Genomic DNA, 115,343 nt, shown 5'->3' on the forward strand with positions numbered 1-115,343 from the left:
CGAGCTCTCCGACCGGTGACGCGCCTTTCCGGCGCGTATCGAAAATTGTGCCGAGTGCTGAGAAATTGGGCCGAGCCGGTGATGATCCGCTTTTTGTTGTCCGCCGCTGGTATGAATTGATTCAACCGGTCTTTCTGTTCGGGGAAGGGTGAACTAGCTTCAGCAGTCTCCGCGGGAAGGACTCGAATGGGTATTTACCTGACCGGCATCGCCTGGGTCGTCGGCGCGGCGGCCCTCGCGTGCTTCGTCGGCTACCTCGTCCGCAGGTTCGGCTGGGACGAGGGGCGGCCCGACAACAACGACGCCGCCGGTCAGGTGTTCACCATCGTCGGCGGGCTGCACGCCGTCCTGGTCGCGTTCATCCTGATCTCGCTCTTCGACTCCGCGAGCGCGGCGCGCGAGGGCTCGTACCACGAGGCGGACAGCCTGGTCGCCGCGGTCTGGGCCGCCGATTCGCTGGGGACCGAGGTCAAGGACGAGGTGCGGAAGCTGAGCGTGGAGTACATGACCACGGTCGAGCAGAAGGAGTGGCCGCTGATGGCCGGCGGGGAGACGAGCATCCCCGATCTCGGCTGGACGCAGCTCGACAACCTGCGCAAGGCGGTGGACAAGGCCCCGTCGGACGACGACTGGGTCCGCGAGCGCAAGGCCGAGGCCGCCACTCAGCTCTGGCAGGTCTACGAGGCCAGGCAGGACCGGCTCAACGCGGTCGTCGGCGGTCGGGTCGGCGGTGTCGTCTGGTTCGCTCTCATTCTCGGCAGCCTCATTTCGGCGTTGCTGCCCAACCTGTTCGGTGGTACCCGCCTGGCCGCGCACCTGGTGATCGTGTCCACGCTGGCCGGCACGGTCACGTTGCTGCTGTTCGCGATCTACCAGCTGCAGAACCCGTTCGGCGGTGGTGTGCGGATCCCGCCGGACGCGTTCACCTCCGCGCTGGCGAGGATCTCTTGAGCCGGTGAGCACTGTGGACCGGGTGACGCGGACGGCGGCGACGGTGGCCGTCGCCGGTCTGGTGGGAGCGTCCGCCTTGCTGGCCCCGACGGCCGCGCGCGCCGCCGAGTCCTGTCTGGTGGTGCAGGCGGAGACCGGATCGCACGGGAAGTCGAAGCTGCGCTGGCTCGACGCCGGATCTGGGACCACGTCGCGCGTCACCGAGCCGGGCTACCGGCTCAACGCGCTCGGTTACTCCGCGAAGCGGAACCTGGTCTTCGGTGTCGCGGAAGGACTCAGCCGCGGCGCGCACGCGGTGACGATCGACCGTGACGGGAAAGCCCGGGACCTCGGGCCGATCACCCGAGCCGGGAACCGGCTGCCGTTGTGGAGCCCCGTCGCCGGAGTGACCGCCGGCGCGATCGGCGGGAATTCCTGGTACCTGCTCAGAAACGGCACACTGTACACAGTGGACTTAACGCCGGGAGAGCGATACCTGCGGGTGATCAGGACGGTGTTCCTGCGACCCATCACACTCGCGCACGACGTCAACGATTTCGCGTACCACAACGGATTGCTGTACGGCGTGTCCACCACCTGGCGCGGGAAGGGTGCCGTGATCACCATCGATCCGGCGTCCGGCAAGGTCCGCGAAGCCGAAGACGCGCGCTTCCCGCCCGCCGACGTCTACGGCTCGGTCGTGCTCGGCCGCGACGGCGCCCTGTACGCCACGGCGAACCGGATCGGCGGGCGCAGCGTGCTCTACCGCCTCGACCGAAGCGGCCAGGTGAACGTGGTGCGTTCGGGTCCGCCGCTGGCGGCTTCGGACGCCGCGGGCTGCCTCACCGCGCCCGAGCCGCCGAAACCGGAACCGCCCAAGCCGGAACCGCCCAAGCCGGAACCGCCCAAGCCGGAACCGCCCAAGCCGGAACCGCCCAAGCCGAGTCCGACACCCACGCCGACACCCTCTCGGACTCCGACGCCGTCGCCCAGCCCGTCTTCCACGCCCTCGCCCAGCCCCTCTCCGTCGCCGAGTTCGAGTCCTTCACCGACTCCCTCGCCGACGCCGTCGTCGAGCCCGGCGCCCACGCCCGCTCCTCCGGTGGTCCCGCCGCCCGCACCCGCGCCGAAGCCGTCTCGTTCGGCCATGCCCCGGGAACGGGAGGAGGCGGCGGAGACCGATTCCCTCGCCCGCACGAAGGAGAAGCGGCGGTGGGGATTGACCGCGCTGGTGCTGATCCTCGGCGGCGCCGCGGCCGCGGGCGCCGTCCGGCGGGCCCGGTGAGTCAGTGAGTCAGTACTTGAACTGGTCCACGTTCTCGCGTGTGATCAGCAGCGGGTCGCCGAGGAGCACGGTCTTCGTGGCCTCCTCGTACTTGATGGCGGGGAGTTCGAGGTTGACCTTGTTCGACGGGCTGAGCCGTTTGCCCTCGGCGATCTGCTTGCCCGCCCACGCGGTGAGGTAGCCGAGCGACTCGACGTTCCACAGCACCGACAGCGACGCGGAACCGTCCAGCAGATACGGCTTGATCGCCTGCGGCGTCCCGACGCCGACGGTGAAGACGCGGCCGATCTTCTGCTGCGACCGCACCGCCTCGGCGACCCCGGGCGCGGACGTCGTGCATTCGCCGACCAGGCCGGTGAGGTCCGGGTACTTGGCCATCAGCCCTTTGGCCAGCGCGGTGGCGTTGTCCTTGTCCTCGCCGGCGTAGACCGTTTCGACGAGCTGCGCATGGGGATACTCCGTAGCGGTATACGCGCGCTGGACGGCGATCCACGCGTTGAGGTTCTCGGCGGTCTCACCGCAGGAGACGATCGCGTACTTGCCCGCGTTCCCCATCTTCTTCATCAAAGCGTCGGTGAGCGCCTTGCCGATGCCTTCCGGGGTCGCCTGGTTGACGAAGAGCTCGCGATCGGTGCCGGGCGCGTCGGTGTCCGAAGTGATCACATGGACGCCCTTCGCCCGCGCCTCGGTGATCGCGGGGGCAATCGCCCTCGGATCGTTCGGCGCGACCGCGATGACGTCCACCTGCTGGTCGACGAGGCCCCGCACGATCGAGACCTGCGCCGCGGGGTCCACTGTGACCGGACCGGTCGAACTCCATTCGACACCGAGCTGCTTGGCCGCGGCCTGCCCGCCGGTGTTCATCGCCTCGAAGTACGGGATGCCCGCGACCTTCGGCACGAAGGCGATCCGGATCGGCTTCGCCGCCGTCTCCGCCGGTTCTTCGGCACCGCAGCCGGTCAGCCCGGACACCATGCCCAAAGCGAGCACAGCGGCAACGACGAGCGTCTTCGTCGGCCCTCGCATCTCCACCCCATAGTCACGGAACTACCTGAACCAGCCGATCGGTCTACGCGCGGTGGAGACCTCCGGCGAAACTAGGGGTCTTCGGTTACCCCGGTCAACCGGATGAGCGCAAAGGGTTACGGAAGTGAGTTCATCGACCTGGGCTGATTACCGGGTCGGCCTACGGGGGTGACGGTGAGCGATCGCGAGACGCGGATCACTGCGCCACATATACGGGTGGGGGGTATGGTGTCCCGCATGAACGAGACACGGCATGGAGCAAGCTGGTCGATGGCGGCGTCGGCGACCCTGCACTGCCTCACCGGCTGTGCGATCGGTGAGGTCCTCGGCATGGTGATCGGCACGGCGCTCGGCCTCGGCAACGTGGCGACGATCATCCTCGCGGTGGCGCTCGCCTTCGTCTTCGGCTACGCGCTGACCATGCGCGGCGTGCTGAAGTCGGGCCTGCCGTTCGCGACCGCGCTCAAGGTCGCGCTGGCCGCCGACACCGTGTCGATCGCGGTCATGGAGATCGTCGACAACGGGGTCATGCTGGTGGTGCCGGGTGCCATGGAGGCCGGGCTGGCGAGCCTGCTGTTCTGGGGCGCGCTGGCGTTCGCGCTGGCCGTCGCGTTCGTGCTGACGGTGCCCGTGAACAAGTGGATGATCGGGCGCGGGCTGGGGCACGCGAAGGTCCACGCGCACCACGGCGGGCATGGTGACCACAGTGGTCACGAGGGCCACGAAGGTCACCACGCGCGCTGAGCGCACTTCGCGGCCAGGCGCGGCCGGCCGGAAGGTCCGTGAAGGCCTCCTTCACTACCTTCAGGGATGCCGTGCCAGGAGCGGGCCGTTCCCAGCGCGCGGGGGTGCGCTGAGCCCGTCCACCAAGTGCGTTGCGAAAGCCACTTTCGCAACGTTGAAGGTTGCGAAAGTGGCTTTCGCAACGCACCCGGAGGGCCGCGACGCGGGGTCAGACGCTCGACAGGTCGATCGCCTTGTCGATCTCCGTCGGCATCAGCACCCGCAGAAGGCCCTCCAGCAGGTAGTAGTCGGCGTAAGGCAACGAAACCTCGACGCCGTCCTCGGCGCGGCGGTTGCGCGTCCCCCGCGCCACGATCGCCTCGGCGCGGCTGGACTTCGTGGTCAGGCAGGTGTCGCACAACGCGGTGAGGATCCGGATCGCCGCCTCGCGGTAGTGCGGCCGGTTCGCGACCTTCGCCAGGTCGAGCAGGCCGCACGCCATCACCGCGCCGGCCGACGAGTCCTTGATGTCGTGCGGAGCCTGCGGCGCGAGGTAGTCCCACACCGGCACGTTGTCCGGGGTGAGAGCGCGCAGCGCGAAGTCGGCCAAGCGTTGCGCGGTCCTCAGGAACAGCGGGTCACCGGACCGCCGGTACATCGTGGTGAACCCGTAGATCGCCCACGCCTGACCGCGCGACCAGCAGGACGTGGGGCTGTAACCCTGCACGGTGTCCGGGCCGATTTCGGCGCCGGTGCCGGGATCGAAATCGAACACGTGCGGCGTCGAACCGTCCGGGCGCAGGAAGACCCGTTCCGTGGTCTTCGCGTGGGAGATGGCGATGTCGAGGTACTTCCGGTCGCCGGTCTGCTTGCTCGCGAAGGCCAGCAGGTCCAGGTTCATCATCGTGTCGATGATGACCCGGCCGGCGTTGGTCGGCGTGCCGAGCGCGCCCCATGCCCGGATGAACTTCCCCTTTTCGTTGTAACGCTGGATGAGCGACGCGGCGGCGTTGAGCGCGCCGGCGCGCCATTTCTCGTCGCCGGTGAGCCGCCAGCCGGTCACCCACGACGGGTAGAAGAGGAAACCGAGGTCGTGGTCCCGCGTCTCGTACTGGCGCGGAGCGAGCTTTTCCGCCGACGCCATGGCGAGGGTACCGAATTGCGGGTCGCCGCTGTGGATCGAGGCGAGCCACAAGGTTCCCGGCCAGAATCCGCCGATCCAGCCACCGTTCTGCGAATAGGTCCATTTCTCGAATCGGGTGATCTCCGGAAAGGCCGTCACGCCGGGGGCGACGGCCCGCAGCTTGGTCACCGCGTAGTCGGCCGTTCGGCGGAAAGTCCTTAGGCCGTCGGATAATTCCTCGGCCGCGCCGGCGGCCGGGGTGATCGTCGTCGCCGCGACGGCGGCACTGGCGGCGGTGGTCAGCAGGGTTCGCCGGGAAACGCTCACAATGCCCGCCATTCGTCAGTGGGAAATGCGTCACGGGAGTTTCGCACGACGATCACGGCATTGTGAAGACCATTCATGGTTGTGAATAAAAGGCTCACTCAGCGGGACGGATGTTCGCGTTGTGCCGGAACACGTTGTCCGGGTCGTACACCGCCTTGATGGCGGCCAGCCGCGCGTACTTCTCCGCGCCGAACGCCGTGCGCACCCGGTCTTCGTCGTATTCGTTCATGAAGTTCAGGTAGCCGCCGTGGTTGTTGGAATGCGGCAGGATTTCCTCCCACAGCTTCCGCGCCCAGACGCGGTCCGCGGCCAGGAGTTCCGGTGTCGGGGCGGTGGCCGCCAGACTGATGACGAAGCCGGGCGTCCGCGGCCCGCCGAACGCGGTCGCGTCGTCGTGCACGGTCGAGAACGTGTCCTGCAACGGCACGATCGGCAGCACGGTCGTCGGCGATGCCTTGTCCGGCAGGCGGGTGGCGATCAGGTCGATGACCTTTTCGGACAGGGACGCGACGTAAAGCGACTTCTCGTAGGCGAGGATGCCCCGAGGCGCGGTCGGGTCGAGCAGCTTCTGCAACTCCGCGTACGGCATCGGGGTGACCAGTTCGAACGCCGCGGGCAGCCCGCCCCGGATCCGTTCGACCAGCCGGCCGTGCCGTTCGGGACCGTCGAAGCCGGCGACGACGAGCGCGAGACCCGGCGCGAGGTGAAGCTCCGGCGGGACGAACGGCGCGGGTGGCGCGTTGAGCCCGACGAGCATGGAACCGGTGCCGGGCGGCAGCGACGCGATCACGTCCTTCGCCAAGCGCATCGCCTCGGGCGCGTCCGCCAGCGTCCAGAAGAACATCCCGACCTCGGCGAGGCCGACCCGATGCAGCCGGAACTCGAATTCCGTGACCACACCGAAGTTCCCGCCACCGCCGCGCAGCGCCCAGAAGAGATCCGGATGCTGCGCCTCGGAAGCCCGGAGGATCCGGCCGTCGGCCGTCACCACCTCCGCCGAGAGCAGATTGTCGATCGTGAGCCCGTGTTTCGCGGTCAGCCAGCCGAAACCACCGCCGAGGGTGAGGCCGCCGACGCCGGTGTCACTCACCGTGCCGCCGACCGTCGCGAGCCCGTGCCGCTGCGTCGCCTCGTCGACGTCGGCCCAGACGGCGCCGCCGCCGACCAGCGCGGTGCGGGTGTCCGGGTCGACGGTGATCCGGCGCAGGCCGCCGAGGTCGATCACCAGACCGTCGTCGACCACCGCGGAACCGCTGAAACTGTGCCCGCCGCCGCGCACGGTGATCTCGAGGCCCTTTTCGCGGCCGAAGGCCAGCGCGGTGACGACGTCTTCACGCGTGGCGCATTCGGCGACCACCGCCGGGCGCCGGTCGATGTCCCCGTTCCACACGGCGCGGGCGGCGTCGTAACCGGGATCGGCGGCGGTGACCACCGCGCCGGACAGCCGGTGGCGCAACGTGGTCGTATCGGGCGCGTTCATGGGGACCCCCTCAGGTCGTGGCTACCGCCCAGTCTCGATGGCGGACGCCCCGGCCCCAGGTCCGCCCGCGCGGGAAAAAGGGCGGACGAAAGGGCGAAGGCCCGGCGTTATGGGGTACGCCGGGCCTTCGCGGTCTGTGTTCGGCCTTTGACCCCGCGACCGCGATCGACGTCGGCAGGCGAACGGGTTCAGGGGGTCAAGAGCACTTGGGCGCCACCGGCAGGTCCGAGCCGGTCTGCAGGTAGGTGTCGGAGATGTAGTGCCCAGGGCCGATCCGGTCCCAGACGTTGCTGGTGCCGAACTTGCCGGTGACGGTCTCACCTTCGACGTAGCACTCGATGTTGACCTTCGCGTAGTTCGCCGCGAGGCCCTTGATCGCCGCGCTGGTGCTCGCCGAGGCCCGGACGTTCATCGGGTCGCCCGCCGTGCTGACGACGCCGGTCGGGCCGGAGCCGGTCCACAGGTACGAGACGTTGACCCAGCCGTTGTCCGTCATCTTCAGGCCGTCCCAGAAGGTGCCGTCCGCGAGGTCGATCCCGGCCGGGTTGGCCACCTTGCGGCCGAACTCGTCCTTGCCGCCGTTGTAGCCGTCCTGGTACGCGGCCTGCGCCTCGGGCTTGCCCTGCGGCAGGTTCTTCCACATCTGGCGGGTGGCCGACGGGTTCCAGTAGTCGTCCTTGGTGTTCCACGGGCCGACGTCCCACACCGGCGCGTACTCGCAGCGGCTGTTGTCGGTGCGGCAGACGCGGACGGTGTAGTTGCCGGTGTTCTTCGGCGCGAGGCCGCGGCCCGAGGGGAGGGCGACGAAGTGGTCGCGGGACTTGATCACGTGGCCGTTGGCGGTGGTGCCGCCGACGAGACCCTCGCGGGTGCCGTAGACCTTGTACGTCAGCGCGGCGGCGGCCGCGCCGATCGCGTTGACCTGCGGGCCGAGCTCACCCTGAAGGGTGACGTCGCTGACCTTCGCGGTCACGCCGTCGGTCACCGTGCGCAGTCCGACGCGGACCTGGACCGTGGAGACGGAGGCGGACAGCTGGGCGGCGCCGCCCTCGGTGGGCGTCCACTCCGTCCAGTCCTGGGAGTTGAGCTTGCCTCGGACGTCGACCTCGACCTCGGTTCCCTTCGGCGCGTCGGCGGTCACCTGGGCGGTGACGCGGTTGACCGGCTTCCCGAGCTTCTGCTCGGCCAGCAGCAGGTAACCCTGGCTGCCGACGGAGTCGGGTTTTCTGTGCCAGGCGGCGTTTTGCAGGCTGAGCACGCCGCCGTCGCTGCGCACGTTGACGTCGTCGCCGTCCACAGTGGACAGATCGGCGCGCCAGCTGCCTTCGGGCGCGGCGTTCGCGGGGCTGGCGGCCAACGCGGTGACCGCCCCCACGGCCAGCACGGCCGCCATCACCCGGCGGGCCTTAACGGTCCGGACCATTCCGGTCTCCCTTCGAGCACTCTCGGTTGCTACGAAGGGAGCTTCGCCGGGGCGTGTACACGATCGATACAAAGCAAGCGTGCAAGGTTTCAGAACGTAGCCGGTTTGGAGCCGCGTCGAGTACATGAAGGCCCCCTTCCTGTACCTAGGCGCAAGGAAGGGGGCCTTCATGTACTCGACAAGGGTGTGAAGGTCGAGTTCCCTCGGCTGAGCCGTGGGAAAGGACTCCTTCACGGACCGGATCCACGTCCGTCCCGAACCGCGCGAAAAGGTCAGGCGCTCGCGGAATCGCCGTACGACGCTTCGGCCGACTCCTGAAGGCGCGAAGCGAGAGCGGATTCCTGTGGCCGCGCGGAGAGTTCCCGCCACAACGCCAGCGCGCGCTCCGAATACGTCCGCGACCGCTCGGGCTGGCTCAGCGCCTCGTGTAGTTCCCCGAGTAGTTGGGAAACCTCGGCCTCGGACCGGCGGTCCCCGTTGCGCCGGTGCACGCTCAGCGAATTGACCAGCAGCAGTTGCGCGTGGGCCAGGTCGCCGCTGTGCAGATACAGCTCGCCGAGGTTCTGGTTCGCGTAGCCGACGCAGTGGTCGTCGCCGAGTTCGTTGAAGATCGCGATGGCGCGGTCGACCCGCTCCCGCGCGCCCGCGAGGTTGCCCTGATGCTGGCGCAGCATGGCGAGCCGTTTCAGCGCGTGCGCCTCGCGGTGCCGGTCGCCGATCCGGGCGGCCTGGTCGAGAGCCTCGGTGAACCAGCGTTCCGCGTCGGCGAACCGGCGCCGCGCCAGCCACACCGCACCGATCGCGATCCGCGCGACGGCTTCGCCGTGCGGATCACCGGCCGCCGAGAACTGGTCGAGCGCCGCGTGGCAGTGCTCCAGCGCGACCGTGTCCTCGCCCTTGATCCGCAGCACGGTGCCGAGCCCGGCCAGCGCGATCGCCGCGCCCCGCGCGTCGCCGATCTTGTCGAACAGCAGTTGCGACTGCTCGAACGCGACCAGGGCCTCGGCGTAACTGTCCTGGTAGAGCTGGATCTGCCCGAGATTGCGCTGGATGATCGCCTCGCCGCGGACCTCGCCGGACCGGCGGGCGGCGGCCAGCGCGACGGCGTGCGTGTGCATCCAGTCGTCCTGATGACCGCGCTGGTCGAAGTACGGCGCGAGCGCGGCGGCGAGCCGCCAAGCCAGCGAGTCGAAGCCCAGATCGGCGGCCAGCGAGACGGCGGCGACACAGGTGTGCCGCTCGGCGGCGAACCACGCGGCCGGATCCTCGATCAGCTGCGCGGTGCCCGGCGGCAGCGTGGGCTGGACGGCCGTGTCGTCCCGGTAGAGCCCGAAGAAATGGATCGGCATCCGGTCCGCGGCTTCGACCGCGAGCGCGAGATAGCCCTCCAGCACCCGTTTCGTGGCGTCGCGCGCCTTCGACGGCACGTCCTGCGCCCGGAGTTCGAGGGCGTAACACCGCAACAGGTCGTGCAGGCGGTAGCGAGGCTCGCCGGTGGCGTCCGAGCCGCTGAGCTCGACCAGATGAGCGTCCACCAGTACATCGAGGACGTCCTCACCGTGTCTGCGGCCGAGCAGTGCCGCGACCACCCAGCCGGGGAACTGGACCGAGCCGAGCCCGCCGAGGCCGCGGAACGCGGTCGCCGCCGACATCGGCAGGAGGTCGTAGCTGAGCGTGACACTGGCCCGCACGGCGAGATCGCCGACGCGGAGTTCGTCCAATCTCCGTCTTTCGTCCCGCAGCCGGTCGGCCAGCACGCGCAACGTCCAGCCCGGACGGTGGGTCAGCTTCGCCCCGGCGACCCGGATCGCCAGCGGCAGATACCCGCAGTGGCGCAGGATCGCGGTCGCGCACTCCGGCTCCGCGGCGACCCTTTCGGTGCCGACGATGCCTTCGAGCAACTTCGCGGCCTCGGCTTCGGGCAGCAGATCGACGTCGACCGGGGTGGCCCCGGCCAGATCCGGCATCCGGACCCGGCTGGTGATCAGCACCGCGCAGGAACCCGCGCCGGGCAGCAGCGGACGGACCTGCGCCGCGCTGCCGGCGTCGTCGAGGACGACGCACATCCGCAGGGTCGCGAGCCGGGAACGCAGCAACGCCGCGCGCTCGGGAAGATCACGCGGCAGTCCCGCGTCGGGGACGCCCAACGCGCGGAGCAGCTCGGCGAGCACGGTCATCGGGAGGCGCGGCGAGGTCGACGTCCCGGCGAGGTCGACGTGCAGCTGACCGTCCGGGAAGTCGTCACGGACCGCGTGCGCCACCCGGATCGCGACGGAGGATTTGCCGATCCCCGGCGCCCCGGACAGTACCGCGATCGCGGGTTTTCCCTGTTCACGGCGGTCGTGAAAGAGGCCGACGAGTGCGCTGACCACTTCGTCGCGGCCGGTGAAATCCGGCAGGTCCAACGGCAGCTGGCAGACCGGCGTCATCGGCACGGTGAGGGCGGCGGCCACCGCGTCCTGGGTCGCGGACGGTGTGAGGACCAGCGATGCCCGCAGCTCCCGCAGCCGCGGTCCCGGTTCGGTGCCGAGCTCGTCGGCCAGCACCTTCTCGGCCGTCTCGTAGGCTTCGATCGCGTCGGCCGTGCGGCCGTCGGCCCGCAGCGCGACGATCAGCTGCTGCCAGAGCTCCTCGCGCAGGGGATGTTCGGTGACCAGGCCGCGCAGCTCGGCGACGGCCTCGGCGGTCCGGCCGAGTTCGATCCGCGCCCGTAGCCGTTGTTCCTGGACCGCGAGCCGCGATTCCGTCAGCCGGGCGACGGTCGCGCCCCAGCCGTGGTCGTGGGGGAGACCTTCGAGGACCTCGCCGCGCCACAGCGCTTCGGCCTGATCCAGCAGGCCCAGCGCGGATTCGGCTTCCCCGTAGCCGAGCGCGTCCTGCGCGCGGGCGGCCAATTCGCCGAAACGGATGTGGTCGATTTCGTCGGGGGTGGCCTTGAGGATGTAGCCGGATGCCCGGCTTCCGATGCGCTCCCCGAGTTCGGGGTCGTGATCGGCGAGGCGTTTGCGGAGTGAATGGACGTAGGTGCGGATGTTCGCCGCCGCCGAACGGGGAGCCGACGAAGGCCACAGGACCTCGATCAGCAGTTCGGTGGAGACGACGACGTTGGGCTGGAGCAGGAGAGCGGCCAGCAGCAGCCGGGGTTTTGGGCCGCCGAGCGGCACCACCTGCCCGTCCACCGCCACTTCGAGCGGACCGAGAACGCGAAACCCGAGAATAGTCACCTAAACCGCCAATACGGCAGGAGCCCCATATCCGCCGATAATATTGCCGTCCCGCCATGGTTGGCTAGATCCATTCGCATGCATGTGCAGACAGCCGTCGGCGTTTGTACGTGATGTGTACGACGCCGGTCGACGCTGACGCCATGAAGCGTTCAAGTGTCCGGCGGCTCGCCGGTTTCTTTCTCGTGCTGGTGACGGCGGGCGCCCTGGGCCTCGCCGGAGCCACTCCCGCACTGGCCGCGGCCACCGGGACGGTGAAGACGGCGGGTGATCCGCTGAACGTCCGCCGCGCCCCGAGCACTTCCTCGACCGCGGTGCGCACGGTGGCCAACGGTGCCACGGTGACCATCGACTGCCAGACGATCGGGACCTCGGTCACCGGTCCGCTGGGCACCACGACGTTGTGGGACTACGTTCCCGCGCTCGGCGGCTACATCTCGGACGGTTACGTCTACACCGGCTCCGACCAGCGGATCGCCCCCGACTGCGGAGTCGGTTCCGGCAGCGCCGAATGTTCCACCGGGGTCTGTGCGGGCGAGGGTCAGTTCCGCTCGTCGGACGCGCATTTCCTGGTCTACGACCAGAACGCCGACGGCAAGTCGGCCGTGGTCGCGTATTGGCTGAAGGGCGGCGCCGGCCCGTTCTACGTCTGGGCCTCCGGCGGCAACGGCACCCACGTCGACAAGGCCGTGCCGGTCGCGAAGGGATCTTGGGTCTATTACAAGGTCTGCGTCGCCGACGCCGCCGCGAATCCGGCGCTCGAGGCCTGTAGTAGCGGCATCACCGATTACGCCGCGTGAAATCCCTCCCCGTTCTTTCCCCACTTCGAAAGGTTGAATTTTCATGGGCCAGGTGAATCGGCGGGCGGTACTCCTCGGTGGGGCCGCGGCGGTTTCGGCGGCGGCGTTGTCGTCGACGGTGCCTTCGTGGGCGAACGCGAGAACACTGGCGGCGGCGCCCGCCATCCACGACCCGTTCCAGCTCGGTGTCGCCTCCGGTGATCCGTTGCCGGACAGTGTCGTGCTGTGGACACGGCTCGCTCCCGCCCCGCTGAACCCCGACGGTTTCGGCGGTATGCCGGACGCTTCGTACACAGTGGACTGGGAGATCGCGAACGACCAGGCGTTCTCCTCGATCGCGCAGAAGGGCGCCGCGACCGCGGCCCGCGCTTCCGGGCACAGCGTCCACATCGAACCGGTGGGGCTGGAGCCGGGACGGGAATACTTCTACCGGTTCAAGACCAGCGGCCACATCTCGCCGGTCGGCCGGACGCGGACCGCGCCCGCCGCCGGTGCCGCGGTGAACCAGCTGAAGTACTGTTTCTCCTCCTGCCAGCACTGGGAGGAAGGCTGGTACCACTCGTACAAGGGCATGCTCGCCGACAACCCGGATCTGGTGCTGTTCCTCGGCGACTACATGTACGAGCGGAAATCCGGTCGCGCCGCCGCCGACCGGAACCCGCGCAGGCTGGCCTTCACCGAGGACGTGACGACGCTCGCCCAGTACCGCGCGCGGCACGCCCAGCACAAGACCGACGCCGACCTCCAGAACGCGCACGCCATGGCGCCGTGGGTCGTGGTCTTCGACGACCACGAGGTGATGAACAACTGGAACAGCACCACCAGCCCGGCCACGGACGCGCGCAAGGCCGCCGGTTTCCAGGCGTTCTACGAGAACATGCCGATCCGGTCCACCGCCAAGCCGAGCGGCGCGTCGATCCGGCTGTACCGGCAGTTCGGCTGGGGCGACCTCGCCCGATTCCACATGCTCGACACCCGCCAGTACCGCAACGCGCAGGTGCCCGACCCGTCCGGTTCGGCGGGCCCGGCGTGCACCGACATGCGGTCGACGTCACGCAGCATCCTGGGCACGACGCAGGAGGCCTGGCTGCTGAAGGCGCTGGAGACGCATCCGGCGAAGTGGGACTTCCTCGGCCAGCAGGTCTTTTTCGCCACCCGTGACGGCGACGGCAACAAGGCGACCTGTGAGAGCCCCGATTCCTGGCAGGGTTACGAGGCTTCCCGCGACCGGATCGCGAAGGGCATCGTGGACCGCAAGGTGCCGAACCCGATCGTGCTGACCGGCGACGTCCACCGGCACTGGGCGGCCGATCTGCGCCGCGACTACTTCAACCACAGCGACCCGGTGTTCGGTTCGGAACTGGTGACGACGTCGGTCACGAGCAACAGCGACACCGCGACCGATCCGTCGTCGACGTGGCTGTCGAACAACCCGCACATCAAGTACTGCCGGGGAAAGCGCGGTTATGTCCGGGTGACGGCGTCGCAGACGCAGATGCGGGCGGACTTCATGACGGTTTCGGACACCAGCGAGTACGACTTCTCGAAGGTGGTCCTGGCCGCGGACCGTTCCTACGTCGTCGAGGCGGGGAAGCCGGGACTGCGGCGGGTCTAGTGGGGAGGGTGGCGAAAGCCACTTTCGAGACATCGAGTGTCCCGAAAGTGGCTTTCGGGATACCCGGGGGCGGCGGCGCGGGGGCAGCGTTGCGAAAGCCACTTTCGCAACCTTCAACGTTGCGAAAGTGGCTTTCGCAACGTGCCGGAGTCAGGACAGCAGATCCACCAGCGCGTCACCGCGAGGGGTCCGGACCACGAGGACCACCTGACCCTCGCGATGCCGCTGGATCAACCCCGCCGAGACCAGCTGTTCGCAGTGGTAGGTCGCGGTGCTCGCGGCACAGGACAGCAGATTCGCGATCTCACCCATCCGGGCGGGCTTTCCCAAGTGCCGCAACAGTTTCGCGCGGTGGGCGCCGACGACCAGGTCGAGTCCGTCGACACCGGGGGCCGATTCGGGCTTGCCACCGTCGAGCAGGCCGTCGAGTCCGGGCAGCGGGTAGCCGATCCAGACGGCGTCCTCTTCGTCGAAGTTGGCCACCACCGAGCGGCTGCCCGCGAGCATCGGGACGAGGATCAGTTTGCGGCCGCGGACGGTGTACTTCGCCGGCTCGGCGTCGGGCAGCAGCAGACAGCCGTTGCTGAACCGGAAATGGGGCCGCAGCAGGCCGAGCACCGCGTCGGTCCCGCCGCGGACCGACGCGACGCCGATCCGTTCGATCTCACGGTCGAGCAGGGGACGAGCCCGGCTCCAGAGATTTTCGGTCGCCAGCCTGGTCGCGGTGAAGGCGTCCGCGAGCGAGGCGGCCCAGCGTCTCGGATGGTCGGCGGCCTGCCGCCACTGCGCGGGCACTCGATCGCCGAAGACCTCTTCCAGGCCTTTCAGGACGTCGGATTCCGTCAGTTCTCGCAGCATTTCCGCCTGGGCCGCGGCGGAAGAGTCCTCGCCGGGACTGATCGGGACGATGAAGTCCGGTTGCACCGAGGTGCCGCGGCGGGCGAGTGAACTCGCCGCGAGGTATCCCTGCTCGGGGATCGCCGAACCGACCTGACGGCGGCAGACGGCGGGCAGGCCGCGGTCGTACCCGCCGACGACCTCGACGAGTATCGAAACCAGCGAGATGTGCGGGGAAACCGTCACACCGACCGGGATCGTGCTGGTGTCACCGAGTTCGAGCCGGGTATAAGAAGCCGGGGGCGGCGTCTCGCGCATCCGGTCGTCCCTCCTGGGAGTGGGCGTCGCAGCACGCGATGTTAGCGCCTCCGGTCAATACCCGGAATCCGGCCGGAAAACGGCCGAAGGGCGCTTTCCCCAGGTCGGAAGCGGGGAAAGCACCCTTCGGCCGGTGCGGCGACCTCAGCGGGCGAGTTGCTCATTCATGATGAGGAACGCGCCGAGACCGTGGAAATCGTTGGTGTTGCGTTTACGCGCGTAGTAATACGCCGTGTCGCCGACGTTGGTGCCTTCGGAGATGTTCGAGATATCGGTCAATCCTTCGGCTCCGATCGAAACCTGCGACAAAACCCCGCGATATCCCTTCGCGGCCACAGGCCGGTACTCGGCGCCGACGTAGCCGCGTTCCACCGCGCGGGAGAGGAGAAAGGTGTACATCGCCGAAGCCGAGGTCTCCAGCCAGTTGTCCTTGTCACCGCCCCGGTCGACGACCTGGAACCAGCGGCCCGAAGCCCGGTCCTGCCAGCGGGTGTATCCCGCGGCGAGGAATTTCACGACGTCGACGAGACGACGGCGGCGCGGATGGTCGCGGGGGAGGATTTCGAGGAGGTCGATCGCCGTCATCCCGAGCCAGCCGATCGCGCGGCCCCAGTGGAATTTCGAATGCCGTCCGGGACCCGACGCCCACGGTTCCGAGCCGTCTTCGTCGTAGGCGTGGTACAGCAGGCCCTTCGCGGGCTCCTTGAGCCGGTCGAAGTAGACGCTGACGTTCTTGGCGGCCTCTTCGTAGCAGTAGGCGGTATCGCCGAACGTCTTGCCGTACAGGGCGAGGAACGGCTGCGCCATGTACACGCCGTCCGCCCACAGTTGCCCGACCCTGCTCGTCGCGTGGAACATCCCGCCGTCGGACGTCCGGGGATAGGACGGGAACCGCGCGCGCAACTGATCCGCCGCCGTCTTGTACTTCGCCTGCCCGGTTTCGGTGTACAGCAAGGGGAACATCTGCCCGGAGCGCATCGCGTCCAGGTTGGTGAAATTGTTCGAGATCCCGCTCTCGGTGACGAACCGGTCGTACCACGCGAGGATGAAATCGAGGTAGGACTTCTCGCCGGTGCGCCGGTACACCAGGTACTGGCCGTAGAGGTAGAGGCCGCGGGTGTAGCCCCAGCCGCCGAGGGTGGCCGGGGTGTGCCGCTTCATCGTCGAATCGACGACGGCGCGCGACCAATCCACCGGCGCCGCCGCGGCCATACCGGGCAGGGCGAGCGCGCCGACGGCGCCCGCGGTTCCCGCCAGCACCGTGCGCCGGGAAAGCCGTGCCGCGCGAAGAGGATCTGGGGACATTCGAGGCCCTTCCTGCGCAGGGGAACCGGGGGAGTGAGTGGCCGGGGAGCCGATCCGTCGTCCGTCGCCATCCCGGCTGAACAACGTCTACTCGCGGCTTCGACGGCGAGTCAAGAGAGATCCGATCTCTTACGTCATATATCAGATACGCCACTCGAATGGGTGCTTCCGGTCGCCGGGACGGTCCCGGTGGGCGGTACTCACCGGCCGGGCGTCCGCTCGCCTACGATCGGTGCGTGAACGAGCTGACCTTCCGCGGGCGCCGCGTCGCCCGGGACCGCGCCCTGGTCATGGCGATCGTCAACCGTACCCCCGACTCCTTCTACGACAAGGGAGCGACCTTCTCGGATCCGGACGCGCTCGCCGCGGTCGACCGGGCGGTGGCCGACGGCGCGGACATCGTCGACATCGGCGGGGTCAAGGCAGGCCCCGGCGCGGAGGTCGACGTCGAGGAAGAGATCCGACGGGTGGTCCCGTTCGTCGAGCGGATCCGCGAACTGCACCCCGGCCTGGTGATCAGCGTCGACACCTGGCGTCACGAAGTGGGCAGGCGCGCGGCCGAGGCCGGCGCGGACCTGATCAACGACACCTGGGCGGGAGCCGATCCGCAATTGGCCGAGGTCGCCGCCGAGTTCGGCACCGGCTACGTCTGCTCGCACACCGGCAACGCCGTTCCGCGCACCCGCCCGTTCCGGGTGCGCTATCCGGACATCGTCGCGGACGTCGTCGCGGAGACCACCGCGCACGCCGAAGCCGTCGTCGCGCTCGGTGTCCCGCGTGCAGGGGTGCTGATCGATCCGACGCACGACTTCGGCAAGAACACGTGGCACAGCCTGGCACTGCTGCGGCACGCGCGGGAACTGGCCGACACCGGCTGGCCGGTGCTGATGGCACTGTCCAATAAGGACTTCGTCGGCGAGACGCTCGGCGTGGAACTCGCGGAGCGGGTCGACGGCACCCTCGCCGCGACGGCCTGGGCGGTGGCCGAGGGGGCCAAGGTGTTCCGGGTGCACGAGGTGCGGCGCACGCGGCAGGTGCTGGAGATGGTCGCGTCGATCCAGGGGACGCGGCCGCCGTCACGCGCCATCCGAGGGCTCGCCTAGCCGTTCAAGGGGATGACTGCTGAAACCGTGGTGCCCGAGCCGGGTTCGCTCGCGACGGTCAGTTCGCCGCCGAGCGCGCGGACCCGATCGCGGAGGCCGTGCAGCCCGGAGCCGCCGCCGATGTCGGCCGTGCCGGTGCCGTCGTCGTGGACGTCCACCCGCAGGCCGTCGTCCTCGACGCGGATGCACACGCGGACCTCCCCCGCCCGCGCGTGCTTCAAGGCGTTGGTGACCGCCTCCGAGACGACGAAATACGCCGTCGCCTCGACGGCACCGCTGAGCCGCGGCACGTCCGCGCCCGCGAGGTCGACGGCGAGCGGGACCCGGTCCAGCAGCGACCGGACCGCGGGGATCAGCCCGGCCTCGGTGAGGATCGCGGGCCGGAGCCCGCGCGCGAGCTCGCGTAGTTCGGTGACCGTGGCCTGCAGTTCGTCGATGGTGCTCCTCAGCAGTGTCGCGACGGCGGGAGTGAGTTCGCCCCCGAGCCGGCGCTCCGCCATCCGCAGCAGCAGGACGACGCTGACCAGGCGTTGCTGCGCCCCGTCGTGCAGATCCCGCTCGACCCGGCGCCGTTCGTCGTCGGCGGCGGCCACGATGCGGGCGCGGGAGGCCTGGACCTCGACGAGGCGCTCCTCCAGTTCCGCGGCGAGCCGCTGGTTGTCCAGCACCAGCCCGGCGGCCGCGTTGAGCGCGTCGATCGACCGGCTGTCCTTCCACACCTCGTCGTCCTGCACGAGCGCGGCCAGCCCGGTGCCGTCGCGTTCCAGCAGGAGCCGGATCATCTCCGCGTTGCCGACCCGCGCCCGCAGCACCCCGATCAGGAACGTCAGCGGCCACAGGCAGAACGAGATCCGGTAGACGTCCAGCAGCGGTTCGGAGAACGGGTGCCCGGAGCCGAGCGCGTTGCCGACCGTGGTGCTCAGCGCGCCGACCACGGCGATCGCGAGGACGGGGGAGAGCAGCCGCCGCTGCGGAATCCGCCCGGTGAGCCAGCGATAGAGCAGCACCACCACGACCCCGCCGCCGATCAGCGCGCCGACGAGCTCCAGCAGCCGTTTGACCAGCTGTTCGGCCTCCGGCGAGGCGGCGACCGCGGCGAGGTTCTTCGGATCGTCGTTGACCAGCAGGCCGAGGACGGCCGAGCCGAACACCACGGCGTACGCGGAGAGGGCGAGCACTCGTTCCCAGCGTGACCGGAGTTTCCCGTGCGGGAAGGCGAGCACGAGATGCGCGATCACCGGGCTGGACGCGGCGGACAGCGCCAAACCCGCCGTGTGCACCAGCGGCTGGCCGGCGAATTGCAGGTCCTCGGTGAACAACGCGAGCCCGGCCAGCGCGATGAGCAGGCCGATGGGGTTCGAGGCGCGGCGCACGTGCGCGACGGCGCCGGCGAGGAGGAAGAGGAACCCCGTCGTCGTGGACAGGGTGGTGTCGAGCACGGTGTGCGTGCCGTCGGCGATCTTGAGCGTCGACGCGACGACGCCCATGCCGATCCCGGCGGTCAGCACGCCCGCCATCGCGACGGTACGAGGGTGCGTCACCACTAAGCGTGATTCGCCCGTTCGGCCCGATCCGTTACACCGGTCCTGAAATGTGGAACAGGTGTTCCGTCTGGTGTCAAGGATTCTCAGCATCTTTCCCGTCATTCGGATGGCGATGCAGGTACGTGGGTGAACATGCGACTCTCGCGCCACCACCCGAGCCGAGTCGTACCTTCCGAAAGGCCACCTCCCGTGCGCACCCACCACAGAACCCGCTTGACGGCCGCGGCCTTCGCCGCCCTGACCTTGGCCAGTGGGATCGCCGGGTGTTCGCGTGCCGATCGGGGCACCGAAGTGGAGCAGAAGAGCCAGGGGGCCGCGGCCGAGGTGCGCGTCGGGTACTTCCCCAACGTGACGCACGCGCCCGCGCTGATCGGGGCCAAGAACGGCTTCTTCGCCAAGGAACTCGGCTCGACGAAGCTCACCACCCAGACGTTCAACGCCGGACCCGAAGAGGTCAACGCGCTGCTCGGCGACTCGCTCGACATCGCGTTCATCGGTTCCGGCCCGGCCATCAACGCCTTCACCAAGTCCAAGGGCGCCATCCAGCTGGTCTCCGGCGCGGTCACCGGTGGCGCCCAGCTGGTGGTGAAGCCGGAGATCACCGCGCCGGAGCAGCTCACCGGGAAGAACATCGCGACGCCGTCGCTGGCGAACACCCAGGACGTCGCGCTCAAGAAGTTCGTCGCCGAGAAGAAGCTGGCGGGAGTCAAGGTCACGAACCTCGACAACCCGAAGACGTTCGACGCCTTCAAGAAGGGTGAACTCGACGGCGGCTGGCTGCCCGAGCCGTGGTCTTCGCGGCTCGTGCTCGACGCGGGCGCGAAGGTCCTGCTGGACGAGAAGACGCTGTGGCCGGAAGGCAAGTTCCCGACCACGGTCGTGATCGTCCGCAGCGAGTTCCTGCAGCAGCACCCGGAGACCGTCACCGCCATCCTCAAGGGGGAACTCGCCGCCATCGAGTGGGCGAAGACCAACCCAGCCGAGGCGAAGAAGGTCGTCAACGGCGAACTCAAGGCGCTCGCGGGCAGCACACTGAGCGAGGCCGTACTCGACCGCGCGTTCTCCGGTATCGAACTCGGCATCGACCCGGTGGCGTCGACCTTCAGCCAGCTCGCGCAGGACTCGGTGACCGCGGGCGTGGTGAAGTCCGCGGTGGACCTCAAGGGGTTCGCCGATTTCGGCCCGCTCAACGCCGTGCTCTCCGAGCAGGGCAAGCCCGGCGTGAACGCGCCCGGGCTGACGAAGTGACCGGAGGGGATCAGCGATGACGACCACCTTGGAGCCCGGCCTGTCCACCGGTGTCGCCGTGCGCCTCGACGGGGTGCGGAAGGCCTTCGGGCCGACCGGCCGCGCCGTCGTGGCCCTCGACGGGATGGACCTGACGGTCGCCCCCGGCGAGTTCGTCTGCCTCCTGGGGGCCTCCGGCTGCGGCAAGAGCACCCTGCTGAACCTGGTCGCCGGCCTCGACCGGCCGACGTCCGGTTCGATCACGCTCGAGACCTCCCGGCCCGCGGTCATGTTCCAGGAGGCCGCGCTGATGCCGTGGCTGACCGCGGCCCGCAACGTCGAACTGCCGCTGCGCCTCGCCGGTTTCGGCCGGTCCGAGCGTCGCCGGAAGGCGGCCGAACTGCTCGAACTCGTCCGCCTCGGCGGCGCGGGCGACAAGCGGCCGCACGAGCTGTCCGGCGGGATGCGGCAGCGCGTCGCGCTCGCCAGGGCGCTGGCCGCGACCCTGCGCGTCGGCGGTGACCCGGAACAGTCGCTGCTGCTGATGGACGAGCCGTTCGCCGCGCTCGACGCCATCACCCGCGACGTCCTGCAGGGCGAACTTCTGCGCGTCTACCGCAGCACCGGCACGTCGGTGCTGTTCGTGACCCACGACGTCCGCGAGGCCGTCCGGCTCGGCCAGCGGGTCGTGCTGCTTTCGTCGCGGCCGGGCCGGGTCGTGCGGGAATGGCGCGACGTCCAGGCCTCCGACGCCGAAGAGCTGACCTTGGAGATCACCGGGCACCTCCGGGAGGTGATCAGTACCCATGCCGCGGCTTGACCGCCCCGAAACCGCGGCGGAAGACGCCGACGAGGCCGTCGGCGCGGGGCTCGACTCACTCGACACCCCCACCGGGGAACGCCGGGAAAGCCGGGGAAAGCGATTCTTGCGGGGCTTCGTGCCGCCGGTGGTCTTCCTGGCGTTGCTGGTCGCGCTGTGGCAGGCCTTGTGGGCGGCCGCGTTCTGGCCCGAGTCGATGCTGCCCGCGCCGCTCGCGGTGTGGGACGAACTCGTCGGCATCACCGTCGACGGTGAGATCTTCGAGTTCGTCTGGACGTCGGTGCACCGGGCCGCGCTGGGCTTCCTGATCGGCGTGGTCATCGGGACGCCGCTCGGCCTGCTGGTGGCGAAGGTCAAGATCGTCCGCGCCGCCGTCGGCCCGTTCCTGACCGGGCTGCAAAGCCTTCCGTCGGTGGCGTGGGTGCCCGCGGCGATCCTGTGGTTCGGGCTGAACGACGCCTCGATCTACTTCGTGGTCCTGCTGGGTTCGGTCCCGTCCATCGCGAACGGTCTCGTCTCGGGCATCGACCAGATCCCGCCGATCCTGCCGCGCGTCGGCCAGGTGATGGGGGCGAACCGGCTTTCGTCGGCGCGGCACATCCTGCTGCCCGCCGCGCTGCCCGGCTTCCTGGCGGGGCTCAAACAGGGCTGGGCGTTCTCGTGGCGTTCGCTGATGGCCGCCGAGCTGATCGCGCTGTCCCCGGCGCTGGGCAAGGGACTCGGCGCGTACCTGAACGAAGGCTCGTCGTTCAACAGCATGGAAGGCGTGATCTCGGCGATCTTCCTGATCCTGCTGGTCGGCGTCGGCATCGAGCTGGTGGTGTTCCGGCCGCTGGAACGGTCGGTCCTGCGTGCCCGTGGTCTCACCGCATCCCTATAGGACTTTGGCCAGGCTAGCCTTACCGGCATGTCCGTTACCGGGGTGCGGGTCAAGGCGAGCTTGACCGCGCTGATGATGTCGTTGCTGGTGGCCGGTTGCGGTTCTTCGCAACCGGTCGACGAGACCTTGGTGCCGCCGGAGGCCAGGGGCACCTTTCCGGTGACCGTCGAGCACAAATACGGGTCGGCGACGGTCGAGAAGCAGCCTTCGAGGATCGTCACGCTCGGCCTGTCCGATCACGACGCCGTGCTGGCGCTCGGAATCCGGCCGGTCGGCGCCGTCGACTGGTTCAAGGAGCGGCCGTACGGGAAGTGGCCGTGGACCCAGGCCCGCTGGGGCGACAAGCAGCCGGAGATCGTCGGCGAACGGGACGACTTCAACTTCGAGAAGATCGCCGCGCTGAAGCCGGACCTGATCCTCGCCCAGTACAGCGGGATGAAGAAGGAGCAGTACGACAAGCTCTCGCAGCTCGCGCCGGTCGTCGCGCAGCCGCCGAAGTACGAGGACTACGCGGCTCCGTGGCAGGAGATGACCCGGATGGTGGGCCGTGCGCTGGGGGTGCCGCAGAAGGCCGACGAGCTGATCGCCGGGATCGACCGGCGGTTCACCCAGGCGCGGGCCGAACACCCCGAGTTCGCGAAGCTGACGATGGTCGTCGCCGACACCTTCGAGGCGGGCAAGTTCTCCGCGTTCACCACGACCGACCCGAAGATGATCTTCATGACCGAGCTGGGCTTCCGGCCGTTCGAGCCGGTGAAGGCGTTGAGCAAACCGGAGAACAACGTCGTCGAGGTCTCGTCGGAACGGTTCGACCTGTTCGACGCGGACCGTCTCGTGTGGCTGAACTCCGACGTCAACGCGGAGAGTCGGGTGCGGGCCGATCCGGTGTACCGGAAGCTGAAGGTGTCGGCGGAGAAGCGGGATCTGTTCATCACCTACGAGGATCCGCCGGTCGGGGCGGCGATCTCGTTCAACACCGTGTTGAGTATCCCGTACGCGATCGAGCAGCTGGTGCCGAAGCTGGTGGCCGTCCCCGGCTCCTGAGCCCGCGACGTCCCGATTCCTTCAGGGAAGGCCAGACGTTGCGAAAGCCACTTTCGCAACCTTCAACGTTGCGAAAGTGGCTTTCGCAACACCCGTTCTCACCCTGTACCCGGCCCCTCCTGAGCGTTCACCTTCCGAAGGTGGCAAACCTACGACACCGTAAGTTACGGTGTCGTAGGTAGGCGTTTTCCGTACCCTGGAAGGACGAGACGCATGGCGGTCCCCGAAACCACCCGGCTGATGCTCGAGCTCGAGGGGACGGTGGAGGAGAACCTCAACCGGCATCTCACGGTCGCCAAGGAATGGATGCCGCACGAGTATGTGCCCTGGGACGAGGGCCGTAACTTCGCCGACCTCGGCGGCGAGGCGTGGGACCCCGAGCAGTCGCGGGTGTCGCCGATCGCGCGGACGTCGTTGGAGGTCAATCTCCTCACCGAGGACAACCTGCCGAGCTACCACCGCGAGATCGAGCGCGCCTTCGGCCGCGACGGCGCGTGGGGCACTTGGGTGCATCGCTGGACCGCCGAAGAGGGCCGCCACGGGATCTGCATCCGCGACTACCTGCTGGTGACGCGCGCGGTGGACCCGGTCGAGCTGGAGCGGGCGCGGATGCAGACCATGGAGGCCGGGTACGACAGCGGCGACAAGGAGCTGCTGAACGTCTTCGCGTACGTGTCCTTCCAGGAGCTGGCGACGCGGATTTCGCACCGCAACACGGGGAAGTACACGCAGGATCCGCTGTGCGAGAAGCTGCTCGCGCGGGTCGCGATGGACGAGAACCTGCACATGCTCTTCTACCGGAACCTGGTGCAGGCGTCGCTGGAGCTTTCACCCGACGCGATGATGCGCGCCATCACCGACGAGGTCGTCCAGTTCCAGATGCCGGGCGCGGTGATCCCGAGCTTCGTGCGGAAGGCCGCGCTGATCGCGAAGGCCGGCATCTACGACCTGCGCATCCACCACGACGAGGTGATCTGGCCGCTGCTACGGCAGTGGAGGATCTTCGAGCTCGAAGGCCTCGGCGAGGTGGGGGAGAAGGCGCGGGACGAACTCGACCAGTTCCTGAAGGCCCTCGACACGCAGGCTTCGCGCTTCGAAGAACGTCGCGCGGCCGCTGAAGCCCGCGCCGCCGCCCGCCACGCGTGATCCGCCCTCCGTCACGCGAGTTACGCCCCCAATCACGCGACTTACGCCCCCAATCACGCGAGTTACGCCTCCAGTCACGTGAGTTACGCCCCCAATCACGTGAGTTGCGCCCCCAATCACGCGTGTCCCGCCGGACGACACGTGTGATCACACGGACGACACGTGTGATCAGGCGGACGACACGCGTGATCAGACGGCCAACTCACGTGTCGGCCATCTGATCACGCGCGTCGGCCATCTGATCACACGTGTCGTCCATCTGATCACGCGAGTCGGCCACCGGATCACGCGTGATCGCAGGCGGATCACGCGTGATGGGGTCGCGGAGAGCTAGCGCGAGCGGCGCGAGCCGGCGCGGGTCCCCGAGGAGAACGCGGCGGCACCGCCCCGACGGGCCGGAGTACCGCCGGACTGGGTCCGCGAGGACTGCGACTTCGCGGCACCGGAGCCGCGGCGCGGCTGGGAGTCGGCGGCAGCGCGACGGCCCTGGCCACCGCCCTTGGGCGCGCCTTCGCGACGTCCGGTGGGCTCGGCCGCGCGACGGCTGCCCTGACCGGCGGGAGCACCGCGGCGGTCGCCTTCGGTGCGAGGCTGACGCGAACGCCCGTCGGAAGCGCCGCCGCGACGGCCACCGGAAGCGCCACGGCCACCGGCGGAGGGGCCCCGGCCACGACCACCGCGGCCGCCGCGTCCACCGCTTGCCGGACGCTCTTCGTCGTCGCCCTTGCCCGGGATGGCTTCACCGCTGGCGCTGACCCGCTTCGGCCGCGTGTCCACGATCGGCCGCCGCGGCGAAGCGGTGAACGAACGCTCACCGGGCGCCAGCTCCGACAGCAGCGGGTGGCCGGGGCCGAGCTGCGTCGTGGTCGGCTTGATGCCCGCCTTGCGGGTGAGGTCGCGGACGTCGCCGACCTGCGCGTCGGTCATCAGCGTGACGACGGTGCCGGACGCACCGGCCCGCGCCGTCCGGCCGGAGCGGTGCAGGTACGCCTTGTGCTCGACGGGCGGGTCGGCGTGGATGACCAGCGTGACGTCGTCGACGTGGATACCGCGTGCGGCGATGTCCGTCGCGACCAGCGTCTTCGCCGCGCCGGAGGCGAACGCCTCCAGGTTGCGGGTGCGGGCCGTCTGGCCGAGGTTGCCGTGCAGTTCGACCGCCGGCACGCCGGAGGCCATGAGCTTGCGCGTCAGCTGCTTCGCGCGGTGCTTCGTCCGGGTGAACACCAGCGTGCGGCCGGGCGCGGCGGTGAGGTCGATCAGCACCGGCAGCCGGTGGGTCTCCTCCAGGTGCAGCACGTGGTGCTTCATCGTCGAGACCGGCGACTGGGCCGAGTCGACGCTGTGCGTGACGGGGTCGTGCATGAAGCGCTTGACCAGCACGTCGACGCCCGCGTCGAGGGTCGCGGAGAACAGCAGCCGCTGCCCGCGCTCCGGGGTCTCGGCCATGATGCGCCGGACGTCGGGCAGGAAGCCGAGGTCGGCCATGTGGTCGGCCTCGTCCAGCACGGTGATCTCGATGTTGTCGAGTTTCACCTCGCCCGAACGCATGTGGTCGGCGAGCCTGCCGGGGCACGCGACGACGATGTCGACGCCGTCACGCAGCCTGGTGATCTGCGGGTTGGGGCTGACGCCGCCGAAGATCGTGGTGACCCTGAGGCCGAGCGGTTTGGCCAGCGGCAGGAACGACGCCTCGATCTGGGTCGCCAGTTCGCGCGTCGGCGCCAGGACCAGCGCACGCGGGCGGCCGGGGCGGCGGCGGGTCGGGCCTTCGGCGAGCCGGGCGAGGACGGGCAGCACGAAGCCGTACGTCTTGCCGGAGCCGGTGCGGCCGCGGCCGAGGACGTCCCGGCCTGCCAGCGAATGCGGCAGCGTGGCGGCCTGGATGGGGAACGGGCTGGTGACGCCCTGTTCGGCGAGCGAGTCCACGAGGGTCTTGGGCAGGCCGAGTTCGGTGAAAGTAGGTGTGCTCATAAGCGTGTGGGCGCACGGGCGCCCTGGTATCTCCGTAAGGATAGGAACGGTTGTCCTGCCCGGCGCAGACCTCGGGGGGCCGCGGCGCGTGGTCTTCGACAACGAAACGCGGCCCGAGGCAGAACTGAGCGGACCGCGTCGTTCAGTGTACTGGGTCGTGATCTCCCGGGCTACGTGATATCGCCCGCACCGGTCCGGTGATGTTCGTCGGTTCGGACGAGCCGGGCGTGGCGCCGTGGTGAAACGCTGGCCTGACCGGACGAAAGGGGACACGGGTGTCGAACGTTCAGGATCTGCGAGGGGTGCTCGACGAGGAGGCGCGTCGCGTGAGCGTCCCCGGAGCGGTCGTGGGGGTGACGTACCGGGGTGAGGAGTCGGTGTTCGCCACCGGTGTGTCCAGTGTGGACACCGGACTTCCGGTCGATCCCGGTACCCTCTTCATGATCGGCTCCACCAGCAAGACCTTCGCCGCGGCCGTCGTGCTGGCCCTGGTCGAAGACGGGGTGCTGGACCTGGACAAGCCGGTCGTCGAGTACCTTCCCGACCTCCCTTTGGCGGATCCGGTGGCGCGGAAGACGGTGACCCTGCGTCATCTGCTCACGCATTCGGCCGGTTTCCTCGGCGACGTCGACTTCACCACCGGCTGGGGTGACGACGCGCTGGCCCTCGCGATCGCGAAGTTCGGCGACCTGCCGCAGAACTTCCCCCCCGGCGAGGTGTTCTCCTACTGCAACGCCGGATTCCAGCTGGCCGGACGGGTCGTCGAGGTGGTGGCGGGTGAACCCTTCGAGGACGTGGTCCGCGCCCGGCTGCTCGAACCGCTCGGCATGACCGAGTCGTATTACCTGCCGTGGGAGGTGCTCACACGCCGTCACGCCGTCGGTCACGTCCTGCGCGACGGCGAACCGGCGGTCGAGCACACGGTGGGCCTGACCCGCGCGGACAGCGCGAGCGGCGGGCTGTGGTCGACGGCGGGTGACCAGCTGAAGTGGGCGCGGTTCTTCCTGACCGGCGAGGCCGAGGGCAAACCGCCCATCAGTGAAGCCACCCGCGACCTCCTGCGCGCGCCGCAGCGGAAGGCCGCGCTGCGGTTCGAAGAGGTCGGCCTGAGCTGGCTGCACACGACCCACGGGGCCGCCCGGCTGGTCCGGCACGGCGGCAACGTCAGCAACCTGCAGCTGTCGGAGTTCGTCACCCTGCCGGAACACGACTTCGCCGTCACGGTGCTGACCAACAGCGCGGGCGGGTCCGCGCTCGGCGCGAAGATCGTCGACTGGTGCCTGGAGGAGCTGGTCGGGTTGCCTCCGCTCCCGAGCCCGCCGCCGGTGCCGCAGCCGGACATCGCCGAGTACCTGGGCCGCTATCAGACCGGTGACCTGGCGTTCGTGGTCGAGGACCGCGACGGCGCCCTCTGGGCCCAGCTGGTCGCCGACGTCGAGGGCTTCCCGTCGCCGCCGCCGTTCGAGGCCGTTTTCGTGGGCGGCGACGCGATCGCCCCCGCCGCCGACACCCGCAAGCCCACCGCGCGCTTCCTGCGGAACGACCACGGGGAGGTGACTTCGATCGAGTTCGGTGGCCGGACGGCGAAGCGAGGCGCTACGGTTACCGGGTAGTAACTTCGGCTGACCAGGAGTGACCATGAGCGAAAAGGCGACCGCGTTGTTGCTGAACCCGGGTGGGTACGACCCACGGCAGTTCGACCCGGAGACGCGTCGCCTGCTGCGTGCCACCATCGAGTGGTTCGAACAGCGTGGCAAACGCAAGCTCGTCGAGGACTACCACGATCGGACCTTCTACGCGGACTTCATCGAGTTCGCGGGCAAGGAAGGCCTGTTCTCCACGTTCCTCACTCCCGGCGCCAACGCCGACGGGAACCCCGACAAGCGCTGGGACACCGCGCGGGTCGCGGCCCTGTCGGAAATCCTCGGCTTCTACGGCTTGAACTACTGGTATCCGTGGCAGGTCACCATCCTCGGCCTGGGCCCGGTGTGGCAGAGCGCGAACGAGGCCGCCCGCAAACGCGCGGCGGACTCGCTCGCGGCCGGCGGCGTCGCCGCGTTCGGACTGTCCGAAAAGGAGCACGGGGCCGACATCTACTCGTCGGACCTCGTGCTCACCCCGGACGGCGAGGGCGGCTACCGCGCGAACGGGTCGAAGTACTACATCGGCAACGGAAACTGCGCGCGGACCGTGTCCGTGTTCGGCCGCATCGACGGTGTCGAGGGGCCGGACCAGTACGTGTTCTTCTACGCGGACTCGGAACACCCGAACTACCGCGTGGTGAAGAACGTCGTCCCGTCGCAGATGTACGTCGCCGAGTTCGAGCTGAACGACTATCCAGTGTCCGAAGAGGACATTCTGCACGTCGGCGCCGACGCGTTCTCCGCGGCGCTGAACACGGTCAACATCGGCAAGTTCAACCTGTGCTTCGGCGGCATCGGGATGTCGACGCACTCGCTGTACGAGGCGATCACGCACGCGCACAACCGGGTGCTCTACGGCAAGAAGGTCACCGATTTCCCGCACGTGCGCCGGGAATTCGTCGAGGCCTACGCGCGGCTCGTCGCGATGAAGCTGTTCTCCGACCGTGCCGTGGACTACTTCCGCAGCGCTAACGCGGACGACCGCCGGTACCTGCTGTTCAACCCGATCACCAAGATGAAGGTGACCACCGAGGCGCAGAAGGTCATCGGCCTGGTCGCGGATGTGGTGGCGGCCAAGGGTTTCGAGGCGGACACCTACCTCGCGATGTCCAAGAACGACATCGACGGCCTGCCGAAGCTGGAAGGCACGGTGGCGGTGAACCTCGCGCTGATCGCGAAGTTCGTGCCCGCGTACCTGTTCGCGCCGCAGGCCTACGAGCCGGTGCCGACCCGTTCCGACGCGGCCGACGACGAGTTCCTGTTCCGCCAGGGCCCCGCGCGCGGGCTCTCGAAGGTGCGGTTCCACGACTGGCGTGAGGCGTACGCCAAGGCGTCCGCGATCCCGAACGTCGCGCGGTTCACCGAGCAGGCCGAGGCGCTGGTGAAGCTGTTCACCGACGCGGCACCGGACGAGGCTCAGCAGCAGGACATCGACTTCGGCCTCGCGCTGACCGAGCTGTTCACGCTGGTCGTCTACGGGCAGCTGGTGCTGGAGCAGGCCGAGATCACCGGCATCGAGACCGAGGTCGTCGACCAGATCTTCGCCATCCTGGTGCAGGACTTCAGCGTCACCGCGATCGATCTGCACGGGAAGTCGTCCTCGACCGAGGCGCAGCAGGCGCTCGCGCTGGCTTCGATCCGGAAGCCGGTCGTCGACGCGGCTCGCTTCGACCACGTGTGGTCGCTGGTCCGAAACCTCTCGGGCGCCTACGCCATGAACCCCTGACCCGACGGCTGCAATGAAGGGGCCTTTCATAGCAAAATTTGCTATGAAAGGCCCCTTCATTGCACGCCTGAGGGCTTACTTGCCGAAACCGGCTTTCCGGAGCGCGTCCGCCATGGCGCCGCCCCCGCCGCCGGAGTTCCCGCCCCGGTCCCGGCCGCCACCGCCGCGGTTGCCGCCGCCCTGACCACCACGCTGCCCGCCGCCCTGACGCTGGCCGCCACCGCCCTGGCCGCGGTCACGACCGCCACCACCGCCGCCCTGCTCGCGAGCGGGCTTGCCGGGTTCGTCGTCCAGCCGCAGGGTCAGCGAGATCCGCTTGCGCGGCACGTCGACCTCCAGGACCTTCACCTTGACGATGTCGCCGGGCTTGACGACCTCACGCGGGTCCTTGACGAAGTTCTTCGACAGCGCCGAGACGTGCGCGAGCCCGTCCTGGTGCACGCCGACGTCGATGAACGCGCCGAACGCCGCCACGTTCGTCACGACACCTTCCAGCCGCATTCCCGGCTTGAGGTCGCCGATCTTCTCGACGCCGTCGGCGAAGGTCGCGGTCTTGAACGCCGGACGCGGGTCGCGGCCCGGCTTGTCGAGTTCGGCGAGGATGTCGGTCACCGTCGGGAGACCGAAGGTGTCGTCGACGAACTCCGTGGGCTTCAGCGCCTGCAGTGTCCGCGAGTTGCCGATCAGCGAACGAATGTCGGTGCCGGTGGACGACAGGATCCGCCGCACCACCGGATAGGCCTCCGGGTGCACCGAGGACGAGTCGAGCGGGTCGTCGCCGTCCGGGATCCGGAGGAAGCCGGCGCACTGCTCGAAGGCCTTGGGGCCGAGCCGCGCGACCTCCTTGAGCCCGCTCCGCGTCTTGAACGGACCGTTCTCGTCACGGTGCGCCACGATGTTCTCCGCCAGCGTCGTCGTGATACCCGAGACGCGGGTCAGCAGCGGCGCCGACGCGGTGTTGACGTCCACGCCGACGGCGTTCACACAGTCTTCGACCACCGCGTCGAGCGAACGCGACAGCGAGATCTCCGACAGGTCGTGCTGGTACTGGCCGACACCGATCGACTTCGGGTCGATCTTCACCAGTTCCGCCAACGGGTCCTGAAGCCGGCGCGCGATGGAGACCGCGCCACGCAGCGAGACGTCCATGCCCGGAAGTTCCTGCGACGCGAACGCCGACGCCGAGTAGACCGACGCGCCCGCCTCGGAGACGACGGCCTTGGTCAGCTTCAGTTCCGGGTGCTTCTTGATCAGCTCACCCGCGAGCTTGTCGGTCTCGCGCGACGCGGTGCCGTTGCCGATCGAGATCAGGTCCACCTGGTGCCGGGCGCAGAGCGCGGCGAGTTCGGCGATCGACTGATCCCACTTGTTCGCGGGCTGGTGCGGGTAGATCACGTGGGTGCCGACGACCTTGCCGGTCGCGTCGACGACGGCGACCTTGACCCCGGTGCGGAAGCCCGGGTCGAGGCCCATCGTGGCGCGGGTGCCCGCCGGGGCGGCGAGCAGCAGGTCGCGCAGGTTCGCGGCGAACACGCGGACGGCGTCGTCCTCGGCCGACTGACGCAGCCGCATCCGCAGGTCGATGCCCAGGTGCAGCAGGATCTTCGTGCGCCACGCCCAGCGGACGGTGTCGCCGAGCCACTTGTCGGCCGGGCGGCCTTCGTTGGCGATGCCGAACTTGTGGGCGATGCGGTTCTCGTACTCGGTCGGCCCGGTGCGCGGCTCCGCTGACGACCCTGTGGGCTCCTCCGACTCCATCGTGAGGTCCAGGATCTCCTCCTTCTCACCGCGGAACATCGCGAGGATCCGGTGCGAGGGGAGTTTGGTGTAGGGCTCGGAGAACTCGAAGTAGTCGGAGAACTTCGCGCCCTCGTCGGCCTTGCCGTCGCGGACCTTCGAAGCCAGACGGCCTTCCGCCCACATCTTCTCGCGCAGCTCGCCGATCAGGTCGGCGTCCTCGGCGAAGCGTTCGACGAGGATCGCGCGGGCGCCGTCGAGCGCGGCCTGCGCGTCCGCGACACCCTTGTCGGCGTCGACGAACACCGCGGCCGCCGCCTGAGGGTCGGTGTTCGGGTCGCTCAGCAGCCCGTCGGCGAGCGGCTCCAGACCGGCCTCGCGGGCGATCATCGCCTTCGTCCGCCGCTTGGGCTTGTACGGCAGGTAGATGTCTTCAAGGCGGGACTTGGTGTCCGCCGCCATGATCGACGCTTCGAGCGCCTCGTCCAGCTTGCCCTGGCTGCGGATCGACTCCAGCACCGCGACCTTGCGCTCGCCGAGTTCCCGCAGGTAGCGGAGGCGTTCTTCGAGGGTGCGGAGCTGGGTGTCGTCCAGCATCCCGGTGACCTCTTTGCGGTACCGGGCGATGAACGGCACGGTCGATCCGCCGTCCAGCAGGTCGACGGCCGCCTTGACCTGCCCTTCGCGCACACCGAGTTCTTCGGCGATCTTCTGCTCGACTGTCTGCAGGCCCTGCACGCTCACTCCCACGCTCCTGAATCCGCCCTCGGGTGCTCTCGGACCCTGCATTCTGCCGCTCGTGCCGAGCCGACTTTCGTATGGCCTCCTCTAACCGAACCCTTGACAGTTGTATTGGTCTAGTCCACTTTGATGTGGCCGACATCACCCGTTCGTGGAGGCCAGTCGTGAAAGTGAAGCCGAAACACGCGTTCCTCGCCCTGCTGTCGTCACTGGCCGTGTGCCTGGGGGTGACTTTCGCGGTCTCGGGCAGTGCCTCGGCCGCCAACATCCTGACCAACCCCGGCTTCGAACTCGGGACCACGAGCGGCTGGACCTGCACCGGCGCGAACGTGGTGGTCACCACACCGGTCCATTCGGGCACCCGCGCGCTCAGCGCCACCCCGGCGGGGCAGGACAACGCCCGCTGCTCGCAGAGCGTGGCGGTGAAGGCCAACACCGCGTACACGCTTTCGGCGTGGGTGCAGGGCAGCTACACCTACCTCGGCGTCACCGGCACCGGGACGGGTGACAAGAACACCTGGACCCCGGGCGGCGGCAACTGGTCGCAGCTCTCGCTGAGCTTCACCACCGGCGCGTCCACCACGAACGTCGAGATCTACCTGCACGGCTGGTACGGCCAGCCCGCGTACTTCGCCGACGACGTGAACCTCGACGGCCCCGGCGGCTCACCCACCACGACGCCGACGACCCCCACGACGTCCACGAGCCCGACGACCACGACCAGCAACCCGCCGACGACCACGACGAGCACCCCGCCGACCGGGAACCTGCCGAAGCACGTGATCACCGGCTACTGGCAGAACTTCTACAACGGCGCGAAGGCGCTCAAGCTCGCCGACGTCCCGACGAAGTACAACATCATCGCGGTGTCCTTCGCGGACGCGACGGCCACTCCGGGCGCGGTCACCTTCACCCTCGACTCGGGGCTGTCGAGCCAGCTCGGCGGCTACACCGACGCGCAGTTCAAGGCCGACATCAAGACGGCGCAGGCGCGCGGGCAGAAGGTCATCCTGTCCGTCGGCGGTGAGAAGGGCACGATCCGCGTCGACTCCTCGGCCGCGGCGACGAACTTCTCCAACAGCATGAAGTCGCTCATCGCGACCTACGGTTTCGACGGCGTCGACATCGACCTGGAGAACGGTGTCAACGCGACCTACATGACGCAGGCGCTGCGCAGCATCCACGCGGCGGGCGGCACGGTCATCACCATGGCGCCGCAGACGATCGACATGCAGAGCCCGGCGGCGGAGTACTTCAAGCTGGCGCTGAACGTCAAGGACATCCTGACGATCGTCAACATGCAGTACTACAACAGCGGCACGATGCTCGGCTGCGACCAGAAGGTCTACTCGCAGGGCACGGTCGACTTCCTCACCGCGCTGGCCTGCATCCAGCTGCAGAGCGGTCTGCGGGCCGACCAGGTCGGGCTCGGCCTGCCCGCGTCGGGCTCGGCGGCCGGTGGCGGTTACCAGGCGCCCGGCAACACGGTCAACGCGCTGAACTGCCTGGCGAAGGGCACGAACTGCGGTTCGTTCAAGCCTTCGACGACGTACCCGACGATCCGGGGCGCGATGACCTGGTCGATCAACTGGGACGCCTCGCAGGGCTACGCGTGGTCGAACACGGTGAGCGCGGGCCTGGCCGGCCTCCCGTGACGCACCGCTAGACCGGGGTGGGGCACCGTCGTCGCGCGGGCGACGGTGCCCCGCCCTTTCCACTCTCTCCCCTCACGCATTCAGAGGACGAAATGCGTAGGGGTCAGAGCGGGGTGAGGGGGAGGCACAGGGCGGCCGGGGCGTGTGGGGGCACGACGGGCTTGAGCGGAGCGACGGGGTACAGGCGCCGGTAGGGGGAGCCGAGTGGCGGCCGCGGGTCGGCCTCGCCCTTGTTGGGCCACAACGACATCGCGCGTTCCGCCTGCGCGGTGATGGTCAGCGACGGGTTCACCCCGAGGTTCGCCGAGATCGCCGAACCGTCCGCGATATGCAGCCCGGGATGGCCGTGCACGCGCTGGTACGGGTCGACGACGCCGGTCTCGGCGCTGTCGCCGATCGCGCAGCCGCCGATGAAATGCCCGGTGATCGGGATGTTCGCCAGATCCGTCCACGCGCCCTGCGCCAGCCCGCCGATCTTGTCCGCCACCCGCCGCGTGACCTCGTGCCCGGCCGGGATCCACTCCGGGTTCGGCTCGCCGATGCCCTGCTTCGTGGTCATCCGGCGGCCGAGGAGCCCGCGTTTTGTGTACGTGGTGACGGAATTGTTCAGCGTCTGCATCACCAGCAACCCGACCATCCGCTCCGACCAGCGTCGCGGGTTGTGCAGCCGCACCAGCTGCCGCCGGTTCCGCCACAGCTCCCGCGCGCCCAGCACCCACCGGCGTTTTCCCGGCTCGGCGTCGACGAGCACCGTCGTCAGCAATCCCATGAAGTTGCTGCCCTTGCCGTAACGCACCGGTTCGACGTGCGTGACGGCGTCGGGGTGGATCGACGACGTGATCGCGACGCCGCGAGTGAAATCCGTGTCCTTGCGCAGGGAACGCGCGGCGAGCACGGCCTCGGAGTTCGTCCTGGCGAGCAAGCCGAGACGCGGGGACAGCTTCGGCAGCGTGCCCGAGTCCTTCAAGGAATGCAGAAGCCGTTGCGTGCCAAGGGAAGCGGCGGCGAAGACGACTTCGGAGGCGGTGAAGGCCTGCTTGCGCTTGCGAACCCAACGTCCTGTTCGGACGGTGTCGATCGCGTAGCCGCCGTCGATCGGCCGGACCGACACGGCGGTGGTCAGCGGATGGACCTCCGCGCCCGCTTTCTCCGCCAGGTACAGGTAGTTCTTGACGGTCGTGTTCTTCGCGCCGACCCGGCAGCCGGTCATGCACTCGCCGCAGTGCGTGCACGGCTTGCGCGGCGGGCCCTCGCCGCCGAAGAACGGGTCGACGTCGCGCTTGCCGAAGTGCACGCCGACCGGTGTGGGCCGGTAGGTGTCCGCGATGCCCATGTCCTGGGCGACCTCGCGCAGCACGCGGTCGGCCGGGGTGACCAGCGGGTTCTCCACCACGCCCAGCATGCGTTTCGCCTGGTCGTAATGCGGGGCGAGTTCGGCCTTCCAGTCGGTGATGTGCGCCCACTGCGGGTCTTCGTAGAAGGTGTCCGGGGGTTCGTAAAGCGTGTTCGCGTAGACGAGCGAGCCGCCGCCGACACCCGCGCCGCTCAGCACGAACGTGTTCTTCAGCAGGGTCAGCCGTTGAATGCCGTAGCAGCCCAATTTCGGGGCCCACAAGTACTTCCGCAGCCGCCACGACGTCTTCGCGAACTCGTGGTCGGCGAACCGGCGACCCGTCTCCAGCACACCGACGCGATACCCCTTCTCGGTGAGCCGCAACGCGGTCACGCTGCCACCGAAACCGGAGCCGATCACCAGTACGTCGTAGTTCATCGTGCTCCCGCCGTCCGGTAGTCGCCGAGATCGAGCTTCCTCGTCCGCCGGTCGTACTCGGTAACGAGGCCTGGCCAGTTCGTGCTCACGCGGCCGTTCTCCTGGCGGTACCAGCTGGCGCAGGTCGTCCAGACACTGCGGCCGAGCCGCCGCTGGATCTCCTCGTCGTATTTCTGCTCGACCTCGGGCACGACGTCCAGATAGGACACTTCGGGTTTGGCGAGGTGTTCGACGGCTTGGCGGATGTAGCGGGCCTGCCGTTCGATCATGTAGATGATGGAGCCCGCGCCGAGGTTCGTGTTGGGCCCGTAGACGCAGAACAGGTTCGGGAAACCCGGCACGGTCATGCCGAGGTACGCCCGTGCACCGCCCTTCCACGCGTCGGACAGCGCCCGTCCGCCGAGCCCCTCGATCCTGAGTTCGCCGAGGAAGTCGGTCGCCGCGAAACCCGTCCCGTAGACGATGACGTCCGCCTCGTGCTCGACGCCGTCCTCGGTGAGCACCCCGGACGGCGTGATCGCGCTGATGTGCCGCGTCTCGACGGCGACGTTGTGCTGCGCCAGCGCGGGCAGATACTCGTTGGTGAACAGGATCCGCTTGCAGCCCAGCGGATAGTCCGGGGTGAGTTTCTCACGCAGCGCCCGGTCCTTGATGTGACGGCGGCGCAGCTGGGCCGTCCGCAGCTCGAAGACCTTGGCCAGAAACGGATGCTTGGTCATCGCGTAGGTCGCGTACTCGGCGAGGAGGAAGATCCGGAGTCTGCCGAGCAGCTGGGTGGCAGGCAGCTGCCGGAACAGCCGCTGCTGCCAGCGCCGGTAGCCGGTGTCCCGTTTGGCCATGATGTAGGGCGCGGTGCGCTGGAACACCGTCAGCTCGCCCGCCTGGCGCTGGAGCTCGGGCACGAACTGGATGGCGCTCGCGCCGGTGCCGATCACCGCGACCTTCTTGCCGCGCAGGTCGACGTCGTGATCCCATTGCGCGGAGTGGAAACTGGCGCCCTTGAAGGTCTCTTGGCCGGGAATGTCCGGCTGGAGCGGGCGCGAAAGCTGGCCGACGGCGGGCACGAAGACGTTCGCTTCGAAGGTCTCGCCACCCGCGGTCTCCACCCGCCAGAGCCCGCGGTCCTCGTCGAAGGCCGCGGCGGTGACGCGGGTGCCGAACCTGATGTGCGGTTCGAGGCCGTAGCGGCGCACCACGCGTTTGAGGTAGGAGTGGATGTCCGGCTGCAGCGAGAACCGCTTCGGCCAGTCGGGATTGGGCTCGTAGGAGAACGAGTACAGCGGCGACGGGATGTCGCAGCCGGCGCCGGGATACGTGTTCTCACGCCAGACGCCGCCGGGTTCGTCGGCGCTCTCCAGGATGGTGAAGTCGTCGAATCCGGCGCGTTTGAGCTCGATCGCCGTCCCGACCCCGCCGAAGCCCGTCCCTACGATCAGCACGCTCGTCATGCCGATCGAAGTTACCCAGCGGTCACCCCTGGTGGAAGTACACGAGCGGCCACGCAATCGAGATTTTCGGCCACCCCCTGCCCGCATTTCGTCCTCTGAATGCGGTAGTTGGAAGCGCGAACTACCGCATTCAGAGGACGAAATGCGCAGAGTGGGACTCGGCCTTCGGGTGGGCCCAGGTCAGGAGCCGGTGGGCGGAGCCTTCAAGGGCGTCGAGATCGCGCTTCGGGACGCGCTCGAACGGCGTGATCACCACCGACGCCGCCTTCTTTGCCGTCTTGATCTCCCAGAATCCCTTCACGAACCCGCCGACCAGGATCGTGCCTTTGACCAGGCCGTTCTGCGTGATGACGACCTTGCGGTACTCGTCGCTGATCACCCGTGTGCGGTCGGCGTAGGACAGGACGGTCTGGTCGAACGGCCCCAGCAGCCGGGCGGGCGCGGGCGTGTCCGGATCGGGACGAGGGGCTTCGGGCAGGTCGAAGAGTTCGCGGCCGTTCTCGTCGCGGAACGTCCGCAGCTCCGGGCGCAGCCGCTCGGCGACGTCGCCGAGCTTCGTGATCCCGGCCCACGCCTGCGCGTCCTGCACACTGGCGGGCCCGAACGCGGCCAGATAGCGGCGAAACATCGCTTCCGGGGAGGGCGTCGCGTCCGGTTCGGCGCCCAGCCAGTCCCCGGTGGTCTGATACGTCGGCTGGCCGGCCTTGCCCCAGACGCCACGCGGCGGGATCTGCACCAGCGGCAGCAACGCCCGCGCGACGTGCACCAGCGCCGACGGGCTCGCGCTTTCCCAGCGCTTCGCCAGTTCCGCGCCGAGTTCGCCGGACGACAGCGGCCGCTCACCGAGCAGTTTGCGGGCGGTGCGGGCGATCTCCTGGTGATCGAGGCCCTTGATCTCCGGGGTGAACTGGGTGTTGTCCATTGAACGGTCGTAGAGGGGCTGCACGATCGGCCGCCATGCCAGCGCGTCCGACGGCGTGACCAGGTGCACCGTGCCCCGCATGAGCGCGATCCGCACGACACTCTTGTCCAGTAGCAGGTTCGCCAGCTCTTCCTGACGGAAACCGTGCAGCCGGGTCCACAGCGCGAAGTACGGCGGGTTCGGGGCCTGTGCCTGCAACCCGGCCAGCTGCTCGACCGCTTCGAGCGCGGTCATCTTCGAACGCCGGAGCAGCAGCTGCCGGTCCAGCATGGCGCGGTTCAGCGCGCGCCTGCTCAACGTGTCGGACATGCCGCTCACCCTAATCGGGATCAAGGACAGTTACGGTCCTCAATGCGCCGATCGTTGCCGGGATCCATAATCCCGGCCATGGAACTACCGCCGCCGGTTATCCGGGACTGGGACTACCCGCGCGGCACGGCGAGCATCGTGCTCATGGCCCGCTTCGCGGCCGAGAACGGCATCACCGGCCTGCAGTCCTACGAGCACGCTCCCGTGGACGGCCAGGTCGACGCCCGGCAGGAGCTCGCGGTGGTCCGGGCACTGGTCCGCGGGCTCGGTGGCGGGGACGACGTCGCGCTGCGGCTGAGCAGGCGCTACCGGGTCAGCGCGTTCGGCATCTTCGGCTTCGCGTGCATCAGCAGCCCGACGCTGGGGGACGCGATGCGCTTCGCCCTGCGCTACCTGGACCTGAGTTTCACCTTCTGCATCCCGCACGTGACCGTCGAGGCCGGACGGCTCGCGCTGGCCATGGACGACAGCCGCGTGCCGGGCGACGTCGCCCGGTTCCTGGTGCTGCGCGACCTCGGCGCGATCCACACCGTCATGCGTGACATCCTGCCGGAGATCTCCCTGCGCTCCTTGGCCTTCCGACACGAAACACCCTCCACTGTGGACGAATACGTGCGGACCTTCGGGCTGGCGCCGTCCTTCTCCGCGCCGTCGCACATCGCCACCCTGGATCCGCTCTTCCTCGACAAACCGTTGCCACAGGCCAACGATCAGACGGTTGCGGTCTGCGCCGCGCAATGCGATCTGCTGGTGTCGCGGAAACGGGAACGTTCCGGGATTGCGCAGCAGGTGCGGGAACGGCTGGTTCGGCTCGGCGGCGTCGACGCCGGGATGGACGAGGTCGCGCGGCAACTCGCGCTCAGCCCGCGCACGTTGCGACGTCGGCTGTTCGAGGCGGGGACCGGTTACCGCTCGCTGCTCGACGAGGTCCGGCAGGCGCTGGCGGAGGAGATGCTCGACACCGGCGCGCTCAGCGTGGAGGACGTCGCGCTGCGGCTGGGCTACGCCGAAGCGTCGAGTTTCATCTACGCCTTCAAACGCTGGAAGGGGATGACGCCGGCGGCCTACGCCCGGCGGAACGCGTTGCGAGCACGGCCGGGTAGGTGACCCGCAGCAGGTGCAGGATCGACTCGGTGAGGAAGACCCGCAGCTCGTCGCGGCCGAGCGTGCCGCGGATCAACCATTCGCGTGACGCGGCGCGCAGCATCCCGCCGTACGACCGGATCATCGCGCGGAGCTCTTCGCGCCCCTCGGTGACCTCGCTCATCAACGCGGCCGCGAGCACGCGGTCGGCGGCGATCTCGTCGGCCTCCAACATGATCCGCTCGATCTCCGGATCGCGGCCCACCGCCTCCGGGCCGATCGCCGTCAGCCACGCTTGCTCGTTGCGCTCGACGACCTCGATCCAGTGCCGCACGCTGATCGCGAGCCGCTCTTCGGCGGTCGTGTCGGGCAGGTTCTCGATCACCGGCGCCGGGACGATCATCATCTGCCGGACGACTTCCAGGTACAGCTCCCGTTTGCCGCCGAAGTAGTGGTTGATCAGCGGCCTCGCCACGCCGGCGGCCTTCGCGATGTCCGAGGTCGAAACCGAGGCGTACGTGCCCGCGCCGAACAACCGCCGGGCCGCGGTCAGGATCTCGGCGCGCCGGGCGGCCGGTTCGAGGCGCCGCCGCCGGGATTCCGGATCGGTGCTCATGGGCCGAGCGTAACCGTTTCAAAGTGACCGCCTGTCGTTACTCATTCGGAACAACCCACCGGTAACCCCCGGGACCTTCGCGGCGACGTTGGGGGCGGGGGGACCGGGTGTCATGGGTAGGGACGAATGGCCAGTGCCGAACGCGAGCCGGTCCGCCGTACCGGACGGTGGGTCAGTGTGCGGCTGCAGCATCGTGACGTCCGCGTCCAGGACGAATGCGTCTCCTACGCCGGGATCGTGATCACCAGTTTCGAGAACGGTGCCGAGGTCGGCGAACGCTGGATCCCGCTCGGGGTCGATCCGTCGGAGGCCGACGACGAACAGCTCATCCAGCAGTTGCGCGACGCGCTGATCTGGCAGGCGCGACGGCCGCCCAAGGCCGCGGGGGAGTAGCACGGGCGTGAGATGAAGGACGCTTTCATGGCAAATTTCGCAATGAAAGGCCCCTTCATCTCACGCGCCATCGACGCAAAGCCTCACTGGGTCCGCAGACCGTCGAAGGCGATCTTGCACACCGCGTCCGCCAGCTCCGTCCCGGCCGAACCCCGCCGCGGCCGGTACCACTCGATCAGCGAGTTCACCATGCCGTACAGCAGCCGCGCGGTGACCGCGGGATCGATGTCGGGCCGCACGTCGCCTTCGGTTTCGGCCTGTTTCACCAGTTCCGTGACGAGCCGGTCGAACTCGCGCCGTCGCGCCAGCGCCGCCCGTTCGATTTTGGTGTTGCCGCGCACCCGCAGCAGCAGCGTCACGAACGGCAGCTGCTCGACCAGCACGAGGACACTGCCCCGCACCAGATGCTCCAGCTTCTCGATCGCCTTGCCCTCGAAGGATTCCGTCTCGGCGGCGACGGCGAACAGGCCGTTCAACGCGCGGTCGACGGCGAGCCGCAGCAGCTCCTCCTTGCTCGGCACGTGGTGGTAGATCGCGGATTTCGTGATGCCGAGCTTGCGGGAGAGGTCCTCCATGCTGGTGCCGTCGTAACCGCGTTCGTTGAACAGTTTGACCGCGACCTGAAGCAGCGACTCGAGGTCGTAGCCGGGACGCCCCCGGCGGGCGGGGGTGCTCAACCGCGGTCCCGTTCGTCGAGGACGCGGCGCATCTTGCCCAGCGACCGTTCGAGGGTGTCCGGGTCGACGACCTCGACGCCGACGCTCACGCCGACGCCGTCCTTGACGCCGGCGATCAGCCGGGCGGCGGCCTCGGCGCGCTGCTCGGCGGACGCGTCCGGGCGCGCTTCGACCCGCACCGTCAGGTGGTCCATCCGGCCTTTCGTCGACCGGATCAGCTGGAAATGCGGCGCGAGCGCGGGGGTCACCAGCACGACTTCCTCGATCTGCGTGGGGAAGACGTTGACGCCACGCAGGATGATCATGTCATCACTGCGCCCGGTCACCTTCTCCATCCGCCGGTACGCCGGCCGCGCGGTGCCCGGCAGCAGCCGGGTCAGGTCACGCGTGCGGTACCGGATGATCGGCAGCGCCTGTTTGGTGAGCGAGGTGAACAGCAGCTCGCCCTCGGCGTCGGTGGGCTTTTCGGTGAACGGGTCGATCACCTCGGGGAAGAAGTGGTCCTCCCAGATGTGCAGCCCGTCCTTCGTCTCGACGCATTCCTGCGCGACGCCGGGGCCCATCACCTCGGACAGGCCGTAGATGTCGACGGCGTCGATGCCGACGCGTTCCTCGATCTCCGCGCGCATCTGCTCGGTCCACGGCTCGGCGCCGAAGATGCCGACCTTGAGCGAACTCGTCTGCGGGTCGACGCCCTGTCGTTCGAACTCGTCGAGCAGTGTGAGCATGTACGACGGGGTGACCATGATGATCTCGGGTTTGAAGTCGGTGATGATCTGCACCTGGCGCGCGGTCATGCCGCCCGACGCCGGGATCACGGTGCAGCCGAGCTTTTCGGCGCCGTAATGCGCGCCGAGGCCGCCGGTGAACAGGCCGTAGCCGTAGGCCACGTGGACCTTGTCGCCCGGCCGCCCGCCCGCCGCGCGGATCGAGCGCGCCATCACCGTCGCCCAGGTGTCGATGTCTTCGGCGGTGTAGCCGACGACGGTCGGTTTCCCGGTGGTCCCACTGGACGCATGGATGCGGCTGACCTGCGCTTCCGGCACGGCGAACATGCCGAACGGGTAGTTGTCGCGCAGGTCCTGTTTGGTGGTGAAGGGGAACTTAGCCAGGTCTTCCAGCGCCTTGCAGTCGTCCGGGTGAACGCCTGCCTCGTCGAACTTCCGTCGGTAGAACGGCACGTTGTCGTAGGCGTGCCGCAGCGTCCACCGGAGACGCTTCAGTTGCAGCGCCTGGAGTTCGTCGATGGTCAGGTTCTCGGCGTCGTCGCTGAAGGCGGTCATCGTGATGCTTTCTGGATGGTGCGGCTGCGGCCGCGGAATTCGGCGACGACCTCCGGCCCGTCGGGGGTCTCCCGGTGCACGGTGACGTCGTAGATGCCGTTGCGGCCGTAGCGGGTCCGCTCGGTGGCGGTGGCGATGAGGTGGTCGCCGAGTTTGCCGGCGGCGACGAAGGAGATCTCCGCGCCGGACGCGACGGTCACCGGCCCACGGCTGTTGCACGCGCAGGCGAACGTCGTGTCGGCCAGCAGGAAGACGTAGCCGCCGTGGGCGATGTCGTGGCCGTTGACCATCGTTTCGGTGACCCGCATGGTGGCGACGGCGTGCCCTTCGGCGGCCTCGACCAGCTCGATGCCCAGCGCCTTCGACGCCTGGTCGTCGGCGAACATCGTGTGCGCGGCGTTGCCAGTCATACGAGACCACCTGGTTACTGACCGAATGGACGGTTGTTAAAGGGTGCCGCAAGTAAAGGCGCGCTTCCGGGTGGATGTCAAGGATCCGCCGCCGTCCGGGGGTTTGCAAGACCCCGGACGCGAGCTACAGTGAATTACTGAACGGACGGTCTGTTAATCCACCATCGAAGGGTTCGGCCCCATGGCATTGCTGCGCAGCTACGTCTCCGGCGGATGGCACACGGCGGAAAACGACGGCGTTCCGCTGCACGACGCCTCGACCGGCGAAGAGGTCGCCCGGGTCTCGTCCGAGGGCATCGACTTCGCCGCCGCGCTGGAGTACGGACGCCGCGTCGGCGGCCCCGCGCTGCGTGAGCTGACCTTCCACCAGCGCGCCGCGCTGCTGAAGGCACTGGCCTCCCACCTGCGTGAACACCGCGAAGAGCTGTACGCGCTCTCGGCGAGGACAGGCGCCACCAAGAGTGACTCCATGGTCGACATCGACGGCGGCATCGGTGTCCTGTTCGCCTACTCCAGCAAGGGCAAGCGCGAACTGCCGAACGACACCGTCTACGTCGACGGCAACGTCGAGCCGCTGAGCAAGGGCGGCACCTTCGTCGCCCAGCACATCGCCGTCCCGCTGCGCGGGGTCGCCGTCCAGATCAACGCGTTCAACTTCCCCGTCTGGGGTCCGCTGGAGAAGTTCGCGCCCGCGTTCCTCGCCGGGGTGCCGAGCCTGATCAAGCCCGCCAGCCAGACCGCGTACCTCACCGCGCGGCTGGTCGAGATCATCATCGAGTCCGGCATCCTGCCCGAGGGCACGCTGCAGTTCGTCGCGGGCAGCGTCGGCGACCTGCTCGACCACGTCACCGCGCAGGACCTCGTCTCGTTCACCGGCTCCGCGTCGACGGCGCAGAAGCTGCGCGCGCACCCCGCCATCGTGCGCAACTCCGTCCGCTTCAACGCCGAGGCCGACTCGCTCAACCTGTCGATTCTCGGCCCGGACGCCAAACCCGGCACCACCGAGTTCGACCTCTTCGTCAAGCAGCTGACCACCGAGATGACGGTCAAGGCGGGCCAGAAGTGCACCGCCATCCGCCGCGCGTTCGTCCCCGCGGACCTCCTGGACGACGTCGCCGAGGCCGCGAGCGCGCGGCTGGCGAAGACCACCATCGGCAACCCCACCGCCGAGGGCGTCCGGATGGGCGCTCTGGCCAGCCTGGAGCAGCGTGAGGAGGTCCGGCGCTCGCTCAAGGCGCTGCTGGACGTCGGCACGGTCGTCTTCGGTGACCCGGAGCAGGTCGAGGTCGTCGGCGCCGACGCCGAACGCGGCGCGTTCATCTCGCCGGTCCTGCTGAAGGCCGACCCGGAGCGCTCCGAGCCGCATGAGGTCGAGGCGTTCGGCCCGGTGTCGACGCTGCTGCCCTACACCTCCACCGAACAGGTCATCGAGCTCGCCGCGCGCGGCGGCGGCAGCCTCGTGGGTTCCGTCGTCTCCGCGGACCAGGAGTTCGTGCGCGAGGTCGTCCTCGGGGTCGCGCCGTACCACGGCCGTCTGCTGGTGCTCGACGCCGAAGACGCCAAGGAGTCCACCGGTCACGGTTCGCCGATGCCGCAGCTGGTGCACGGTGGCCCCGGCCGCGCCGGCGGCGGCGAGGAGATGGGCGGCGTCCGCGGCGTGCTGCACCACATGCAGCGCACGGCCGTCCAGGGCAGCCCGAGGGTGCTCAGCACGGTCACCGGTCGCTGGGTCGCGGGCGCCCCTCGAACCGCAGGCGACGTCCACCCCTTCCGGAAGTCCTTGGCGGAACTCAAGATCGGCGACTCCGTCGTCGCCGGTCCGCGCACCGTCACTCAGGAAGACATCGACCACTTCGCCGAATTCACGGGCGACACCTTCTACGCCCACACCGACCCCGAGGCCGCGGCGGCGAACCCGCTGTTCGGCGGGATCGTGGCGCACGGGTATCTCGTGGTCTCGTTCGCGGCGGGCCTGTTCGTCTCGCCGGAACCCGGCCCGGTGCTGGCCAACTACGGCCTGGAGAACCTGCGGTTCCTCACCCCGGTCAAGGTCGGCGACTCGTTGACCGTGACCCTGACCGCCAAGCAGATCACCCCGCGGATCGACCAGGAGTACGGCGAGGTTCGCTGGGACGCCGACGTGACCAACGCCGATGGCGACTCGGTCGCGAAGTACGACGTGCTCACCCTGGTGGCGAAGGAGCAGTCATGACCGCGACATTGCCCGAGGAAGACCTCGAACGGCACTTCGAGCACACCATCGAGCGCGACCAGCGCATCGAGCCGCGCGACTGGGTGCCCGAGGGCTACCGCAAGACGATGATCCGGCAGATCGCGCAGCACGCGCATTCGGAGATCATCGGCATGCAGCCCGAGGGCAACTGGATCACCCGCGCGCCTTCCCTGCGCCGCAAGGCGATCCTGCTCGCCAAGGTGCAGGACGAGGCCGGGCACGGGCTGTACCTGTACTCGGCGGCGGCCACGCTCGGCGCCGACCGCGCCGATCTGACCGACAAGCTGATCAACGGCAAGCAGAAGTACTCGTCGATCTTCAACTATCCGACGCTGACCTTCGCCGACGTCGGCGTGATCGGCTGGCTGGTCGACGGCGCGGCGATCTGCAACCAGGTCCCGTTGTGCCGCAGTTCGTACGGGCCGTACGCGCGCGCCATGATCCGTATCTGCAAGGAGGAGTCCTTCCATCAGCGGCAGGGTTTCGAGCTGCTGATGACGATGATGCGCGGCACCGAGAAGCAGCGGGAAATGGTGCAGGAGGCAGTGAACCGCTGGTGGTGGCCGTCGCTGATGATGTTCGGCCCGCCGGACGCGGACTCGCCGAACACCGCGCAGTCGATGGCCTGGAAGGTCAAGCGGCACACCAACGACGAGCTGCGCCAGCGTTTTGTCGACATGTCAATTCCGCAGGCCGAGGCGCTGGGCGTCACCTTCCCGGACCCGGAGCTGAAGTGGAACGCCGAGCGTGGGCACTACGACTTCGGCGCCGTCGACTGGGACGAGTTCAAGAACGTGTTGAAGGGCAACGGCCCCTGCAACGCCGAGCGCATCGCGCACCGGCGGCGGGCCCAGGAAGACGGCGCGTGGGTGCGGGAAGCCGCCTCGGCGCATGCAGCGAAGAAGGGTTCGTGATGAAACACGACTGGCCGTTGTACGAGGTATTCGTCCGGGGCAAGCGCGGCCTGAACCATGTGCACGTGGGCTCGCTGCACGCCGCCGACGACGACATGGCGCTGCACCACGCGCGGGATCTGTACACCCGCCGCAACGAGGGCGTGTCGATCTGGGTCGTGCGCGCGTCGGACATCACGGCGTCCTCGCCGGACGAGAAGGACCCGTTCTTCGCGCCCAGCGGCGACAAGGTGTACCGGCACCCGACGTTCTACGACATCCCCGACAACGTTCCGCACATCTGACATGAGCTTCGACAACGCCTACGAGGCGATCACCGAGGAGAACGACTCCCGCTGGGCCTTCGGGACCGGGTTCGAGGATCCGCTGTCCGGTGTGGACACGACGGTTCCGTCCGGTGTGGACGGTGACCGGCTCGCGGCCTACTGCCTGATGCTCGGCGACGACGCGCTGATCTTTTCGCACCGGCTGCAGGAGTGGTGCACGAACGCGCCGGAACTCGAGGACGAAGTCGCGATCGCGAATATCGCGCTCGACCTGCTCGGGCAGGCGCGGCTGCTGCTCGCCCGCGCGGGCAAGGCCGACGGCAGCGACCGCACGGAGGACTCGTACGCCTTCTTCCGGAGCGAGCAGGAGTACCGCAACGTCCGGCTCGCCGAACTCGACGGCGGGCACTTCGGGCATCTGATCGCGCGGCTGCTCGTGTTCTCGATCTGGCGGCTCGCGTTGTTGCAGCGCCTGCAGTCCTCTGTGGACCCGGTGCTCGCGGCCATCGCGGACAAGGGAGTCAAGGAAGTCGCGTATCACCGCGACTACGCCGCCCAGTGGGCCGTGCGCCTCGGCGACGGCACCGAGCTGTCCCACGCGCGGATGCAGGAAGGGCTGGACGCGGTCTGGCCGTACGTCGACGAGCTGTTCACGGCGCACGAGGTCGAGTTCGTCGCTTCGCCGTCGCTGCGGCCGGAGTTCGACGCGATCCTGGACCAGGTGCTGGCCGTCGCCAAGCTGACGCGCCCCGAAATCGGTGCCATCGCCGGGGTTTCCGGCCGGATGGGCCGCGACGGCGTGCACACCGAACGGATGGGCTTCCTGCTGGCGGCGCTGCAGAGTGTCGCCAGGGAACACCCGGACGCGACATGGTGACCGCGTACGCCGTGGCGGCCACGGTCACCGATCCGGAACTGCCGATGCTCACCCTCGCCGACCTCGGCGTGCTGCGGGAAGTGTCCGAAGAGGACGGTCGCGTGGTCGTCGCGATCACTCCGACCTACACCGGCTGCCCGGCGATGGACACCATGCGCGACGACCTCGTGCACGCGCTGACCGGCGCGGGTTACGGCGAGGTCGAGGTGCGCACGGTGCTCCAGCCCGCCTGGTCGACGGACTGGATTACCGAGGACGGCAAGCGGAAACTGGCCGAAGCGGGCATCGCGCCGCCGGGTGCGGCGCCGCGCCGGACCGGGCCGATTCCGCTCACGCTCAGCCCGCCGGTGTCGTCGGTCCGCTGTCCGAATTGTGGTTCCGCGGACACCGAGGAGCAGTCCCGGTTCAGCGCGACGGCGTGCAAGGCCTTGCGTCGCTGCCGGTTCTGCCTCGAACCGTTCGAACACGTCAAGGAGATCTAGTGACAGCGACCCTGCGCCGCACGGGCTTCCACACCCTGAAGGTGTCCGACGTCCAGCGGCTGTGCGACGACGCCGTCGCGGTGACCTTCGACGTGCCCGAAGACCTCGCGGACACCTTTCGGTTCAAGGCGGGTCAGTCGCTGACCCTGCGCCGTGAGATCGACGGCCGTGACGAGCGCCGTTCGTACTCGATCTGCGCGCCCGCCGGCGCGGCGCCGCGGGTCGGCGTCCGGGAGGTGCCGGGCGGGCTGTTCTCGTCGTGGCTCGTGCACGACGTGAAGCCCGGCGACGAGATCGAGGTCGCGCCGCCCACCGGGAACTTCAGTCCTGATTTGGCAGCCGCGGGGCATCACGTGCTCATCGCGGCCGGATCCGGCATCACGCCGGTGCTGTCGATCGCGTCTTCGCTGCTCAGCGACTCCGACGCCACGGTGACCGTGCTCTACGGCAACCGACGGACGGACACCGTCATGTTCGCCGACGACCTCGCGGATCTGAAGGATCGCTATCCCGCTCGGCTCGAACTCGTCCACGTGCTCTCCCGCGAACCGCGTGAGGCGGAGTTGTTCACCGGGCGGCTCGACGTGGAGAAGCTGCGGCGGCTGTGCACCGTGCTGATCCCGGTCGAGGACGTCGCGCACTGGTGGCTGTGCGGGCCGTTCGAGATGGTGACGGGCGCGCAGGAACTGCTGCGCTCGCTGGACGTCGCCGACGAACGCGTGCATCAGGAACTGTTCTATGTGGACACTCCGCCGGAGCCGGTGCACCATATCGATCCGGCCGTCGTGGGTGCGTCCAGCGAGGTCACGCTGGTCCTCGACGGCCGGTCGACGACGATGACGCTGCCGCGCAGCTCGTCGCTGCTCGACGGCGCGCAGAAGTACCGCCCGGATCTGCCGTTCGCCTGCAAGGGCGGCGTATGCGGGACCTGCCGGGCGAAGATCTGCGACGGCAAGGTGGACATGCGGCGCAACTTCGCCCTGGAGAAGGCCGAAGTCGACGCCGGTTTCGTGCTCACCTGCCAGTCGGTGCCGATCTCCGACGCCGTCACCGTGGACTTCGACGCCTGAGACCCCCCGCATTTCGTCCTCTGAATGCGGTAGTTGCACACGCAAGTACCGCATTCAGAGGACTAAACGCCGAGGGGTAGCCACCGGGTGATGCCGATGTCGGTGAGGAACGGCCGGTCGTGACTGGCGACGATCAGCGTGCCCCGGTAAGCGAGTAGCGCCTCGGTGAGGCGCCGCACGCTCGCCAGGTCGAGGTTGTTCGTCGGTTCGTCGAGCAACAGCAGCCGCGGCGTGGGCTCGGTCAGCAGCAAGGTCGCCAGCGTGGCGCGGAACCGTTCCCCGCCGGACAGCGCCGCCACCTCCCGGTCGGCCGCCTTGCCCCGGAACAGGAACCGCGCCAGCCTCGCGCGGATCTCGTTGTCCGTGAGCGACGGCGCGACCAGCCGCACATTGTCCACAATGGACAGCGTGTCGTCGAGGACGTCGAGCCGCTGGGGGAGCAGCCTGGCGGGCACGAACAGTCCCACGTCGCCCGACTCCGGCGGGATTTCGCCGGTGATCGTGCGCAGCAGGGTGGTCTTGCCCGAACCGTTGGGGCCGACGAGCGCGATCCGCTCGGGACCCATGACGTGCAGGTCCACCGGCGGGCCGAACCGGGGCACGGCGTCGATCCGGAGCACGTCCGTTCCGCGCGGAACGGTCGTTTCCGGTAGTTCGACGCGGATCTCGGCGTCCTCGCGCACCAGTTCCTCGGCGGCCTTCAGCGCCTCGACGGCGCCTTCCAGCCGGTCGGTGTGCAGGTTCCGGTACTTGCCCGCGGCGATCTGCGCGTCCTCCTGACGTTTGCGCATCCGCCCCTTGGGTTCGCGTTTGGTGTCCCACATCTTCTGGCCGTAGCGGGCCCGCCGGGCGAGTTTGGTCCCGGCTTCGATCAGCTCCCGCTTCTGCCGCTTGACGTCCGACTCCGCCGCGCGCACATGCCGCCGCGCGGCCTCCTGCGCGACCTCGACGGCGTGTTCGTAGTCCGCGAGGTTGCCGCCGTACAGGGTCACCTCGTGGTCGCGAACCTCGGCGATCCGGTCGACCAGCTGGAGCAGTTCGCGATCGTGCGAGACGACCACGAGGATTCCGCCCCAGCCCGCCACCTCGCGGTGCACGAGCTCGCGCGCCCGCAGGTCGAGGTTGTTCGTGGGCTCGTCGAGCAGCAGCGCGGCGGGACGGCGCAGCAGGAGGGCGGCCAGCCCGAGCAACGTGAGTTCGCCGCCGGACAGTTCGCCCGCCCGCTGGTCCAGCCGGACGGCGCCCAGGCCGAGCCGGTCGAGGATCGCGTGGATGCGGTCCTCGACGTCCCAGTTGTCACCGATGGTGGCGAAATGCTCCTCGGCGGCGGAACCGCTCTCGACGGCACGGATCGCAGTGCGGATCGCGGTGACACCGAGTACGTCGTCGACGCGACGGCCGGTGTCCAGGACGAGGTTCTGCGGCAGATAGCCGAGCTCACCCGGTGCGGTGATGGAGCCCGTGGTGGCCCGCAGTTCGCCGGCGAGCAGCCTGAGCAGCGTGGACTTACCGGATCCGTTGGTGCCGACCAGGCCGGTGCGACCGGCCCCGATGGTGAACGAAAGGCGTTCGAACGCCGGGGCACCGTCGGGCCAGGTGAAGGTGACGTCGGAAAGCGTCAAGGAAGAAGACATGAGACTCCCTGCGAAGGAGGTGGGATGAGGGCGCAGGTTCGTCTCAGAAGGTCACCGCGACAGGCTAGCCGACCGTCGGCTTCGGTGCGACCGATTTCGTGCCGGTCGCCGTTTGCCGTTTGGTGGTAACGGGGGTGGATCTGGTGGGCTTGCTGGGTGTGGTTTCGCGGTCGGTGCGCAGGTTGTGAAGGCGATCGTCGGACGTCCGGTCGCGAGGGGGAGCGTTTCGTGGGGAAGCAAGGCAGTCGCTGGGTGAGTTGTCGTCGTTTGGTGGCAACGGGTCGGAGCTGGTGGGGTTTCGCGGTCGGGGCAGAGGTGTGAAGGCTATCGTCGGACGTCCCGTCGGGAGGGGGAGCGTTTCGTGGGGAAGCAGGCAGTCGCTGGGTGAGTTGTCGCCGTTTGGTGGTAACAGGGGGCGGGACTGGTGGGCTAGCTGGGTGGGGTTTCGCGGTCGGTGCGCAGGATGTGAAAGCGATCGTCGGACGTCCCACCGCGAGGGGAGCGTTTCGTGGGGAAGCAGGGCGTCGCTGGGTGAGTCGTCGCCGTTTGGTGGCAACGGGTCGGAGCTGGTGGGGTTTCGCGGCCGGTGCGCAGGATGTGAAAGCGATCGTCGGACGTCCCACCGCGAGGGGAGCGTTTCGTGGGGCAGCAGGCAGTCGCTGGGTGAGTCGTCGCCGTTTCGCGGCAACGGGGTCAGAACGGTGGTTCCTCGGCGCGGGGGGCGTGCAGAGGCGGAGGCGTGCTGTCGTAGGTCTGGCCCGTCGGTGTGGTGATCGTCAGGGTTCCGTCCGGTGCCAGCCGGTAGATCCACCCGGGTTCGTCCTTGAGCCGATGGTCGCGGCGGCAGAAGTCGATGAGGTCGCCGGCGTCGGTGTTCCCTTGGAACTGCCATGGGATGGAGTGGTCGAGATCGCAGGCCTGAGCGGGCCGGTGGCACCCGGGTCTTCGGCATTCGCGGTCGCGGACCCGGACGAACTCGTCAAGACCGGCCGTCGGGCGATACCGGTCCCGGCCGAGATCCGCGACCTGACCTGACAGCGGGTCGGTGATGATCCGCCGCAGCACCGTGTTCGGTCCGCTCGCGATATGCCGCGCCAGCGACGCCGGAATGTGGCCGTGGCCTGCCATTTCCGCCGGGTCGTCGTTCAGGCCGAGGTAGGTGAAGAGGTCCATGTAAAGGAATACTTCGGCGCGTTCACTTTTCCCGCCGCTGCCACCCAACAGCAGGTCGAGGGCGACGTCGGCGCGAAGCTGGTCCAGCGTGCGGGTCTCGTCGGCGGTCTTGAGCGCGCGGGCCTCCCGGTTGATCCGGTTGTAGGCGGCGGTGACCTTCTCCACCGGGCCGTCCTCGACCTCCAGCGAGGCCACGCCTGCCTCGCCCTGACTCACCACGAGCCGACGGCCTTCGCGGGCCTGCTCGCAGCGCTTGCCCGTGCCCTCACGATCGACAGTCGTCGCCGCGTGGTTCGCCGCTTTGCGGATCTGTTCGGCGTTCTTGCCGGGCAATCGGTCTTCCAGCAAGGCGTCGGCGGCGAGCGCGTGCTCGTCGGACAGCCACGCTGTCGCCGTCACGACTTTCATCGCGCCGAACCCGTCCACCTGGCCCTTGTCCATCAAACCAAGGGTGCGGGGCAGCCTGGTGGTCAACGCGTCGGCGGCGGCGACCAGCCCGGCCGCGTACTTGTCACCCACCGACAGGGCGAACGCGACTTCCTGAGTGACGCTACGCGCGCCTTCGCGATGCCGGTTCAGCTGGGAAAGAGCACGGTAACGGATCGCTTCCAGCCGGGCGATCCCCGCAGACGCCGCTTTCGCGAGGGCGACGGATTCGTTGTCGTCCAACGAATCCGCGGCGGTATTGATGGCCTTCAGGTTGTCGGGGCCGGTGATTTCCTCGAGTAGCGCCACTGCGGTGGCTCGGTAAGTGTCCACCCGGTCAACCTACGACCACCCACCGACAGTTCTGGATCATGCGGCTGTCGCTGTCGTCGCCGAAATTCGGCAATGTCAGTCGGCGCAAGGGGACACTGGGATGTGTGCGCTTGGTGATGTTCACCGGTAAGCAGTGCGCGGACAGGATTCTTGAGTGCTGTCCTTGGGGGCAGGGTGTCTCGTATTGCCGAATTTCGGTGGTGGTTCGGGTGTGTCGGTCGCTTGGGGTGTTTTGTGGGTCCGGCGGGCGGTTGTTGCCGAATTTCGGTAATGGCTTCGGCGGGTCGGTGTCGGTCACCGGGGGTGTTCTGCGGATCGGGCGGGCAGTGTTGTCGAACCTGGCGATGATTCCGGCGAGTCGGCGTCGGTCAATGAGGGTGCTCTGCGGATCCGGCGGGCGGTTGTTGTCGAATCTCGGTAATGGTTCCGGCGCCTCGACCTAGATCACCGGGCCTGGATCCGGCGGGCGACCGTCACCGTTTTCCGATAACGGCTCCGGCGCCTCGACCTAGATCACCGGGTCCCGGCCCCACAGGCGACCGTCGCCGATTTCCGGTAACGGCCCGGTGCGCCGACCCCGATCACCGGGCAGCCCCGGACCTCAAGCCCAGCCGTTGCCGAATTCCGGCAACGGAGGAACCCCACCGCCGCGGCACACGGTCCGTCGCCTCGGCGACCCGCGACCGGCCGGGGCATACTGGCGCCGTGACCGAACGCCCTCATGTCCTGCTGTCCGCCGCGGTCTCCCTGGACGGCTACCTCGACGACGCGAGCGACACCCGGCTGGTGCTGTCCAACGAGGAGGACTGGGCCAGGGTGGACGGGTTGCGCGCCGCGTCGGACGCGATCCTCGTCGGCGCGAACACGGTCCGCGCGGACAACCCGCGGCTGCTGGTCCGCTCGCCGGAGCTGGTCGCGGAACGGGTCGCCGCTGGACGCCCGGAGCAACCGGTCAAGGTCACCCTCTCGAGGAGCGGGTCACTCGACCCGGCGGCGCAGTTCTTCACCGTCGGTGACGCCGAAAAGCTGGTCTACGCCCCGCCCGGCGTCGTCACCGGGGTGAAGGCGACCGTCGTCGAACTGTCCGGCCTGAGCGAAATGCTGGCCGATCTCCACGCGCGAGGAATCCGGCGGCTGATGGTCGAAGGCGGCGGCGCGATCCACACCCAGTTCCTCACCGAAGGCCTGGTCGACGAACTCCACCTGGCGATCGCGCCGTTCTTCGTCGGGGACACGCGCGCGCCGCGCTTCGTCGGCCCGGGGGCTTTTCCTCGTGGGCTGACCCTGGTCGAAAGCACACGGCTGGGTGACATCGCCGTACTGGAGTACCACGCGACGCCGGAACCGTCCGAAGTGGACATTCTGCGCCTGCGCGAGGCCATCGCCCTGGCCGAGAACTGCCCGCCGCGTACCTTTCGCGTCGGCGCCGTCATCACCGCCGCCGACGGCGAAGTGATCTCCACCGGTTTTTCGGGCGACGGCGATCCCGCCGATCACGCGGAAGAAGCCGCCCTCGCCAAACTCGAACCGGGAGATCCGAGACTGGCGGAGGCGACCATGTACACATCGCTGGAGCCGTGCAGTTCGCGGACGTCACATCCGCGAAGCTGCACCCAGCTCATCCTCGACGCCGGCATCCCGCGCGTCGTTTTCGCCTGGCGCGAGCCGTCGGTGTTCGTCGACTGCGTCGGCGCCGAAACGCTGGAGGCGGCCGGACGCCGGGTGATCGAGGTAGCCGCCCTCGCCGCCGACGTCCGCCGCGCGAACACCCATATTCCGGGTGTCCACCTCTGAACTCCTACTTGCAGGCGTCGCAGCAGCCGCAGCCCAGACCGGTGCACGCCGAGCAGCAACCGTGGCGAAGCACGACCTTCAACAGACGCTTGATCATCGCTGTCCTCCCGATCATTGACGTCCCACCGCCCTTGTCACGCTAAGTTCTGCGCATACGACAGTGGTACCGCCGGGAGTGCCATGGCGCTGCTCCAGCGGGTGACGGTCAGGATTCGAGGTCGCCCTCCAACGAGAGGTAGACCTCGCGCAGCTGAGCCAAAAGATCGGCGTCCGGCTCCGCCCAGAGCCCCCGATCGGCCGCCTCGTTCAACCGCTCGATGATGCCGCGCAGCGCCCACGGGTTCGCTTGGCGCAGGAACTCCTGGTTGACCTCGTCGAGCACGTAGGACTCGGTGAGCTTCTCGTACATCCAGTCGCCGACCACCCCGGCGGTGGCGTCGAAACCGAAGAGGTAGTCGACGGTCGCCGCCAGCTCGAAAGCTCCCTTGTAGCCGTGCTTGCGCATCGCCGCCAGCCAGCGCGGGTTGACGACGCGGGCGCGGAAGACGCGGGCGGTCTCCTCGCCGAGGGTGCGCGTGCGGACCGCGTCCGGGGTGGTGCTGTCGCCGACGTAGGACGCGGGCGCGGTCCCGGTCAGCGCGCGGACCGTCGCGATCATCCCGCCGTGGTACTGAAAATAGTCGTCGGAGTCGGCGATGTCGTGCTCGCGGGTGTCGGTGTTCTTGGCCGCCACCACGATCCGCTTGTACGAGTTCTCCATGTCCTCGCGCGCCGGCCTGCCGTCGAGGTCGCGGCCGTAGGCGAAGCCGCCCCAGACCGCGTAGACCTCGGCGAGATCCTTGTCGTCGCGCCAGTTCCCGGAATCCATCAGCGGCAGCAGGCCCGCGCCGTACGCGCCGGGCTTGGAACCGAAGATCCTCGTGGTGGCCCGGCGTTCGTCCCCGTGCGCGGCCAGATCCGCGCGGGTGTGGGCGCGGACGAAGTTCTGCTCGTCCGGCTCGTCGAGATTCGCGACCAGGCGGACGGCGTCGTCCATCAGGCTGATCACATGCGGGAAGGCGTCGCGGAAGAAACCGCTGATCCGCACGGTGACGTCGACCCGCGGACGGCCGAGTTCGGCGAGCGGGATGGCCTCGATCCCGGTGACCCGTCGCGAAGCCTCGTCCCAGATCGGCTGGACACCCAGCAGGGCAAGAACTTCCGCCGCGTCGTCGCCCGACGTGCGCATGGCCGACGTGCCCCAAACCGAGAGCCCGACCGAACGCGGCCAGTCGCCCGTGTCCTCCTTGTAGCGGCGGAGAAGCGAGTCCGCGAGTGCCTGCCCGGTCTCCCAGGCGAGACGGCTCGGGATGGCCTTCGGGTCCACGGTGTAGAAGTTGCGGCCGGTCGGCAGCACGTTGATCAGGCCACGCAGGGGAGAACCGCTGGGCCCGGCCGGGATGTAGCCGCCGTCGAGCGCGTGGAGCACGGCGTCGATCTCGGCGCCGGTGCCCGCCAGCCGCGGCACGATCTCGGTGGCGGCGAAGGTCAGCACACGGGCGACCTCCTGGTGCTCTGGCACATCGGCGACGACCTCGGCGACCGCGGCGGGGGACCAGTCCCTGGCCTCCATCGCCTCGACGAGTGACCGCGCCTTCTGCTCGATGGCGTCCACTTCGGACAGTGGAGCGTCGCTGTTCTCCTTGAGCCCCAAGGCGGACCGCAGACCGGGTACCGCGCCCTGTTTGCCTCCCCACATCTGCTGGGCCCGCAGCATCGCGAGCACGAGGTTGATTCGCGCCTCGCCTTCCGGTGCGGCGCCGAGGATGTGCAGGCCGTCGCGGATCTGCGCGTCCTTGACCTCGCACAGCCAGCCGTCGATGTGCAGCAGGAAGTCGTCGAACTCCGCGTCGTGCGGACGTTCCTCGACACCGAGGTCGTGATCCAGTTTCGCGGCCTGGATCAGCGTCCAGATCTGCGCGCGGACCGCGGGCAGCTTCGCCGGGTCCATCGCGGCGATGTTGGCGTGCTCGTCGAGAAGCTGCTCCAGGCGCGCCATGTCGCCGTAGCTCTCGGCGCGGGCCATCGGCGGGATCAGGTGGTCGACGATCGTGGCGTGCGCGCGTCGTTTCGCCTGCGCGCCCTCACCCGGATCGTTGATCAGGAACGGGTAGATCAGCGGCAGATTGCCCAGGACGGCGTCCGGCGCGCACGAGTCGGAGAGACCGGCGGTCTTGCCGGGAAGCCATTCCAGCGAACCGTGTTTGCCGAGGTGGACGACGGCGTGCGCGCCGAACTCCTCCTCCAGCCAGCGGTACGCGGCCAGATAGTGATGGCTCGGCGGGAGGTCCGGGTTGTGGTAGATCGCCACCGGGTTCTCGCCGAAGCCGCGCGGCGGCTGGATCATCAGGATGACGTTGCCCGATTGCAGGGACGCCAGAACGATGTCCCCGTTGTCCACATAGAGTTCGCCGGGTGCGGGGCCCCAGTGCTCCTCCATGCCTTCGCGCAGTTCCGCGGGCAGTGCGGCGAACCACTGGCAGTACTTGTCGGCGGGCACGCGGATCGGGTTGCCGGACAGCTGTTCCTCGGTGAGCCACTCCGGATCCTGACCGCCCGCGGCGATGAGCGCGTGGATCAGCGCGTCGCCGTCGGGTTGGTCGGTGCCGGTGGGCTCGACGCCGGGGAACGGCTCTTCGCCCAGGTCGTAGCCCCGCTCGCGCATGCGGCGCAGCAGTTCGATCGCGGACGCGGGCGTGTCGAGACCGACGGCGTTGCCGACGCGAGAGTGCTTCGTCGGATACGCGGAGAGCATCAGCGCGATCTTGCGCTCCGGGGGCGGCGTGTGCCGCAACCGGGCGTGCGCCAGCGCGATCTTCGCGACGCGGGACGCGCGCTCGACGTCCGGCACGTACTTCGGCAGGCCGTCGTCGTCGATCTCCTTGAACGAGAACGGGACGGTGATGAGCCGGCCGTCGAACTCCGGGACGGCCATCTGGTTGCCCGCGTCGAGCGGGGAGAGGCCGTCGTCGTTCGCGGACCAGGTCTCGCGGTCGCTGGTCAGGCACAGGGCCTGGAGGATCGGGATGTCGAGCGCGGCCATCTCGGCGACGTCCCACGCCTCGTCGTCGCCACCCGCGCCGACCTCGGACGGCCGCGTGCCGCCGGCGGCCAGCACGGTGACCAGGAGCGCGTCGGCCTTGGCCAGTTCGGCCATCATCTCCGGCTCGCGGGTGCGCAGGGACGCGCAGTGGATCGGGAGCGCGCGGCCCCCGGCGTCCTCGACGGCGTCGGAGAGGGCGTGGACGAACTCGGTGTTGCCGGACAGGTGATGCGCCCGGTAGTAGAGGATCGCGATGACCGGACCCTCGGTGGTCTTGGGCGTGCGCTCGAGGACACCCCAAAGCGGCTGCACCGTGGGCGGCTCGAAGCCGTCACCCGTCAGAAGGAGCGTGTCGCTCAGGAAGCGGTGCAGCTGGGTGAGGTTTTCCGGCCCGCCCTGCGCGAGGTACGCGTGCGCCTCCGCCGCCGTGCCCGCCGGGACCGTGGACAGCTTCATGAGCTGCGCGTCCGGCGTCTGCTCACCGCCGAGGACCACCACGTGCGCGCCGCTCGCGCGGACCGTGTCGAGTCCCTCCTGCCAGCTGCGTTCGGAGCCGAGGATCCGGACGATGACGATCGGGGCGCCGTCGAGCAGGGCGGGCAACTCGGCCAGGTCGAGCCGGGCGGGGTTCGCCAGCCGGTATTCGGCCTCGCTGGAACGAGCGCTGAGCAGGTCGGTGTCCGAAGTGGACAGAAGCAGGATCACAGCAGTCCTCACTCGGGGTGTCCGCGCCCCGGGTCGTGCGGTCGCGCCGGCCGGAGTTCCTGGCTTCCCCTCCTTGACCAGGAGGGGTGACAGTGGCGGGACCGCCCCGGACTCTCACCGGGTTCCTCCACCTGCCGACGCGTGGGTTCTGCGGTTCACTCTCCGGTGCGGTCCGGCGGGAGTCAAGGTGATGTGTAGCCGGGGTCGAAGTCGTACCCCACACCTGGGACAGGGCCTGCTCACGGATGAGCACCTGGCCCTGGTGGCGGATGGAGAGCTCCAGGAGGGCGAACTCGCGTGAGGCCGGCTCCACGCCGGTGCCGCCGATGTCCGCGCGGCGCGTGCGCAGGTCCAGCGACGGCGGGCCCGCGTGCAGCGCGGTGGTCTCGGTCACGAGTTCGGTGCTGCGCAGCCTCGGCGCCGCCCTCCATTAAGCCAGCGCCAATAGGAACAGTTGCCACCGACGGGTGAATCGGGCTGTCGACGGAATCATCGCGCGTTAGGCGCCCGGCGGCTCAAGCCGACCGTTCCGACGAAGAATCACCGATTCGCGGGAAAGGGGCGGTGGAGAAGATGATCTCCACCGCCACCTCGAAGAACTCCGCGATCCGCAGGGCGAGGTAGAGGCTCGGGCTGTACTCGCCGCGTTCGAGGTAGCCGATGGTCTGATAGTGCACGCCCAGCGCGTCGGCGAGTTCGCGGCGGGAGATGCCCCGTTCCGCCCGCAACATCGCGATCCGGTTGTAAACGACCTCGCTCATGAACTAGCCAATTCGCTGCATCGCCTTTTCCCGTCGTTCCGCCACCGAGGACCCGGACTCGCGCCGCGCCATGCGCCGCAGGACGACCGGGGCCAGCGTCAATCCGATCACGGCCCACACCGACAGCACGCCGAGGGTCTCCCATGGCCGCCAGGACTGGCCGATCTCGACCATCACCGTCGACTCCGGCAGCAACGCCGACCGCATGCCGAGGCCGAGCCAGTACATCGGGAACACCTGCCCGATTCCCTGCAGCCATTCCGGCAGCGCGGTGATCGGGTAGAAGATCCCGGAGATCGCGCCGATGCCCAGTGTCGGCAGCATGATCAGCCCGATACTGCGCGCGTTCGAGGTCAGCGAGCCGAAGATCGCGCCGATCGGCATGGTGGCGAGCAGACCGAGCGCCAGTACCCACAGCAGGCCCAGCCACGACGTCAGCCCGCCGGGCGCGATGCCGTCGAACAGGATCAGGCTGGGGATCAGTACCAGCAGTATCCCGATGACGGTGCTCAACGACACCGTGACGACCTTGCCGACGAGGTAGCCGATCATGCCGTTCGGGGTGGCCTTGGCGCGCAGGAGCGTGCCGTCTTCACGTTCGACGGCGAGGACTCCCGCCATCCCGAGCATGCCGCTGAACACGATCGAAGCACCCAGCACGCTCGGCACGGTGGCGGCGCCGAGCGAGAACTCCGTGCCCGGCAGTTTCGCGCCGCGCATGAAGAACATGACGACGATGAAAATCACCGGGAACATGAAGGTGTTGAAGAGGTCTTCCCGGTTGGTCATCATCTGGCGGCCTTCGAGCCAGCCGCGCTGGACGCCCAGCCGGACACTGTGCTGAATCGTGTTCATCGCGCACCCACCGCCTCGGGGGATTCGGCCTTGCGGACCAGGGTCATGTACGTGTCTTCGAGCGACGCCCGCCGGACCTCCAGATCGCCGATGGCGTCCCCGTGCTGTTTGAACAGTTCGTGGACGTACTTCGTCGACTCCGTGGTCGAGTGCACGAACCGCTGGCCGTCCAGCGTCCAGCGCACCTCGGCCTCGCCGGCGATCTGCCTGCTCAGCGCGTCGGCCGAACCGTCGGCGACGATGCGGCCGTGGTTCAGGATCAGGATCCGGTCGGCCAGTTTCTCGGCCTCGTCGAGGTCGTGCGTGGTCAGCAGGATCGTCGTGTCGTCGTCATCGGTCAGCCGGTGCACGAGTTCGTGGAACTCGCGCCGCGCCTCCGGGTCCAGTCCGGCGGTCGGCTCGTCGAGGAACAGCAGTTCCGGACGGCCGACGATGCCGATCGCGACGTCGAGCCTGCGCCGCTGCCCGCCCGAAAGCATCCGGACCTTCTTGTCCGCGTGCTCGGTCAGGCCGACCGCGGCGACCAGTTCGTCCGGATCCCACGGCCGTTTGATGCGGTCCGTGGAATACGGCGCGTAGTAGCCGCCCAGGTGTTCCAGCAGCTCGCGGACCCGCCATTTCGCGTGGTCGCGCCAGGCCTGGAGGACGACCCCCAGCCGCGCCCTCCAGTTCTCGTCGGCGTGCGCCGGGTCGACGCCCAGCACGCTGACCTCGCCCTCCGATCGCATCCGGAAGCCTTCGAGGATCTCGATCGTCGTGGTCTTGCCCGCGCCGTTCGGACCCAGCAGGCAGATCACCTCGCCGCGATGCGCGGTGAAGTCGACGCCGTGGAGGACGTCGTTCGTCCCGTACCGCATCCGCAGATCTTGGACGGAGATCATCACGTCGTGTGGATCTCTCATTGGTCACCCCCATCTCAGTGCTGCGATCGAATGTAGCATACCTACTACATTCGGTCAGACAGGTGCTCTCCGCGAAACGGGCCATCTACAGTGAGCGCATGTCCACGAGCGCCCGTGTCCGAGCCGACGCGTGCCCTGGTGTCTTCGCCACGCACGACGCCGCCGACGGTCCGCTCGCCCGGGTCCGGCTGCCCGGTGGCGCCATCACCTCGGCCCGGTTCGAGGCGCTCGCGGACGCCGCCGACGACCTCGGGGACGGCGCACTCCACCTGACCTCCCGCGGGAACGTGCAACTGCGCGGCGTCACCCGGCCGGGTCTCGCGGGCAGGCTCGCCGCGGCCGGGCTCCTGCCCTCGCCGTCGCACGAACGCGTCCGCAACATCCTCGCGTCGCCGCTGAGCGGTACCGCCCAGAAACTCGCTTCGGCGCTCGACGAGGCCCTGTGCGCTGTCCCTGAGCTGGCCGAACTCCCGGGACGTTTCCTCTTCGCCCTCGACGGCGGCCAGGGCGACGTCGCGGGGGAGGGCGCCGACGTCTGCTGGCGCGACGGAGCCGTGCTCCTCGCCGGCGAGGACACCGGCCTGCGGGTGACCGCCGAGCACGCCGTCGAGACGCTGCTCTCGGTCGCGCGAGCGTTCCTTCGGACGCGAGGAACGGCATGGCGGATCAGCGAACTCGCCGACACGGAGCCACTGATCGAGGGCGTTCCAGGTCGAATCGTGGAACCGCGGGAGTTCCCGGTGAACCCCGGCCTTCCGATCGGCCCGATCGGCGAAGCGACCGGGGTCGCCCCGGTGTTCGGCAGGCTCACCTCGGCTCAGGCGCGCAAGATCGCGAAGGCCGGGAACGCCGTGGTCACCCCGTGGCGGTCGATCCTGGTCCACGGCACCGTGGATGCGGACCCGGGGCTGATCACCGATCCGGGCGAGCCGTCGCTCGGGATCAGCGCCTGCGTCGGGCAGCCGGGCTGCGCGAAGTCGCTCGCCGACGTGCGGGCCGACGCGGCGCGCGTCGGCCGGACCCCGAGGGTCCATTTCGCCGGATGCGCGCGGCGATGCGGAAAGCCGGCGCGCGAGCACGTCGACGTGCTCGCGACGGAGGACGGTTATCTGGTCGACGGGGCGTTCGTCCCGGTCGGCGAGCTGACGGAGATGTTGGCGGAGAAGGACAGCGCCGAATTGAAGGGACAGCAGTGATCGACTACATCCGGGACGGGGCCGAGATCTACCGGCATTCGTTCGCCACCATCCGTGAGGAGGCGGATCTCGCGATCCTCCCCGACGACGTCGCGGTGCTGGCCGTGCGGATGATCCACGCCTGCGGGATGGTCGACCTGGTCGACGATCTCCGCTACAGCCTGGACGTGGTGGAATCCGGTCGCGCCGCGCTCGAAGCGGGCGCACCGATCCTGTGCGACGCCACCATGATCGCCTCCGGGGTGACCCGCAAACGTTTGCCTGCCGCCAACGAGGTGCTGTGCACGCTGTCCGATCCGAAGGTGCCGGGGCTGGCCGAGCGGATGGGCACCACCCGGTCCGCGGCCGCGTTGGAACTGTGGCGCGACAAGCTGCCCGGTTCCGTGGTGGCGATCGGCAACGCGCCCACCGCGTTGTTCCGCCTGCTGGAACTGCTCGAAGAGGGGGTCGGCGCCCCGGCGGCGGTCATCGGGGTCCCGGTGGGCTTCATCGGCGCCGCCGAGTCCAAAGTGGAGCTCGCGAAGCGGGCACCCGCCCCGTACCTGGTGGTGCACGGACGCCGTGGCGGCAGCGCGATGGCCGTCGCCGCGATCAACGCGATGGCGAGTGAGGTCGAATGAGCGGGCTCGGGAAACTCTGGGGGGTCGGGCTCGGGCCCGGTGACCCGGAACTGATGACGGTCAAGGCCGCCCGGCTGATCGGCGAGGCCGACGTCATCGCCTACCACAGCGCGCGGCACGGCCGGAGCATCGCGCGTTCGGTCGCCGAGCCTTATCTGCGGGACGGCCAGCTCGAGGAGAAGCTGGTCTACCCGGTCACCACGGAGACCACCGACCATCCTGGTGGTTACGAAGGCGCCATCGCCGATTTCTACGAGCTGAGCGCGAAACGGCTCGCCGAGCATCTCGACGCCGGACGCGACGTGGTCGTGCTCTGCGAAGGCGACCCGTTCTTCTACGGCTCCTACATGTACATGCACGAACGGCTCGCCGACCGCTACGAGGCGACCGTGGTGCCCGGCGTGACGTCGGTCAGCGCGGCGTCGTCGGTACTCGGCCGCCCGCTGGTGCAGCGCGACGAGGTCCTCACCATCCTGCCCGGCACGCTGCCCGCGCCGGAGCTCGCGCGACGCCTCGCCGACACGCAGGCCGCGGCGGTGCTCAAACTCGGGCGCACGTTCGGCAACGTCCGTGAGGCGCTGGCCGAAGCCGGGAAGCTGGACGACGCCTTCTACGTCGAACGCGCGACCTGGCAGGCGCAGCGCGTCGAGCCGTTCGCCGACGTCGATCCGGATTCGGTGCCGTACTTCTCGCTGGCACTGCTGCCCAGCCCGGGCTACGCGTCCCGGCTCGCCGACGAACCCGAGGTCGCCACGAAGCAGGAAACGCACACCGGTGGCGAGGTCGTGGTCGTCGGCCTCGGCCCGGCCGGTCCCGGCTGGCTGACCCCCGAAGCGACCGAGGAACTGGCCGCGGCGGAGCACGTCGTCGGCTACGGCCCGTACGTCGCGCGAGTGCCGCAGCGCGCGGGCCAGCAGCGGCACGCGTCGGGCAACCGTGTCGAGGCCGAACGCGCTGTCGAAGCGCTGGAGCTGGCCGCGAACGGTGCCAAGGTCGCCGTCGTCTCGTCGGGTGATCCCGGCGTGTTCGCGATGGCGTCGGCGGTGCTGGAGCAGGTCGCCGCGGGGCACGGCGCCGGTGCCCGCGTGCGGATCGTGCCCGGCGTGACCGCCGCGCAGGCGGCCGCGTCCCGGGTCGGCGCGCCGCTGGGGCACGACTACTGCGTGCTTTCGCTGTCCGACCGGCTCAAGCCGTGGGAGATCATCGAACGACGGCTGGACGCGGCGGGCGCGGCGGATCTCGTGCTCGCGCTGTACAACCCGGCGTCCCGCACGCGGACCACGCAACTCGCGCAGGCCCGCGACGTCCTGCTCCGGCACCGCGCGCCGGAGACCCCGGTGGTCGTCGCGCGCGACGTCGGCGGACCCGAGGAGGACGTCCGCGTGGTCACCCTCGGCACCCTCGATCCGGCCAGTGTCGACATGCGCTGCCTGCTGATCGTCGGTTCGTCGAAGACGCGCGCCGAGAACGGTGTGGTCTGGACGCCGCGCACCTATTAAGGGTAAGGCGCACCGACCACTGACGTTGCGAAAGCCACTTTCGCAACCTTCAACGTTGTGAAAGTGGCTTTCGCAACGTCACACCTTGGCCACGCCGCGCACCTACGAGTGATGCCCGAGGCCCGCGTTGCGGGCTTGGGCGAGCAGCACCTCCCGGTCGTCCGTGCCGGCCTTGGCGTGGATCGACGAGACGACGTTGCGCACGGTCTTGGGCGCGAGCCCCAGCCGCCGCGCGACGGCCGGGATCTCCAGCCCACCCGCGAGGAGGCCGAGCACCTCGTGCTCGCGTGAGGTCAGCCGCGGGAACGCCCGCATCGGCTGCGACGCGGCGAGCAAGCCGTAAAGCCGGTCCGCCGCGCGCTCGCCGAACACGACCGCGCCCGCCGCCACCCCGCGGATGAAGCGGACCAGGTCGTCGTGACCGGCGCTCCGGGACAGGACGCCGCGGGCGCCCGCGAGCATCGCGGCGACCACGAGTTCGCCGTCGCCCGGCGGGGTCAGGACCAGGACGGCGGTTCCCGGCACGCGGGAAGCCACTTCGCGGGTCACGGCGAGTCCGTCGAGCGCGGGCGGGTGGACGGGCAGGACGAGGACGTCCGGACGAAGGGCCGTGGCGTGCCAGACCGCTTCGCGTTCGTCGGGGGTGTGGGCGACCACCTCCAGCCCCGCCAGTTCCGCGGACGCGGGCGGTTCGGGGACGCCCGCGAGGACCACGGTCACCGCTTGGGTTCGAATCTGCACGCCATCGGTTGTAGCGCAGAACTTTTGTACAGTGTCGGGCCGTTTTCGGTGAACAATGTCCCTTCGATAACGCTTGATGTCACTTGGTGAACCCGCGGCCGCGATCGACGTCGGCAGGGCGCTGCCTGGTCATCCATCTCATGGTGGCGGACAAGGCGCCCCGCCACCGCGATAGCGGGGCCTTCGGCCGGGGCGGGTTCACGCGTTCGGTTGTTTTCCAATGCGTCTGCTGCTCCGCCAACAGGCGCTTCGACGATCAGGGGGCCTGGTGCCGAGACGCGAGCGCCCGCTGGGGCCGGGCGACGACGTCGTCGTGAGCTTCGCGGCGGACCTTCGGTTGCTTCGCGAGAAGGCCGGCGGGCCGACATACCGCGAGCTTTCGACGCGCGCCGGCTACTCCGCCGCCGCGCTCTCCGAAGCCGCCGGCGGACGGAAACTGCCGGGGCTCGCGGTGACGACCGCGTACGTCACCGCGTGCGGCGGCGACGTCCCGGCTTGGGAGGAGCGCTGGCGCACGGTCGCCGCCGGGCTCGCCGCGGCCGCGGGTGAGCGCGACGACGCCGAGCTCCCGTACCTGGGGCTGGCCGCGTTTCAGACGTCCGACGCCGCCCGGTTCTTCGGCCGCGAGCGGCTGGTCGCCGAGCTGACCGGCAAGCTCGCGGAACGACGGCTCGTCGGTGTCTTCGGCGCTTCGGGTACGGGGAAGTCGTCGGTCCTGCGCGCCGGATTGGCGGCGGTGAGCGAGCGTCCGGCCGTCATCCGGACGCCTGGAGCGCATCCGCTCGAAGAGGACCTCGACGCCGAGGGGCGGCTGCTGATCGTCGATCAGTTCGAGGAGGTCTACACGCTCTGCCGGGACCAGGCCGAACGCGAGAAGTTCGTCGACAAGCTGCTCGCGCTCTCCCGCGACGAGCACGGGACGCGGGTCGTCCTCGGTGTCCGCGCGGATTTCTACGGTCACCTCTGCCGTCACGCCGGTCTGGTCGATGCGCTCACCGACGCGCAGGTGATGGTCGGCCCGATGACCGCCGACGAACTCCGGACCGCGATCGTCGAACCCGCCGTCCGCGCGGGCTGCCGGGTCGAGGCGGCGCTGGTCACGACGCTCGTCGCGGACGCCACCGGCCAGCCCGCGATGCTCCCGCTGGTTTCGCACGCGTTGCTGGAGACCTGGCGCCGTCGCCAGGGGATCACGCTGACGAGCGCGGCCTACGAGGCGGCGGGCGGGATCCTCAACGCGATCGCGCAGACCGCGGAGGCGGTCTACACGGATCTGGAGCCGGATAGACAGCGCGTCGTGCGGCAGATCTTCCTTCGGCTGACCGCGCTCGGTGAAGGCACCGAAGACACGAAACGCCGTCTCAACCGCCGCGAACTCGACGACGACCCGGCGACCACGGAGGTCCTCGAACGCCTCGCCGACGCGCGCCTGCTCGTCCTCGACCGTGACGGGGTCGAGATCGCCCACGAGGCGTTGATCCGCGGCTGGCCTCGGTTGCGCGACTGGCTCGCGGAGGACCGCGAAGGGCACCGTCTGCATCGCCAGCTCGCCGAAGCGACCGAGCTGTGGGAGTCGCTGGATCGCGACCAGGGCAGCCTGTACCGGGGCACGCGGCTGGGTCTCGCGGCCGAATGGGCGGAGCGGGAGCCGGAAGCGCTGAGCGCACGCGAGCGGCAGTTCCTCCAGGCCGGGCTCGACGCCGAAGCCGAGGAGACCGCTGTCGGCCGTAAACGGACGCGAAGGCTGCGGAGACTTGTGGCGCTCCTCGGTGTCCTGCTGCTTCTGGCGGGTGTCGCCGTCGGGTACGCCGTCGATGCCGGACGGACCGCCACCGACCAGCGGAACGTGGCCCTCGCGCGCAAGGCCGTCGTCGACGCGAAGGCGATGCGGGACTCGAACCCGGCGCTGTCGACGCAGCTCAGCCTCGCCGCGTACCGGCTCGCGCCGATCCGGGAGACCCACGACGGCCTGCTCGCGGCCATGGCGGCGCCGTTCCCCACCCGGATGGTCTTCGACCCCGGCGAGGTCACCGTCGTGCTGAGCGGGCAGCTCATGGTCACCTCGGACAACTACCGGGCGACGCAGGTGTGGTCGATCGCCGACACGCGGCATCCGGCACTGCTGGCGACGCTGCCCGGTTCGGAGGAGGTACGCGGGCCGCTGGCGTTCAGCCGCGACGGGCGGGCGCTGGCGACCACCACCCGGGACCACCGGGTCCGGCTGTGGGATCTGACCGAGCCGCGGAACCCGGTGCGGAAGGCGGACGTCACCGGGCATCGGAACACGTTGCTGTCCCTCGATTTCAGCCCGGACGGGCGCCGCCTCGCCACCGGCTCCGTCGACCGCACCGTCCTGCTCACCGACGTCGGAGACCTCGGCGCGCCGAAACCGCTCGGCGGCATCCCGGCCCCCGAACTCGAACGTGCCGTGTTCAACCCCGACGGCACGATGCTCGCGGTCACGAGCACGAACTGGACGGCGGAACTCTGGGACGTCACCACCCCGTCCGCGCCACGGCGGCGCTCCGTCCTTTCCGGACACAAGGACCTCCAGCTCACCCCGGCGTGGAGCCCGGACGGGCGGCGGCTGCTCACCACCAGCTGGGACCGCACGGCGAAGCTCTGGGACGTCGCCGATCCGGTGGCGCCGCGGGCGCTGTCGACGTTGACCACCCCGGCCGTGGTCTGGGCGGCCGGGTTCAGCCCGAGCGGCAGGCTGGTGGTCACCGCCGGGGACGACCAGTCCGTGCGGCTCTGGGACGTCACGGGACCGGCGAAGGAACTGCCGCCGCTGTCCGGGCACACGAACGCCATCTGGTGGGCGGGTTTCTCCCCGGACGGCAAGACCATCGTGTCCACCAGCGAAGACCGGACGGTCCGGCTGCAGGACCTCGGCGAACTGGCGCTGGCCTCGAGCGCGGGCTGGAACGCCGGCACGTTCACCGAACAGGGGCGGATCCTCGTCACCGCCGGGGACGACGTGCGGCTCTGGGCGATGGACGATCTCCGTGCCCCGCGTCAGCTCGCGAAACTCCCCGGCCCGGCCACCGTCACCGCCGTCGCGCTGAGCCCGGACCGGCGAAACCTCGCGCTCGCGACGCACGACGGCGCCGGGGTGGCCGGGAGGTTCCTGCTCCAGCGCTGGGACATCGCCGATCCCGTGGCGCCGCGGCTGCTGGCGTCGACCGAGGTGAAACCCACGTATTCACTCGCGTTCAGCCCCGACGGGAAGACCTTCGCCTCCGGCCACGACGACGGACCGGTCCAGCTCTGGGACGTCGGCGATCCCCGGCGGTTCGCCGAACCCCGGGTCCTCCCGGTCGGAGACGGCACCGTGTGGTCGCTCGCGTTCACCCCCGACGGGCGAACGCTCGTGGCGGCCCAAGGGCCGGACTCGTCGTCGGTGACCCTGTGGGACGTCACCGATCCGCGGCGCCCGGGGCCGGCGTCGACCCTGCGGCCGGACTCCGGGGCCGTGTACAAGGCGGCCGTCAGCCCGGACGGCCGCACGGTGGCAGCGGGCAGCAGCGACCGGAACGTCTACCTGTGGGACATCGCGGATCGCGCGCGTCCCGTCCGGCTGGCGAAACTGGGTGGCAATCCCGAAGGCGTCGGGCATCTCGCGTTCGGGCCGTCCGGCCGGGAACTGGCGGCGTCGGCGTTCCGGACGGTGCGCGTCTGGGATGTCGCCGATCCGCGGAAACCGGTGGAGAAGGCGCAGCTCACCGGCTTCGCGGCGACGGTCAACTCGCTGGTGTACCGGGACGACGGGCATACCCTCGCGATCGGCAGCAGTGGTGTCCAGCTGTGGCAGACGAGCACGGACCGCGTGAGCGAGGAGATCTGCCGTTTGGCGACGCCGAGGATCACGAGGGAAGAGTGGGAGAGGTACTTCCCGGGGCTGGACTACGCGCCGCCGTGCGGATGAGGGGAGGCTGGACAAGGACTGCCACCTGGGCCGCCTCTCGCGGTCCGCGCGTCCGCTGACGTTGCGAAAGCCACTTTCGCAACCTTCAACGTTGCGAAAGTGGCTTTCGCAACCTGCCGCCTGGGCCTTACGGCTCGATAGACGCCGACGACCCTGGGCTTGAGACTTGTGGACAGAGGGCCGACGGGGCCAGATGTGAACGAAGGTGACTCCCTCCGTAATAAACATATAGCGCATGGGGGGACTTGCCACAAGACCCCGGTCATGCCGCAGACTCACTCGCCGTAGCCGAAACCTGGTGAAATGGGAGTCTGTGTCAACTCAGGGTCATGAAGAAGAGTTGCGGTCCGAACGCGAATACGTCGCCGGGCTCTACACGCGCCTGGACGCCGAACGCGCGCGGGTGAAGGGGGAGTTCCAGGCGGCGCTGGGCGGTACCGGCGGGACGGCCATGGAGCGCGACGTCGAGGTGCGGGCGCTGGCCAGGGAGTCGCGGCGGCTGGACGTCGTCGACAACGGCCTGTGTTTCGGCAGGCTGGACAGTCTCGCGGAAGAGACCTCGTACATCGGCCGCATCGGGCTCTTCGACGAGGAGAACGACTACGAGCCGGTGCTGCTCGACTGGCGGGCACCCGCCGCCCGCCCGTTCTACACCGCGACCGCCGCGACGCCGGAGAAGATGCGCCGCCGCCGTCAGTTCCACACGCACGGACGTGAGCTGCTCGGCTTCACCGACGAGCTGTTCGGCCGTCCCGGCGGTGACGCGGAAGGTGACGCGGCGCTGCTCGCGGCCGTCAACGCGCCGCGCGGCGAGGGGATGCGGGACATTGTCGCGACGATCCAGTCCGAACAGGACGAGATCATCCGGCACGAGCACCCCGGCGTGCTGGTGATCGAGGGCGGGCCGGGCACCGGCAAGACCGTGGTGGCGCTGCACCGCGTCGCGTACCTGCTCTACACCCAGCGCGAGCGGATGGAACGCCACGGTGTGCTCGTGGTCGGGCCGAATCCGGCGTTCCTGCACCATATCGGCCGGGTCCTGCCGTCCTTGGGCGAGACCGACGTGGTGTTCATGACCACCGGCGATTTCGTTCCCGGCAAGCACGTCACGGCCGAGGACGGCCCGGAAGCCACCCGGCTCAAGGGTTCGCTGAAGATGCTGGACGTCCTCAAGGCCGCCGTCGCCGATCGCCAGCGGCTGCCGGAGGAGCCGGTGCTGATCGACCTCGCCGACGTCACCGTGCGGATCGACGCCGAGACCGCGGAATGGGCCAGGGACGAGGCGCGCAAGAGCGGGCTGCCGCACAACGAGGCGCGCGGGACGTTCACCGACATCGTCACCTACGTCCTGACCGAGCGGGCGATCGCGCGGATCGGCCGCGGCTGGCTCAGCCGGGACGACCGCGACGAATGGGAGCGGCTGCGGAAGGACCTGCTCAAGGAACTGGCGGAGAGCGAGACGTTCACCACCGCGCTCAGCGACCTCTGGCCGATCCTGACGCCCGAAAGCCTGCTGGGCTCGCTTCTTTCGTCGTCGGAACGCCTTCGCGCGGCCGGTGCCGACCAGGCGCTGCTGCGCGAAGAAGGGGAAGCCTGGACGGTGTCGGACATGCCGCTGCTCGACGAACTCGTCGACCTGCTCGGCCGCGACAAGACGGCGGACGAGGCGGCGGAGAAGGCGCTCGCGCGGGAGAAGAAGGCCGAGGCCGAGTACGCCGAAGGTGTGCTCGACACGATGAAGCTCGATCGCGAGGAGATGGACGAGGACGTCATGCTTTCGGCGGAGAACCTGCTCTTCGCCGACGAACTCGCCGACCGGTTCGTGGAGCACGACACGCGCAGCCTCGTCGAACGCGCCTCCGCCGATCGGGACTGGACGTACCGGCACGTCGTGGTCGACGAGGCACAGGAACTGTCCGAAATGGACTGGCGGGTGCTGATGCGGCGCTGTCCCAGCCGGTCGTTCACCGTCGTCGGTGATCTGGCGCAGCGCCGGTCCGAGGCCGGGGCGCGATCGTGGGACGCGATGCTGAAGCCGTACGTGCCGGGCCGCTGGGTCTACCGGTCGCTGACGGTGAACTACCGCACCCCGGCGGAGATCATGGCCGTCGCCGCGTCGGTGCTCGCCGAGTTCGCGCCCGACGTCCGGGCGCCGGAGTCGGTCCGGTCCAACGGCGTCCGGCCGTGGGCGCGGCAGGTCGACGCGGATTCCCTGGCGGGCGCCATCGAGGAGTTCGTCAAGGACGAAGCCGGGCGCGAAGGCACCAGCGTCGTGATCGGCCCGCCCGGAGTGCCGGGCACAGTGCCCGCGTCGGAGACGAAGGGGCTCGAGTTCGACGCCGTCCTCGTCGTGGACCCGGAGCGGATCCTCGCCGACGGCCCGCGCGGTGCCGCTGAGCTCTACGTCGCGCTCACGCGCGCTACGCAGCGGCTAGGCGTCCTGCACGAAGGCCCGCTGCCGCCCGCACTGGCAGGCCTGAACTCGTAACTCGCGTGATCAGAGACCGCACTCGCGTGATTGGAGGCGTAACTCACGAGTTACGCCTGCGATCACGCGAGTTACGGCTTCAAGCACGCGAGTGACGCCTAGCGCGTCGGGTCCTTGCCGTTCGGCTGCCGTGGTCCCGGACCCGGCGACCACCAGCCGGGGACGACCTTCTCGCCGTGGACGATCGTCGGCGCGATCCCCTCGGTGAACGGTTCCACCTGCAGCAACTGGCCCCAGGACTGGCTCGGCTGGCCGATCAGGTAGCTGGGCACCTCGGGTTCGGCCGCGACCTCCTCGAGCCAGCCGATCGGGCCGCCGTTGGTGCTGGACGCCCAGTTCGCCTCGTCGGCGACGGTGCCCGGGGTGATCCGGTAGTCGGGCACCTTCGAGATGCCGTCGTGCGAGGTCACCGGCTGCACGCACGGGTAGACGAACGACGCGGGCCAGTCGATGTACACCTGCTTGCCCGCGATCTTCTCGGTCAGCGTGGTGAACGTCGGCACCCGCGGGGCGGACGCGGCGATCCAGCCGTCCTCGGTGAGGTCGTTGTCGACGATGTTGATCCGCACCGACGTCGTCTCGGCGGGGAGGTCGCGCAGGTTGATCCGGGTGTCGTTCCAGCCGTTGGTCCCGGCGCCCGGCGGCAGCACGAACTGGCTGCGGACGACCCTCACGCCTTCGCCGGTGTTGACGCCGTAGTCGAGGCTCACCGACGCCGGCCGCCGGGCCGCGCCCGCGGTGGCGACCACGATCTGGCCGTCGGCGGGCTTCTCGGAGAGGGCGTACCAGTCGCTGCGCAGCCGCCCGGCCCGCGTTTCGGGGTCGAGGAAGCTGCTCCACATCGGGACTTCGTCGGGTTTGAAGCCGTGTGGTGGCTCGGCGAGCGGGTCCTTGTCGTCGATCGCGCGGGTGTGGAACCCGGTCTGCACGCGGCCGTTGTCCTGTACCGGATCGGGCAGCGGCGGAGTCTGCCCGGCGGGCGGCTCCTCCTTTTCGACCGGCACCGTCCGCTGTTCGGACTGGGCCCGCAGGATGCTGGTCGCGGCGTCGCGTTCCACCATCACGTGGTCGGAGAGGTTGCAGCTCTTGCCGAACAGATGCCCGAAGTTCGCGGCGCCGAGGCTGTAGGAACCCTGCTGGTTGTGGATCGCCCACGCCATGCTGACGAATTCGCCCGTGGCCATCAGACCGCAGACGACCACCAGCGAGAGCGAACCGAGCCGCAGCGACCGGCTCCGTCCCTCCTGCGGCCCCGCCTGGAGACCGGGCCGGTGCGCGCGGACGTTCTCCACGAACGCGTACACCCCGGCGATCGCGGCCGCGATCAGCAGGATCGTCGACAGCGGGATCCCGCCGATCGACGGTGCCACGGCGGTCCACTGCACGCCGAGTTTCGAGACGAACCAGAAGGAGTTGGGCCCGGTCGCGGCCAGCGCGCCGACCACGAGCAGCCCGGCGAGGAACGCCGCCCGGTTCCGTCTGGACCTCAGCACCGTCGAACTGGTCGCCAGCGCGGTCAAGGCCGCCATGGCCGCGCCGACCGCGGCGAACGCGCCGAAGTGGTGCGTCCACTTGGTCGGGGTGAGCGCCAGCAGCAGGAAGAACAGGGCGACCGTGCCGATCAGGCGGCGGCTGGGGCCGAGCGCGGCGCCGGGGATCCGGCCGCGGCGCAACAGCACCACCAGGCAGGTCCCGGTGCACAGCAGCACCAGCAGCACGGGGAACCGGCGCGGCACGGAGCCGTCCGGCAGGCTTTCGAAGAGCAGCTGGTAGCGCGCGAGTTCCTGGAACCACGACAGGTTCGGGCCGACCAGGGTGCGGATCCGGGTCGCCTCCTGCACGGTGGCGAAGGTCTGGTCGGCGAACACCACGACGAGCACCAGCAACCCGGCGGCCAGCACCGGCGCGAGCACCGGCAGCCAGCCGTTCTCGGCGCGCTGGCGGACCAGTTTGTACAGCGGGCGCGCGGCGACCAGGAACGGCGCGACCGCGATCAGCCCGGTCGGCGTCGCGGCTAGGGTGAACCCGGCAGCGGTCAGGCCGAGACACAACGGCAGCAGGCGGCGGGTCACCAGCGCGCGTTCGACGGCGCAGATCGCCAGCAGCGAGCCCAGCGCGGCGACCGGTTCGGGCCGGACACCGTTGTTGAACGGCATCCACCAGACGAGGAAGACCGCGGCGGCGGCCCAGCCGGCCGCGCGGCTCGTGCGGACCTGCGTACCCAGGCGCGGCATGACCTCGCGGCTGATCAGCAGCCAGCTCAGCACGCCGAGCAGGAACGAAGGGAGCCGGATCCACGGCGGCACCGTGCTGACGTGCGCCATCAGCTGGTACACGTGGTAGAACCAGCCGAACGGCGCTTCGGCGACCCCGAACCACCGGTGGTAGTTCGTGAGGTAGCCGGTCTCTTCGGCCACTCTCGACATCGTGAGGATGTAGCCGTCGTCCGAGGTGACCGGGCCGATGAAGACCCACGCGCCGAGCGCGATGATCACCGTCGCGTCGCGGGCGGTCAGCCGCCACCAGCCGACCGGCGCCCAGCGCGGCGCGCGGCGGGCGAACCCGGAGTCCATCCGCCACACCGCGATCAGGCAGCCGATGAACGACAGCGCCGCGATGACGCCGATGATCCACTTCCACACCGTCGGCGAAGTCTGGTAGCGGGTGTCCGGGACGACCGAGACGTGCAGGCCGCCGATCGGGTCCTTGCCCGCGTTGATCGACGAGTAGATCCCGACCAGCCGTGGCCGGACGTCGCCCTCGGCGTGGAACACCACGGTCTCGGCGACGGTCAGCGTCATCTGGTTCGCGTCCGCCGACAACTTGACGTCGCAGTTGTGCTGCGACGTTGACTGAGGAGGCAGCGGCTGCTGCACGATCTGCTGACCCTGGCTGGACGCGAGCAGCACGCCGTTGTCGATCCGCAGTTGCAGGCCGACGCCCTTGCCGGCGCGCGGGTCGGTGCGGCCGTCGGGCACGGTGGAGAACAACAGCGCCTGGCCCTGCGAACGCGCGTCCAGCGACCGGACGGTGGTGCACGGCAGATCGACGCGCAGATCCTGCGCCCAGTACCCGGTCAAGGGCGCGTTGACGGAGCGGGTGTCGCCGCCCGTTGGCCAGACGACCTCCGCTGTGTCCTGCACCACCGGCAGGAAGGGGAAAGCCAACGCGCACAAGGCGGACAGCAACCCCAGCGTGACAGCGATCAAACGCATCGGCGCAACGCTAACGGGTCTGGTCCGAACGGCTTACGCAGGGCTGCCCTTCACCGTGCCGCTCAACCAGGTTATAGCGCCCTGAACTGTCGTTACGCTGGCCGTTTCCGGTCGCGGCGGCCGCCGGACGACGACCACCGGGAGGCCGAGCGCGCGGGCCGCCGTGAGCTTCGCCGCGGTCATCTCGCCGCCGCTGTCCTTGGTGACGAGGACCTCGACGCCGTGGGTCTCCATGAGCGAGCGTTCCTTCTCCACCGTGTACGGCCCGCGGTCCAGCAGGATTTCGTGACGGCGGGGGAGTGGCGCCTCGGGCGGGTCGACGCAGCGGATCAGGAACCAGAGATCCAGCCCGGCGAAGGCGGCGAGCCCTTGACGTCCGCTGGTGAGGAACACGCGTCCGCCGAGCGACGGCAGCAGCCGCGCGGCGTGGTCGAGGTCGTCGGCCCAGTGCCAGGTGTCGCCGGGCTGTTCGGTCCAGCCGGGCCTGGCGAGCCTGAGCAGCGGCGTTCCCGTTTCGCGCGTCGCGATGGCCGCGTTGGCGCCGATGCGCTGGGCGAAAGGATGGGTGGCGTCGATCACCGCGTCGACGTCGTTCTCGGTCAGCCAGCGCGCGAGGCCTTCCGGGCCGCCGAAGCCGCCGACGCGGACTTCGCCGTCCGGCAGCTTCGGGCGCGCGACGCGGCCCGCGAGTGAGGACACGACGTGCTCGCCGCGCGCCACGAGTTCCTTCGCGAGTTCGCGTGCTTCGCCGGTGCCGCCCAGGATCAGCAGCTTCATCGGGTGATGGCCGCCCGCCACCGCTCCAACGTGCGCAGGTTGGCGAGCGTCTCCGCCCAGTTGAGTTCGGGTGCTTGCCGGTCTTCGAGGTGCGTGGCGACGTGGTCGGCCTCGCGAGCGAAGAGGCCTTGAGTCGCTTCGACCTCGATCACCTCGGGCTCGCCGCCCTCCGGCGTGAGGATGATCTGCGACGTCTTCGGCTTGCGCATTTCGTGGATCCACGCCGGTTTCGGCACGTACAGCTGCCCTTCCGAGCCGTACACGCGGATGTGGTCGTCCTGCGTGAGCCGGAAGCCGCAGGCCAGTTGCGCGAGGATCCCGCCGGGCAGCCGCAGCAAGCCGAACGCGACCTCGTCGACGCCGTTCTCGTCGAGCCTCGCCATCCCGAGCACCTCTTCGGGCTCGACGACGTCCTGCCCGGTCGCCGCCTGCGAGACCAGCCGCGCGAGCGACGTGCAGTAACAGCCGACGTCGAAGATCCCGCCGCCGCCCAGCGCGGGATCGGTGAGCCGGGGGACGGCGAAGTTGTAGCTGAAGGCGACGTCCACGGCGCGGACCTCGCCGATGGCGCCGCAGGAGATCAGCTCGGCCAGCCGCCGGATCTGCGGATGCAGCCGGTACATGAACGCCTCCATGAGGAAGACGTCGTTGGCGCGGGCGGCGTCGATGACCTTCTCGGCCTCGGCGACGGACATCGTCAGCGGCTTCTCGCACAGGATGTGCTTGCCGGCTTCGGCCGCGCGGATCGCCCATTCGCCGTGCAGCGGATGCGGCGTCGAGATGTAGATCGCGTCGACGTCGGGATCGGCGAGCAGGTCTTCGTAGGCGCCGTAGCATTTCGGGATCTCGAAGCGGCTCGCGAATTCGGCCGCCCGGTCACCGGATCGCGCGGCGACGGCTTCGAGGACACCGTGTTTGCTCTCTTCGACGCCCGCCGCGAACTCGGCGGCGATGGTCCCGGCGGCCAGCAGGCCCCAGCGAACGCTTTTAGGATGACCCAGTTTCACAGCGACTCCGGTTGGTTGGCGCGATCGCGGGTGGCCGAGTACAGGAAGCTGTCGGGAAACCCTTCGGCGGCAAGGGTTCGTCCGACGAAGATCAGCGCCGCGCGGTTGATCCCGGCCTCGCGGGATTGCGCCGCGATGGTGCCGAGCGTGCCGCGCAGCACCTGCTCACCGGGCTGGCTCGCCAGCGCGACGACCGCCGCCGGGCAGTCGTCGGTGTAGAACGGCCGCAATTCGTCGACTACTTGCTCGACGCGGTTGATCGCCAGATGCAGCGCGAGGGTGGTGCCGGTGCGCGCGAAGTTCGCCAGCGTTTCCCCCGGTGGCATGGCCGTGGACCGGGCCTGGGCCCGCGTGATGACCAGGCTCTGCCCGACCTCGGGCACGGTCAGTTCGCGGTTGAGCAGTGCGGCCGCGGCGGCGAACGCGGGGACACCCGGCGTGACGTCGTAGGGAACACCGGCCGTGTCGAGGCGGCGCATCTGCTCGGCGACCGCGCTGTAGATCGACGGATCGCCGGAACAGAGCCGCGCGATCTCGTGGCCCTTCCCGTGGGCCTCGACCATGCGCTCGACGATCGCGGGCAGGTCGAGGTTCGCGGTGTCGACGAGTACCGCGTCGTCCGGGCAGTACTCCAAAAGCGCTGTCGGCGTCATGCTGCCGGGGTACAGGCAGGTTTCGCAGCGGCCGAGCAGGTCACGGCCCCGCACGGTGATGAGATCGGCCGCGCCGGGTCCGGCGCCGATGAAGTGCACTGTCACGGTTTGCTCCGATAGTTCCACTGTGTGACGACCCGCGCCGGGGTCCAGCCGGTGAATCCGCCCAGCGGCGCGGCCTGTTCGACGGCGACGCGGATCAGCTCCCCGCCGTGTTCGCCGTACGCGCGGGCCAGTGCCTGTTCGGCTTCGAGGGTCACGCCGTGCGCGACGATCCGCGCGCCGGTCGCCAGGCAGGCGTCCAGCACACCGGGCACGGTCAGCCCGCCGCCGATGAAGATCGCTTGCGGCCTGGTCAGCCCTTCGAGCGCGTCCGGCGCCGCGCCGATCACCACGTCGAGTTCCGGGACGCCGAGCGCGTCCGCGTTCCGGGTGATCCGGGCGGCCCGCTCGGGCGACCGCTCGATCGCGATCGCCCGGTTCAGCTGATGCACGCGGGACCACTCGATCCCGACGCTGCCCGCGCCCGCGCCGACGTCCCACAGCAGTTCGCCGGGCGACGGCGCGAGCCTGGCCAACGCGGACGCGCGGAGGTCGCGTTTGGTGAGCTGGCCGTCGTGCTCGAAGGCGTCGTCAGGAAGGCCGGTCAACGGCAGCGCGGGCCCGTCGGCCTCGATGGCGAACACGGTCAGCGAGCCGGGGCCGACACGTTCGTCGGGACCGCCGAGGTCGGACAGCGCGGTGACGCGGCTTTTGCCGTAACCGCGGGCTTTGAGCAGGTCGAGGAGGTCTTCGGCGTTCGCGCCGAGGACGAGGATCTTCCGGCCGGGCGCCAGAACGCGGTTCACCCGGCCGATCGCGCGGCCGACGACGGTGACCACTTCGGTCTCCTCCGCCGACCACCCGAGCTTCGCGCGGGCGAGCGTCACCGAGGACAGCGCGGGCAGGACCTCGACGTCGTAGCCGCGCTGGATCAGCGTCGTGCCGATGCCGGACAGCAGGGGATCACCGCTGGCCAGGACGCAGACGCGGCCTTCCCGCTCAGCGAGAAAGGCGTCCAGGCCGGGAAGGAGCGGGCTCGGCCAGGGCTCGCTTTTCGTCCCGGCCGGCAGGTACGCGAGCTGACGCGGCGAACCCACGACCACGTCGGCGTTCAGCACCGCTTCCCTGGCCTGCGAGGACAGACCGGGCCAGCCGTCGGCCCCGATCCCGACGACCGTCAGGGGTGATTTTTCGCGCACCTCGGTCACGGTAGATGACGGAATTCCTATGCGATGATCGGCCGGAGGTCGTCGACGACAGGAGAGCTGTGAAGCCGTACCCGTTCACCGCCGTTGTGGGGATGCCGGATCTGCGCCTGGCGCTGGTGCTTTCCTCGATCTCGCCCGCCGTCGGCGGGGTGCTGGTGCGCGGCGAGAAGGGCACGGCGAAGTCGACGATGGTGCGCGCGCTGGCCGGTCTGCTGCCCGGCGTCGACGTGGTGGACGCGTGCCGGTTCTCCTGCGACCCCGTCGAGCCCGATCCGGGCTGCCCCGACGGTCCGCACGCCGAAGGTTCGCCCGCGCACCGCCGTCCCGCGCGGCTCGTGGAGCTGCCGGTCGGCGCGGCCGAGGACCGCGTGATCGGTTCGCTGAACCTGGAACGCGCGCTCGCCGACGGCGTCACCGATTTCCAGCCCGGCCTGCTCGCGGCCGCGCATCGCGGGCTGCTGTACGTGGACGAGGTCAACCTCCTGCACGACCACCTGGTCGACACGCTGCTCGACGCCGCCGCCATGGGGCGCGCGACCGTCGAGCGCGAGGGTGTCTCGGTGTCGCACGCGGCCCGGTTCGTCCTGATCGGCACGATGAACCCCGAGGAAGGCGAACTGCGGCCGCAGCTGCTGGACCGCTTCGGGCTCACCGTCGAGGTCGCGTCCAGCCGGGATCCCGAACTGCGGGTCGAGGTCGTCCGCCGCCGGCTCGCCTACGAGGCGGATCCCGACGGTTTCGCCGGTCAGTACGCCGCGGCCGACGCCGAACTCGCCGCGGACATCGAGGCGGCACAACGACTTCTGCCGTCGGTCAAACTGCCCGACGACGCGCTGCGGCAGATCGCCGAGGTCTGCGCGTCCTTCGAGGTCGACGGGATGCGCGCGGATATCGTGACCGCGCGGACCGCGGTCGCGCACGCCGCCTGGGCCGGGCGCACCGAGGTGACCACCGACGACGTCCGGGTCGCGGCCCGGCTCGCGTTGCCGCACCGTCGTCGCCGGAATCCCTTCGACGCGCCCGGGATCTCCGAGGAGCAGCTGGAGCAGGCGCTTCAGGACGCCGAGCCGGAAGGTCCCGGTCCCGACGACGACGGCCCCGGTTCGGGGACCCCGCCGGAGGGCGGCGAAACCTCGGGCCCGCCGCCGTCGGAAGGCGGCCAGGAGCCGTCGGGTGGCGGCCAGAGCGGCGGTGACCAGAAGCCGGTCGGTGCCGGGGAAGCCTTTCGTGCCAGGCGTTTCGAGGTGAAGGGCACCGGTGAGGGTGCCGCCGGACGGCGCTCGCGGGCGATCACCGACAACGGGCGGACCATCGGCGTCCAGCCCGCCGGGACCAAGGACGGGCATCCGCATCTGCTCGCGACCGTGCGCGCGGCCGCGCCGCATCAGCGGTCCCGCGGCCGCAGCGGCGCCGGGCTCGTGGTGCGGCCCCGGGATCTCCGGTTCGCGCGGCGGGAAGGGCGCGAGGGCAACCTGGTGCTGTTCTGCGTCGACGCGTCCGGCTCGATGGGCGCGCGGCAGCGGATGCGCGAGGTCAAGACCGCCGTGCTGTCGCTGCTGCTCGACGCCTACCAGCGGCGCGACAAGGTGGGCCTGGTGACCTTCCGCGCTTCCGGCGCCGAACTCTCGCTCCCGCCGACGATCAGCGTCGACGCCGCCGCGTCCCGTTTGGACGGTCTCGCGACCGGCGGCCGCACGCCGCTGGCCGAGGGACTCCTTGAGGCGGCGCGGGTTCTGCGGATCGAAGCGGTCCGTGATCCGCTGCGCCGTCCGCTGCTCGTCGTCGTCACCGACGGCCGCGCGACCAGCGGTGCCGACGCCGTCCAGCGCGCGAAACAGGCGGCCGGGCTGCTGGCCGGGAACGTGACTTCGATCGTGATGGACTGCGAGAGCGGGAAAATGCGGCTCGGGCTCGCCGCGGAACTGGCCGAACACCTTGGCGCGGAACACGTCCCGGTCGCCGAGGTCGCCGCCGACACCCTTGCGGGCGCCGTCCGCAGTCGTATCTCCGGAAAGGCGGCGTAATGCCCCAGGGCAAACCGGAGACGGTGCCGAACGACGGGCTCACCACCCGCCAGCGCCGCAACCGTCCGCTGCTCGCCGTGCACACCGGCGAGATGAAGGGCAAGTCCACGGCCGCGTTCGGCATGGCGCTGCGCGCGTGGAACCAGGGCTGGTCGACCGGCGTGTTCCAGTTCGTCAAATCGGCGAAATGGCGCGTCGGCGAGGAAGCCGCGTTCCGCGCGCTCGGCAAGCTGAACGAGGACACCGGCCAGGGTGGCCCGGTCGAGTGGCACAAGATGGGCGAAGGCTGGAGCTGGGCGCGCAAGTCCGGTTCCGAGGAGGACCACGCCGAGAACGCCCGTGAGGGCTGGGCCGAGATCAAACGTCGTCTCGCCGCCGAGACGCACGACTTCTACGTCCTCGACGAGTTCAGCTACCTGCTCAAATGGGGCTGGCTGGAGGTGGACGACGTCGTCTCGACGCTGACCGCGCGCCCCGGCCACCAGCACGTGGTGATCACCGGCCGGTACGCGCCGCCCGAGCTGATCGAGGCCGCGGACCTGGTCACCGAGATGACGAAGGTGAAGCATCCGATGGACGCCGGGCAAAAAGGCCAGCGAGGCATCGAATGGTGAATCGCGTGGTCATCGCCGCGCCCGGCTCCGGGCACGGCAAGACCACGATCGCCGCGGGCCTGATGGCGGCGTTGCGGGCGCGAGGACTGAAGGTCTCCGGGCACAAGGTCGGCCCCGACTTCATCGACCCGAGCTACCACGCGCTGGCCACCGGACGGCCCCCGCGCAACCTCGACCCGTTCCTCCAGGGGGAGGATCGGCTGATCCCGTTGCTACGGCACGGTTCCGCCGGTGCGGACATCGCGGTCATCGAAGGCGTGATGGGCCTGTTCGATGGGGCGCTCGGCACCGAAGGGTACGCGTCGACGGCGCATGTCGCGCGGTTGCTGGACGCGCCGGTGGTGCTGGTCGTGGACGCCTCGGCCGCGTCGCGCAGTGTCGCCGCGACCGTACTCGGGTTCGCGCAGTACGACACGCGCGTCCGGCTGGCCGGCGTCATCCTGAACAAGCTGGGCTCGCAGCGGCACGCGGACGAGATCGTCACCGCGCTGGAGGCGACCGGCGTTCCGCTGCTGGGAACGTTGTACCGCAACGAAGAGATCCACGCGCCGAGCCGTCACCTCGGCCTGGTCCCGGCGGCGGAGCGGGCTAGTGAGTCGGAACGGCTGCTGCCGGAGCTGGCGGGATGGATCAGCGAGGGCGTGGACCTCGGCGCGATCGTGCAGGTCGCGCGATCGGCGTCTCGGCTCTCGGGGGAGCCTTGGCGGCCTCCGTTCGCGTATGACGGGCGCCGCACGGTGGTCGCCGCGGCGGCGGGTCCCGCGTTCACCTTCCGCTACACCGAGGCCGTCGAACTGCTCGCCGCCGCCGGTGTCGACGTCGTCGACGTGGATCCGTTGCAGGACAAGCAACTCCCCGAAGGCTGCGCCGGGCTGTACTTCGGCGGTGGCTTTCCCGAGGTGCACGCCGAGGAACTGTCGGCGAACGTCCCGCTGCGGACCGCGGTCGCGCGGGCCGTCGGCGACGGGATGCCCGTCGTGGCGGAGTGCGCCGGGCTGCTGTATCTGTGCCAGGACATCGACGGGACACCGATGACCGGCGTCCTCGACGCGTCAGCCACCATGACGAAACGCGGGAAACTCGGCTACCGCAAGGCTTTCGCGCCCGTGGACAGCGTGCTCGCCGTCGCGGGGCAACGCGTCACCGGGCACGAATTCCACCGCACGATCATCGAGCCCGGCAGCGGGCCGACCCCGGCCTGGGGCTGGGATCGCACGCCCGACGGGTTCGCGTCGGCGTCCCTGCACGCGTCGTACCTGCACGTCCACTGGGCGGGCCATCCCGAACTCGCCGAACGGTTCGCCACCGCGGTACGCGACCATGGCTGATTACGACCTCTGGCACCACGGCGATCGCGAGGTCGGCGAAGGACTCGTCGACCTCGCGGTCAACGTCCGTCTCCCGGCACCGCCCGCTTGGCTGCGCGCCGAACTGGCGGCCGCACTGGACGACCTGGCCGCCTATCCGGACGTGACCGCCGCCACGGCCGCGGTCGCTTCCCGGCATTCGCTGCCCGAGTCCCAAGTCCTGGTGACCTCGGGCGCGGCCGAGGCGTTCACGTTGCTGGCCACGGCTTTGCGGCCGTCCCACGCTGTCGTCGTGCACCCGCAGTTCACCGAACCGGAGGCCGCGTTGCGCGCGGCGGGCCATCCCGTGCACCGGGTGCTGCTGTCACCCGGCGACGGCTTCCGGCTGGGCGACATTCCGGAGGAGGCGGACCTGGTCTTCGTCGGGAATCCCACAAACCCGACTTCGGTGCTGCATCCGGCCGCGGACCTGCTCGCGCTGGGGCGGCCCGGCCGGCTGGTCGTCGTCGACGAGGCCTTCCTCGACGCCGTCCCCGGTGAGACCGAAAGCGTTGCGGGACAACCTGGTTTCGTCGTACTCCGCAGCCTGACGAAGACCTGGGGAATCGCCGGGTTGCGTGCCGGGTACGTACTGGCCGAAGAGTCCGTTGTGGACAGTCTGCGCGCGGTCCAGCCCCCGTGGTCGGTGTCGTCACTGGCCGCCGTCGCCGTGGTGGCGTGTTGCCGTCCGGCCGCGCTGGAGGAAGCCGAAAAGCTGGCGGTGGCGGCGGAAGCGGACCGGGAGTACCTGGTTTCGGGGCTGACCGCGCTGGGTGTCGAGGTGCTGGGGGAGCCGCGGGGGCCGTTCGTGCTCATCCGGCTCCCCGACGCCGACGGCGTCCGGGAACGGTTGCGGGAGAAGGGGTTCGCCGTCCGGCGCGGGGACACCTTCCCGGGGCTGGACGCGCGGTACCTGCGGATCGCGGTGCGGGACCGGGAGACGGTGGACGCGTTCCTGGCCGCGCTCGCCGCGGTCAGGAAGCGCCCTTCTTGAGGACTTCCATCACCGCCAGGTAGCTGCTCTCGCCGAACCCCGCCGCGACGGCCTGCTCCAGCAAGCGCAGGGTTCGCGACCGGGATACTCGCCGTTGTCGATGGTGGGCGCCTCGGCTTTGAGGATCTCGCCGATCACTGAGGGCAGGAACCAGTCCACGGCGGGCTTCGTGAACTCGGCCACCGGGACCCCGGCGCTGCCGACGAGCGCGGCGGCGTGCGGGAAACCGTTCATCGACGAGTACATCATGCTCAGCAACGCGGTCGCCGGGCGCCTTTCGCCACCCATCGGGCCGAGTCTGATCGGTCACGGGGCAAGGCTGAAGTCTCTCATCGGTGTGAGAGTCAGCTCCTGATCGTGTATTGGTTGTTCTCATGCGGATCGGTGAGCTGGTGCGGCGGACGGGCGTGCGGGAGCGGTTGCTCCGCTACTACGAGGAACAGGGCCTTCTGCATCCGGTGCGAAGGCCTAGTGGGTACCGCGAATATTCCGAAGGGGATGTCGCGCGGGTGCGCAACATCCGCACCCTCCTGTCCGCGGGGCTGGGCACCGCGACCATCGCGGGGGTGCTGCCGTGCATGGTCGATCTGGGGGACGGGCTCGCGCCCGCCTGCGTCGACCTGCTGCCCGAGCTGTACCGGGAGCGGGACCGGATCACCACGGCGATCGACGAAATGACGGCGACGCGGAAGGTGCTGGACGGCATCATCGCCGCGACCATCCCCCACGCCGACGAGGTGGCCGAAGCCCTGGCTGGTGAGCGGTGAGGAGAGCGGGAACTCACGACCATCCAGCACGCGGGAATGGTTGGATGGGCCGGTGAACTTCGCGATCGGCGTCTTCGATCTCTTCGCCTACACCATCCCCGGCGCGCTGTACGTCGCGTTCTTCGGCTACCTCGGGACGAAACTCCACATCCTGACGGCGGCGAGCGTCGCCGGCGTGCCGACCGTGCTGCTGGTCGTCGTGATCGTGGTGCTCAGCTTCCTGTTGGGCTACCTGGCCTATCCGCTCGGCGAAGCGCTGGAGCGGATCGTGCCGCGCAGGCGGAACCGGAACGCCACCGCGGAGTTCGTCCGCCGGATGCCCGCGGCCGAGGACCGCGCGTTCCTGAAGGAGAACCCGCATCTCCTGCTGTGCGCGCTGCAACTGCACGACAAGGAGGTCGCGGCCGACATCACGCGGCTGCGCGCGTCCGGGCTCATGGTGCGCAACTGCGCGCCGCCGTTGCTGGCCGGGGCGGTCGCCGCGATCGTCGACATCTTCGCGGGCAAGCATCCGTTCATCGCCGCCGTGATCGCGGCGCTGCTGCTGTTCGCGTCGCTCACGTTGGTCGCGCAGGGACGGAAATTCGGGCTCTGGGCCGGGATGAAGACCTTCGAGCTGTGCTTCTGGCTGCCGGAGATCGACGAGAAACTGGCGGCTCCTCAGAAGGACGAAGCCAGCAAGACGCCCGCGACGGCGACCTCCACGCAGCCGCCGAGCACGTCCCCGGTGACCCCGCCCAGCCGCTGAACGCACCGTGCCAGCAGCGCCGCCGCGGCCAGATAGCCCAGCGCCACGGCGGCGAGCCCTTGCCACCACGGGAGTATGAGCGCGGCCGCGCCCGCGAGCACGGTGAACACCGCGGCCGCCGCCCACACCGGCACCGAACCGGCGACGGTCGCGCCCAGCCCTTCTCCCCGGGCCGAGGGGACCCCGCGCGCGCAGCACAGCGAGAGCACCCCGCGTCCGGCGATGACCGCCGCCGCGACCGCCACGATCCCGTGCCCGGCCGAGATCGCCCCGGCCAGCGCGCCGGTCTGCACGAGCAACGTCAGCACCAGGGTCGCGATCCCGGTCGGCCCGGAATCCCCGCGCCGCATGACCTCCAGGGCCCGTGCGCGGTCGTACGAAGCACCGAGCCCGTCCGCCGTGTCGGCGAGCCCGTCCAGATGAAGGCCGCGGCTGCCCAGCGCCACCGCGCCCACCGCGAGCGCCGCCGACGCGAACGCGGGCAGACCGAGCAGCCCACCCAGGAAGACGATCAGCGAGGCGGCGGCCGCGAGCGGCACGGCGGCCAGCGGGGCGAGCACCATCGCGCCGCCCGCCACCCGCCGGTCGATCACCCCCGGCGCCGGCACCCGGACGGTGGTCAGGGTGCCGACGGCCATCTTCAGCGCGTCGGCGATCAAGCCAGATCCGCCAGCAGGCCCATGTCCGCGAGGATCGCCCGCGCCGCCCTCAGCACGGGTACCGCCTGCACGGCGCCGCTGCCCTCGCCGAGCCGCAGCCCGAGGTCGAGGATCGGCTCCAGGTCGAGCGCCTTCAACGCGTACGCCTGCGACGGCTCGGTCGACCGGTGCCCGGCCAGCCACCACTGCTCGGCACCGGGCGCGATCTCGCGGGCGACGAGCGCCGCGGCCCCGGAGAACACGCCGTCGAGCAGCACCGGCACCCCGCGCACCGCCGCCTGCACGAGAAAGCCCGCCGTCGCGGCGAGACAAGCGCTGCCGAGCGCGGTCAGCACCGTGAAAGGGTCTTTCACCGCACCGGCCCTGATCAACGCGGCCTCGACGACCGCGACCTTCCGTGCCCGCCCGGACTCGTCGATCCCGGTGCCCGTACCGACGACGTCCTCCGGGAAAAGGCCGAGCACCGAGGCGACCACGGCCGCGCAGATCGTCGTGTTGCCGATCCCCATGTCGCCGGGGATGAGCAGATCCGCGCCGCCGTCGATCTCCTCGTCCGCGATCGCCAGCCCGTGCTCGAACGCCGTCCGCGCCTCGCCCTCGGCGAGCGCGTCCTCGACGTCGATCGCACCGGAACCCCGCCGGACCTTGTGCGCGGTGACCTCGGCGGGGACGTCCGCGCCTTCCCAGTCCACCGCGATGTCGCATACCCGCACCGTGGCCCCGGACAGCTTGGCCAGCACGCCGACACCGCTCTTCCCGGCAAGGAACACCCGCACCATCGCCGCGGTGACCTCGCGCGGATACGCCGACATCCCGGAAACCCCGTGGTCCCCGGCGAAGACGACCACGCGGACGTCGTCGAGCGGCCGCGGCGGGACGACGCCGTGCGCCGCGCTGAGCCAGGCGGCCAGGTCTTCGAGCCGTCCGAGTGAACCCAGCGGCTTGACCAGACCGTCCAGCCTGGCGCGCGCGGCCGCTTCGGCGGCGGCGTCGGGGATGGCGATACGCATGTCGACTCCTGAGTGTCTGGTGAACCCGCGTCCGCGATCGACGTCGGCAGGGCCCTGCCTGCCCTCCACGTCACGGATGCGGACTGGGCGCCCTGCCACCGCGATAGCGGGGCCTTCGGCCGGGGCGGGTCACGCGTGTGGTTGCTTTCCGGACAAACCCTCAGCTCCGCTCACAGTTCCTAGGGCAGGTCCAGCATCCGGCCGGCGACGACCAGCACGGTCCGGTCGGACACGGCGGAAACCCGGTTGTTCACCGCGCCCAGCACATCACGGAACACGCGTCCGGACACCGTCGCGGGCACCACACCGCTGCCGACCTCGTTGCTGACCGCGATCACCGGCACGTCGGCCTGCGCCCACGCCGCCAGGAAGTCCTCCAGCCGGTCGTCGAGCCGCCGTTCCCAGCCCTCGCGCTGCTCCCAGGCGCCGACCTCGTCGAGTACCCGGCTGATCCACGTGCCGAGACAGTCGATGAGCAGCGGATGCGTCGCCGTGCGCAGCACCGTGGCCAGGTCGGTGGTCTCCAGCGTCTTCCAGTTGGCGGGCCGTCGCGCGCGGTGCGCGGCCACCCGGGCGGCCCATTCGGGATCTTCGGCGCTCGGCGGCAGCCCGGGCGCGACGTAGGTCAGGTGCGGGTGGCGGGACGCGAGCCGCTCGGCGTGGTGTGACTTCCCAGAGCGGACGCCGCCCAGTATCAGCACCTTGCCGTCGTCGCGCGAGTAGCGGCGAAGTGCGCGCGCGAGGGTCTCCAGGACCTTCGCGAGGCGGTGCGTCAGCTTGGTCATACCCCGCATTCTCGTGCACGCGCTACGGTTCGCCACGTGCCACTCCGACAAGCCGCCACCGCAGCCGGACTCGTGACCGGTTACGTCGCCGACGCCGTGTTCGGAGATCCGCGGCGGAGGCACCCGGTCGCGGGCTTCGGCCGGGCCGCGCAAGCCCTCGAACAGCGGGTTTACGCCGATTCGAAGGTGCGGGGCGCGGCGTACACCGCGGTCTGCGCGGGCACCGTCACCGGATTGGGGGTCGCGGCCCAGTTCTTGACCCGGAAGCGCCCGTTCGCGCGGTTCGCGCTCACCGCGGCGTCCACCTGGGTGGTTCTGGGCGGCAAGGGGCTCGCGGCCGAGGGCACCCGCATGGCCCGGTTGCTCGACGACGGCGACCTGCCCGCCGCGCGGCGGCGGCTTTCGCATCTGTGCGCCCGCGACGCCACCGGGCTCGACACCGAACAACTCGCGCGGGCGACCACCGAGTCCATCGCCGAGAACACCTCGGACGCGGTCGTCGCGCCGCTGCTGTGGGGCGCCGTCGCCGGGATCCCCGGCCTGCTGGGGTATCGCGCGCTCAACACGCTCGACGCGATGGTGGGCTACCGGTCCCCGAAGTACGCCAACTTCGGCTGGGCGTCGGCGAGGACGGACGACCTGGCGAACCTGGTGCCGTCCCGGGTCGGCGCGGCGCTCACCGTGGCGTCGGCGCCGCTGGCCGGCGGTTTCGCCAGACCCGCGTTCCGGATCTGGCGCCGCGACGGGAAGCACCATCCGAGCCCCAACGCGGGCCAGGTCGAGGCGGCGTTCGCCGGCGCGCTCGGGATCAGGCTGGGCGGGACGAACAGCTACGGCGGACGTGCCGAACGCCGCGGCGTGCTCGGCGACGGCCGCGAGCCGGAACCGGTGGACGTACGCCGCGCGGTCCGGCTGTCGAGGGCGGTCGGTCTCGCCGCGCTCGCCGTCGCGGTGGCGGTCACGCGGTGAGCGGTCTGCTCGTCGCGGGGACGACGTCGGACGCGGGCAAGAGCCTCGTCACCGCCGCGTTGTGCCGCTGGCTCGCGCGCCGGGGCGTGCGGGTCGCGCCGTTCAAGTCCCAGAACATGTCGAACAACTCGATGGTGTGCGCGGACGGCGCCGAGATCGGCCGCGCGCAATGGCTCCAGGCGCGGGCGGCCCGCGTCGAACCGGAAGCCGCGATGAATCCGGTGCTGCTGAAACCGGGGAGCGATCGCCGCAGCCACGTCGTCGCGCTCGGGAAACCGTTCGGCACGCTGGAAGCGGGGGAGTACGCCACGGGCCGGGCCGGGCTCGCGGAGATCGCCTTCGACACGTTCTCTACGTTGCGAAGACGCTTCGACGTCGTGCTGTGCGAGGGCGCGGGCAGCCCGGCCGAGATCAACCTGCGCGAAGGCGACTACGTCAACATGGGGCTTGCGCGCCGCTTCGGCCTGCCCGTGGTCGTCGTCGGCGACATCGACCGCGGCGGCGTCATGGCCGCGATGTTCGGCACCCTCGCCCTGCTGTCCGCCGAAGACCAGGCGCTGGTTTCGGGCTGGCTGGTCAACAAGTTCCGCGGTGACGTCGGCCTGCTGCGGCCGGGACTGGAGACGCTGGAAAAGCTCACCGGCCGCGCGGTCTTCGGCGTGCTGCCCTGGCTCGACCAGGTGTGGATCGACTCGGAGGACGCGCTCGCCGCCGCGGGCTGGGGTGCTTCGGGCGGGTCGCTCCGGGTCGCCGTCGTGCGTTTTCCGCGTGCCTCCAACGCGACCGACGTCGACGCGCTCGCCGCCGAGCCCGGGGTCTCGGTCGCGCTGACCGCCGACCCGGACACGGTCCTGTCCGCCGACGTGGTGATCCTGCCGGGTTCCCGCGCGACCGTGGACGACCTGGCGTGGCTGCGTGCGCGCGGCCTGGCGGACGCCGTCCATGCCCGGGCCGAAGCAGGGCGTCCGGTGCTGGGCATCTGCGGCGGGTACCAGATGCTGGCCGCCGAAATCGAGGACGACGTCGAGTCCGGCGCCGGAACGGTCCCCGGTCTCGGTCTGCTGCCGACGCGCGTTTCGTTCGGCGCCGACAAGGTGCTGGCCCGGCCCTCGGGCTCGTGGCGTGGGCAACCGGTGGCGGCGTACGAAATCCACCACGGCACCGTGACCGCCACCGGCCCCGCCGAGTCCTTTTTGGACGGATACCGGCGGGGCGCGGTGTGGGGCACGATGTGGCACGGCGCCTTCGAGAACGACGGTTTCCGCCGCGCCTGGCTGGGCGAGGTGGCGGACTGGTCACCCGCCGACGGCGCACCGGGGTTCGGGGCGTTGCGGGAGAGCATGCTGGACCGGCTCGCCGACGCCGTCGAGGAGCACGTCGACACTGCCCAGCTCCTGCGCCTGATCGAGGAGGGCGCCCCCGGCGATCTGCCTTTCGTCCCGCCCGGCGTCCCCTGACGCATTTCGTCCTCTGAATGCGGTCCTTGCACACGCAACTACCGCATCCAGATGACGAAATGCTATTGCGGGGTAAGGCGAACGTGGCGTGTTGCGAAAGCCACTTTTGCAACCTTGAACGTTGCGAAAGTGGCTTTCGCAACGTCGGCGGGGTCCCGAAAGTGGCTTTCGCGACACGAGCACCGGGCGCCGGCTTCGAGAGAACGCCCGCCGTAGAGGTGCCGGACACGCCACGTTTGCCTTACCCCTCAATAACCCTCTGTGGACGCTCGGACATGGTCGTCCTACGTCATCCAGTCCGCCCTCACTAAGCGGTCTGAACTACCGCCTTACGCCCCAACGCCTTCTCGGCCAGAGCCCCGAAGGTCAGGCCGAGCGCGGTCCAGAGCACCACCTGCGTCCCGACCGAAGCGAGCCGGAAGGTCCACAGCGTCGAACCCGGGAAGCCGTCGGGGACTTCGTCGATCGACGGCAACAGCGCCGCCGCCACACCGATCAGCACGACGTACCCGCCCGCGGCGATCAGGCCGCCGCGCCACGCGCCGAGCTTGTCGGCCAGCTTCCGGCCGAACGCCGCCGCGAGGATGCCGACCAGCAGCGAAAGCGCGACGAAACCGAAGTACAGCGAAGTCCGGCTCCCGATCGTGCCCGCCTGACCGACCGCGGGCGGATTCCCGGGGTACTTCAGGAACGGCACCAGGAACACGACCACGAAGGCGCCACCGGCGAGCAGAGCCGCGGTCACCCGCGGTCGCAAAGTGCCGAGGCGCCCGAAGACGAAGGCGAACGCGAGCGAGAACAGCCCGCCGACCGCGACGCCGTAGAGGCCGACGCCGGTCAGCAGGCCCACGGTGCTCTGCACACCGCGGGTGACGAGCTCTTCCTCCTCGGCGGCGGCGTGTTCGTGGGCACCCGGGGCACTGTGCGAATGAGCGGCGGTGCCTTCGAGACCGATGGCGGTGTCGACGGAAGGCTCGCCGAAGAAGTACGCGAAAAGGGTCGCCAGGACACCGGCGACCAGGCCCGCGAGCATGCCGCGGACCAGCAAGGTCCTCATCATGGGGCGCGTGCCGCCTAGTGGCACGGGAAGGCCAGCAGGTGCCGGCCGTCGTGGACGAACTCGTGGACGTACGAGTTCGCGAACACCGAAACCGCGCCCTGCTCGGCGCTGACGAAGTACAGCGCGATCAGCGAAAGGAGGATGACGAGCACCGCCCAGGGCAGGATCTCGCGGACGGGGATCCGGACGGGGACGGGTACTGCGGCTACCGCTTCGGACATGGCGGTGGGACCTCCTCGGGCTAGCGCGGCCTCTTCAGGGGTGTCACGACGGCTCCGGGTCTGGCTTCCCCGATGGCTCGGGGTCACAGTGGCGCGACCGCGCGGATTCTCACCGCGTTCCGGGTGCCGTCGTCTGGCCGGTCGAGCGTAGGTGGCCACGAAGCGTCCGGTCAATGTGACGGAACCCGATCGGCGCAGGGTCGTGACCCAGCCCCCATCCACCGATCGGTTGATGGGGACTCCACCGTCGCCCGCCGGGATCGTGGCCACGCGGTTGATTCGGCGGACCCCCGTCGCGCGGCATGGTCTTCGTATGGCAATCATCGAGGTGGAAGACCTCGTCAAACGCTACGGCGACCACACCGCGGTCAACGGGGTCGGTTTCGCCGTCGAACAGGGCGAGATCTTCGGCATTCTGGGCCCCAACGGGGCAGGCAAGACCACGACGGTCGAATGCGTCGAGGGGCTGCGCGTCCCGGACGGCGGGACCATCCGGGTCTGCGGGATCGACCCGCGCCGCGAAACCGGCGAGCTGCGACAGCTGCTCGGCGCGCAGCTGCAGGAAAGCGAGCTGCCGGACAAGCTCAAGGTCGGCGAGGCGATGGAGCTGTACGGCTCCTTCTACCGTGAGCCGGCCGACTGGCGGGAACTCCTCGGCATCCTCGACCTGACCGACAAGATCGACACCCAGTTCCGCAGGTTGTCCGGCGGGCAGAAGCAACGGCTGTCGATCGCGCTCGCGCTGATCGGCAACCCGAAGGTCGCGGTGCTCGACGAACTCACCACCGGCCTGGACCCGCAGGCGCGCCGTGACGCGTGGGGCCTGATCGAGCGCGTCCGCGAACGCGGCGTCACGATCCTGCTGGTCACGCATTTCATGGAGGAAGCAGAACGACTGTGCGACCGGCTCGCGGTGATCGACTCCGGCCGTGTCGTCGCGCTCGACACCCCGGCCGGGCTGGTGGCCGGCGTCGACGACCGGCAACGCGTCCGGTTCCGTCCGTCCGCCCCGCTGGACCACTCCGTGCTGACCGCGCTGCCCGAGGTCACCGCGGTCGACCGCGCGGGCGACCAGCTCGTCGTGACCGGCACCGGGAACCTGCTGCTCGCCGTCACCACCGTCCTCGCCCGCCACCAGGTCACCGCGGCCGGCCTGCGGGTCGAGCAGGCGTCGCTGGACGACGCGTTCGTCGCGCTCACCGGCCGCACCATCGACTCCTGAGGAGAACACCATGTCCGCGCTCGCCCGGCTCACCGTCGCCGAGACCAAACTCTTCTTCCGTGAGCCGATGCTCGTGTTCTTCGTGCTCGCGTTTCCCCCGCTCCTGCTCGTCGTCCTCGGCGCGTTCCCCGCGCTGCGAGAACCCAGCGAAGACCTCGGCGGCGCCAGGGCGATCACCCTGTACCTGCCGATCATCGTCACGATGGGCCTTGCCCTGTTCGCGCTCAACAGTGTGACCCAGCTGCTCGCCACCTACCGGGAGAAGGGCGTGCTGCGGCGTATGCGGACCACCCCGGTCAAACCGCACGTCATGCTCGGCGCACAGCTGCTGATGTCCACGATCATGTCCGCGGCGACGATGCTGGTCCTGCTGGCCATCGGCAGGGTGCTGTACGACGTGGGCCTGCCCCGGCAGCTGCCCGCGTACCTGATCGCCTATCTGCTCACGGCGCTGGCGATGTTCGCGATCGGCCTGCTGGTCGCGTCCGTCGCGCCGACCGGCAAGAGCGCGGGCGCGATCGGGACGCTGCTGTTCTTCCCGATCCTGTTCTTCGCCGGTCTCTGGGTGCCGCGCGCCGAGATGAACGACGTCCTGCGGACGATCAGCGACTTCACCCCGCTGGGTGCCGGCGTGCAATCATTACAGGACGCCGCCGCCGGTCACTGGCCGCAACCACTGCAGGTGGCGGTCTTGCTGGGGTGGACGATCGTGGCAGGCGGGCTGGCCGCCCGGTACTTCCGCTGGGAGTGAGACGTGGGCATCGAAGCGGAGCTGCGTGCAGAGTTCGACCGCTGGGAACGGGTCGAAACGAAGGTCTTCAACGTCCTTCCGTACGTCCTGCTGGCGATCGACGTCCTCATCTCGGTGCTGCTGCCGATCTGGCGGGTGCCGGTGCCCCTGCCCGCCGTGCTCGCGCTTTCGGCCGGGATCCTGGCCTGGTCCTTCTGGTTCCACACGCTTCATCCGGAATGGCACCGGAACGGCCCGCTGATGGGCCTGTACTACACGGGGCTGATGGTGCTGACGGGCTGCCTGGTCGCGATCGCGCCGTGGTACGGCCTGTTCGCGTTCATCGGCTACCCGCAGGCGTTCCACTACCTGAAAGGACGCTGGCGGTACGCGGGGGTCGCCGCCACCTCCGCGATTTCGGCGGTGGCGTACCTGGGTGGGCTGAGCGGCATCCAAAACGAGCACATGTGGCCGGCGTGGGCGGCGCTCAGCGTGATCATCACCGTGCTGGCCGGGGCTTTTTCCCGGATCGCCGAGCAGTCGGACCAGCGCAACCTCAAACAGAAGCAGGCGCTCGCCGAGCTGCACGAGGCGAACACCAGGCTGGAAGCGGCGCTGGAGGAGAACGCCGGCCTGCACGCCCAGCTGCTGGTCCAGGCCAGGGAGGCCGGGGTGCTCGACGAGCGGCAGCGGATCGCCAGGGACATCCACGACACCCTGGCCCAAGGCCTGGCAGGCATCCTCACCCAGCTCCAGGCCGCCGAGCAGACCCTGGACGAGCGCCCGGTGCCGCACCGGCACGTGACGAACGCGATGAACCTCGCGAGGGAAAGCCTGACCGAGGCACGCCGGACGGTGCACGCGGTGCAGCCGGAGCCGCTCGCGGAAGGCAGGCTCCAGGACGCGATCGGCGATGTGGCCCGACGCTGGTCGGAGGTGCACCGCATCGAGGCGGTGCTGACCACCACCGGCGACCCGCGGCCGATGCACGCCGATGTCGAGGTGACGCTGCTCCGGGCCGCGCAGGAAGGACTGGCCAACGTGGCCAAGCACGCGAAGGCGGGCCGAGTCGGCCTGACCCTGTCCTACATGGAGGATCTGGTGACGCTCGACGTGCGTGACGACGGGGTGGGCTTCGAGCCCGCTGAGCCCGCCGCCAAGCGCGCCAACGGTTCCGCCGACGGCGGGTTCGGGCTGGCCGGTATGCGGCAGCGCGTGCAGCGCCTCGCCGGCCGCCTCGACATCGAGTCGGAGCCGGGTGGGGGCACCGCCATCTCGGCGTCCGTGCCGGCGATCCCGGCCGGAGCCGAGCGGTGATTTCGCTGCTGATCGTCGACGACCATCCCGTGGTACGGGACGGGCTGCGGGGCATGTTCAGCGCCGATCCGCGCTTCGAGGTCCTCGGTGAGGCCGGGGACGGCGAGGAGGCCATCACCGCCGGGGTGAAGCTCCGGCCCGACGTGATCCTCATGGATCTGCGGATGCCCCGGCTCGACGGCGTCGCCGCCATCGAGGAGCTGGCGAAACGCGGGGTGGCTTCGCGGATCCTCGTGCTCACCACGTACGACACGGACAGCGACGTGCTGCCTGCCATCCAGGCCGGTGCCACCGGCTACCTGCTGAAGGACGCGCCGAGGGAAGAACTGTTCCGCGCGGTGGAGGCGGCCGCGCAGGGGAAGGCGATGCTCGCTCCCTCCGTCGCGACCCGGTTGATGGGGCAGATGCGGCAGCCGACCTCAGGTCCGCTCTCACACCGGGAGCTGGAAGTCCTGGAACTGATCGCCCAGGGTTCGACGAACCGCGAGGCCGCGAAGAGGCTGTTTATCAGCGAAGCGACGGTGAAGACACACCTGCTGCACGTGTACGCGAAACTCGGCGTCAAAGACCGGGCGGCCGCGGTGGCCACGGCGTTCTCCCAGGGGTACCTGACCCCCCGTGGCTGACCGAGCCCTGCCGTCCACGGCGGGGCGCATGCCAAAATCCAGCTATGACTCCAGCGGTGGCGGCACTCGATGTCGGCGGAACGTCCATCAAGGCGGCCCTGTACGACGCGGACCTGAAAGACCTCGCCAGCCTGCGCGAGCCGACGGCGCGCGGAGCGGATGGCGAGGCGCTCGCGGACCAGGTCGCGCGGATCGTCGAAACGCTGGGCAAGCAGGCGGGGACCGGGACGCCGGACGCCGTCGGCGTGGTCATCCCCGGCATCGTCGACGAAATCGGGCGAGTGGCCCGGTTCTCGGCGAACCTCGACTTCCGGAACGTGCCGTTCGGCGAAATGCTCGACAGCAGGCTCGGGCTGCCGTTCGCGTTCGGGCACGACGTCCGCGCGGGCGGGCTCGCGGAGTTCCGCGTCGGCGCGGGCAAGGGCTGCACCGACGCCGCCTTCATCCCGGTCGGCACCGGGATCGCGGCCGCGCTCCAGCTCGACGGGAAGCTGTACGCCGCGGGTGGGCAAGGCGGCGAGATCGGGCATATCGACGTCGGCCACCGGCTGCCGTGCGGATGCGGCGCGACGGGATGTCTCGAGGCGATCTCCTCCGCGTCGGCCATCGCCCGCCGCTACAGCGAGCACACCGGACGGACGGCCGACGGTGCCGAGCAGGTGGTCGACGCCGCCCGGCACGGCGACGAGGCCGCGATCTCCGTGGTCAACGACGCCCTCGAAGGGCTCGGCCACGGCATCAAGACCCTGGTCACCTTGCTCGCGCCCGAAGTCGTCGTCCTCGGCGGCGGCCTGTTCACCGCGGGCGACTACGTCCTCGAACCCGTCCGCGCCTGGCTGGCGGCGAACCTGCAGTTCCAGCGGATGCCCGAACTGCGGATAGCGCAACTCGGCGACGAGGCGGGCAGGCTCGGCGCGGCGCTGCTGGCGCTGGACCGGCTCAGTGGCTGATGGTGAACCCGCGTCCGTGATCGACGTCGGCAGGACGCTGCCTGGTCAGCCACCTGCCGATGGCGGTCAGGGCGTCCTGCCACCGCGATAGCGGGGCCTTCGGCCGAGGCGGGTTCACGCGTTCGGTTCTGATCGCGGATCCGTTCCCGCTTCGCCGATCGGCTCAAGCCGTGACCACCCGCACGCCTTCCTCCTCGAAGGCGTGCACCCGCTCCGGATCCGCGCGGCCATCGGTGACGAGCACGTCGACGTCGGTGGTCGCGCAGATTTTCGCGAAGGCGTGACCGCCGAGTTTCCCGCTGTCGGCGAGCACGACGACCTGCCGGGCACGGGCGGCCATCAGCCGGTTCGTGCTCGCGTCGCCCTCGTGATGTGCCTGCGCGCCGTGCACCGGATCGAAGGCGTCCACCCCGAGGAACACCAGATCCAGGGAGATCTGGTCGAGGAACAGATGCGACAGCGGCCCGGACAGGTCGAACGACTGCTGCCGCGCGACCCCGCCGGTCACCACGATCTTGATATTGGGGCGCACGGCCAGTTCGTGGGCGATGTTGAGCGCGTTCGTCACCACGGTGAGCGACGGCCCGCCGGTCGGCTCGCCCATGTCCGGCCGGGTCGCGAGCGCGCGGCCCACCTCGGTGCTGGTGGTGCCGCCGTTGAGACCGACCACCATGCCGGGGTCGACCATTCTGGCCGCGGCGGCGGAAATCCGTTGCTGTTCGGGCGCGTTGCGCGCCGCCTTGTGCCGCAACGGAAGGTCGTAGGCGACGTTGCTCGCGACGGCGCCGCCGCGGGTGCGCACCACGAGATTGCGACCCGCCAGGTGATCGAGGTCCCGGCGGATCGTCGCGGGAGAGACACCGAGTTCGCCCGCCGAAACCTCGACGTCGACTTTTTCCCGCTCCCCCACCATGTCCAATAAGGCCGTGAGTCGTTCATGCCGATTCATCCCCAGCTCCCTCCCCGAAGCCCGATGTCGCTTACCGCACCGGACAAAGTACTACGCGTCGCGAAAGGGGCGGGTCCGGGACGCCGGGGAGAAAGGGGAAAATGGGCGGGCGCCGGCCACCCCCAGTGTGACCGGCGTCCGCCCGGTGGCCGGCACGCCCAGGACCGGCCCGCTTCGCAGGCTATCTGCGCCGACTCCGGATCGATATCGGATTTACGCCCGTTCCGGTGACGTTCAGCGGATATTCGCCGCCTGATCAGCCCTTTCCGCCGAGGCCGCGCAGGAAGGCGAGCGACGGCATGAAGAAATAGTCGCCGCCCTTCAGCGTCACCGCCTGCGGGATCGGATCCGCGGTCACCGTGTGCGTGCCCGCCCATTCCGAGGTGTAGACGGATTCCGGCCGCGGGCCCTGGCCGATGACCGGATCGAGGCCCGGGGGCTTGACCCCGACGGGCGGGATCGGGAACCCTGGGTTGTTCGACCAGGTCGCCTGGGTGAACTCGAACTGGTTGCCCAGCACCGAATTGAACGCCATGAACAGCAGTCCGACGCCGCCGCTCGGCCGGGCCGACGGCGGCAGATCGGCGTTCGGGTCGTCGGCTCGTTCGCCGTAGGGCACGCCCCGTCGCGCCATCAGGTGCAGTCGTTCTTCCGGCGGCAGTTCCGCGCCTCCGCTGCCGCGCGGGTTCGTCTTCCGGATGTGGGCCTGGAAGGGGCATTTGGCGCCGGCGGCGTCACTTCCGTAGTCGAAGTTGTTCGGTACCGGACTTTCCGCACCCTCTTCCCGTTGCGCGGTCAGCGGGGTGCCGTCTTCGAAACGGCCGACGATCATCGCGCCCGCCCGTTCCCGGTCTTCGCCGACGAGACCCAATTGATCCGCCAGAACCTCCTCCGACTGCTTGAACCGCCGCACATTCTGTTCCAGTTTGCGGAAAACGAAGTAACTGCCGAAATGCACCCCGGGATCGGGGGCGGCGTGATCCGGCACGAGCACCTGGTTCAGCGGTGCGGCCGGATCCCAGACACTGATCCCGTCCGTTTCCGTCTTTTCCGCGTGGATGTCCTCGACCAGGAACAGCGGCTGGCTCCGGCCGTCGACGTAGCCGAAATGCTCGATTCCGTCGCCGTTGGCGTTCACCCGGCCGAATCCGGTTTCCTCGGCGACGACCGAAACCGTCGGCGGAATCAGTGCCAGAACCTCGTTCCGGCGCGCGGTCATCGGAGCGTCCTCGGCGTCGCCGATGATGACGACCGCGTGGATCTCGTCGTGGTATCCGCCGTCGAACGTGGAGCGCGGCGGGTCGTTCAGCTTCTCGCGGGTCTCCTGCGCGCGCATGCCGAGACGGAACGATTCGTCTTGCGGCACCTCGATTTCCAGGAATCGGTAGCCCGCCGCGGTCAGCCCGGTGCCGACGTAGGGCGAGCCCTTCACCCCCTCGGTCTTGAAGCGTTCGACCTCGGTCAGGTGGGTTTTCGCGGACTTCATCAGCGGGACGAGCGACGCGAGGAACTTCATCGCGCCCGGTGCCTCCGAAAACCGGAGGAACAGTGCGGAAAAATGATCGCGAGCGTGTGCTTTGACGATGTTCGGCTGTAGTTCTTCGAGCATCTTCGCGGCGTCGCCGGTCGCGGTCTTCCATTCCAAGGGCATGGTCAGATCGACGGACATGGCAAGGAACCCCCTCCTTGAGAACCCCGACCGGCGACTTCGCCGCCAGTGCGGGTCTTATCCCTTGATACAACCGATACCGAAAGCTCGCTGTCATCACCCGCAAGTACACTCTTCCGGCGGTTCTTTCACTCGAAAGGACCAGTGCGCCGATTACACCCCGCGTTTAGTCCTCTGCTTGCGGTGGTTGCACGCGCAACTACGGGCTGCCCCCACCGCAGAGCCGCTGACGCGCTTTTCGTCCTGAACGACCCCTCATGACATCCGGGGGCCCGCTCTCCCGCCGCGAACTCGGGCCGCGCGGGAGCGGTTGCGAAAGCCACTTTCGCAACCTTCAACGTTGCGAAAGTGGCTTTCGCAACGGCCTTCCCTCGCCGAACCCGACACCGCGTCCCCAAGTACATGAAGGCCCCCTTCCTTGCGCCAGGCGCAAGGAAGGGGGCCTTCATGTACTTCAGGAAGTCGCCTAGGTGAGGGGCCGGTCGGTCGGCGCGATCGGGGCGGGCAGCACGTCCCGCCCGGTGAGGAACGCGTCCACCCCGGCCGCGGCGGAGCGGCCTTCGGCGATCGCCCACACGATGAGCGACTGGCCGCGGCCCATGTCGCCCGCCACGAACACGTTGTCGACGCTGGTCTTGAAGGATTTGTCGCGGGCGACGTTGCCGCGCTGGTCCAGTTCGACGTCGAGCGACTCCAGCAGGCCTTCCCGCTCCGGGCCGACGAAGCCCATGGCGAGCAGCACCAGCTGCGCGGGCAGTTCGCGTTCCGATCCGGGAACCGGGACGAACTTGCCGCCCTCGTTGCGCACCTCGACCAGCTTCAGCGCGCGCACGCGCCCGTCGGCGTCGGCGGCGAAACTTTGGGTGTTGACCGAGTACAGCCGCTCGCCGCCCTCTTCGTGCGCGGACGAGACGCGGTAGATCATCGGATACGTCGGCCACGGATGCGCGTCGGACCGCGAAAGCGGCGGCTTCGGCATGATCTCCAGCTGCGTCACCGACTTCGCGCCCTGGCGGTGCGAGGTCCCGACGCAGTCCGCGCCGGTGTCGCCGCCGCCGATGACCACGACGTCGAGGCCCTCGGCGCTGATCGGCGAGACGTCCAGCTCGCCGGCGGCGACCCGGTTGGCGTGTGGCAGGAACTCCATCGCCTGGTGGATACCGGCGTGCTCGCGGCCGGGGATCGGCAGATCGCGCCACGCGGTCGCCCCGCCGGCGAGGACCACCGCGTCGTAGGAGGACTTGAGTTCCTCGACGGTGAGGTCGACGCCGACGTTCACCGAGGTCCGGAACTCCGTGCCCTCGGCCCGCATCTGGTCGAGGCGCCGGTCGAGGCGGTGCTTCTCCATCTTGAATTCGGGGATGCCGTAGCGCAGCAGCCCGCCGATCTTGTCGGCCCGCTCGAAGACCACGACGCTGTGGCCCGCGCGCGTGAGCTGCTGCGCCGCGGCGAGTCCCGACGGGCCGGACCCGACCACCGCCACCTTCTTGCCGGTCTTGACGACCGGCATTTCCGGCGTGACCCAGCCTTCTTCGAAGGCCCGGTCGATGATCGAGATCTCGACCCGCTTGATGGTGACGGGATCGTCGTTGATCCCGAGCACACACGCCGTCTCGCACGGCGCCGGGCAGAGGGTCCCGGTGAACTCCGGGAAATTGTTGGTCGCGTGCAGCCGCTCGGCCGCGTCGCGCCAATCGTCACGCCAGGTCAGCGTGTTCCACTCGGGAATGAGGTTCCCGAGCGGGCAGCCCTGGTGACAGAACGGGATGCCGCAGTCCATGCAGCGTCCGGCCTGCTTCTGCAACTTCGACGTCGCGAAGTCCTCGTACACCTCGCGCCAGTCCATCAGGCGCAGGTCGACGGGACGGCTCTTGGGCGTCTCGCGAGTGGTGGTCAGAAAGCCCTTGGGGTCAGCCATGTGCGGCCTCCATGATCGCCTCGTTCACGTCACGCCCGTCACGCTCGGCTTCAGCCTGAGCCGCGAGCACGCGCTTGTAGTCCTTCGGCATGACCTTGCCGAACCGGTCGACGGCGGCGTCCCAGTCGGCGAGCAGCGCACGCGCGACCGCGGACTCCGTTTCGTCGTAATGCTTTTCGAGCGTCTCGCGCAGGAAGTCCACATCGGACGAATCCAGCGGGTCGACGTCGACCATCTCCGGGTTGATCCGGTGCGCGGGCAGGTCCAGCACGTAGGCGACGCCGCCCGACATACCGGCCGCGAAGTTGCGGCCGACGCCGCCGAGCACGACGACACGGCCACCGGTCATGTACTCGCAGCCGTGGTCGCCGACGCCTTCGACGACGGCCAGCGCGCCCGAGTTGCGCACGCAGAACCGCTCGCCGACCTTGCCGCGGATGAAGATCTCGCCGCTGGTCGCGCCGTAGCCGATCACGTTGCCCGCGATGATGTGCTCTTCGGCGTTGTACCGCGCCACCTCGGGCGGCCGCACGATGAGCCGTCCACCGGAGAGGCCCTTGCCGACGTAGTCGTTGCCGTCGCCGTAGAGCCGCAGCGTGATGCCCTTGGGCACGAACGCGCCGAACGACTGACCGGCGGTCCCGGTGAAGGTGACGTCGATCGTGTTGTCCGGCAGTCCTTCGCCGCCCCACCGCTTGGTGAGCTCGTGGCCGAGCATGGTGCCGACGGTCCGGTTCACGTTGCGGACCGGCAGTTCCAGCCGCACCTTGTCCCCGGACGACAGCGCGCCCTCGGCGAGCTGGATCAGCGTGTTGTCGAGCGCCTTCTCCAGCCCGTGGTCCTGCACCGTCTGCTGGTGCCGCAGTCCGGCCGGGGCCATGTCGGGCACGTGGAAGATCGGCGAAAGGTCGAGCCCGGCGGCCTTCCAGTGATCGATCGCCTTGCGCTTGTCGAGCATCTCCGCGTGGCCGACGGCCTCGGCGATGGACCGGAAACCCAGCTCCGCCAGGTACTCCCGGACCTCCTGGGCGATGAACTCGAAGAAGTTCACGACGTACTCGGCCTTGCCGCTGAACTTCTCGCGCAGCTTGGGGTTCTGCGTCGCGACGCCGACCGGGCAGGTGTCGAGGTGACACACCCGCATCATGATGCAACCGGACACCACCAGCGGCGCGGTCGCGAAACCGAACTCCTCGGCGCCGAGCAGCGCGGCGATGACGACGTCACGGCCGGTCTTGAGCTGGCCGTCGGTCTGCACGACGATCCGGTCGCGCAGCCGGTTGGCCAGCAGCGTCTGCTGCGTCTCGGCGAGCCCGAGTTCCCACGGGCCGCCCGCGTGCTTGATCGACGACAGCGGGGAAGCGCCCGTGCCGCCGTCGTGCCCGGAGATGAGCACGACGTCCGCGTGTGCCTTGGACACACCGGCCGCGACCGTGCCGACACCGACCTCGGACACGAGCTTCACGTGGATCCGCGCGGCCGGGTTGGCGTTCTTGAGGTCGTGGATCAGCTGGGCGAGATCTTCGATCGAGTAGATGTCGTGGTGCGGCGGCGGCGAAATCAGCCCGACACCCGCCGTGGAGTGCCGCGTCTTCGCGATCCACGGGTACACCTTCGCGCCGGGCAGCTGGCCGCCCTCGCCGGGCTTCGCGCCCTGCGCCATCTTGATCTGGATGTCGTCGGCGTTGACCAGGTATTCGCTCGTGACCCCGAACCGGCCGCTCGCGACCTGCTTGACCGCGCTGCGGCGTTCGGGGTCGTAGAGCCGTTCCGGATCCTCGCCGCCCTCACCGGTGTTCGACTTGCCGCCGAGCCGGTTCATCGCGATGGCAAGGGTTTCGTGCATCTCCGCCGAAATCGAGCCGTAGGAGATCGCGCCGGTGGCGAACCGCTTGACGATCTCGGAGACCGGTTCGACCTCCTCGATCGGCACGGCGGGCCGCTGCCCGACCTTGAAGTCGAACAGCCCGCGCAGCGTGTACAGCTTCTGCGCCTGGTCGTCGACGGACTTCGTGTACTCCTTGAAGACCTCGTACTTCCCGGCACGGGTGGAGTGCTGCAGCTTGAACACCGTCTGCGGGTTGAACAGATGCGGCTCGCCCTCGCGGCGCCACTGGTAGTCCGAGCCGGTCTCCAGCTCGCGGTGGTTCGCGCGGAAACCGTCACGCGGGAACGCCCGGCGGTGCCGCTCGGCGACCTCCAGCGCGAGCGTGTCGAAGCCGACGCCGCCGAGCCGGGAAGTGGTGCCGGTGAAGCAGTTCTGGATGACCTCGTCGCCGAGACCGACCGCCTCGAAGATCTGCGCGCCGGTGTAGGAGGCCACTGTGGACACTCCCATCTTCGACATCGTCTTGCGGACGCCCTTGCCCAGCGCCTTGATCAGGTTCGCGGTCGCCTGCTTCGCGGTGACGCCGGGGATCAGGCCCTGATCGGCCATCTCCTCGACGGTCGCCATCGCCAGATACGGGTTGACCGCCGCGACGCCGTAGCCGATCAGCAGCGCGATGTGGTGCACCTCGCGCGCGTCGCCCGCCTCGACGATGAGGCCGACCTGCGTGCGGGTCTTCTCGCGCACCAGGTGGTGGTGCACCGCGCCGGTGAGCAGGAGCGACGGGATCCCCGCGTGGTCCTCGTCGATACCGCGGTCGGACAGCACGATCAGCCGCGCGCCCTCGGCGATGGCCGCGGACACCTCGGCCCGGATCTCGTCGAGCCGCCGCACAAGCGCCTCACCGCCACCGTGGACGTCGTAGGTGCCGTGCACGGTGACCGCCTGGAACTCCGGCAGGTCGCCGTCGTCGTTGACGTGCACGAGTTTCGCGAACTCGTCGTTGTCCAGCACGGGGAACGGCAGCACGATCCGGCGGCACGACTTCGCGCCGGCCTCCAGGAGATTCGGCTCCGCGCCCAGCTGGGTGCCCAGGGAGGTGACCAGTTCCTCGCGGATCGCGTCCAGCGGCGGGTTGGTCACCTGCGCGAAGAGCTGGATGAAGTAGTCGAAGATCAGCCGCGGGCGGCTGGACAGCGACGCGATGGGGGAGTCGTTGCCCATCGAGCCGATCGGCTCCGCACCGGTGCGGGCCATCGGCTGGAGCAGGACGTCGAGTTCCTCTTCGGTGTAGCCGAAAGCCTGCTGACGGCGCACGAGCGCCGCGTGCGGCGGGATCTCGCGCTCACGCTCGGGCAACCCGTCGAGCGGAAGCAGCCCGTCCTCGACCCATTCGTCGTACGGGTGCTCGGTGGCGAGGTCGTTCTTGATCTCCTCGTCCTCGACGATCCGGCCGGCGGCCGTGTCCACGAGGAACATGCGGCCGGGCTCCAACCGTCCTTTCCGGACGATCGTCGACTGCTCCAGCTCCAGCACGCCGACCTCACTGGCGAGGACGACGAGGCCGTCTTCGGTCACCCAGTACCGGGCGGGGCGCAGGCCGTTGCGGTCGAGCACCGCGCCGATCTGGGTGCCGTCGGTGAAGGAGACCAGCGCGGGGCCGTCCCACGGCTCCATCAGCGTCGAGTGGAACTCGTAGAACGCGCGGCGCGCGGGATCCATCTCCTGATGGTTCTCCCAGGCCTCCGGGATCATCATCAGCACGGCGTGCGGCAGCGGCCGTCCGCCGAGGTGAAGCAACTCCAGGACCTCGTCGAAGGACGCCGAGTCGCTCGCGCCGCGGGTGATGATCGGATAGATCCGCTTGAGATCACCGGGGATCAGGTCGGATTCGAGCAGCGCCTCGCGCGCGTCCATCCAGTTCCGGTTGCCGCGCAGGGTGTTGATCTCGCCGTTGTGGGCGACGTACCGGTACGGGTGCGCCAGCGGCCACGACGGGAAGGTGTTGGTGGAGAAGCGGGAGTGCACCAGGCCGATGGCGCTGGTGACGCGCTCGTCGGTAAGGTCGGCGAAGAACTTCTCGACCTGCGGCTCGGTGAGCATTCCTTTGTAGACGATCGTGCGGGAGGACAGGCTGGGGAAATAGACGTCGTCCTCGACGAGCGCGTGCTCGGCGCGTTTGCGCACGACGAAGGCGGCGCGTTCCAGCGCCAGGCCCTCCAGGGCGTCGTTCCCGGCCAGGAACAGCTGGCTGAAATGCGGCATGGTCTCGGCCGCGCCGGTGCCGACGTGTTCGGTGTGGACGGGAAGGTCGCGCCAGCCGAGGACGCGCATGCCCTCTTCGGCGGCGACGCGTTCGATGGTCGTCATCGCCCGGCCGCGGGCGTTTTCGTCCTGCGGAAGGAAAGCCGTGCCGACGGCGTAGGCGCCGGGCGCGGGAAGGGCGAAGCCGACGACCTCGCGATAGAACTCGTCGGGGACCTGGATGAGGATCCCGGCGCCGTCGCCGGTCTCCGGGTCGGCGCCGCGGGCCCCGCGATGTTCCAGGTTCCGCAGCGCGATCAGCGCTTTGGCGACGATGCCGTGATCGCGTTTACCGGAGAGATCGGCGACGAACGCGACACCGCAGGCGTCGTGCTCGAACTCCGGGTCGTACAGGCCTTCGGGGGCCTTGCTGCCCTTGTTGCTGGCATGGTGGGTCACGGCTGGCCGCCTCCCAAGGCGTCGGCGCGACCGGTACCACTCCGTTCGGGTGGTTCGTGCGTGAACCAGTTAACGGAGTGGTCCGGGACCGCGATGGTCAGTCGAGAGGGAACGATCCCGCCCGCGGAAACGGGGGCAGGCCTCGTAGAGCCGCACTGCACTGGGCGGCCGATGCGCATATCGGTACTGCTGTGCACGTGGATGCCGTCTGGCCACTGTGGTGGGCGGCTGACGGGTACACGTGTTACTCCCGGGTTCGCCGGTCTTATGACGATAGTGTGAAATCGCTGTTATCGACATACGTCGCTTGGTCGGGGTGGGAAATGCCACGCGGGCGTTGACTTCACCCGTCATCTGCCCACTGGCTGGAATGAGACGTCCACTGAGTGGAGCATCAGTGCGCTGACCTGCGCTTCTGCATGGCCTGCTAGGCCAGAAGTGTGACCTGGGTCGCGCAGGAGAGTGGGGTTCGCCGGTGTCGCGGTGACCGCGGGTGACCGTCGAATCGCCCGAACGGCAGAGCGTCCCGCCCGGTTTGAGAGGCTTGGCCGATGGCGGATCGTTATCTCACCGTGGCGGGCACCGGGGTCCACGAGATCGAAATCCGGCGGTCGCGCTTCCTTTGCGCGCTCGCACCGGTCACCTCGGAGGACGCCGCCCGCTCGCTGATCGCGGGCCGCCGGAAGGCCGAACCCTCGGCCCGGCACCACTGTCACGCGTTCGTGTTGGGCGCCGAAGGGCGACTCGGCCCCACGGATTCTCGGCGGGAAAGAGTGCCTCGAATCGAGCGTTCCAGCGACGACGGCGAGCCCGCGGGCACGGCGGGCACCCCGATGCTCGAGGTGCTCCGCCGCCGCGAGCTGACCGACACCGTCGCGGTGGTGACCCGGTACTTCGGCGGGGTGCTGCTCGGCGCCGGCGGCCTGATCCGCGCGTACGGGCAGGCCGTCTCGGAGGCCGTCGACGTCATCGGCGTCCGGGAGTACCGGCGGCTGCGGCTCGTGGAGGTCGTCGTCGACTACGACCGGGCCGGACGGCTGGAGAACGACATCCGCTCGTCGCCGTACCTCCTGCACGCGACCCGCTTCGAAGACGTCGCGCACTTCGACGTCGGACTCGCGCCGGACCAGGGTCCCGCGTTCCACGCCTGGCTCGCCGACCTCACCGGCGGGGAGGCCCTGGCCGAGGAAATCGGCGAGACGTGGCTGCCCACCCCGTGACCAGACGCGTCACTCACGTGATCAGAGCCTTCAATCACGTGAGTTACGCCTTCAATCACGCGAGTTACGGGTGGGAGCGGGTCTGCCACTCCTCCAGGGTGATGGCGTACTCGACCTCGCCCTCCTCCGTGCCGGGGATCGGGTTGTCGAAGTGCTCGTGAAAGGTCCGGACGTACCGCATCCCGATCTTCTCCATGACCCGCCGCGACCCCAGGTTCACCGCCATCGTCGCCGCCCAGATCCGCCGGGCCCCGAATTCGGTGAACCCCTTCTCCAGGATCGCCAGCGAACCTTCGGTCGCGTACCCCTTGCCCCAGGAAGACCGGTTCAGCCGGTAGCCCAGCTCGGGATCGTCGGTGTGATGACCGCGCAACGGGCGGAAATGGAACCAGCCCAGGAAATCCCCGCTCGATTTCTCGATCGCCGCCCAGAACCCGTAACCGGGGAAACGCTCGTAGTAACCGAGAAAGGCGGGAAGGTCGTGGGTTTCGATCTCCGCGCGGTCGGCGGGCTTGCCCCCATTGAGGTAACGCATGACCTCCGGGTCGTCGTAGAGCGCGAACAGGTGGTCGACGTCGGCGTCGGTGAACTGTCGCAGCAGGAGCCGCTCGGTCGCCAGGAAAGCACGCATCGGCAAAGCGTGGCGCCGGAGAGGCCGCTCGGCAACCCGTTTTACGCGGCCGCCCCAGGGCCGGCGAACTCGTCCAGCGCCGCCGCTCCGGCCTCGGTGAGCAGGGCGGGCACGCGTTCGCCCCACCGGCCGTCCCTGGCGGGCGCCACCAGGCCCAGATGGGCGAGGCGATGCGCGGTGTGCTGGTCGCAGCAGGCGAGGCCGTCGACGAACAGGTCCGGCTCGCGGCTGCAGCTGATCTCGGCGTGGCCCTCGGCCACGGCTCTGAGGGTGGCCCGCTCACGATGGTTGAGGTCCGTCCGAAGGTCCATGGCGTGCCTCCTTTCCGTCCCGCACTGAACAGTCAAACCCATACCCCCGACAGTTTCCGTCTCCTTGAATGCGAAGTCCGGGATTTCGGGCGGACTGAAGGGCGGCGAGTCGTCCACTAAGGGGTTTCACCCGGTATTCGCGGCGGAAGCGGTTCCAGTTCGGTCTTGCGCAGATGCCGGAAAATGATCGAACTGCGGAAACCGATGATCTCCTTGCGCTTCGCCAATCGATCCACCAGGAATGCGTGGAGCTGATCGACGTCCTGCGCGGCGACGTGGATCAGGAAATCATCACTGCCGGCGGTGACGAAGACCGAAAGGACTTCCGGCAATTCCGCGACCGAACGCTGGAAGGAGTCGATCACCTCCCGGCTCAAGGGCCGCACCTGCGCCGAGACCATCGCCTGGACGCCGCGGTTGAGGCTGCGCAGGTCGATGTCGGCGTGATACCCGCGGATGACGCCGCGCTCCCGCAGCAGCCGTGTGCGTTCCAGGCAGGTCGACGGCGCGACGCCGACCTTCCGGGCGATGTCGCGGTTCGACTGCCGCGCATCCGCCTGGAGTTCCCGGATGATCGCCGAATCAAGTTCGTCCACGTCCACTCCTTCACCCTGTCTGCCGAATATCGTTCGGTGTAGTCCCCGAAAGCCTGCGCGTCAGCCTAACTTCAGCGCAATTAGCCGACTAAATGCGTGAGAGGAAGCGAGATGTCCGTACAGGAGTTGGTCGTCCGGAGAGGACGGCGGTCCGGAGTGACCACGATGGTCGCCGTGCATTCGAGCACGCTCGGCCCGGCCGTCGGCGGCTGCCGGTTCAAGGTCTATCCGCGGATCCACGACGCCATCGACGACGTTCTGCGGCTGTCCGCGGCGATGACGCGCAAATGCGCGGTCGCGGGCCTGGACTTCGGCGGCGGCAAGAGTGTCGTCGCTCTCGACGCCGTGCCGACCGCCGAGCAACGGCGCGAGATCCTGCTCGACCACGCCGACCTCATCGCGTCACTCGACGGTGCGTATCTCGCCGGCCCGGACGTCGGAACCGGCCCGGCGGACATGCTCGTGCTGCGCGAGCGGACCCCGCACGTGTTCTGCCTCCCCGAGGAGCACGGCGGGACCGGTTCGTCGAGCGGGCCGACCGCCGTCGGCGTCCTCGCCGCCCTGCGCGCGGGCGCGCGGGCCGTCTTCGGTGACGGCGAGATGCACGGCCGCAAGGTGGTCATCAGCGGATACGGCTCGGTCGGCGCCCAGCTGGCCGCGGGATTGGCCGGGCAGGGGGCGGAGGTCGTCGTGTCCGATGTGGACGAACGACGCCTCGCGGCGGCCCGCGAACAAGGCCTGCCCCTGGTCCGACCGGACAAAGTGCTCGGCATCGAGGCCGACGTCCTGATCCCGGCCGCGGTCGGCGGCGTTTTCGGGCCGGGAACCGAGGTCAACACGCCGCTCGTGGTCGGCCCGGCCAACAACCAGCTCACCGACGACACCGACGACACAGTGGCGGCGAACCTCGCCGCCAGGGGAGTCCTGTGGATCCCCGATTTCGTCGCGAGCGCCGGGGGAGTCGTCTACACGCTCGGCAGGGAAGCCCAAAATCTCACCCACGAACAGGCGCTGGACCGCGTCGAAGCCCTGGAGGAGACCACGCGAAGGATCCTCGACGCCGCTTCGGCCAACGGCACCACGCCGTTGGCCGAAGCGAACGCACTCGCCGAAGCGAGACTCACTTCTGGTGCGGAGCCACGTACTCCTTCGCCTCGGGAGCCTCGAACAGCGGCTTGACGTAGCGGACCCCGCCCTCGGCCGACGCGTCCGGTGTCGCCGCGTACACCTGGCGTGTCGCCGGGGTGCCCGCCTTGGAGAAGTCCAGTGCCGCGACCAGGTCACCCGTGCTCGCCGACGTCGTCTGCTTCAGCGCCGCGGCGATGCCGTCCCGGGTCAGGTCCTTGTTCTCACAGGCCTTCTTCAGCACCGTGCCCCAGACCTCGCCGACCGCGTAGCCGTAGGGGATCCCGCCGTTCGGGGTCTCCTTGTACGCCGCCTTGTACTTCGCCGCGACGTCCTTGGCCTTGGGGATGTCGGCGGAGAACGGCACGCTGCTGGCGACGATCGTCAGCTTGTCCAGCGCGTTCGCCGCCGGGCTCTTCAGCAGTACGGGATCGAACACCGGGTTGTTGCCGAGCACGGGGACGTTCAGCCCGAGCGCCTTGTTCGCCGCGAGGGCCGAACCGGTCTGCGCCGGCGTGGTGGTCAGGACGATGGCCTTGACACCGTCGCCCTTGAGCCCGGTGACGATGTTGGTGAGGTCGTTGTCCGTGGAGGTCACCTTGACCTCCTTGACCGTCAGATTGTGCTTCTTCGCGTAGAACTGCGAGCCGCGCAGGCCGTTCTTGCCGTACTCGCCGTCGATGTAGACATGCCCGATCGTGTCGCCGTCCTTCACCAGGCCCTGTTCCTGGAAGTACGACAGCCCGTCGATGATCTCCAGGTCGTACGTCGTCCCGACGATCATCACGTACTGGTTGTCGAGCAGTTCCGAAGACCATGACGCGGGCGCGGCGACGGTCTTGTCCGACGCGATGTTCTGCTTCAGCGCGGCCACCACGGGCGAGCCGAGCAACTGCACGAAGCCGAGGACCTTCGGTTCGATCTGCGGATACAGCGTCTTCGCCGTGTCCGCCTTGTAGCCGTGGTCGACGGTCTCGAGTTTGACCTGACGGCCGCAGGCCCCGCCCGCGGCGTTGAAGTCCTTGGCCCACAACTCGTTCCCCTGCGTGATGCCGAGCCCGAGGTTCTTGAACACCCCGGTCTTGTCGGTCATCACGCCGAGGGTGATCTCCGACGCCGTCACTCCTTTGCCGGTCTTGACGCCCGAACCGTCCGCCCCCGAGGACCCCGAGTCGCCCGCCTTCGTGCTGCACGCCGAGAGGGCGAGGACCGCCGCCAGCGCGACGGCCGGATATGTGCGCTTCATTTGTGTTGCTCCTCCGGGAGATGAGGTTTCCTTGCTGACGTGATGCGGCGGCCGATCGCGGCGAGCCCACCCGGTTCGAAGAGCACCACGAGGATGATCGCGGCGCCGTAGACGAACGAGCTGACCAGGATCGGGGTCAGTGCGCCGTCGCCGGTTCCGGAGAACCAGCCCAGATCGGCGGAGTACAGCGAAAGCACCTGCGGCAGCCCGTTGACGATCAGCGCGCCCACCAGCGCGCCGGGCACCGAGCCGAGTCCCCCGATGATCACCATGGCCAGGAAGGCGATCGAGATGTTGATGCCGTACGTGCCGAATTCGCTCTCGTCGGGTTTGAGGATGTCGAACCACAGCACGGTCATCGCACCCGCCAGCCCCGCGTACGCCGACGAGACGGCGAACGCGCCGGCCTTGGCGCGCGTGACGCTGACGCCCATCACGGACGCGGCGGCCTCGTTGTCCCGCACCGCGCGCCACGACCGGCCGACCCGGCCGCGCACCGCCGCCTTGGCGACCACGAACGCGAGCACGGTCAGCAGCAGGAACAGGTACCACAGCCGTTCCGCCTGCCGGATCGGCACGCCCATCAGTTCGATTTCGGGGCCGCCGTTGGTGAACGGGAAACCGAACAGCGAGAACGGCTCGGGGCTGCGGCCGGTCGACGTACCACCGGTCAGGGTCTCGGCCGACTGTCCTAAATAGAGCCCGAGGAACACCAGCGAAAGCGACGCGACACCGAGGTAGATCCCGCGCAGCCGTCCGGAAACCGGCGCGAACGCCAGTCCGAGCAGCGCGGCGACGACCACCGCGCCGACCAGTGAGAGACCGGGATCGAGGCCGAGCCCGAACACGCGCTCGTCGTCGACCGGTCCGGAAAGGACGGTGTACCCGGTCGCGCCCGCCAGCAGGAAGAACGCGTGCGCCAGGGACAACTGCCCGGCCTGCCCGACCAGCATGGTCAGCCCGATCGCGCCGACCCCGCCGATCATCATGTACTGCCCGGCCTTCAGCCAGGCGGCGTCGAGGTACAAGGGGATCGCGAGCAGGACGACCAGCAACGCGATCCAGGCCAGCGCCTTGAGCAGCCGTCCCCGATCGCGTTTCGCGGGCGGCGTCGGCGGGGCGGCGGGTGGGGCTTTCACGGCGGTGTCAGACACGTGTGCTCTCCCTCGTCCCGAACAACCCCGACGGCCGTACCACCAGGACCACGAGCATCACCAGGAAGACCGCGCTCTTGGAGAAGTCGAACGACACGTACTGCGCGGAAAGCGCCTCGACCAGCCCGACGACCAGGCCGCCCACCACCGCGCCCGCCGTCGAGTCCAGCCCGCCGAGGATGGCCGCGGGGAACGCCGCGAGCGCGATGGAGTGCGTGCCGCGGGACAGGCCCGCGCCGGAGAAGTCCTGCGTGGCGATGAAGAGCACCGCCACCCCGGCGAGCACCCCGGCGACCACCCACGCCGTCGCCGTCACCCGGGAACTGCGGATACCCATCAGCGCGGCGGCTTCGCGGTTCTCGGCCTGCGCTCGCATCGCGACGCCCCAATTGGAGTACTTGAACGCCAACGTGAACGCGGTGATCAGCACGGCGGCGACGAGCAGCGCCACCAGATGCGTGCGGAACAGGGTGATCCCGCCGATCCGGAAGGGCTGCGCGTCCCAGGCGTCGCCGAGGAACGGCAGCGTGACACCGAGGCGCCGCACGATCTCCTCGGTGATGATCACGTCCACGCCGATCGTCAGCAACGCCAGGCTGTTCGCGTCCGCGTGCCGTGAGCGGGACAACAGGAACCGTTCCAGCAGCAGCGCGAGCAGACCGGCCGAGACGATGCCGACCAGCGAGGCGCCCGCCCAGCCGAGCGATTCGCGGGTCACGACGACCAGGTAGCCGCCGAAGAGCGCGAGCGAGCCGTGCGCGAAGTTGACCACTTCGGTGGCCTTGAAGATGATCACGAAACCCAGCGCCAGCAACGCGAACACCGCGCCCTTGCCGAGTCCGTTCACCACGAGTTGCAGAAAAGTGTTCACGCCGTGGCCTCCGTGCCGAGATATGCCCTGATCACGTCCGGATCCGACTGGATCTCGGCCGGTGTGCCGTCGGCGATACGCCTGCCGAAGTCCAGGACGGTGACCCGGTCCGCGATGCCCATCACCAGCCCCATGTCGTGTTCCACCAGCAGGATCGAGATGCCGAGCTCGTCACGGACGTCGCGGATCGTCCCGGCCAGTTCGGCGGTCTCGGTGGCGTTCATGCCCGCCGCGGGTTCGTCGAGCAGCAGCAGGACCGGTTCGACGGCGAGCGCGCGGGCGAGGTCGACGCGTTTCACGGCGCCGTAGGGCAGCGCGCCGACCGGGAGATCCATCAGCGCGCCGATGCCGAGGAAGTCGCAGATCTCCTTGACCCGCGCGGAATGCCGTCGTTCGGCGCGGACCGTCCACGGCAGCCGGAGCCCGCAGGCGAGGAAGCCGCCCTTGGTCAGCGCGTGCCGTCCGAGCATGACGTTGTCGAGCACGGTCGAGCCGGGGGAGAGGGCGGCGTTCTGGAACGACCGGCCGACGCCGAGGCCGGCCAGCCGGTGCGGCGGAAGTCCGGAAAGGACGGCGTCGCCGAGCCGGACACGGCCGGTGTTCGCGCGGTAGAGCCCGCTGATCACGTTGAAACAGCTGGACTTGCCGGCGCCGTTCGGCCCGATGAGCGCGTGCAGCGATCCGGAATCGACGGTGAAGGAGACGTCGTCGAGCGCCCTGATCCCGCCGAAGCGCAGGGTCACGTTCTCGACGTGCAGTTCGGGAGGCGTCATCCGGCCCACCTCGACAGGCTCCGGCCCGCGAGCTGCTTGCGGGCGTCGGCGGCTTCGGCCTCGGCGGTGGCCTGCGATTCGGCGTGGCCGCCGAGGTAGAGCCGCTGGACCTCTTCGCTCGCCGCGAGTTCGGCCGTCGTCCCGGCGAGCGCGACCCGGCCCACCTCCAGGACGATCGCGTGATCGGCGACGCGCAACGCCATCACGGCGTTCTGCTCGACCAGCACCACGGCGGTGCCCTGTTCGTGGATCTCGCGGATGATGGCGCCGATCTGCTCGACGATCTTCGGCGCGAGACCGAGCGAGGGTTCGTCGAGCAGCAGGAGCCGCGGGCCGGACATCAGCGCGCGGCCGATCGCGAGCATCTGCTGCTCGCCGCCGGAGAGCAGGCCCGCGCGTTGTCTGGCCCGTTCGGACAGGACCGGGAAGAGCTCGTCGACGCGTTTGCGGGCGGCGGCGCGCTGCTCGGGGGAGCGGGCGCCGATCCCGCCCGCGCGCAGGTTCTCCTCGACCGTCATCCGCGCGAAGACCTGGCGGCCCTCGGGGACACCGACCACGCCGAGACCGACGATGCGGGCCGGGTCCAGTTTGGTCAGTGGTTTGCCGTCGTAGCGCACTTCGCCGGCGGAAATCGCGCCGCGGTGCATACGCAGCGTGCCGGAGACCGTACGCAGCAGGGTCGATTTCCCGGCACCGTTGCTGCCGAGGACGGCCAGCACTCCATCAGGTGAAACGTCGAGGTCGACCCCGTGCAGTGCGGCCACCGATCGGCCGTACCGCACCTGAAGATCACGGACACTCAGCAAGCCGCCTCCTCCATCCGTGTGACCCGAGTCACGATCGGTGGCGGTCATCCTGCGTGGGCACCCTCCGCCGCGTTACCCCCACCTGGAGACCCACACGGCTACAAAACGGACACAGCGCATTTCGTCCTCTGAATGCGGTCCTTGTGCGCGCAACCACGAAACGCGGGCTTAGAGGAGGCCGGCCTCGGACGCTTTGCCGATGGCCTCGACGCGGTTCCGGGCGCCGAGTTTATGCAGGGCGGACTGCAGGTAGGTCTTCACCGTGTTCCGCGCCAGGCCGGTCGATTCCGCGATCTCCGGATTCGTCTGTCCCTGCGCCGCCAACCGCAGGACCTCGTACTCGCGCCGCGTCAGGCCGCTGCGGGCCAGCGCGTCGGACCGCTGGCCGTCGTCGGGGAAGATTCGCGGATCGACGACGCGCTCACCCTTGAGCACCTGCCGCAGCGCCGCCACCAGATCCGTTCCGGCGACGTCCTTGAGCAGGCAACCGTGCGCCCCGGAGTCCAGCGCGGCCCGGACGCCCTGATGGTCGCCGTGCGCGGTGAACACCACGATCCGTCCGGCCGGGTGCACGTGCCGGAGCTCGGCGATGACCTCGGGCGCGAGCATGTCCGGCAACCGCAGGTCCAGCAGGATCAGCGCCGGTTTCAGCTCACCCGCCCGCCGGACCGCGGACCGGCCGGTCTCGGCCGAGCCGACCACGGTCATCGCCGGGTCGTAGCGCAGCAGCAGGCTCACCCCGTCGCGGACCACCGGATGGTCGTCCACGACGAGGACCGTCACCGGCGACGGCACGGTTCCGGCACCCAGGCGCGCAGCGTGCACCCGTCGTCCTCGTCGCGGACCAGGCTGACCCGGCCGCCGAGCCGTGCGGCGCGTTCGGCCAGCGCGCGCAGCCCCATCCCGGTCCCCGGCTCGGGTTCCTCATCTCCGGAGCGATGCCCGGTCCCGTCGTCGGCGACGACCACCTGCACGCCGTCCTCGCTGGGCAGCAGGCTGACCACGACGGACAGCGCTTCGGCGTGTTTCTCCACGTTGAGCAGGCCTTCCCGGACGGCCGCCACCAGCAGGCCGGTGCGTTCGGCGTCCAGCCGAGGCACCGGGGCGAGCTGGACGAACCGCGCCGGGACGCCGCAGCGGGCCTGGAACGAGCGGCAGTGCTCGGCCAGCTCCACCGGCAGCGCGCGTTCCGGGCTCGACTCCGACAACGCCAGCAGCGACTCGCGCAGCGCCCTCGACGCGGCCGACACGTCACCCTCCAGCCGCCGCAGCCGCGATTCGAGCGCCGGGTTGTCGCTGATGTCCTCGTGCAGGTTCCGGACCTGGACGCCGATGGAGAACAGCAGCGCGCCGACCGAATCGTGCAGCGCGCTCTGCATGCGGAGCCGCTCGGAGGACAGCGCGGTCTCACGGTCGGCTTCGGCGACCGACGCCAGTTTCAGCGCCCGGCCTGCCTCGGTGGCGATGTCTTCGAGGGACTGGACCGCGTCGTCGCCGAAGTCGCGCCGCTCGCGCATGGCGGCGTACGCGATGGCGACCGTCTCGGTCCCGCTGACGATCGGGACGGCGATCATCGCGGCGAGGCCCTCACCTCGCACCTGCGCGTCGAACTGGTGGGTGATGCTCGGCGAGTTGACGTAGTCGTTGACCCTCACCGGCTTGCCCAGCGCGAGCACCCGTCCGCCGATGCCCTGGCCGATGGGCACGGCGAGGTCCTGCAGCGCGTCCGTGCGCGTGCCCGACATCCAGCGGATCACCGCCTGTTCGGGCCCGGTCAGCTCGGCCACGAAGCCGGAATGCGTGCCGATCGACTCGCGGATCAGGCGCGCGGTGCCGTTGAGCGCCGCGACCCGGTCGAGGGTGGCGAGCAGCTCTTCGCGCTCGCGAAGAAGCCCGCCGAGCACCGCGCTGTGCTCGGCGGCGAGGTCTTCCGCGGCGTGCCGTCTCGCCGTCACGCGCTCACGATCGCATATCGGACGTGGTTTCCGACACACCCGTCCGGAGAGGTTCGCCGATGCGTTCCCGCCCGCGGTTGTCTTGAATGGACCCGTGGAGATCCTGGCCGACGCCGCGACACTGGCGCTGTATACGACCGACGCCTCCAACTACCGGCACGTGCCGAAGGGTGTGGTGCTGCCGCGGAGCGCCGACGAGGTGATCGCGGCCGTCGCCGCCTGCCGGGAGGCCGGGCTGCCGGTGATCGCCCGCGGCGGCGGCACCAGCGTCGCGGGCAACTCGTGCGGGCCGGGGGTCGTGATCGACACGTCACGCCATTTCGGCGGCGTCCTCGGCCTCGATCCGGTGGCGCGCACGGCGAGGGTCGCCCCGGGAACCGTCCTCGACGACCTCCAACGGCTCGCCGCGCCCCACGGCCTCCGGTTCGGACCCGATCCGTCGACGCATTCGCGCTGCACGATCGGCGGGATGATCGGCAACAACGCCTGCGGCTCGCATTCGGTGGCCTGGGGCCGCACGGTCGACGTCGTCCGGGAGCTGGACGTCCTGCTCTACGACGGCACCCGGCTCACCGTCGGGCCGACCTCGCCGTCCGAAGTGGACGCGCGGGCGGCCAAGCCCGGCACCGAAGGCCGGGTCTAC

At 69.5% G+C, this 115,343-nt stretch carries 94 protein-coding genes, 1 pseudogene and 1 riboswitch (1 of these 96 only partly in view); of the genes and pseudogenes, 45 read left to right on the forward strand and 50 right to left on the reverse strand.

Annotated features, from left to right (window positions below; all coding sequences use genetic code 11):
- Positions 1-186: 186 nt before the first annotated feature.
- Together ACLJQ7_RS26120 and ACLJQ7_RS26125 are read left to right on the forward strand one after the other, a co-directional pair.
- Entirely contained in the window at positions 187-951 is a 765-nt protein-coding gene (locus ACLJQ7_RS26120; protein WP_410650803.1) for a hypothetical protein, read from the forward strand.
- Positions 952-955: 4 nt separating this feature from the next.
- Positions 956-2,215, forward strand: coding sequence for a DUF6923 family protein (locus ACLJQ7_RS26125; protein ID WP_410650804.1), 1,260 nt, complete (start codon positions 956-958; stop codon positions 2,213-2,215).
- Between the two features lie 9 nt (positions 2,216-2,224).
- On the opposite strand, the gene ACLJQ7_RS26130 is transcribed toward ACLJQ7_RS26125, so the two are convergent.
- Positions 2,225-3,241, reverse strand: a complete 1,017-nt coding sequence (locus ACLJQ7_RS26130) for an autoinducer 2 ABC transporter substrate-binding protein (protein ID WP_410650805.1) — start codon at positions 3,239-3,241, stop codon at positions 2,225-2,227.
- A gap of 270 nt (positions 3,242-3,511) precedes the next feature.
- Between ACLJQ7_RS26130 and ACLJQ7_RS26135 the strand changes: the two genes are divergently transcribed.
- Entirely contained in the window at positions 3,512-3,985 is a 474-nt protein-coding gene (locus tag ACLJQ7_RS26135) for a DUF4396 domain-containing protein (protein ID WP_410650982.1), read from the forward strand.
- A 208-nt stretch (positions 3,986-4,193) separates the two neighbouring features.
- Here ACLJQ7_RS26135 and ACLJQ7_RS26140 read toward each other — a convergent pair whose 3' ends face one another.
- From ACLJQ7_RS26140 to ACLJQ7_RS26155, 4 genes are all read right to left on the reverse strand, one after another.
- A complete protein-coding gene (locus ACLJQ7_RS26140) occupies positions 4,194-5,414 on the reverse strand; it encodes a glycoside hydrolase family 88 protein (protein ID WP_410650983.1) in 1,221 nt (406 codons plus the stop codon).
- A gap of 94 nt (positions 5,415-5,508) precedes the next feature.
- Positions 5,509-6,894: an FAD-binding oxidoreductase gene (locus ACLJQ7_RS26145; protein WP_410650806.1), complete on the reverse strand. Its 1,386-nt coding sequence runs from the start codon at positions 6,892-6,894 to the stop codon at positions 5,509-5,511.
- A 196-nt stretch (positions 6,895-7,090) separates the two neighbouring features.
- Positions 7,091-8,317: a hypothetical protein gene (locus ACLJQ7_RS26150; protein ID WP_410650807.1), complete on the reverse strand. Its 1,227-nt coding sequence runs from the start codon at positions 8,315-8,317 to the stop codon at positions 7,091-7,093.
- 272 nt (positions 8,318-8,589) lie between these two features.
- The gene (locus ACLJQ7_RS26155; protein WP_410650808.1) at positions 8,590-11,541 is read right to left on the reverse strand and encodes a BTAD domain-containing putative transcriptional regulator; all 2,952 of its coding nucleotides are present in this window, start codon (positions 11,539-11,541) and stop codon (positions 8,590-8,592) included.
- A gap of 143 nt (positions 11,542-11,684) precedes the next feature.
- On the opposite strand from ACLJQ7_RS26155, the gene ACLJQ7_RS26160 reads away from it, so the two are divergent.
- On the forward strand, positions 11,685-12,341 hold the full coding sequence (locus tag ACLJQ7_RS26160; protein WP_410650809.1) for an SH3 domain-containing protein: 657 nt from the start codon (positions 11,685-11,687) through the stop codon (positions 12,339-12,341).
- Between the two features lie 43 nt (positions 12,342-12,384).
- A complete protein-coding gene (locus tag ACLJQ7_RS26165; RefSeq protein WP_410650810.1) occupies positions 12,385-13,956 on the forward strand; it encodes an alkaline phosphatase D family protein in 1,572 nt (523 codons plus the stop codon).
- A 150-nt stretch (positions 13,957-14,106) separates the two neighbouring features.
- Here ACLJQ7_RS26165 and ACLJQ7_RS26170 read toward each other — a convergent pair whose 3' ends face one another.
- Entirely contained in the window at positions 14,107-15,111 is a 1,005-nt protein-coding gene (locus tag ACLJQ7_RS26170; RefSeq protein WP_410650811.1) for a winged helix-turn-helix domain-containing protein, read from the reverse strand.
- A 144-nt stretch (positions 15,112-15,255) separates the two neighbouring features.
- The gene (locus tag ACLJQ7_RS26175; protein ID WP_410650812.1) at positions 15,256-16,416 is read right to left on the reverse strand and encodes a glycoside hydrolase family 105 protein; all 1,161 of its coding nucleotides are present in this window, start codon (positions 16,414-16,416) and stop codon (positions 15,256-15,258) included.
- Between the two features lie 236 nt (positions 16,417-16,652).
- Here ACLJQ7_RS26175 and folP point away from each other — a divergent pair, with 236 nt between their 5' ends.
- Entirely contained in the window at positions 16,653-17,519 is an 867-nt protein-coding gene (gene folP, locus ACLJQ7_RS26180; RefSeq protein WP_410650813.1) for a dihydropteroate synthase, read from the forward strand.
- On the opposite strand, the gene ACLJQ7_RS26185 is transcribed toward folP, so the two are convergent.
- Entirely contained in the window at positions 17,516-19,036 is a 1,521-nt protein-coding gene (locus ACLJQ7_RS26185) for a sensor histidine kinase (protein WP_410650984.1), read from the reverse strand. The two genes, folP and ACLJQ7_RS26185, sit on opposite strands and share 4 nt — an antisense overlap.
- A 216-nt stretch (positions 19,037-19,252) precedes the next feature.
- Between ACLJQ7_RS26185 and ACLJQ7_RS26190 the strand changes: the two genes are divergently transcribed.
- The 5 genes from ACLJQ7_RS26190 (at position 19,253) to ACLJQ7_RS26210 (ending at position 24,180) form a co-directional block, all read left to right on the forward strand.
- Positions 19,253-20,311 carry an ABC transporter substrate-binding protein gene (locus tag ACLJQ7_RS26190; protein WP_410650814.1) on the forward strand — a complete coding sequence of 353 codons (1,059 nt, stop codon included), beginning with the start codon at positions 19,253-19,255 and terminating at the stop codon, positions 20,309-20,311.
- A 16-nt stretch (positions 20,312-20,327) separates the two neighbouring features.
- Entirely contained in the window at positions 20,328-21,110 is a 783-nt protein-coding gene (locus ACLJQ7_RS26195; protein WP_257488660.1) for an ABC transporter ATP-binding protein, read from the forward strand.
- Positions 21,097-21,990, forward strand: coding sequence for an ABC transporter permease (locus ACLJQ7_RS26200; protein ID WP_410650815.1), 894 nt, complete (start codon positions 21,097-21,099; stop codon positions 21,988-21,990). The genes ACLJQ7_RS26195 and ACLJQ7_RS26200 overlap by 14 nt, the downstream gene beginning before the upstream one ends.
- Positions 21,991-22,017: 27 nt before the next feature.
- Positions 22,018-23,034, forward strand: coding sequence for an iron-siderophore ABC transporter substrate-binding protein (locus ACLJQ7_RS26205; protein WP_410650816.1), 1,017 nt, complete (start codon positions 22,018-22,020; stop codon positions 23,032-23,034).
- 213 nt (positions 23,035-23,247) lie between these two features.
- Positions 23,248-24,180, forward strand: a complete 933-nt coding sequence (locus ACLJQ7_RS26210; RefSeq protein ID WP_410650817.1) for an acyl-ACP desaturase — start codon at positions 23,248-23,250, stop codon at positions 24,178-24,180.
- 330 nt (positions 24,181-24,510) lie between these two features.
- On the opposite strand, the gene ACLJQ7_RS26215 is transcribed toward ACLJQ7_RS26210, so the two are convergent.
- Positions 24,511-26,151 carry a DEAD/DEAH box helicase gene (locus ACLJQ7_RS26215; protein ID WP_410650818.1) on the reverse strand — a complete coding sequence of 547 codons (1,641 nt, stop codon included), beginning with the start codon at positions 26,149-26,151 and terminating at the stop codon, positions 24,511-24,513.
- A 275-nt stretch (positions 26,152-26,426) separates the two neighbouring features.
- Between ACLJQ7_RS26215 and ACLJQ7_RS26220 the strand changes: the two genes are divergently transcribed.
- Together ACLJQ7_RS26220 and ACLJQ7_RS26225 are read left to right on the forward strand one after the other, a co-directional pair.
- On the forward strand, positions 26,427-27,764 hold the full coding sequence (locus tag ACLJQ7_RS26220; RefSeq protein ID WP_410650819.1) for a serine hydrolase domain-containing protein: 1,338 nt from the start codon (positions 26,427-26,429) through the stop codon (positions 27,762-27,764).
- 25 nt (positions 27,765-27,789) lie between these two features.
- The gene (locus tag ACLJQ7_RS26225) at positions 27,790-29,520 is read left to right on the forward strand and encodes an acyl-CoA dehydrogenase (protein ID WP_410650820.1); all 1,731 of its coding nucleotides are present in this window, start codon (positions 27,790-27,792) and stop codon (positions 29,518-29,520) included.
- 75 nt (positions 29,521-29,595) lie between these two features.
- Here the strand turns inward: ACLJQ7_RS26225 and ACLJQ7_RS26230 are convergent, their stop codons facing one another.
- Positions 29,596-32,001, reverse strand: coding sequence for a Tex family protein (locus tag ACLJQ7_RS26230; RefSeq protein WP_410650821.1), 2,406 nt, complete (start codon positions 31,999-32,001; stop codon positions 29,596-29,598).
- Between the two features lie 161 nt (positions 32,002-32,162).
- On the opposite strand from ACLJQ7_RS26230, the gene ACLJQ7_RS26235 reads away from it, so the two are divergent.
- Positions 32,163-33,653, forward strand: coding sequence for a chitinase (locus tag ACLJQ7_RS26235; RefSeq protein ID WP_410650822.1), 1,491 nt, complete (start codon positions 32,163-32,165; stop codon positions 33,651-33,653).
- A 103-nt stretch (positions 33,654-33,756) separates the two neighbouring features.
- On the opposite strand, the gene ACLJQ7_RS26240 is transcribed toward ACLJQ7_RS26235, so the two are convergent.
- From ACLJQ7_RS26240 to ACLJQ7_RS26250, 3 genes are all read right to left on the reverse strand, one after another.
- Positions 33,757-35,424, reverse strand: a complete 1,668-nt coding sequence (locus ACLJQ7_RS26240) for a GMC oxidoreductase (protein ID WP_410650823.1) — start codon at positions 35,422-35,424, stop codon at positions 33,757-33,759.
- Positions 35,421-36,878, reverse strand: coding sequence for a flavin-containing monooxygenase (locus ACLJQ7_RS26245; protein WP_410650985.1), 1,458 nt, complete (start codon positions 36,876-36,878; stop codon positions 35,421-35,423). The genes ACLJQ7_RS26240 and ACLJQ7_RS26245 overlap by 4 nt, the downstream gene beginning before the upstream one ends.
- A gap of 124 nt (positions 36,879-37,002) precedes the next feature.
- Positions 37,003-38,103, reverse strand: a complete 1,101-nt coding sequence (locus ACLJQ7_RS26250; protein ID WP_410650824.1) for a winged helix DNA-binding domain-containing protein — start codon at positions 38,101-38,103, stop codon at positions 37,003-37,005.
- Positions 38,104-38,181: 78 nt separating this feature from the next.
- Here ACLJQ7_RS26250 and ACLJQ7_RS26255 point away from each other — a divergent pair, with 78 nt between their 5' ends.
- A complete protein-coding gene (locus ACLJQ7_RS26255) occupies positions 38,182-39,210 on the forward strand; it encodes an AraC family transcriptional regulator (RefSeq protein ID WP_410650825.1) in 1,029 nt (342 codons plus the stop codon).
- Here ACLJQ7_RS26255 and ACLJQ7_RS26260 read toward each other — a convergent pair.
- Positions 39,137-39,802, reverse strand: coding sequence for a TetR/AcrR family transcriptional regulator (locus ACLJQ7_RS26260; protein WP_410650826.1), 666 nt, complete (start codon positions 39,800-39,802; stop codon positions 39,137-39,139). The genes ACLJQ7_RS26255 and ACLJQ7_RS26260 overlap by 74 nt on opposite strands.
- Before the next feature lie 126 nt (positions 39,803-39,928).
- On the opposite strand from ACLJQ7_RS26260, the gene ACLJQ7_RS26265 reads away from it, so the two are divergent.
- Positions 39,929-40,195 carry a hypothetical protein gene (locus ACLJQ7_RS26265; RefSeq protein WP_410650827.1) on the forward strand — a complete coding sequence of 89 codons (267 nt, stop codon included), beginning with the start codon at positions 39,929-39,931 and terminating at the stop codon, positions 40,193-40,195.
- 83 nt (positions 40,196-40,278) lie between these two features.
- On the opposite strand, the gene ACLJQ7_RS26270 is transcribed toward ACLJQ7_RS26265, so the two are convergent.
- From ACLJQ7_RS26270 to paaI, 3 genes are read right to left on the reverse strand one after another with little or no spacing between them, the layout of a single operon-like run.
- A complete protein-coding gene (locus ACLJQ7_RS26270; protein ID WP_126737382.1) occupies positions 40,279-40,872 on the reverse strand; it encodes a TetR/AcrR family transcriptional regulator in 594 nt (197 codons plus the stop codon).
- Entirely contained in the window at positions 40,869-42,155 is a 1,287-nt protein-coding gene (gene paaK / locus ACLJQ7_RS26275) for a phenylacetate--CoA ligase PaaK (protein WP_410650828.1), read from the reverse strand. Before paaK ends, ACLJQ7_RS26270 begins: the two co-directional genes overlap by 4 nt.
- Positions 42,152-42,541, reverse strand: a complete 390-nt coding sequence (paaI, locus tag ACLJQ7_RS26280) for a hydroxyphenylacetyl-CoA thioesterase PaaI (protein ID WP_410650986.1) — start codon at positions 42,539-42,541, stop codon at positions 42,152-42,154. Before paaI ends, paaK begins: the two co-directional genes overlap by 4 nt.
- 205 nt (positions 42,542-42,746) lie before the next feature.
- Here paaI and paaZ point away from each other — a divergent pair, with 205 nt between their 5' ends.
- From paaZ to paaE, 6 genes are read left to right on the forward strand one after another with little or no spacing between them, the layout of a single operon-like run.
- On the forward strand, positions 42,747-44,777 hold the full coding sequence (paaZ, locus tag ACLJQ7_RS26285) for a phenylacetic acid degradation bifunctional protein PaaZ (protein ID WP_410650829.1): 2,031 nt from the start codon (positions 42,747-42,749) through the stop codon (positions 44,775-44,777).
- Positions 44,774-45,712, forward strand: a complete 939-nt coding sequence (gene paaA / locus ACLJQ7_RS26290; RefSeq protein WP_410650830.1) for a 1,2-phenylacetyl-CoA epoxidase subunit PaaA — start codon at positions 44,774-44,776, stop codon at positions 45,710-45,712. Before paaZ ends, paaA begins: the two co-directional genes overlap by 4 nt.
- Positions 45,712-45,996: a 1,2-phenylacetyl-CoA epoxidase subunit PaaB gene (gene paaB / locus ACLJQ7_RS26295; protein WP_005168080.1), complete on the forward strand. Its 285-nt coding sequence runs from the start codon at positions 45,712-45,714 to the stop codon at positions 45,994-45,996. Before paaA ends, paaB begins: the two co-directional genes overlap by 1 nt.
- 1 nt (position 45,997) lies before the next feature.
- Positions 45,998-46,855 (forward strand): 1,2-phenylacetyl-CoA epoxidase subunit PaaC, encoded by an 858-nt coding sequence (gene paaC, locus ACLJQ7_RS26300; protein ID WP_410650831.1) that lies wholly within the window; start codon positions 45,998-46,000, stop codon positions 46,853-46,855.
- Positions 46,849-47,337, forward strand: coding sequence for a 1,2-phenylacetyl-CoA epoxidase subunit PaaD (paaD, locus tag ACLJQ7_RS26305; protein ID WP_016332044.1), 489 nt, complete (start codon positions 46,849-46,851; stop codon positions 47,335-47,337). The genes paaC and paaD overlap by 7 nt, the downstream gene beginning before the upstream one ends.
- Positions 47,337-48,407, forward strand: a complete 1,071-nt coding sequence (paaE, locus tag ACLJQ7_RS26310; RefSeq protein WP_410650832.1) for a 1,2-phenylacetyl-CoA epoxidase subunit PaaE — start codon at positions 47,337-47,339, stop codon at positions 48,405-48,407. The genes paaD and paaE overlap by 1 nt, the downstream gene beginning before the upstream one ends.
- A 62-nt stretch (positions 48,408-48,469) precedes the next feature.
- Here paaE and ACLJQ7_RS26315 read toward each other — a convergent pair whose 3' ends face one another.
- The 3 genes and pseudogenes from ACLJQ7_RS26315 to ACLJQ7_RS26325 all read right to left on the reverse strand — a co-directional run bounded on the left by ACLJQ7_RS26315 (position 48,470) and on the right by ACLJQ7_RS26325 (position 51,949).
- Complete coding sequence (locus ACLJQ7_RS26315) at positions 48,470-49,231, reverse strand: ATP-binding cassette domain-containing protein (protein WP_410650987.1); 762 nt, start codon at positions 49,229-49,231, stop codon at positions 48,470-48,472.
- A gap of 312 nt (positions 49,232-49,543) precedes the next feature.
- A pseudogene (locus ACLJQ7_RS26320) lies at positions 49,544-50,041 on the reverse strand (ATP-binding cassette domain-containing protein); the annotation flags it as partial.
- A gap of 693 nt (positions 50,042-50,734) precedes the next feature.
- A complete protein-coding gene (locus tag ACLJQ7_RS26325; RefSeq protein ID WP_410650988.1) occupies positions 50,735-51,949 on the reverse strand; it encodes a DUF222 domain-containing protein in 1,215 nt (404 codons plus the stop codon).
- A 729-nt stretch (positions 51,950-52,678) separates the two neighbouring features.
- On the opposite strand from ACLJQ7_RS26325, the gene ACLJQ7_RS26330 reads away from it, so the two are divergent.
- Entirely contained in the window at positions 52,679-53,767 is a 1,089-nt protein-coding gene (locus ACLJQ7_RS26330) for a dihydrofolate reductase family protein (RefSeq protein WP_410650833.1), read from the forward strand.
- Positions 53,768-53,972: 205 nt separating this feature from the next.
- Here the strand turns inward: ACLJQ7_RS26330 and cobN are convergent, their stop codons facing one another.
- A complete protein-coding gene (gene cobN / locus ACLJQ7_RS26335) occupies positions 53,973-57,554 on the reverse strand; it encodes a cobaltochelatase subunit CobN (protein WP_410650834.1) in 3,582 nt (1,193 codons plus the stop codon).
- A 53-nt stretch (positions 57,555-57,607) separates the two neighbouring features.
- Positions 57,608-57,682, reverse strand: a riboswitch (cobalamin riboswitch).
- A gap of 117 nt (positions 57,683-57,799) precedes the next feature.
- On the opposite strand from cobN, the gene ACLJQ7_RS26340 reads away from it, so the two are divergent.
- The gene (locus ACLJQ7_RS26340) at positions 57,800-57,988 is read left to right on the forward strand and encodes a hypothetical protein (RefSeq protein WP_410650835.1); all 189 of its coding nucleotides are present in this window, start codon (positions 57,800-57,802) and stop codon (positions 57,986-57,988) included.
- A gap of 81 nt (positions 57,989-58,069) precedes the next feature.
- Here the strand turns inward: ACLJQ7_RS26340 and ACLJQ7_RS26345 are convergent, their stop codons facing one another.
- The 3 genes from ACLJQ7_RS26345 to ACLJQ7_RS26355 are packed head-to-tail and all read right to left on the reverse strand — an operon-like array spanning position 58,070 to position 60,072.
- Entirely contained in the window at positions 58,070-58,315 is a 246-nt protein-coding gene (locus tag ACLJQ7_RS26345) for a helix-turn-helix transcriptional regulator (RefSeq protein WP_005162705.1), read from the reverse strand.
- Between the two features lie 3 nt (positions 58,316-58,318).
- Entirely contained in the window at positions 58,319-59,170 is an 852-nt protein-coding gene (locus ACLJQ7_RS26350) for an ABC transporter permease (RefSeq protein ID WP_410650836.1), read from the reverse strand.
- The gene (locus ACLJQ7_RS26355; protein WP_410650837.1) at positions 59,167-60,072 is read right to left on the reverse strand and encodes an ABC transporter ATP-binding protein; all 906 of its coding nucleotides are present in this window, start codon (positions 60,070-60,072) and stop codon (positions 59,167-59,169) included. The genes ACLJQ7_RS26350 and ACLJQ7_RS26355 overlap by 4 nt, the downstream gene beginning before the upstream one ends.
- 98 nt (positions 60,073-60,170) lie before the next feature.
- On the opposite strand from ACLJQ7_RS26355, the gene ACLJQ7_RS26360 reads away from it, so the two are divergent.
- Genes ACLJQ7_RS26360 through ACLJQ7_RS26370 form a run of 3 tightly spaced genes read left to right on the forward strand, consistent with a single transcriptional unit; the run spans position 60,171 to position 63,387 of the window.
- The gene (locus ACLJQ7_RS26360; protein WP_410650838.1) at positions 60,171-61,268 is read left to right on the forward strand and encodes a precorrin-3B synthase; all 1,098 of its coding nucleotides are present in this window, start codon (positions 60,171-60,173) and stop codon (positions 61,266-61,268) included.
- Positions 61,265-61,888, forward strand: coding sequence for a precorrin-8X methylmutase (locus tag ACLJQ7_RS26365; RefSeq protein ID WP_410650839.1), 624 nt, complete (start codon positions 61,265-61,267; stop codon positions 61,886-61,888). Before ACLJQ7_RS26360 ends, ACLJQ7_RS26365 begins: the two co-directional genes overlap by 4 nt.
- On the forward strand, positions 61,885-63,387 hold the full coding sequence (locus tag ACLJQ7_RS26370; protein WP_410650840.1) for a precorrin-2 C(20)-methyltransferase: 1,503 nt from the start codon (positions 61,885-61,887) through the stop codon (positions 63,385-63,387). Before ACLJQ7_RS26365 ends, ACLJQ7_RS26370 begins: the two co-directional genes overlap by 4 nt.
- A gap of 102 nt (positions 63,388-63,489) precedes the next feature.
- Here ACLJQ7_RS26370 and ACLJQ7_RS26375 read toward each other — a convergent pair whose 3' ends face one another.
- A complete protein-coding gene (locus tag ACLJQ7_RS26375; protein ID WP_410650841.1) occupies positions 63,490-64,128 on the reverse strand; it encodes a response regulator in 639 nt (212 codons plus the stop codon).
- A 268-nt stretch (positions 64,129-64,396) separates the two neighbouring features.
- On the opposite strand from ACLJQ7_RS26375, the gene ACLJQ7_RS26380 reads away from it, so the two are divergent.
- A complete protein-coding gene (locus tag ACLJQ7_RS26380) occupies positions 64,397-68,056 on the forward strand; it encodes a hypothetical protein (RefSeq protein WP_410650842.1) in 3,660 nt (1,219 codons plus the stop codon).
- Between the two features lie 313 nt (positions 68,057-68,369).
- Positions 68,370-70,544 carry an RNA polymerase recycling motor ATPase HelR gene (gene helR, locus ACLJQ7_RS26385; RefSeq protein WP_410650843.1) on the forward strand — a complete coding sequence of 725 codons (2,175 nt, stop codon included), beginning with the start codon at positions 68,370-68,372 and terminating at the stop codon, positions 70,542-70,544.
- A gap of 98 nt (positions 70,545-70,642) precedes the next feature.
- Here the strand turns inward: helR and ACLJQ7_RS26390 are convergent, their stop codons facing one another.
- From ACLJQ7_RS26390 to cbiE, 5 genes are read right to left on the reverse strand one after another with little or no spacing between them, the layout of a single operon-like run.
- Positions 70,643-73,759 (reverse strand): arabinosyltransferase domain-containing protein, encoded by a 3,117-nt coding sequence (locus ACLJQ7_RS26390; RefSeq protein WP_410650844.1) that lies wholly within the window; start codon positions 73,757-73,759, stop codon positions 70,643-70,645.
- Positions 73,760-73,792: 33 nt separating this feature from the next.
- Positions 73,793-74,536: a cobalt-precorrin-6A reductase gene (locus ACLJQ7_RS26395; RefSeq protein ID WP_410650845.1), complete on the reverse strand. Its 744-nt coding sequence runs from the start codon at positions 74,534-74,536 to the stop codon at positions 73,793-73,795.
- Positions 74,533-75,543, reverse strand: a complete 1,011-nt coding sequence (locus ACLJQ7_RS26400) for a Gfo/Idh/MocA family protein (protein WP_410650846.1) — start codon at positions 75,541-75,543, stop codon at positions 74,533-74,535. The genes ACLJQ7_RS26395 and ACLJQ7_RS26400 overlap by 4 nt, the downstream gene beginning before the upstream one ends.
- Entirely contained in the window at positions 75,540-76,301 is a 762-nt protein-coding gene (gene cobM, locus ACLJQ7_RS26405; RefSeq protein ID WP_410650847.1) for a precorrin-4 C(11)-methyltransferase, read from the reverse strand. Before cobM ends, ACLJQ7_RS26400 begins: the two co-directional genes overlap by 4 nt.
- Complete coding sequence (gene cbiE / locus ACLJQ7_RS26410; RefSeq protein WP_410650848.1) at positions 76,298-77,446, reverse strand: precorrin-6y C5,15-methyltransferase (decarboxylating) subunit CbiE; 1,149 nt, start codon at positions 77,444-77,446, stop codon at positions 76,298-76,300. Before cbiE ends, cobM begins: the two co-directional genes overlap by 4 nt.
- 59 nt (positions 77,447-77,505) lie before the next feature.
- On the opposite strand from cbiE, the gene ACLJQ7_RS26415 reads away from it, so the two are divergent.
- From ACLJQ7_RS26415 to cobC, 4 genes are read left to right on the forward strand one after another with little or no spacing between them, the layout of a single operon-like run.
- Positions 77,506-79,470 carry a putative cobaltochelatase gene (locus ACLJQ7_RS26415; protein WP_410650849.1) on the forward strand — a complete coding sequence of 655 codons (1,965 nt, stop codon included), beginning with the start codon at positions 77,506-77,508 and terminating at the stop codon, positions 79,468-79,470.
- Positions 79,470-80,084 carry a cob(I)yrinic acid a,c-diamide adenosyltransferase gene (cobO, locus tag ACLJQ7_RS26420; protein WP_410650850.1) on the forward strand — a complete coding sequence of 205 codons (615 nt, stop codon included), beginning with the start codon at positions 79,470-79,472 and terminating at the stop codon, positions 80,082-80,084. The genes ACLJQ7_RS26415 and cobO overlap by 1 nt, the downstream gene beginning before the upstream one ends.
- Positions 80,078-81,412, forward strand: coding sequence for a cobyrinate a,c-diamide synthase (locus ACLJQ7_RS26425; protein ID WP_410650851.1), 1,335 nt, complete (start codon positions 80,078-80,080; stop codon positions 81,410-81,412). Before cobO ends, ACLJQ7_RS26425 begins: the two co-directional genes overlap by 7 nt.
- Positions 81,405-82,424: an Rv2231c family pyridoxal phosphate-dependent protein CobC gene (gene cobC / locus ACLJQ7_RS26430; RefSeq protein ID WP_410650852.1), complete on the forward strand. Its 1,020-nt coding sequence runs from the start codon at positions 81,405-81,407 to the stop codon at positions 82,422-82,424. The genes ACLJQ7_RS26425 and cobC overlap by 8 nt, the downstream gene beginning before the upstream one ends.
- Positions 82,425-82,433: 9 nt before the next feature.
- Here the strand turns inward: cobC and ACLJQ7_RS26435 are convergent, their stop codons facing one another.
- Positions 82,434-82,712 (reverse strand): hypothetical protein, encoded by a 279-nt coding sequence (locus ACLJQ7_RS26435; RefSeq protein ID WP_410650853.1) that lies wholly within the window; start codon positions 82,710-82,712, stop codon positions 82,434-82,436.
- Between the two features lie 86 nt (positions 82,713-82,798).
- Here ACLJQ7_RS26435 and ACLJQ7_RS26440 point away from each other — a divergent pair, with 86 nt between their 5' ends.
- Positions 82,799-83,191: a MerR family transcriptional regulator gene (locus ACLJQ7_RS26440; protein WP_410650854.1), complete on the forward strand. Its 393-nt coding sequence runs from the start codon at positions 82,799-82,801 to the stop codon at positions 83,189-83,191.
- A 52-nt stretch (positions 83,192-83,243) separates the two neighbouring features.
- Positions 83,244-83,939 (forward strand): hypothetical protein, encoded by a 696-nt coding sequence (locus tag ACLJQ7_RS26445; protein WP_410650855.1) that lies wholly within the window; start codon positions 83,244-83,246, stop codon positions 83,937-83,939.
- Here ACLJQ7_RS26445 and ACLJQ7_RS26450 read toward each other — a convergent pair.
- From ACLJQ7_RS26450 to ACLJQ7_RS26460, 3 genes are all read right to left on the reverse strand, one after another.
- Positions 83,852-84,598, reverse strand: coding sequence for an adenosylcobinamide-GDP ribazoletransferase (locus ACLJQ7_RS26450; protein WP_410650856.1), 747 nt, complete (start codon positions 84,596-84,598; stop codon positions 83,852-83,854). The two genes, ACLJQ7_RS26445 and ACLJQ7_RS26450, sit on opposite strands and share 88 nt — an antisense overlap.
- Positions 84,595-85,608, reverse strand: coding sequence for a nicotinate-nucleotide--dimethylbenzimidazole phosphoribosyltransferase (cobT, locus tag ACLJQ7_RS26455; RefSeq protein WP_410650857.1), 1,014 nt, complete (start codon positions 85,606-85,608; stop codon positions 84,595-84,597). Before cobT ends, ACLJQ7_RS26450 begins: the two co-directional genes overlap by 4 nt.
- Positions 85,609-85,787: 179 nt before the next feature.
- Positions 85,788-86,393 carry a bifunctional adenosylcobinamide kinase/adenosylcobinamide-phosphate guanylyltransferase gene (locus ACLJQ7_RS26460; protein ID WP_410650858.1) on the reverse strand — a complete coding sequence of 202 codons (606 nt, stop codon included), beginning with the start codon at positions 86,391-86,393 and terminating at the stop codon, positions 85,788-85,790.
- 36 nt (positions 86,394-86,429) lie between these two features.
- On the opposite strand from ACLJQ7_RS26460, the gene ACLJQ7_RS26465 reads away from it, so the two are divergent.
- Both ACLJQ7_RS26465 and ACLJQ7_RS26470 read left to right on the forward strand, forming a co-directional pair.
- Positions 86,430-87,362, forward strand: coding sequence for a cobalamin biosynthesis protein (locus ACLJQ7_RS26465; protein ID WP_410650859.1), 933 nt, complete (start codon positions 86,430-86,432; stop codon positions 87,360-87,362).
- Complete coding sequence (locus tag ACLJQ7_RS26470; protein ID WP_410650860.1) at positions 87,359-88,819, forward strand: cobyric acid synthase; 1,461 nt, start codon at positions 87,359-87,361, stop codon at positions 88,817-88,819. Before ACLJQ7_RS26465 ends, ACLJQ7_RS26470 begins: the two co-directional genes overlap by 4 nt.
- 307 nt (positions 88,820-89,126) lie before the next feature.
- Here ACLJQ7_RS26470 and ACLJQ7_RS26475 read toward each other — a convergent pair whose 3' ends face one another.
- A complete protein-coding gene (locus ACLJQ7_RS26475) occupies positions 89,127-89,879 on the reverse strand; it encodes a CbtA family protein (protein WP_410650861.1) in 753 nt (250 codons plus the stop codon).
- A gap of 14 nt (positions 89,880-89,893) precedes the next feature.
- Positions 89,894-90,100 carry a CbtB domain-containing protein gene (locus ACLJQ7_RS26480; protein WP_020634341.1) on the reverse strand — a complete coding sequence of 69 codons (207 nt, stop codon included), beginning with the start codon at positions 90,098-90,100 and terminating at the stop codon, positions 89,894-89,896.
- 313 nt (positions 90,101-90,413) lie between these two features.
- Between ACLJQ7_RS26480 and ACLJQ7_RS26485 the strand changes: the two genes are divergently transcribed.
- From ACLJQ7_RS26485 to ACLJQ7_RS26505, 5 genes are read left to right on the forward strand one after another with little or no spacing between them, the layout of a single operon-like run.
- Positions 90,414-91,322: an ABC transporter ATP-binding protein gene (locus ACLJQ7_RS26485; RefSeq protein WP_410650862.1), complete on the forward strand. Its 909-nt coding sequence runs from the start codon at positions 90,414-90,416 to the stop codon at positions 91,320-91,322.
- 10 nt (positions 91,323-91,332) lie between these two features.
- A complete protein-coding gene (locus tag ACLJQ7_RS26490; RefSeq protein ID WP_410650863.1) occupies positions 91,333-92,073 on the forward strand; it encodes an ABC transporter permease in 741 nt (246 codons plus the stop codon).
- A 3-nt stretch (positions 92,074-92,076) separates the two neighbouring features.
- Entirely contained in the window at positions 92,077-93,369 is a 1,293-nt protein-coding gene (locus ACLJQ7_RS26495) for a sensor histidine kinase (RefSeq protein ID WP_410650864.1), read from the forward strand.
- Positions 93,366-93,995 carry a response regulator gene (locus tag ACLJQ7_RS26500; RefSeq protein WP_410650865.1) on the forward strand — a complete coding sequence of 210 codons (630 nt, stop codon included), beginning with the start codon at positions 93,366-93,368 and terminating at the stop codon, positions 93,993-93,995. The genes ACLJQ7_RS26495 and ACLJQ7_RS26500 overlap by 4 nt, the downstream gene beginning before the upstream one ends.
- 56 nt (positions 93,996-94,051) lie before the next feature.
- Positions 94,052-94,945 carry an ROK family protein gene (locus tag ACLJQ7_RS26505; RefSeq protein WP_410650989.1) on the forward strand — a complete coding sequence of 298 codons (894 nt, stop codon included), beginning with the start codon at positions 94,052-94,054 and terminating at the stop codon, positions 94,943-94,945.
- Between the two features lie 163 nt (positions 94,946-95,108).
- On the opposite strand, the gene ACLJQ7_RS26510 is transcribed toward ACLJQ7_RS26505, so the two are convergent.
- The 4 genes from ACLJQ7_RS26510 to gltB all read right to left on the reverse strand — a co-directional run bounded on the left by ACLJQ7_RS26510 (position 95,109) and on the right by gltB (position 104,012).
- Entirely contained in the window at positions 95,109-95,894 is a 786-nt protein-coding gene (locus tag ACLJQ7_RS26510; RefSeq protein WP_410650866.1) for a DeoR/GlpR family DNA-binding transcription regulator, read from the reverse strand.
- A 256-nt stretch (positions 95,895-96,150) separates the two neighbouring features.
- Positions 96,151-97,563 (reverse strand): Dyp-type peroxidase, encoded by a 1,413-nt coding sequence (locus ACLJQ7_RS26515; RefSeq protein WP_410650867.1) that lies wholly within the window; start codon positions 97,561-97,563, stop codon positions 96,151-96,153.
- 466 nt (positions 97,564-98,029) lie between these two features.
- Positions 98,030-99,481: a glutamate synthase subunit beta gene (locus ACLJQ7_RS26520; protein WP_410650868.1), complete on the reverse strand. Its 1,452-nt coding sequence runs from the start codon at positions 99,479-99,481 to the stop codon at positions 98,030-98,032.
- A complete protein-coding gene (gltB, locus tag ACLJQ7_RS26525) occupies positions 99,474-104,012 on the reverse strand; it encodes a glutamate synthase large subunit (protein WP_410650869.1) in 4,539 nt (1,512 codons plus the stop codon). The genes ACLJQ7_RS26520 and gltB overlap by 8 nt, the downstream gene beginning before the upstream one ends.
- Before the next feature lie 551 nt (positions 104,013-104,563).
- Here gltB and ACLJQ7_RS26530 point away from each other — a divergent pair.
- On the forward strand, positions 104,564-105,232 hold the full coding sequence (locus ACLJQ7_RS26530) for a YigZ family protein (protein WP_410650870.1): 669 nt from the start codon (positions 104,564-104,566) through the stop codon (positions 105,230-105,232).
- Positions 105,233-105,296: 64 nt separating this feature from the next.
- On the opposite strand, the gene ACLJQ7_RS26535 is transcribed toward ACLJQ7_RS26530, so the two are convergent.
- The 3 genes from ACLJQ7_RS26535 to ACLJQ7_RS26545 all read right to left on the reverse strand — a co-directional run bounded on the left by ACLJQ7_RS26535 (position 105,297) and on the right by ACLJQ7_RS26545 (position 106,770).
- Positions 105,297-105,863 carry a GNAT family N-acetyltransferase gene (locus ACLJQ7_RS26535; protein WP_410650871.1) on the reverse strand — a complete coding sequence of 189 codons (567 nt, stop codon included), beginning with the start codon at positions 105,861-105,863 and terminating at the stop codon, positions 105,297-105,299.
- A gap of 41 nt (positions 105,864-105,904) precedes the next feature.
- A complete protein-coding gene (locus ACLJQ7_RS26540; RefSeq protein ID WP_410650872.1) occupies positions 105,905-106,174 on the reverse strand; it encodes a hypothetical protein in 270 nt (89 codons plus the stop codon).
- A gap of 116 nt (positions 106,175-106,290) precedes the next feature.
- Complete coding sequence (locus tag ACLJQ7_RS26545; RefSeq protein WP_410650873.1) at positions 106,291-106,770, reverse strand: Lrp/AsnC family transcriptional regulator; 480 nt, start codon at positions 106,768-106,770, stop codon at positions 106,291-106,293.
- Between the two features lie 111 nt (positions 106,771-106,881).
- On the opposite strand from ACLJQ7_RS26545, the gene ACLJQ7_RS26550 reads away from it, so the two are divergent.
- Entirely contained in the window at positions 106,882-107,949 is a 1,068-nt protein-coding gene (locus ACLJQ7_RS26550) for a Glu/Leu/Phe/Val dehydrogenase dimerization domain-containing protein (protein ID WP_410650874.1), read from the forward strand.
- Here the strand turns inward: ACLJQ7_RS26550 and ACLJQ7_RS26555 are convergent.
- The 7 genes from ACLJQ7_RS26555 to ACLJQ7_RS26585 form a co-directional block, all read right to left on the reverse strand.
- Complete coding sequence (locus ACLJQ7_RS26555) at positions 107,891-109,141, reverse strand: ABC transporter substrate-binding protein (protein ID WP_410650875.1); 1,251 nt, start codon at positions 109,139-109,141, stop codon at positions 107,891-107,893. The two genes, ACLJQ7_RS26550 and ACLJQ7_RS26555, sit on opposite strands and share 59 nt — an antisense overlap.
- Positions 109,138-110,295, reverse strand: coding sequence for a branched-chain amino acid ABC transporter permease (locus ACLJQ7_RS26560; protein ID WP_410650876.1), 1,158 nt, complete (start codon positions 110,293-110,295; stop codon positions 109,138-109,140). Before ACLJQ7_RS26560 ends, ACLJQ7_RS26555 begins: the two co-directional genes overlap by 4 nt.
- A complete protein-coding gene (locus ACLJQ7_RS26565; RefSeq protein ID WP_410650877.1) occupies positions 110,288-111,166 on the reverse strand; it encodes a branched-chain amino acid ABC transporter permease in 879 nt (292 codons plus the stop codon). The genes ACLJQ7_RS26560 and ACLJQ7_RS26565 overlap by 8 nt, the downstream gene beginning before the upstream one ends.
- On the reverse strand, positions 111,163-111,939 hold the full coding sequence (locus ACLJQ7_RS26570) for an ABC transporter ATP-binding protein (RefSeq protein ID WP_410650878.1): 777 nt from the start codon (positions 111,937-111,939) through the stop codon (positions 111,163-111,165). Before ACLJQ7_RS26570 ends, ACLJQ7_RS26565 begins: the two co-directional genes overlap by 4 nt.
- Positions 111,936-112,745, reverse strand: a complete 810-nt coding sequence (locus ACLJQ7_RS26575) for an ABC transporter ATP-binding protein (RefSeq protein ID WP_410650879.1) — start codon at positions 112,743-112,745, stop codon at positions 111,936-111,938. Before ACLJQ7_RS26575 ends, ACLJQ7_RS26570 begins: the two co-directional genes overlap by 4 nt.
- Positions 112,746-112,913: 168 nt before the next feature.
- A complete protein-coding gene (locus ACLJQ7_RS26580; protein ID WP_410650880.1) occupies positions 112,914-113,570 on the reverse strand; it encodes a response regulator in 657 nt (218 codons plus the stop codon).
- Positions 113,525-114,700: a GAF domain-containing protein gene (locus tag ACLJQ7_RS26585; RefSeq protein ID WP_410650881.1), complete on the reverse strand. Its 1,176-nt coding sequence runs from the start codon at positions 114,698-114,700 to the stop codon at positions 113,525-113,527. Before ACLJQ7_RS26585 ends, ACLJQ7_RS26580 begins: the two co-directional genes overlap by 46 nt.
- 94 nt (positions 114,701-114,794) lie before the next feature.
- Here ACLJQ7_RS26585 and ACLJQ7_RS26590 point away from each other — a divergent pair, with 94 nt between their 5' ends.
- On the forward strand, positions 114,795-115,343 hold the 5' end (the start) of the coding sequence (locus ACLJQ7_RS26590) for an FAD-binding and (Fe-S)-binding domain-containing protein (RefSeq protein ID WP_410650882.1). It continues 2,217 nt past the right edge of the window; only the first 549 of its 2,766 coding nucleotides appear in the window; its start codon is at positions 114,795-114,797; its stop codon lies beyond the right edge, outside the window.

The organism is Amycolatopsis sp. cmx-4-54 (assembly GCF_046548895.1).
Lineage (GTDB): Bacteria > Actinomycetota > Actinomycetes > Mycobacteriales > Pseudonocardiaceae > Amycolatopsis.

Bases quoted from the DNA above. Each gene is read 5' to 3' on its own strand.
- ACLJQ7_RS26120 (WP_410650803.1), top strand. From the start codon at position 187: ATGGGTATTTACCTGACCGGCATCGCCTGGGTCGTCGGCGCGGCGGCC.
- ACLJQ7_RS26130 (WP_410650805.1), bottom strand. From the start codon at position 3,241: ATGCGAGGGCCGACGAAGACGCTCGTCGTTGCCGCTGTGCTCGCTTTG.
- ACLJQ7_RS26135 (WP_410650982.1), top strand. From the start codon at position 3,512: ATGGCGGCGTCGGCGACCCTGCACTGCCTCACCGGCTGTGCGATCGGT.
- ACLJQ7_RS26145 (WP_410650806.1), bottom strand. From the start codon at position 6,894: ATGAACGCGCCCGATACGACCACGTTGCGCCACCGGCTGTCCGGCGCG.
- ACLJQ7_RS26150 (WP_410650807.1), bottom strand. From the start codon at position 8,317: ATGGTCCGGACCGTTAAGGCCCGCCGGGTGATGGCGGCCGTGCTGGCC.
- ACLJQ7_RS26160 (WP_410650809.1), top strand. From the start codon at position 11,685: ATGAAGCGTTCAAGTGTCCGGCGGCTCGCCGGTTTCTTTCTCGTGCTG.
- ACLJQ7_RS26165 (WP_410650810.1), top strand. From the start codon at position 12,385: ATGGGCCAGGTGAATCGGCGGGCGGTACTCCTCGGTGGGGCCGCGGCG.
- ACLJQ7_RS26170 (WP_410650811.1), bottom strand. From the start codon at position 15,111: ATGCGCGAGACGCCGCCCCCGGCTTCTTATACCCGGCTCGAACTCGGT.
- ACLJQ7_RS26175 (WP_410650812.1), bottom strand. From the start codon at position 16,416: ATGTCCCCAGATCCTCTTCGCGCGGCACGGCTTTCCCGGCGCACGGTG.
- ACLJQ7_RS26185 (WP_410650984.1), bottom strand. From the start codon at position 19,036: ATGGCGGGCGTGCTGACCGCCGGGATCGGCATGGGCGTCGTCGCGTCG.
- ACLJQ7_RS26195 (WP_257488660.1), top strand. From the start codon at position 20,328: ATGACGACCACCTTGGAGCCCGGCCTGTCCACCGGTGTCGCCGTGCGC.
- ACLJQ7_RS26200 (WP_410650815.1), top strand. From the start codon at position 21,097: ATGCCGCGGCTTGACCGCCCCGAAACCGCGGCGGAAGACGCCGACGAG.
- ACLJQ7_RS26205 (WP_410650816.1), top strand. From the start codon at position 22,018: ATGTCCGTTACCGGGGTGCGGGTCAAGGCGAGCTTGACCGCGCTGATG.
- ACLJQ7_RS26210 (WP_410650817.1), top strand. From the start codon at position 23,248: ATGGCGGTCCCCGAAACCACCCGGCTGATGCTCGAGCTCGAGGGGACG.
- ACLJQ7_RS26215 (WP_410650818.1), bottom strand. From the start codon at position 26,151: ATGAGCACACCTACTTTCACCGAACTCGGCCTGCCCAAGACCCTCGTG.
- ACLJQ7_RS26225 (WP_410650820.1), top strand. From the start codon at position 27,790: ATGAGCGAAAAGGCGACCGCGTTGTTGCTGAACCCGGGTGGGTACGAC.
- ACLJQ7_RS26240 (WP_410650823.1), bottom strand. From the start codon at position 35,424: ATGAACTACGACGTACTGGTGATCGGCTCCGGTTTCGGTGGCAGCGTG.
- ACLJQ7_RS26250 (WP_410650824.1), bottom strand. From the start codon at position 38,103: ATGTCCGACACGTTGAGCAGGCGCGCGCTGAACCGCGCCATGCTGGAC.
- ACLJQ7_RS26255 (WP_410650825.1), top strand. From the start codon at position 38,182: ATGGAACTACCGCCGCCGGTTATCCGGGACTGGGACTACCCGCGCGGC.
- ACLJQ7_RS26260 (WP_410650826.1), bottom strand. From the start codon at position 39,802: ATGAGCACCGATCCGGAATCCCGGCGGCGGCGCCTCGAACCGGCCGCC.
- ACLJQ7_RS26265 (WP_410650827.1), top strand. From the start codon at position 39,929: ATGGCCAGTGCCGAACGCGAGCCGGTCCGCCGTACCGGACGGTGGGTC.
- paaK (WP_410650828.1), bottom strand. From the start codon at position 42,155: ATGACCGCCTTCAGCGACGACGCCGAGAACCTGACCATCGACGAACTC.
- paaI (WP_410650986.1), bottom strand. From the start codon at position 42,541: ATGTTCGCCGACGACCAGGCGTCGAAGGCGCTGGGCATCGAGCTGGTC.
- paaZ (WP_410650829.1), top strand. From the start codon at position 42,747: ATGGCATTGCTGCGCAGCTACGTCTCCGGCGGATGGCACACGGCGGAA.
- paaA (WP_410650830.1), top strand. From the start codon at position 44,774: ATGACCGCGACATTGCCCGAGGAAGACCTCGAACGGCACTTCGAGCAC.
- paaB (WP_005168080.1), top strand. From the start codon at position 45,712: ATGAAACACGACTGGCCGTTGTACGAGGTATTCGTCCGGGGCAAGCGC.
- paaC (WP_410650831.1), top strand. From the start codon at position 45,998: ATGAGCTTCGACAACGCCTACGAGGCGATCACCGAGGAGAACGACTCC.
- paaD (WP_016332044.1), top strand. From the start codon at position 46,849: ATGGTGACCGCGTACGCCGTGGCGGCCACGGTCACCGATCCGGAACTG.
- ACLJQ7_RS26315 (WP_410650987.1), bottom strand. From the start codon at position 49,231: ATGTGGGACACCAAACGCGAACCCAAGGGGCGGATGCGCAAACGTCAG.
- ACLJQ7_RS26340 (WP_410650835.1), top strand. From the start codon at position 57,800: ATGAGCACCTGGCCCTGGTGGCGGATGGAGAGCTCCAGGAGGGCGAAC.
- ACLJQ7_RS26345 (WP_005162705.1), bottom strand. From the start codon at position 58,315: ATGAGCGAGGTCGTTTACAACCGGATCGCGATGTTGCGGGCGGAACGG.
- ACLJQ7_RS26350 (WP_410650836.1), bottom strand. From the start codon at position 59,170: ATGAACACGATTCAGCACAGTGTCCGGCTGGGCGTCCAGCGCGGCTGG.
- ACLJQ7_RS26355 (WP_410650837.1), bottom strand. From the start codon at position 60,072: ATGAGAGATCCACACGACGTGATGATCTCCGTCCAAGATCTGCGGATG.
- ACLJQ7_RS26360 (WP_410650838.1), top strand. From the start codon at position 60,171: ATGTCCACGAGCGCCCGTGTCCGAGCCGACGCGTGCCCTGGTGTCTTC.
- ACLJQ7_RS26370 (WP_410650840.1), top strand. From the start codon at position 61,885: ATGAGCGGGCTCGGGAAACTCTGGGGGGTCGGGCTCGGGCCCGGTGAC.
- ACLJQ7_RS26390 (WP_410650844.1), bottom strand. From the start codon at position 73,759: ATGCGTTTGATCGCTGTCACGCTGGGGTTGCTGTCCGCCTTGTGCGCG.
- ACLJQ7_RS26395 (WP_410650845.1), bottom strand. From the start codon at position 74,536: ATGAAGCTGCTGATCCTGGGCGGCACCGGCGAAGCACGCGAACTCGCG.
- cobO (WP_410650850.1), top strand. From the start codon at position 79,470: ATGCCCCAGGGCAAACCGGAGACGGTGCCGAACGACGGGCTCACCACC.
- ACLJQ7_RS26425 (WP_410650851.1), top strand. From the start codon at position 80,078: ATGGTGAATCGCGTGGTCATCGCCGCGCCCGGCTCCGGGCACGGCAAG.
- cobC (WP_410650852.1), top strand. From the start codon at position 81,405: ATGGCTGATTACGACCTCTGGCACCACGGCGATCGCGAGGTCGGCGAA.
- ACLJQ7_RS26435 (WP_410650853.1), bottom strand. From the start codon at position 82,712: ATGGGTGGCGAAAGGCGCCCGGCGACCGCGTTGCTGAGCATGATGTAC.
- ACLJQ7_RS26440 (WP_410650854.1), top strand. From the start codon at position 82,799: ATGCGGATCGGTGAGCTGGTGCGGCGGACGGGCGTGCGGGAGCGGTTG.
- cobT (WP_410650857.1), bottom strand. From the start codon at position 85,608: ATGCGTATCGCCATCCCCGACGCCGCCGCCGAAGCGGCCGCGCGCGCC.
- ACLJQ7_RS26460 (WP_410650858.1), bottom strand. From the start codon at position 86,393: ATGACCAAGCTGACGCACCGCCTCGCGAAGGTCCTGGAGACCCTCGCG.
- ACLJQ7_RS26475 (WP_410650861.1), bottom strand. From the start codon at position 89,879: ATGATGAGGACCTTGCTGGTCCGCGGCATGCTCGCGGGCCTGGTCGCC.
- ACLJQ7_RS26480 (WP_020634341.1), bottom strand. From the start codon at position 90,100: ATGTCCGAAGCGGTAGCCGCAGTACCCGTCCCCGTCCGGATCCCCGTC.
- ACLJQ7_RS26485 (WP_410650862.1), top strand. From the start codon at position 90,414: ATGGCAATCATCGAGGTGGAAGACCTCGTCAAACGCTACGGCGACCAC.
- ACLJQ7_RS26490 (WP_410650863.1), top strand. From the start codon at position 91,333: ATGTCCGCGCTCGCCCGGCTCACCGTCGCCGAGACCAAACTCTTCTTC.
- ACLJQ7_RS26510 (WP_410650866.1), bottom strand. From the start codon at position 95,894: ATGAATCGGCATGAACGACTCACGGCCTTATTGGACATGGTGGGGGAG.
- ACLJQ7_RS26515 (WP_410650867.1), bottom strand. From the start codon at position 97,563: ATGTCCGTCGATCTGACCATGCCCTTGGAATGGAAGACCGCGACCGGC.
- ACLJQ7_RS26520 (WP_410650868.1), bottom strand. From the start codon at position 99,481: ATGGCTGACCCCAAGGGCTTTCTGACCACCACTCGCGAGACGCCCAAG.
- ACLJQ7_RS26530 (WP_410650870.1), top strand. From the start codon at position 104,564: ATGGCGGATCGTTATCTCACCGTGGCGGGCACCGGGGTCCACGAGATC.
- ACLJQ7_RS26535 (WP_410650871.1), bottom strand. From the start codon at position 105,863: ATGCGTGCTTTCCTGGCGACCGAGCGGCTCCTGCTGCGACAGTTCACC.
- ACLJQ7_RS26540 (WP_410650872.1), bottom strand. From the start codon at position 106,174: ATGGACCTTCGGACGGACCTCAACCATCGTGAGCGGGCCACCCTCAGA.
- ACLJQ7_RS26550 (WP_410650874.1), top strand. From the start codon at position 106,882: ATGTCCGTACAGGAGTTGGTCGTCCGGAGAGGACGGCGGTCCGGAGTG.
- ACLJQ7_RS26555 (WP_410650875.1), bottom strand. From the start codon at position 109,141: ATGAAGCGCACATATCCGGCCGTCGCGCTGGCGGCGGTCCTCGCCCTC.
- ACLJQ7_RS26570 (WP_410650878.1), bottom strand. From the start codon at position 111,939: ATGACGCCTCCCGAACTGCACGTCGAGAACGTGACCCTGCGCTTCGGC.